At 67.5% G+C, this 115,343-nt stretch carries 93 protein-coding genes, 1 tRNA gene, 1 other RNA gene, 1 pseudogene and 1 riboswitch (1 of these 97 cut by a window edge); of the genes and pseudogenes, 37 read left to right on the top strand and 59 right to left on the bottom strand.

From position 1 onward, the window contains the following. Positions 1–371: 371 nt before the first annotated feature. The 5 genes from E6A21_RS02615 (at position 372) to E6A21_RS18375 (ending at position 6,896) form a co-directional block, all read left to right on the top strand. Positions 372–4,223, top strand: coding sequence for a multifunctional oxoglutarate decarboxylase/oxoglutarate dehydrogenase thiamine pyrophosphate-binding subunit/dihydrolipoyllysine-residue succinyltransferase subunit (locus E6A21_RS02615; protein ID WP_138442540.1), 3,852 nt, complete (start codon positions 372–374; stop codon positions 4,221–4,223). 178 nt (positions 4,224–4,401) lie between these two features. Further along, on the top strand, positions 4,402–5,004 hold the full coding sequence (locus E6A21_RS02610; protein ID WP_171041228.1) for a GDSL-type esterase/lipase family protein: 603 nt from the start codon (positions 4,402–4,404) through the stop codon (positions 5,002–5,004). A 139-nt stretch (positions 5,005–5,143) separates the two neighbouring features. Next, positions 5,144–6,001 (top strand): DUF4097 family beta strand repeat-containing protein, encoded by an 858-nt coding sequence (locus E6A21_RS02605; RefSeq protein ID WP_138442538.1) that lies wholly within the window; start codon positions 5,144–5,146, stop codon positions 5,999–6,001. Further along, a complete protein-coding gene (locus E6A21_RS02600; RefSeq protein ID WP_138442537.1) occupies positions 5,998–6,717 on the top strand; it encodes a PadR family transcriptional regulator in 720 nt (239 codons plus the stop codon). Before E6A21_RS02605 ends, E6A21_RS02600 begins: the two co-directional genes overlap by 4 nt. 104 nt (positions 6,718–6,821) lie before the next feature. Then, positions 6,822–6,896, top strand: a complete 75-nt coding sequence (locus E6A21_RS18375; protein ID WP_096498094.1) for a 50S ribosomal protein bL37 — start codon at positions 6,822–6,824, stop codon at positions 6,894–6,896. A gap of 118 nt (positions 6,897–7,014) precedes the next feature. On the opposite strand, the gene rsrA is transcribed toward E6A21_RS18375, so the two are convergent. Then, positions 7,015–7,281, bottom strand: coding sequence for a mycothiol system anti-sigma-R factor (rsrA, locus tag E6A21_RS02590; protein WP_138442536.1), 267 nt, complete (start codon positions 7,279–7,281; stop codon positions 7,015–7,017). Continuing rightward, complete coding sequence (locus tag E6A21_RS02585) at positions 7,278–7,964, bottom strand: sigma-70 family RNA polymerase sigma factor (RefSeq protein WP_138442535.1); 687 nt, start codon at positions 7,962–7,964, stop codon at positions 7,278–7,280. The genes rsrA and E6A21_RS02585 overlap by 4 nt, the downstream gene beginning before the upstream one ends. 184 nt (positions 7,965–8,148) lie before the next feature. Between E6A21_RS02585 and E6A21_RS18080 the strand changes: the two are divergent. The 8 genes and pseudogenes from E6A21_RS18080 to E6A21_RS02545 form a co-directional block, all read left to right on the top strand. Beyond that, positions 8,149–8,652: pseudogene (locus E6A21_RS18080) on the top strand (DoxX family protein); the annotation flags it as partial. A gap of 203 nt (positions 8,653–8,855) precedes the next feature. Then, positions 8,856–10,226 carry a 3-phosphoshikimate 1-carboxyvinyltransferase gene (aroA, locus tag E6A21_RS02575; protein WP_138442533.1) on the top strand — a complete coding sequence of 457 codons (1,371 nt, stop codon included), beginning with the start codon at positions 8,856–8,858 and terminating at the stop codon, positions 10,224–10,226. A 4-nt stretch (positions 10,227–10,230) separates the two neighbouring features. Continuing rightward, positions 10,231–11,379, top strand: coding sequence for a ribosome small subunit-dependent GTPase A (gene rsgA, locus E6A21_RS02570; protein WP_138442532.1), 1,149 nt, complete (start codon positions 10,231–10,233; stop codon positions 11,377–11,379). 49 nt (positions 11,380–11,428) lie between these two features. Then, a complete protein-coding gene (gene hisN / locus E6A21_RS02565) occupies positions 11,429–12,247 on the top strand; it encodes a histidinol-phosphatase (protein ID WP_138442531.1) in 819 nt (272 codons plus the stop codon). Between the two features lie 90 nt (positions 12,248–12,337). Beyond that, a riboswitch (SAM riboswitch) is annotated at positions 12,338–12,450 on the top strand. Positions 12,451–12,555: 105 nt separating this feature from the next. Then, positions 12,556–13,929: an aminotransferase class V-fold PLP-dependent enzyme gene (locus E6A21_RS02560; protein ID WP_138442696.1), complete on the top strand. Its 1,374-nt coding sequence runs from the start codon at positions 12,556–12,558 to the stop codon at positions 13,927–13,929. A gap of 85 nt (positions 13,930–14,014) precedes the next feature. Continuing rightward, positions 14,015–14,809, top strand: coding sequence for a class I SAM-dependent methyltransferase (locus tag E6A21_RS02555; RefSeq protein WP_138442530.1), 795 nt, complete (start codon positions 14,015–14,017; stop codon positions 14,807–14,809). Positions 14,810–14,895: 86 nt separating this feature from the next. Further along, a complete protein-coding gene (locus tag E6A21_RS02550; RefSeq protein ID WP_138442529.1) occupies positions 14,896–16,167 on the top strand; it encodes an Nramp family divalent metal transporter in 1,272 nt (423 codons plus the stop codon). A gap of 16 nt (positions 16,168–16,183) precedes the next feature. Then, a complete protein-coding gene (locus tag E6A21_RS02545) occupies positions 16,184–16,894 on the top strand; it encodes a metal-dependent transcriptional regulator (protein WP_138442528.1) in 711 nt (236 codons plus the stop codon). A 26-nt stretch (positions 16,895–16,920) separates the two neighbouring features. Here E6A21_RS02545 and E6A21_RS02540 read toward each other — a convergent pair whose 3' ends face one another. Beyond that, the gene (locus E6A21_RS02540) at positions 16,921–18,360 is read right to left on the bottom strand and encodes an MFS transporter (RefSeq protein ID WP_138442695.1); all 1,440 of its coding nucleotides are present in this window, start codon (positions 18,358–18,360) and stop codon (positions 16,921–16,923) included. A gap of 150 nt (positions 18,361–18,510) precedes the next feature. Here E6A21_RS02540 and E6A21_RS02535 point away from each other — a divergent pair, with 150 nt between their 5' ends. Next, on the top strand, positions 18,511–18,717 hold the full coding sequence (locus tag E6A21_RS02535; RefSeq protein WP_138442527.1) for a hypothetical protein: 207 nt from the start codon (positions 18,511–18,513) through the stop codon (positions 18,715–18,717). Positions 18,718–18,770: 53 nt separating this feature from the next. Here E6A21_RS02535 and E6A21_RS02530 read toward each other — a convergent pair whose 3' ends face one another. Then, complete coding sequence (locus tag E6A21_RS02530; RefSeq protein ID WP_246036140.1) at positions 18,771–19,985, bottom strand: epoxide hydrolase family protein; 1,215 nt, start codon at positions 19,983–19,985, stop codon at positions 18,771–18,773. An 81-nt stretch (positions 19,986–20,066) separates the two neighbouring features. Between E6A21_RS02530 and E6A21_RS02525 the strand changes: the two genes are divergently transcribed. Continuing rightward, positions 20,067–20,669 carry a TetR/AcrR family transcriptional regulator gene (locus E6A21_RS02525; RefSeq protein ID WP_138442526.1) on the top strand — a complete coding sequence of 201 codons (603 nt, stop codon included), beginning with the start codon at positions 20,067–20,069 and terminating at the stop codon, positions 20,667–20,669. Positions 20,670–20,869: 200 nt separating this feature from the next. Here E6A21_RS02525 and ssrA read toward each other — a convergent pair. The 15 genes from ssrA to galU form a co-directional block, all read right to left on the bottom strand. Further along, positions 20,870–21,238: a transfer-messenger RNA gene (gene ssrA, locus E6A21_RS02520) on the bottom strand. Between the two features lie 83 nt (positions 21,239–21,321). Continuing rightward, on the bottom strand, positions 21,322–22,632 hold the full coding sequence (locus E6A21_RS02515; RefSeq protein ID WP_246036139.1) for a glycoside hydrolase family 3 N-terminal domain-containing protein: 1,311 nt from the start codon (positions 22,630–22,632) through the stop codon (positions 21,322–21,324). 37 nt (positions 22,633–22,669) lie between these two features. Continuing rightward, positions 22,670–23,140 carry an SsrA-binding protein SmpB gene (gene smpB / locus E6A21_RS02510; protein WP_138442525.1) on the bottom strand — a complete coding sequence of 157 codons (471 nt, stop codon included), beginning with the start codon at positions 23,138–23,140 and terminating at the stop codon, positions 22,670–22,672. A gap of 86 nt (positions 23,141–23,226) precedes the next feature. Beyond that, positions 23,227–24,651 (bottom strand): M23 family metallopeptidase, encoded by a 1,425-nt coding sequence (locus E6A21_RS02505; RefSeq protein ID WP_138442524.1) that lies wholly within the window; start codon positions 24,649–24,651, stop codon positions 23,227–23,229. A 1-nt stretch (position 24,652) separates the two neighbouring features. After that, complete coding sequence (gene ftsX, locus E6A21_RS02500; protein WP_138442523.1) at positions 24,653–25,567, bottom strand: permease-like cell division protein FtsX; 915 nt, start codon at positions 25,565–25,567, stop codon at positions 24,653–24,655. Next, positions 25,567–26,343, bottom strand: a complete 777-nt coding sequence (gene ftsE, locus E6A21_RS02495; RefSeq protein ID WP_138442522.1) for a cell division ATP-binding protein FtsE — start codon at positions 26,341–26,343, stop codon at positions 25,567–25,569. The genes ftsX and ftsE overlap by 1 nt, the downstream gene beginning before the upstream one ends. A gap of 150 nt (positions 26,344–26,493) precedes the next feature. Further along, a complete protein-coding gene (gene prfB / locus E6A21_RS02490; RefSeq protein WP_138442521.1) occupies positions 26,494–27,612 on the bottom strand; it encodes a peptide chain release factor 2 in 1,119 nt (372 codons plus the stop codon). Positions 27,613–27,636: 24 nt separating this feature from the next. Further along, the gene (locus tag E6A21_RS02485) at positions 27,637–28,107 is read right to left on the bottom strand and encodes a pilus assembly protein TadG-related protein (RefSeq protein WP_246036138.1); all 471 of its coding nucleotides are present in this window, start codon (positions 28,105–28,107) and stop codon (positions 27,637–27,639) included. Next, on the bottom strand, positions 28,104–28,586 hold the full coding sequence (locus E6A21_RS02480; protein ID WP_246036137.1) for a hypothetical protein: 483 nt from the start codon (positions 28,584–28,586) through the stop codon (positions 28,104–28,106). Before E6A21_RS02480 ends, E6A21_RS02485 begins: the two co-directional genes overlap by 4 nt. Before the next feature lie 40 nt (positions 28,587–28,626). Next, positions 28,627–29,031, bottom strand: a complete 405-nt coding sequence (locus E6A21_RS02475) for a TadE family protein (RefSeq protein WP_138442520.1) — start codon at positions 29,029–29,031, stop codon at positions 28,627–28,629. Between the two features lie 6 nt (positions 29,032–29,037). Further along, positions 29,038–29,223 carry a hypothetical protein gene (locus E6A21_RS02470; protein WP_138442690.1) on the bottom strand — a complete coding sequence of 62 codons (186 nt, stop codon included), beginning with the start codon at positions 29,221–29,223 and terminating at the stop codon, positions 29,038–29,040. A 259-nt stretch (positions 29,224–29,482) separates the two neighbouring features. Continuing rightward, positions 29,483–29,890 (bottom strand): type II secretion system F family protein, encoded by a 408-nt coding sequence (locus E6A21_RS18345; protein ID WP_342777838.1) that lies wholly within the window; start codon positions 29,888–29,890, stop codon positions 29,483–29,485. Between the two features lie 518 nt (positions 29,891–30,408). Beyond that, the gene (locus E6A21_RS02460; protein ID WP_138442518.1) at positions 30,409–31,260 is read right to left on the bottom strand and encodes a type II secretion system F family protein; all 852 of its coding nucleotides are present in this window, start codon (positions 31,258–31,260) and stop codon (positions 30,409–30,411) included. After that, a complete protein-coding gene (locus E6A21_RS02455; protein WP_138442517.1) occupies positions 31,260–32,480 on the bottom strand; it encodes a TadA family conjugal transfer-associated ATPase in 1,221 nt (406 codons plus the stop codon). The genes E6A21_RS02460 and E6A21_RS02455 overlap by 1 nt, the downstream gene beginning before the upstream one ends. A gap of 258 nt (positions 32,481–32,738) precedes the next feature. Further along, a complete protein-coding gene (gene galU / locus E6A21_RS02450; protein ID WP_138442516.1) occupies positions 32,739–33,635 on the bottom strand; it encodes a UTP--glucose-1-phosphate uridylyltransferase GalU in 897 nt (298 codons plus the stop codon). 226 nt (positions 33,636–33,861) lie between these two features. On the opposite strand from galU, the gene E6A21_RS02445 reads away from it, so the two are divergent. Further along, positions 33,862–36,693 (top strand): GH25 family lysozyme, encoded by a 2,832-nt coding sequence (locus E6A21_RS02445; protein ID WP_246036136.1) that lies wholly within the window; start codon positions 33,862–33,864, stop codon positions 36,691–36,693. A gap of 124 nt (positions 36,694–36,817) precedes the next feature. On the opposite strand, the gene rfbA is transcribed toward E6A21_RS02445, so the two are convergent. After that, positions 36,818–37,678, bottom strand: coding sequence for a glucose-1-phosphate thymidylyltransferase RfbA (rfbA, locus tag E6A21_RS02440; RefSeq protein WP_138442515.1), 861 nt, complete (start codon positions 37,676–37,678; stop codon positions 36,818–36,820). Positions 37,679–37,734: 56 nt separating this feature from the next. Here rfbA and rfbB point away from each other — a divergent pair, with 56 nt between their 5' ends. The 4 genes from rfbB to E6A21_RS02420 are packed head-to-tail and all read left to right on the top strand — an operon-like array spanning position 37,735 to position 41,261. After that, positions 37,735–38,733, top strand: coding sequence for a dTDP-glucose 4,6-dehydratase (gene rfbB / locus E6A21_RS02435; protein ID WP_138442514.1), 999 nt, complete (start codon positions 37,735–37,737; stop codon positions 38,731–38,733). 5 nt (positions 38,734–38,738) lie between these two features. Next, entirely contained in the window at positions 38,739–40,157 is a 1,419-nt protein-coding gene (locus tag E6A21_RS02430; RefSeq protein WP_138442688.1) for a sugar nucleotide-binding protein, read from the top strand. A 32-nt stretch (positions 40,158–40,189) separates the two neighbouring features. After that, positions 40,190–40,882: a glycosyltransferase family 2 protein gene (locus E6A21_RS02425; protein ID WP_138442687.1), complete on the top strand. Its 693-nt coding sequence runs from the start codon at positions 40,190–40,192 to the stop codon at positions 40,880–40,882. A gap of 7 nt (positions 40,883–40,889) precedes the next feature. After that, the gene (locus E6A21_RS02420) at positions 40,890–41,261 is read left to right on the top strand and encodes a DUF2304 domain-containing protein (RefSeq protein ID WP_138442513.1); all 372 of its coding nucleotides are present in this window, start codon (positions 40,890–40,892) and stop codon (positions 41,259–41,261) included. 119 nt (positions 41,262–41,380) lie between these two features. On the opposite strand, the gene E6A21_RS02415 is transcribed toward E6A21_RS02420, so the two are convergent. Further along, positions 41,381–42,265 (bottom strand): glycosyltransferase family 2 protein, encoded by an 885-nt coding sequence (locus E6A21_RS02415; protein WP_138442512.1) that lies wholly within the window; start codon positions 42,263–42,265, stop codon positions 41,381–41,383. Between the two features lie 42 nt (positions 42,266–42,307). On the opposite strand from E6A21_RS02415, the gene E6A21_RS02410 reads away from it, so the two are divergent. Then, positions 42,308–44,110 carry a glycosyltransferase gene (locus tag E6A21_RS02410; RefSeq protein WP_342777837.1) on the top strand — a complete coding sequence of 601 codons (1,803 nt, stop codon included), beginning with the start codon at positions 42,308–42,310 and terminating at the stop codon, positions 44,108–44,110. 48 nt (positions 44,111–44,158) lie between these two features. On the opposite strand, the gene E6A21_RS02405 is transcribed toward E6A21_RS02410, so the two are convergent. Continuing rightward, on the bottom strand, positions 44,159–45,067 hold the full coding sequence (locus tag E6A21_RS02405; RefSeq protein WP_171041226.1) for a glycosyltransferase family 2 protein: 909 nt from the start codon (positions 45,065–45,067) through the stop codon (positions 44,159–44,161). A gap of 188 nt (positions 45,068–45,255) precedes the next feature. Between E6A21_RS02405 and E6A21_RS02400 the strand changes: the two genes are divergently transcribed. The 5 genes from E6A21_RS02400 to pseI all read left to right on the top strand — a co-directional run bounded on the left by E6A21_RS02400 (position 45,256) and on the right by pseI (position 51,523). Further along, entirely contained in the window at positions 45,256–46,530 is a 1,275-nt protein-coding gene (locus E6A21_RS02400; RefSeq protein ID WP_138442509.1) for a lipopolysaccharide biosynthesis protein, read from the top strand. Continuing rightward, positions 46,527–47,855 (top strand): hypothetical protein, encoded by a 1,329-nt coding sequence (locus E6A21_RS02395; protein ID WP_138442508.1) that lies wholly within the window; start codon positions 46,527–46,529, stop codon positions 47,853–47,855. The genes E6A21_RS02400 and E6A21_RS02395 overlap by 4 nt, the downstream gene beginning before the upstream one ends. A gap of 148 nt (positions 47,856–48,003) precedes the next feature. Beyond that, entirely contained in the window at positions 48,004–49,032 is a 1,029-nt protein-coding gene (locus tag E6A21_RS02390) for a hypothetical protein (protein WP_138442507.1), read from the top strand. Next, positions 49,022–50,449, top strand: a complete 1,428-nt coding sequence (locus tag E6A21_RS02385) for a lipopolysaccharide biosynthesis protein (protein ID WP_138442506.1) — start codon at positions 49,022–49,024, stop codon at positions 50,447–50,449. The genes E6A21_RS02390 and E6A21_RS02385 overlap by 11 nt, the downstream gene beginning before the upstream one ends. 21 nt (positions 50,450–50,470) lie before the next feature. After that, positions 50,471–51,523, top strand: coding sequence for a pseudaminic acid synthase (gene pseI, locus E6A21_RS02380; RefSeq protein WP_138442505.1), 1,053 nt, complete (start codon positions 50,471–50,473; stop codon positions 51,521–51,523). Between the two features lie 50 nt (positions 51,524–51,573). Here the strand turns inward: pseI and E6A21_RS02375 are convergent, their stop codons facing one another. The 11 genes from E6A21_RS02375 to glf all read right to left on the bottom strand — a co-directional run bounded on the left by E6A21_RS02375 (position 51,574) and on the right by glf (position 66,348). After that, positions 51,574–52,812 carry a sialidase family protein gene (locus E6A21_RS02375; protein WP_138442504.1) on the bottom strand — a complete coding sequence of 413 codons (1,239 nt, stop codon included), beginning with the start codon at positions 52,810–52,812 and terminating at the stop codon, positions 51,574–51,576. 82 nt (positions 52,813–52,894) lie between these two features. Continuing rightward, the gene (locus E6A21_RS02370; RefSeq protein WP_138442503.1) at positions 52,895–54,412 is read right to left on the bottom strand and encodes a bifunctional UDP-2,4-diacetamido-2,4,6-trideoxy-beta-L-altropyranose hydrolase/GNAT family N-acetyltransferase; all 1,518 of its coding nucleotides are present in this window, start codon (positions 54,410–54,412) and stop codon (positions 52,895–52,897) included. A 1-nt stretch (position 54,413) separates the two neighbouring features. Further along, positions 54,414–55,166: a cytidylyltransferase domain-containing protein gene (locus E6A21_RS02365; RefSeq protein WP_138442502.1), complete on the bottom strand. Its 753-nt coding sequence runs from the start codon at positions 55,164–55,166 to the stop codon at positions 54,414–54,416. Further along, positions 55,163–56,290 carry an aminotransferase class V-fold PLP-dependent enzyme gene (locus E6A21_RS02360; RefSeq protein ID WP_138442501.1) on the bottom strand — a complete coding sequence of 376 codons (1,128 nt, stop codon included), beginning with the start codon at positions 56,288–56,290 and terminating at the stop codon, positions 55,163–55,165. Before E6A21_RS02360 ends, E6A21_RS02365 begins: the two co-directional genes overlap by 4 nt. 4 nt (positions 56,291–56,294) lie before the next feature. Next, complete coding sequence (gene pseB, locus E6A21_RS02355) at positions 56,295–57,281, bottom strand: UDP-N-acetylglucosamine 4,6-dehydratase (inverting) (RefSeq protein WP_138442500.1); 987 nt, start codon at positions 57,279–57,281, stop codon at positions 56,295–56,297. Positions 57,282–57,386: 105 nt separating this feature from the next. Continuing rightward, a complete protein-coding gene (locus E6A21_RS02350) occupies positions 57,387–59,363 on the bottom strand; it encodes a DUF6541 family protein (protein WP_171041225.1) in 1,977 nt (658 codons plus the stop codon). Positions 59,364–59,436: 73 nt separating this feature from the next. Beyond that, complete coding sequence (locus E6A21_RS02345) at positions 59,437–61,449, bottom strand: DUF6541 family protein (protein ID WP_342777836.1); 2,013 nt, start codon at positions 61,447–61,449, stop codon at positions 59,437–59,439. A 120-nt stretch (positions 61,450–61,569) separates the two neighbouring features. Next, positions 61,570–62,298 carry an ABC transporter ATP-binding protein gene (locus tag E6A21_RS02340; RefSeq protein ID WP_138442497.1) on the bottom strand — a complete coding sequence of 243 codons (729 nt, stop codon included), beginning with the start codon at positions 62,296–62,298 and terminating at the stop codon, positions 61,570–61,572. 2 nt (positions 62,299–62,300) lie between these two features. After that, positions 62,301–63,200, bottom strand: a complete 900-nt coding sequence (locus E6A21_RS02335) for an ABC transporter permease (protein WP_138442496.1) — start codon at positions 63,198–63,200, stop codon at positions 62,301–62,303. Then, on the bottom strand, positions 63,155–65,164 hold the full coding sequence (locus E6A21_RS02330; protein WP_138442495.1) for a glycosyltransferase: 2,010 nt from the start codon (positions 65,162–65,164) through the stop codon (positions 63,155–63,157). The genes E6A21_RS02335 and E6A21_RS02330 overlap by 46 nt, the downstream gene beginning before the upstream one ends. Beyond that, entirely contained in the window at positions 65,161–66,348 is a 1,188-nt protein-coding gene (gene glf / locus E6A21_RS02325; RefSeq protein ID WP_138442494.1) for a UDP-galactopyranose mutase, read from the bottom strand. Before glf ends, E6A21_RS02330 begins: the two co-directional genes overlap by 4 nt. 197 nt (positions 66,349–66,545) lie before the next feature. Here glf and E6A21_RS02320 point away from each other — a divergent pair, with 197 nt between their 5' ends. Continuing rightward, positions 66,546–70,541 carry a type VII secretion EssC family protein gene (locus tag E6A21_RS02320; RefSeq protein ID WP_138442493.1) on the top strand — a complete coding sequence of 1,332 codons (3,996 nt, stop codon included), beginning with the start codon at positions 66,546–66,548 and terminating at the stop codon, positions 70,539–70,541. Here E6A21_RS02320 and E6A21_RS02315 read toward each other — a convergent pair. Beyond that, positions 70,504–70,932 carry a hypothetical protein gene (locus tag E6A21_RS02315; RefSeq protein WP_138442492.1) on the bottom strand — a complete coding sequence of 143 codons (429 nt, stop codon included), beginning with the start codon at positions 70,930–70,932 and terminating at the stop codon, positions 70,504–70,506. The genes E6A21_RS02320 and E6A21_RS02315 overlap by 38 nt on opposite strands. Before the next feature lie 242 nt (positions 70,933–71,174). Here E6A21_RS02315 and E6A21_RS02310 point away from each other — a divergent pair, with 242 nt between their 5' ends. Next, positions 71,175–71,423 carry a WhiB family transcriptional regulator gene (locus tag E6A21_RS02310; RefSeq protein ID WP_043127419.1) on the top strand — a complete coding sequence of 83 codons (249 nt, stop codon included), beginning with the start codon at positions 71,175–71,177 and terminating at the stop codon, positions 71,421–71,423. A gap of 161 nt (positions 71,424–71,584) precedes the next feature. Here the strand turns inward: E6A21_RS02310 and E6A21_RS02305 are convergent, their stop codons facing one another. From E6A21_RS02305 to E6A21_RS02290, 4 genes are all read right to left on the bottom strand, one after another. Continuing rightward, positions 71,585–73,063, bottom strand: a complete 1,479-nt coding sequence (locus E6A21_RS02305) for a sensor histidine kinase (protein ID WP_138442491.1) — start codon at positions 73,061–73,063, stop codon at positions 71,585–71,587. Positions 73,064–73,134: 71 nt separating this feature from the next. Then, positions 73,135–78,000 (bottom strand): NAD-glutamate dehydrogenase, encoded by a 4,866-nt coding sequence (locus tag E6A21_RS02300; protein ID WP_138442490.1) that lies wholly within the window; start codon positions 77,998–78,000, stop codon positions 73,135–73,137. A 63-nt stretch (positions 78,001–78,063) separates the two neighbouring features. Next, the gene (locus E6A21_RS02295; protein ID WP_138442489.1) at positions 78,064–79,443 is read right to left on the bottom strand and encodes a CpaE/TadZ family protein; all 1,380 of its coding nucleotides are present in this window, start codon (positions 79,441–79,443) and stop codon (positions 78,064–78,066) included. A 20-nt stretch (positions 79,444–79,463) separates the two neighbouring features. Further along, positions 79,464–79,985: an SAF domain-containing protein gene (locus tag E6A21_RS02290; RefSeq protein WP_342777840.1), complete on the bottom strand. Its 522-nt coding sequence runs from the start codon at positions 79,983–79,985 to the stop codon at positions 79,464–79,466. Positions 79,986–80,237: 252 nt separating this feature from the next. Here E6A21_RS02290 and E6A21_RS02285 point away from each other — a divergent pair, with 252 nt between their 5' ends. The 4 genes from E6A21_RS02285 to E6A21_RS02270 all read left to right on the top strand — a co-directional run bounded on the left by E6A21_RS02285 (position 80,238) and on the right by E6A21_RS02270 (position 82,522). Beyond that, the gene (locus tag E6A21_RS02285) at positions 80,238–80,462 is read left to right on the top strand and encodes a helix-turn-helix domain-containing protein (RefSeq protein ID WP_138442487.1); all 225 of its coding nucleotides are present in this window, start codon (positions 80,238–80,240) and stop codon (positions 80,460–80,462) included. 318 nt (positions 80,463–80,780) lie between these two features. Continuing rightward, positions 80,781–80,972, top strand: a complete 192-nt coding sequence (locus tag E6A21_RS02280) for a hypothetical protein (RefSeq protein WP_138442486.1) — start codon at positions 80,781–80,783, stop codon at positions 80,970–80,972. Positions 80,973–81,213: 241 nt separating this feature from the next. Next, a complete protein-coding gene (locus E6A21_RS02275; RefSeq protein WP_138442485.1) occupies positions 81,214–82,089 on the top strand; it encodes a LysM peptidoglycan-binding domain-containing protein in 876 nt (291 codons plus the stop codon). A 49-nt stretch (positions 82,090–82,138) separates the two neighbouring features. Continuing rightward, positions 82,139–82,522, top strand: a complete 384-nt coding sequence (locus E6A21_RS02270; protein WP_246036134.1) for an Rv3235 family protein — start codon at positions 82,139–82,141, stop codon at positions 82,520–82,522. Between the two features lies 1 nt (position 82,523). Here the strand turns inward: E6A21_RS02270 and secA are convergent, their stop codons facing one another. The 7 genes from secA to mtrA all read right to left on the bottom strand — a co-directional run bounded on the left by secA (position 82,524) and on the right by mtrA (position 93,024). Continuing rightward, positions 82,524–85,247: a preprotein translocase subunit SecA gene (gene secA, locus E6A21_RS02265; protein WP_138442484.1), complete on the bottom strand. Its 2,724-nt coding sequence runs from the start codon at positions 85,245–85,247 to the stop codon at positions 82,524–82,526. 60 nt (positions 85,248–85,307) lie between these two features. Beyond that, positions 85,308–86,630: a winged helix-turn-helix domain-containing protein gene (locus E6A21_RS02260; RefSeq protein ID WP_138442483.1), complete on the bottom strand. Its 1,323-nt coding sequence runs from the start codon at positions 86,628–86,630 to the stop codon at positions 85,308–85,310. Between the two features lie 19 nt (positions 86,631–86,649). Next, on the bottom strand, positions 86,650–87,381 hold the full coding sequence (gene hpf / locus E6A21_RS02255; protein WP_138442482.1) for a ribosome hibernation-promoting factor, HPF/YfiA family: 732 nt from the start codon (positions 87,379–87,381) through the stop codon (positions 86,650–86,652). A 168-nt stretch (positions 87,382–87,549) separates the two neighbouring features. After that, positions 87,550–88,431 (bottom strand): ComF family protein, encoded by an 882-nt coding sequence (locus E6A21_RS02250; protein WP_171041224.1) that lies wholly within the window; start codon positions 88,429–88,431, stop codon positions 87,550–87,552. Positions 88,432–88,627: 196 nt separating this feature from the next. Then, positions 88,628–90,388 (bottom strand): LpqB family beta-propeller domain-containing protein, encoded by a 1,761-nt coding sequence (locus tag E6A21_RS02245; protein WP_246036133.1) that lies wholly within the window; start codon positions 90,386–90,388, stop codon positions 88,628–88,630. Next, a complete protein-coding gene (gene mtrB / locus E6A21_RS02240; RefSeq protein WP_138442480.1) occupies positions 90,385–92,337 on the bottom strand; it encodes an MtrAB system histidine kinase MtrB in 1,953 nt (650 codons plus the stop codon). Before mtrB ends, E6A21_RS02245 begins: the two co-directional genes overlap by 4 nt. 12 nt (positions 92,338–92,349) lie before the next feature. Next, positions 92,350–93,024, bottom strand: a complete 675-nt coding sequence (gene mtrA / locus E6A21_RS02235; RefSeq protein ID WP_138442479.1) for an MtrAB system response regulator MtrA — start codon at positions 93,022–93,024, stop codon at positions 92,350–92,352. Positions 93,025–93,196: 172 nt separating this feature from the next. Between mtrA and E6A21_RS02230 the strand changes: the two genes are divergently transcribed. Next, positions 93,197–94,084, top strand: coding sequence for a cytochrome c oxidase assembly protein (locus E6A21_RS02230; RefSeq protein WP_138442478.1), 888 nt, complete (start codon positions 93,197–93,199; stop codon positions 94,082–94,084). Between the two features lie 55 nt (positions 94,085–94,139). Here the strand turns inward: E6A21_RS02230 and E6A21_RS02225 are convergent, their stop codons facing one another. From E6A21_RS02225 to E6A21_RS02190, 8 genes are all read right to left on the bottom strand, one after another. Next, on the bottom strand, positions 94,140–95,174 hold the full coding sequence (locus E6A21_RS02225; RefSeq protein WP_138442477.1) for a uroporphyrinogen decarboxylase/cobalamine-independent methonine synthase family protein: 1,035 nt from the start codon (positions 95,172–95,174) through the stop codon (positions 94,140–94,142). A gap of 3 nt (positions 95,175–95,177) precedes the next feature. Then, positions 95,178–95,630: a chorismate mutase gene (locus E6A21_RS02220; protein ID WP_138442476.1), complete on the bottom strand. Its 453-nt coding sequence runs from the start codon at positions 95,628–95,630 to the stop codon at positions 95,178–95,180. Positions 95,631–95,723: 93 nt separating this feature from the next. Then, complete coding sequence (locus E6A21_RS02215; RefSeq protein WP_138442475.1) at positions 95,724–97,439, bottom strand: dipeptide ABC transporter ATP-binding protein; 1,716 nt, start codon at positions 97,437–97,439, stop codon at positions 95,724–95,726. Further along, positions 97,436–98,497, bottom strand: a complete 1,062-nt coding sequence (locus E6A21_RS02210) for an ABC transporter permease (protein WP_138442474.1) — start codon at positions 98,495–98,497, stop codon at positions 97,436–97,438. The genes E6A21_RS02215 and E6A21_RS02210 overlap by 4 nt, the downstream gene beginning before the upstream one ends. Beyond that, entirely contained in the window at positions 98,497–99,585 is a 1,089-nt protein-coding gene (locus E6A21_RS02205) for an ABC transporter permease (protein ID WP_138442473.1), read from the bottom strand. Before E6A21_RS02205 ends, E6A21_RS02210 begins: the two co-directional genes overlap by 1 nt. Positions 99,586–99,661: 76 nt before the next feature. After that, a complete protein-coding gene (locus E6A21_RS02200) occupies positions 99,662–101,296 on the bottom strand; it encodes an ABC transporter substrate-binding protein (protein ID WP_138442472.1) in 1,635 nt (544 codons plus the stop codon). 149 nt (positions 101,297–101,445) lie between these two features. Beyond that, complete coding sequence (gene mnmA / locus E6A21_RS02195; protein WP_138442471.1) at positions 101,446–102,594, bottom strand: tRNA 2-thiouridine(34) synthase MnmA; 1,149 nt, start codon at positions 102,592–102,594, stop codon at positions 101,446–101,448. A 72-nt stretch (positions 102,595–102,666) separates the two neighbouring features. Beyond that, complete coding sequence (locus E6A21_RS02190) at positions 102,667–103,875, bottom strand: cysteine desulfurase family protein (RefSeq protein ID WP_138442684.1); 1,209 nt, start codon at positions 103,873–103,875, stop codon at positions 102,667–102,669. 67 nt (positions 103,876–103,942) lie between these two features. Here E6A21_RS02190 and E6A21_RS02185 point away from each other — a divergent pair, with 67 nt between their 5' ends. Together E6A21_RS02185 and E6A21_RS02180 are read left to right on the top strand one after the other, a co-directional pair. After that, a complete protein-coding gene (locus tag E6A21_RS02185) occupies positions 103,943–104,914 on the top strand; it encodes a J domain-containing protein (RefSeq protein ID WP_138442470.1) in 972 nt (323 codons plus the stop codon). Between the two features lie 31 nt (positions 104,915–104,945). Further along, positions 104,946–105,413 (top strand): tRNA (cytidine(34)-2'-O)-methyltransferase, encoded by a 468-nt coding sequence (locus E6A21_RS02180; RefSeq protein WP_138442469.1) that lies wholly within the window; start codon positions 104,946–104,948, stop codon positions 105,411–105,413. A 65-nt stretch (positions 105,414–105,478) separates the two neighbouring features. Here E6A21_RS02180 and E6A21_RS02175 read toward each other — a convergent pair whose 3' ends face one another. The 4 genes from E6A21_RS02175 to E6A21_RS02160 form a co-directional block, all read right to left on the bottom strand. Continuing rightward, positions 105,479–106,240 (bottom strand): PIG-L deacetylase family protein, encoded by a 762-nt coding sequence (locus tag E6A21_RS02175; protein WP_138442468.1) that lies wholly within the window; start codon positions 106,238–106,240, stop codon positions 105,479–105,481. After that, entirely contained in the window at positions 106,240–107,196 is a 957-nt protein-coding gene (locus tag E6A21_RS02170; RefSeq protein ID WP_138442467.1) for an electron transfer flavoprotein subunit alpha/FixB family protein, read from the bottom strand. Before E6A21_RS02170 ends, E6A21_RS02175 begins: the two co-directional genes overlap by 1 nt. Positions 107,197–107,210: 14 nt before the next feature. After that, a complete protein-coding gene (locus tag E6A21_RS02165) occupies positions 107,211–108,011 on the bottom strand; it encodes an electron transfer flavoprotein subunit beta/FixA family protein (protein WP_138442466.1) in 801 nt (266 codons plus the stop codon). 336 nt (positions 108,012–108,347) lie between these two features. Continuing rightward, entirely contained in the window at positions 108,348–110,024 is a 1,677-nt protein-coding gene (locus tag E6A21_RS02160; RefSeq protein WP_138442465.1) for a S1C family serine protease, read from the bottom strand. A gap of 308 nt (positions 110,025–110,332) precedes the next feature. Here E6A21_RS02160 and E6A21_RS02155 point away from each other — a divergent pair, with 308 nt between their 5' ends. Next, positions 110,333–112,396 carry a TPM domain-containing protein gene (locus tag E6A21_RS02155; protein WP_246036132.1) on the top strand — a complete coding sequence of 688 codons (2,064 nt, stop codon included), beginning with the start codon at positions 110,333–110,335 and terminating at the stop codon, positions 112,394–112,396. Between the two features lie 66 nt (positions 112,397–112,462). After that, a complete protein-coding gene (locus tag E6A21_RS02150; RefSeq protein ID WP_138442464.1) occupies positions 112,463–113,263 on the top strand; it encodes a PspA/IM30 family protein in 801 nt (266 codons plus the stop codon). An 87-nt stretch (positions 113,264–113,350) separates the two neighbouring features. Here E6A21_RS02150 and E6A21_RS02145 read toward each other — a convergent pair. Together E6A21_RS02145 and E6A21_RS02140 are read right to left on the bottom strand one after the other, a co-directional pair. Further along, positions 113,351–113,424, bottom strand: a tRNA-Met gene (locus E6A21_RS02145). Between the two features lie 66 nt (positions 113,425–113,490). Continuing rightward, on the bottom strand, positions 113,491–115,343 hold the 3' portion of the coding sequence (locus tag E6A21_RS02140) for a UPF0182 family membrane protein (RefSeq protein ID WP_138442463.1). It continues 1,177 nt past the right edge of the window; 1,853 of the gene's 3,030 nt are visible here — the last part of the coding sequence; the start codon falls outside the window, past its right edge — the gene reads right to left on this strand; the stop codon is at positions 113,491–113,493.

Raw genomic sequence — 115,343 nt, 5'->3', positions numbered from 1 at the left:
AGGCACCGACCGCCTCGAGGAGCACAGAACTCGGTCGAGAACTTCGCGCAGAACTTGTTCGTACAGAACTTCGTGGAGGGTCGTCGTCCATAGCCGTTCCAGCTTACCAGCCGGGTCGCCACGGAGATCGGGGGACAGCTGCCGCGCAGAGCACTGAGAAGGATGTGACACTCCCCACGGATTGCCCGTTTCGGGTGCTCGCTCACTAGACTAGACAGGAGTGTGAACCGGAAGGCCCATGCCCTCTCCGATTCACGGTGGCAGGCGGCTCCTGTCCCGACATCGAACCGCCTGCCGGGCCATGGTCCGGTGGTTGGCCTGTGAAGACCTGCCTCCTGGCCCAACAGATCGATGGAAGAGGCGTATCTCCAGTGCCAGAATTGCCAACCCACCGCCTGCCCGAAGAATTCGGCGGCAATGAGTGGCTTGTCGACGAGCTCTACGAGCAGTATCAGCAGAACAAGAACTCGGTCGACTCCAAGTGGTGGCCCCTGTTCGAATCGTTCGAAGCCGATGCCGCAAACGGGTCTCCCGTCGTGAACGGATCCGCGAAGGCGCAGACCGTCGACACGCTCACGAAGCAGCTGCCGACCACGCCAGCGCCGGCCGCCCCCGCCAAGCCCACCGCCGCTCCCTCTGCGCAGACGGCCCCTGCGCAGCCTCCTGCCCCCCGGCAGCCGGCCCCTGCCGCCTCGGCCCAGGCCGCCCCCTCCGCGGACGCCCCGAAGAAGGGTGCCGCCGCCGTCGTCCGTGACGGCGCGAAGCCCTCGGCGAGCGGACCGATCCCGGCCCAGCTTCCGAAGAAGGCCAAGGACGAGACCGTCGAGGAAGACGTCATCACGACCCTCCGCGGCCCAGCCAAGGCCATCGCGGCCAACATGGTCGCCAGCCTCGACGTGCCCACGGCCACGACCGTGCGCGCCGTCCCCGCGAAGCTCCTGATGGACAACCGCATCGTCATCAACAACCACCTCACGCGCGTTCGCGGCGGCAAGGTCTCGTTCACGCACCTCATCGGCTTCGCCGTGATCCGCGCCCTGAAGCTCATGCCCTCGATGAACGTGAGCTACGACGAGGTCGACGGCAAGCCGGTCGCGGTCCAGCACGCGCACGTCAACTTCGGCATCGCCATCGACCTGCCGAAGGACGACGGCACGCGCCTCCTCGTCGTCCCGAACGTCAAGAAGGCCGAGACGATGAACTTCTCGGAGTTCTGGCACACGTACGAGGACCTCATCAAGCGCGCCCGCCTGGGCAAGCTCACTGCGGACGACTACGCGGGCACGACCGTCTCGCTCACGAACCCCGGCGGCATCGGAACCGTCCACTCGGTCCCGCGCCTCTCGAAGGGCCAGGCTGCCATCGTCGGCGTCGGGGCACTCGAGTACCCCGCCGAGTTCCAGGGCGCCTCGGAGAAGACGCTCGCACTCCAGGCCGTGGGCAAGATCATCACGCTCACGTCGACCTACGACCACCGGGTCATCCAGGGCGCAGGCTCGGGCGAATTCCTCCGCATCGTGCACCAGCTCCTGCTCGGCGAGCAGGGCTTCTACGACGAGATCTTCGAGTCGCTGCGCATCCCGTACGAGCCGGTGCGCTGGAGCCCTGACCTCCAGATCAACCCCGAGGACACCATCAACAAGGTGGCCCGGATCCAGCAGCTCATCCACGCGTACCGCGTCCGCGGCCACCTCATGGCGGACACGAATCCGCTCGAGTACGTCCAGCGCCGGCATCCCGACCTCGACGTCCTCACCTACGGGCTCACGCTCTGGGACCTCGACCGCGAGTGGCCGACCGGCGGTTTCGGCGGGAAGCCGAAGATGAAGTTCCGCGACATCCTCGGCGTGCTCCGCGACGCCTACTGCCGCACGACGGGCACGGAGTACATGCATCTCCAGGAGCCTGCGGAGCGCAAGTGGTTCCAAGACGAGATCGAGCACCCGTACAAGAAGCCGAGCCGCGAAGAGCAGCTCCGCATCATTTCCCGCCTCAACGCGGCCGAGGCGTTCGAGACCTTCCTCCAGACGAAGTTCGTCGGGCAGAAGAGGTTCTCGCTCGAGGGCGGCGAGTCGCTCATCCCGATGCTCGACGCGATCCTCTCGGAAGCCGCCGAAGACGGCCTCGACGAGGTCGGTATCGGCATGGCGCACCGTGGTCGCCTCAACGTCCTCACCAACATCGCCGGGAAGACCTACGCCCAGGTGTTCCGCGAGTTCGAGGGCACCCAGGACCCACGCAGCGTGCAGGGCTCCGGCGACGTGAAGTACCACCTCGGCACCGAGGGGACGTTCACGGCGGAGAACGGGAAGAAGACCAAGGTCTACCTCGCCGCCAACCCGTCGCACCTCGAGGCCGTCGACCCCGTCCTCGAGGGCATCGTGCGGGCCAAGCAGGACCGGATCGACGCGGGCGAGGCCTTCCCCGTCCTGCCCATCCTCGTCCACGGCGACGCGGCGTTCGCGGGCCAGGGCGTGGTTGCCGAGACGCTCAACCTCTCGCAGCTCCGCGGCTACCGGACCGGCGGCACGATCCACATCATCGTGAACAACCAGGTCGGCTTCACGACGTCGCCGTCCGCCTCGCGCTCGTCCGTGTACTCGACGGACGTCGCGAAGATGGTCCAGGCGCCGATCTTCCACGTGAACGGCGACGACCCGGAGGCCGTGGTCCGCGTGGCGCAGCTCGCCTACCGCTTCCGCGAGCGCTTCCACAAGGATGTCGTCATCGACCTGGTGTGCTACCGCCGCCGCGGCCACAACGAGGGCGACGACCCGTCGATGACCCAGCCGCTCATGTACAACCTCATCGAGGCGAAGCGCTCCGTCCGCAAGCTCTACACAGAGAGCCTCATCGGCCGCGGCGACATCACCCAGGACGAGGCAGAGCAGCTGCTCCGCGACTACCAGGAGCGTCTCGAGCGCGTCTTCGCGGAGACCCACGCAGCGCAGACGTCGCCGATCCCGATCGTCACGAGCGACCTCAAGGCCGTCTCCGACCTCGAGCGTCCGATCTCGCAGCAGCAGGAGGACTCCGGCGAGCAGCGCCCCGAGTCGACCGCGATCAGCACCGATCTGCTGGCCCGCATCGGCCACGCGCACGTCGAGATCCCCGATGCCTTCACGGTCCATCCGAAGCTCAAGCAGCTCCTCGAGCGGCGTGAGCAGATGTCCCGCGAAGGCGGCATCGACTGGGGCTTCGGAGAGCTCGCGGCCTTCGGCTCGCTCGTCTCGGAAGGCGTGCCGGTCCGCCTCTCCGGCCAGGACTCGCGCCGCGGCACCTTCGTGCAGCGCCACGCGGTCTTCCACGACCGGACGACGGGTGCGGAGTGGACGCCACTCTCGAACCTCTCGGACGAACAGGCGAAGCTCTCGATCTACGACTCCTCGCTCTCCGAGTACGCCGCGCTCGGCTTCGAGTACGGCTACTCCGTGGAGCGCCCGGAGGCGCTCGTCCTCTGGGAGGCCCAGTTCGGCGACTTCGTCAACGGTGCCCAGACCGTGATCGACGAGTTCATCTCCTCGGCCGAGCAGAAGTGGGGCCAGCGGTCCTCGCTCGTCATGCTCCTCCCGCACGGCTACGAGGGTCAGGGCCCCGACCACTCCTCGGCCCGCATCGAGCGCTTCCTCCAGATGTGTGCCGAGGAGAACATGATCGTCGCTCACCCGAGCACTCCGGCTTCGCACTTCCACCTGCTGCGCCGTCAGGCCTACAGCCGGCCCCGGAAGCCGCTCATCGTGTTCACCCCGAAGCAGCTCCTCCGCCTGAAGGCCGCTTCGTCGCCGGTCGAGGAGTTCACGAACGGCGGGTTCCGCCCGGTCATCCCTGAGCACGAGAACTTCGATGCCCAGCGGGTCGAGCGCGTCCTGCTCGTTTCCGGGCGCCTGTACTACGACCTGCTCGCGGCGCGTACGAAGGCGAAGGACACCACGACGGCGATCGTGCGCATCGAGCAGCTCTACCCGCTGCCGCAGGCCGAGATCGCCGCCGAGATCGCGAAGTACCCGAACGCCGAGGTCGTGTGGGCTCAGGACGAGCCGAACAACCAGGGTGCCTGGACGTACCTCGCGCTCAATCTGGCCCCGACGCTCGACCGGACGCTGCATGTCGTGTCCCGGCCGGCGTCGGCCGCGACGTCTGCCGGCTCGATGAAGCGGCACTCGGCCGAGGAGTCCACCCTTCTGGAACTCTGCTTCCAGCACGGGGTTCCGGCCAACGCCTGATCGGCGGTAGCAAGGGAAACCCCTGACGACGGCGGCCCGCACCTTCCCCGCGAAGGTGCGGGCCGCCGTCGTCCATCCCCGCGCACGGCGTCCCCGGTTGTGCCCCGTCCGTTCGCTAGACTCGGGAGCCGAAGGAGCCGCGCTCATGTGCGGCAGGGGCGGTTCACTGGGAGGGCGCATGGCGCACGAGAGGAAGGTTCGCCTCGCGGCGATCGGCGACGAGCTGCTGGCGGGCAACGGGGATCCCCGGGCGCTTGGCTGGCTGGGCCGGGTGCTCGCGCGAACGCCGCGGGATGAGCTCACTCTCGAGAGCTACGTCCTCGCCGCCCCGGAAGAGGGGACGGAGACGCTCTCGGCGCGCTGGCTGGACGAGGCGCAGCGCCGCTTCGGGAACGGCTTTGAGAATCGGCTCGTGATCGGCCTCTCCGGCCGCGACATCGAGTTCGGCATCTCCCCCGCCCGCAGCCGCCTCAACGTCGCCAACATCCTGGACAGTGCCGCCCAGAACAGCGCGGAGGTGTTCGTCGTCGGCCCTCCCCCGACGCTGGACCCTGCGCAGAATCGGCGGCTCGCGGAGCTCAACACTGCTTTCGCCGATGTCACCACCCGGCGCAAGCACTACTACGTGGACACGTTCTCGCCCCTCCTGAACCATGAGCAGTGGCGCGGCGACCTCGCCGGGAACGCGGGCGCCCCGGGCCAGGCAGGCTACGGGCTCATCGCATGGCTCGTGCTCCACCGGGGCTGGTTCCCCTGGCTGCGCCTCTCCCAGCCGCAGTAGGGACTGGCCCCCAGGGCTTGCGGCACGCGCGCTTCCCTGCTCGGGGGCTTGCCGCCCCGAGAAACGCGATATATCTTTAGTTCAAGTCGAGTTATAACGCGTTTCCGGGCGTGAGCACCTAGCCCGGCGAGGAGGGGAAATGTCGGAGGAGAACTGGAGCATCACGGACCCGCAGACCATCACCATTGACGGCGTGCGTTCATTGCGCGCCGGGATTGTCGGCGGCCGCCTCGATGTCATCGTCCACGAATCCGAAGAGGCAGTGGTCGAAGTGAGCGAGGTCCACGGCGATCCCGTCGCTGTGAGCCTCCATGAGGGACGCCTGGAGGTACGGCACCAGCTGCACGGCTTCGAGGGCTGGTTCAAGAACCTCATGGGGACGGTGTCAGGGACGAGTGAGAACCGGACCGTCATCTCGATCGCGGTCCCGCCCGGCACTCCTGTCGAGATCGGCACGGTAGGGGGTGATGGACTCGTCTCGGGCACCGGGCCCATCACGAGGCTCAACACCGTCTCCGGGTCCGTCCTCGGCGACGGAACGGAAGGCGAGCTCTACCTGAACACCGTGAGCGGCGACGTCATCGCAAGGAATCACGAGGGGATCCTGACGGCCAACACGGTCTCGGGCGAAATCACGGCCTCTGGCCGCCTCAGGGACGTCCGGGCCAAGTCGGTCTCCGGAGACCTCGTCTTCGACACCGAGGGCTACTGCCGTTCGCTGGGCGTGAGCACGGTGAGCGGCGACGTCACGATCCGCCTCCCCCGCGACGTCGGCGTGGACCTCGCCGCCACGACCGTCTCGGGCCGGGTCCTCGTGGGCGACTCCCGCTTCACCTCGTTCAAGGGCAAGCTCGAGACGATCCTCGGCAACGACCTCCAGCTCATGCTCCTGCGGACCAACACGGTCTCCGGAGACGTCTCCGTGGTGCATGCCGCCGACCGCGTCTCCACTCCGGAGGCGGCCGAGGGCCACGACTCCGGGCGAGGCACCGAGTGACGCCACCAGTCTTTGCGCACGGCGCGCTCCGGCTCTATCTGCTCGCGCTCCTCGAGGATGGGCCCAGGCACGGCTACGAACTCATCAAGGCACTCAGCGACCGGTTCGGCGGCACGTATGCGCCCAGCCCCGGAACCGTGTACCCGCGCCTCGCCAAGCTCCAGGAGGAAGGGCTCGTTGCGGCCGAGTCGGAGGGCCGGCGGAGCGTCTACCGCATCACGGACGCCGGCCGTGCCGAACTCGATGCGCGCCGCGACGAGCTCGCCGACGTCGAGCAGGACATCAGCGCGTCGGTCCGACGCCTCGCGGACACGCTGCGGGACGAGCTCCGCGCGAGCATGCGGGGCCTGCGCGCCGACCTTGCGGCAAGCGCCGAGTCCGCTCGTCTCCGAGCGAAGGAAACAGCGCGGGATGGCCGCGGCGAGGCACGGGCGACGGCGGATCGGACAGCCGCGGACGGCGCCTCGGGGACACCCGGCACACCGGCGGAGGCAGGCCGTGGCATCACAGCCCGGCCCTCCCCGGAACGGTTCACCGGCGAGAGCCAGGGGCGGCTCAAGGAAGCGGAGATGATCGTCCAGGCGTTCCGTGACGACGTCCGGGTCGAGCTCCGGAGCCACGCCGCCCGCGAGCCGGTCACCGACGTGACTCTCGAAACGCTCCGGACCGTCCTCGACCAAGCCCGCATTGCGGTCAGGAACTCGCTTCGAGGGTGACCAGGCGGCGGTCTCAGAACTGCCGTTTAGGTACCTCCGCCCGTCTATGGGAGGATATTGGGGGCCTCGGGGCCACATATCAATGATTCGGAAGGAGGCCACCTATGAGCAAGCGTGCACGCAAGCGCCGTGACCGCAAGAAGGGCGGCGCAAACCACGGGAAGCGCCCCAACGCCTGAGCAACCCCCAGGACGCCTTTGAGGGCGCCGTGGTGCGGAAAGGGCCCGGAGCATGTGCTCCGGGCCCTTTTTCTGCGTGTTCTGCTGTTTCTGCGTCGTGAGCCTTTGGACGTGATCCTCAGATCTCGACGGCCTCGGCTCGCACGGAATGGATCTTCTCGAGAATGCTCGCCTTGAGCGTGGCGGGAGCCTGCTCGGCGCAGCTTCGCTTCATCGCGCTGCGGATCATGCACTCGAGATTGTGCTCCTCGCGGCACTCCGGGCAGCCCTCGAGGTGAGCGCGGATTTCCGCGACGTCGGCCGCCGGGAGGGCGCCGTCAAGGTATTCGTAGAGGCGTTCGAGCCGCGCTTCGTCGCAGTCTCCGAGTCCCTGACAGTTGCTCATTGTTCCTTCTCCTGCTTGCTCGAGTCCGAGACCATTCCCGCTGCCGCCCGGGCGCCGGCAAACCCTCGGTCGGCAGCATAGTCCGCGAGCCGGTCACGGAGGAGCTTCCTTCCCCGGTGAAGCCGCGACATGACAGTGCCGATCGGCGTGCCCATGATGTCCGAGATCTCCTTGTAGGCGAAGCCCTCGACGTCCGCGAAGTACACCGCAAGCCGGAACTCCTCCGGAATGGACTGGAGCGCATCCTTGACGTCCGAGTCCGGCAGGTGGTCGAGCGCCTCCGCCTCCGCCGACCGGAGACCGGTCGACGAATGGGACTCCGCGCGCGCGAGCTGCCAGTCCTCGACGTTGTCCGTCTGGGCCTGCTGGGGTTCACGCTGGCGCTTGCGGTAGAGGTTGATGTACGTGTTCGTCAGGATCCTGTAGAGCCAGGCCTTGAGGTTGGTGCCGGGCTTGTACTGATGGAACGCCGCGAACGCCTTCGCGTACGCCTCCTGGACCAAGTCCTCGGCGTCGGCTTGGTTGCGCGCCATCCGCATGGCCGCAGAGTACAGCTGATCGACGTACTGCATGGCGTCGCGCTCGAAGCGCTCACGCCGCTCTTCGGGGGTTTCCTCGCCACCCTGGCCAGCGGTAGTACGCTCCGCAGGCTCGTCGGGCTCGATGGAATCGACGGTGCTCATTGCGGTCCAGTCTACTGGCGGGGCGGGACGCGGGCGGTCCAAGACCAGCACGGGCTCTCCTTCTCCAGTTGGTGTGCTCGGACAAAGGCGGCAACTCTGGGTAAAGGGAAAATATTCCCTGAAAGTGCAAGACTGGAGCAGCTGGAAAGCCTATCTAGCCACGGAAATCCACGTAGGAGGCCCCATGTCGGTAGTTCGTTTCCTCGCTCGACCCCTGCTCGCGTCCTCGTTCATCGTTGCGGGCGTGGACAAGCTCAAGAACGCGGACGAGACAGCCGAGCAGCTCTCGCCGGTACTGCGCCGGGCCGCAGACGCGCTTCCCGTGCGCGTGGACGAGAAGACCCTTGCCCGGGCTGTGGGCGCGAGCCAGCTGGGCGCGGGCGTCCTGTTCGCGTTCGGCAGGGCGCCGCGGCTCTCAGCCTCGGTGCTCGCCCTGACGAGCGCTCTGAACACCTTTGTCGAGTGGCGGACTGCGGACATCGGCTCTCAGGAGCTGCGCTCTGCCCGCCGCGGCCGGCTCCTGCGCAACATCTCGCTCGTGGGCGGCGTCCTGCTGGCCTCGGTGGACACCGCCGGGAACCCGAGCCTCGCGTGGCGCGCCCAGCACCTGGCCGCGGACGCCGCCAAGACCACGAAGGGCATGCGCGCAGACGCCACGAAGGCCGCACGCTCCGTGAGCTCCGATGCCGCCCGCACAACGAAGGCGATGCGCGCCGACGCGGCGAAGGCCGCGAAGGAGGCTGCCAAGAGGGCCCAGCATGTGAAGGCCGACGCCCTCAAGGCGGCAAAGAGCGCGCGCGAGGAAGCCCTCAAGGCTGCACTCGCGGCGAAGGAGGACGCGGCCAAGGCCGCCAAGTCGGCGGCACACCAGCTTTCCGCCGGCAGTTTCGCGTGAGCGCTTCCGCTCCCTGGCCGGCGCCCTATGCGCGCCGGCCGGTCGACGCGACCGTGACGGTTCCGGGCTCGAAGTCACTCACCAACCGGTATCTGGTCCTCGCGGCCCTCGCGGAGGGCACGAGCCGGCTCCGCGCTCCGCTGCACTCCCGTGACTCGGCCCTCATGGTCGATGCACTGCGCACTCTCGGCGCGACCGTCACCGAAGTCGCGGGCGACGGCGAGTTCGGGCCTGACCTGGAGGTCACCCCGATCCCCCGCGACTCCATGAGCGACCTCGGCGAGGTCGCGGTGGACTGCGGGCTTGCCGGGACCGTGATGCGCTTCGTGCCGCCGCTGGCCGCGCTGAGCCGTGGCGAGATCGCGTTCGACGGCGACGCCCACGCGCGCGTTCGGCCCATGGGTGCGGTCATCGACGCCCTCGAGGGACTCGGTGTCCCAGTCTCGTCGCGCGGCGGCGGACGCCCGGCTTCGCTCCCGTTCACCGTGCACGGCACTGGTTCCGTACCGGGCGGGCACGTCGTGGTCGATGCGAGCGGTTCCAGCCAGTTCGTCTCGGCTCTCCTGCTTGCTGGCGCCCGCTTCGACAAGGGGCTCCACCTCGAGCACCTCGGCAGGCCAGTGCCGAGTCTCGACCACATTGCCATGACGGTCGATGTCCTCCGGGGGGTCGGCGTCGAGGTCGACGACTCCGAACCGAATCACTGGATCGTCAAGCCCGGTGCGATTCGCGCCTTCGACGTCCGCATCGAGCAGGACCTCTCGAACGCGGGGCCGTTCCTCGCGGCTGCGCTCGCCACCCGGGGGACGGTCCGCATCCCCAATTGGCCCGAGCACACGACTCAGGTCGGCGATGCATGGCGCGAGATCCTCCCGCGGCTCGGTGCAGACGCAACGCTCGACGGCGGCACGCTCACCGTGCGCGGGGGCCAGCGCATCACGGGAGCCGAACTCGCGGACACGAGCGAGCTCGCGCCGACCGTCGCGGCCCTCTGCGCGCTCGCCGAGACGCCGTCCCGGCTCACGGGCATCGCCCATCTCCGCGGGCACGAGACGGACCGTCTAGCCGCCCTGGTCGCGGAGATCACTCGGCTCGGTGGGGACGCCGAGGAGACGGCCGATGGCCTCGTCATCCGGCCGGCCCGGCTTCACGGCGGCGTCGTGCGGACCTACGCGGATCACCGCATGGCGACCGCGGGGGCCGTCTGGGGTCTCGCCGTCCCAGGGGTCGAGGTCGAGGACATCGGGACGACTTCCAAGACGATCCCCGAATTCCCGCAGATGTGGGCCCGCATGCTCGGCGACAGCGCGGAGTGGGAGCCTTCCGGCGACGCTCCGGCCCCCGACGAGACGGTGAAGGCTCCGTAGTTCCATGCCAGCCCGAGAATGGGACGAGAGCGACGTCCGCATCCGTCCCAACAAGCGCGGAAGCCGCCCTCGGACGAAGGACCGGCCAAGTCACGACGACGCCGTGATCGGCCGCATCATCACGGTGGACCGGGGCCGGTACACGGCAGTCGTCGCGGAGGACACGCCCGACGAGCGGGTCGTCATTGCGGCGCGGGCGCGCGAACTGCGCCGGACCGCCGTCGTGCCCGGAGACTTCGTGGGGCTCGTCGGGGATGTGTCTGGGCTCCCAGACACTCTGGCCCGCCTCGTGCGTGTCGAGGCTCGCCGCACGGTCCTCAGGCGGAGTGCGGACGACGACGACCCCATCGAGCGCGTCGTGGTCGCCAACGCGGACCAGCTCGTCATCGTCGTCGCAGCGGCCAACCCCGAACCACGCACCGGGTTCATCGACCGTGCCCTCGTGGCGGCGTACGACGCGGGGATCGAGCCCCTTCTCCTCGTCACGAAGGCTGATCTGAGGGACCCGGCCCCGCTGCTGGCGAACTACGACCTCCTGCCGCTCTCCGTCGTCGTGAGCCGCACAGCCGAGGAGGCCGAAGAACCGGTGACCGACAGCGACGGCGACGCGGAACCCGGCGGCGGCTCGGACGGCGGGACCGAGCCCGAGGCGCGCGGCGTCCGGCTGGACGACGACGCCGTCGCGCGGCTGCGCAAGGAACTCGACGGCAAGGTGACCGTGCTGCTCGGCCACTCGGGCGTGGGCAAGTCGACGATGGTCAACGCACTCACGGGGGCGAGTCGTGCCACGGGCGGAGTCAACGCTGTCACGGGCCGGGGACGGCACACGTCGTCGTCCGCGCTGGCGCTCCGACTCGAAGGTGCTCCGCCCGGGAGCTGGATCATCGACACCCCCGGCATCCGTTCCTTCGGGCTCGCCCTGGTCGACCCCGATCGCATGCTCCATGCATTCCCCGACCTCGAACCCGGGGCCGAGGAATGCGCCCGCGGGTGCCGTCACGACGCGAACGCCGTCGAATGCGGGCTGGACAAGTGGGTTGCGGAAGGAAAGGCCGGTCCGCAGGGGGCTGCGCGGCTCGCCTCGTTCCGCCGGCTGCTCGGGGCAAGCCCCCGTGACGAGGCAGCGGATGCCAAGGAGCTCGGCACACTCTGAGCCCGGAGCCTCCCAGCCGGCGGGTACCGGAGGCGATAGCGTGGATCCCATGACCCCTGCCGCCGAAGGCTACACCGACGATCTCCGTCTGGCCCACGTTCTCGCCGATTCCGTCGACGCCCAGACGATGGACCGGTTCAAGGCCATCGACCTGCGGGTGGAGACGAAGCCGGACCTCACTCCGGTCACCGACGCGGACCGGGCGGCGGAGGAGGCCATCCGCGGACAGCTCTCGCGGTCGCGCCCGCGGGATGCAGTGATCGGGGAAGAATTCGGCACGACCGGCCACGGCGCCCGTCGGTGGATCATCGACCCCATCGACGGAACGAAGAACTTCGTGCGGGGCGTCCCCGTATGGGCGACGCTCATAGCCCTCGCGGACGGCGACGATATCGTCGTCGGCGTCGTCAGCGCCCCGGCCCTGGGACGCAGATGGTGGGCCGCGAAGGGCGTGGGCGCCTACACGGGCCGCTCCCTCGCCGCTGCAACCCGGCTCAAGGTCTCGGACGTGGCCCGCACCGAGGACGCCTCGCTCTCCTACTCGAGCCTGTCCGGCTGGCGCGAACGGGGAAGCCTCGGCAACTTCCTGACGCTCACCGAGGACGTGTGGCGCACACGTGCGTACGGCGACTTCTGGTCGTACTGCCTTGTCGCGGAGGGCGCTGTGGACATCGCGACGGAGCCCGAACTCGCGCTGTACGACATGGCCGCGCTAGTGCCGATCGTGACGGAGGCCGGCGGCCGGTTCACGTCCCTCGAGGGCGTGGAAGGCCCATGGGGAGGAAACGCCCTCGCGACCAACGGCATTCTCCACTCGGAGGTGCTGCGGCGCCTCAACCCGGAGCACGACGACCTGCTCCGGCCCTGAAGCGCGCGCGAGCAGAAGCAGCCTTAACGAGCTGTAACACGTGATGACGGGCTGGAGGCGACCCGTCGTCCTCCTCTAGTCTCGTGGTCAGGTCACGAGTGCCAGCGCGAAGCCCCGGCTTGCTGGCCGGCAACCCTCCAACGCGGCGGGGTGCCCCGGGTGACGACCAGGCCAGTCCGGAGCGGATCTGGCAAGCGCGGCCCCCGCGAGGCGGGGCCCCGACCCTGAGGTGCACCGTGAGCACACCCACCGTCGTTTCTCCCTCCCCGGCAGACACCCGCCCTTCCGCAGGATCTCCTGTCCGCACTATCCGCGCCGACGACTACCCGGACGCCAGCCGCCCGATCGCCGAGGTCGTCGGCGCCGAGCTGGTCGCTCCACTCGTGGGCGGCGGCAGCACTCGATACGTGAACCTCGACTACGCAGCATCCGCGCCAGCCCTGACCGAGGTTGCCGCACACCTCAACGAGGTGCTCCCGTTCTACGCGAGCGTGCACCGCGGGGCCGGCTACGCCTCGCAGGTCAGCACCTCGGTCTACGAGAACGCGCGGACCATTGTCCGCGAGTTCGTGGGCGGGCGCCCCGACGACGAGGTCATCTTCACCCGCAATACGACGGACTCGCTCAACCTGCTGGCCGGCTGCCTCCCGGCGGCCGGCGACGTCCTGTACCTCGACATCGAGCACCACGCCAACCTCCTGCCCTGGCAGGACGGCCCACACCGGAGCGTTGTCGCCGCACGCACGCTCTCCGAGACGCTCGAGCGGGTCAGGGCGTGGCTCAAGGCGGGCGAAATCAGCCTTGTCGCCGTCACGGGTGCCTCCAACATCACGGGCGAGATCCTGCCCGTCGCCGAGCTTGCGGCCCTTGCCCATGAGCATGGCGCCCGCATCGTGGTCGACGCCGCGCAGCTCGCGCCGCACCGCCGCATCGACATCGCGGAGGCCGGCATCGACTACCTGGCGTTCTCGGGTCACAAGCTCTACGCGCCGTTCGGCGCGGGCGTCCTCGTGGGCCGACGGGATTGGCTCGACAGCGGCCGTCCGTACCTCTCGGGCGGAGGCGCCGTTCGGGAGGTCCGTCTTGACTCGGTCGCGTGGGCGGACGGCACGGCGCGTCACGAGGCGGGGTCCCCCAACGTGCTCGGGGCGGCGACCCTCGCCAAGGCCGCCCAAGTGCTCGGGAGCCTCGATGTGGAGTCGTGGTACCGCCATGAGCAGCAGCTCCGTGACGCGCTGGTGGAAGGACTCGGCCAGATCGAGGGCGTCACCGTGCACCGGCTGTTCGAGGATTCGGACCTGGGGGCCAGTCCCGCGTCCCGCGGAGCAGTGGGCATCGTCAACTTCTCGGTGGAGGGCCACGACGCCGGTCTCGCAGCGGCCTATCTCTCAGCCGAGCATGGCGTGGGCCTCCGTGACGGCCGCTTCTGCGCCCACCCGGCCCTGCGCCGGCTGGGTCTCGCTTCGGGATCCCTCCGTGCGAGTTTCGGGCTCGGTTCGCGTCTCGAGGATGTCGAACGCCTCGTGGCCGGAGTGCGCGAGCTCGTGGAGCACGGCTTGCGGCTCGACTACACGGTCGACGCCGGCCGCTGGATTCCTGTGGACGATTCCCGCCAGTTCCCGGAGTGGGCGCCGAACACGCCCGGCACGGCGGGCGCCGCGCCCTGCGCCGCGGAGGACTGAGCGCCCCGGTAGCCGAGGTGCAGCCACGCCTGCCTCCCGGGTAGATTCCTCGTCGGAGATCAAGGCTTTCCGGGAGGAAGAAGGCATGGCGCGCGGCGGACCCAAGTTCGACGATCGACGACGGCGGGAGCTCGCCCGGGCGTTCATGGCCGGCGGAGAGCACTACGAGAAGGTGCGGCCCGGTTATCCCGAGGACGCCGTGGACTGGCTCGTGCCTGCACAGGCGCGCACCGCCGTCGACCTCGGCGCTGGGACCGGCAAGCTGTCAGGGATGCTCTCGGCCCGCGGGCTCGAGGTGACCGCCGTCGATCCGAGCCCCGACATGCTCGGCGAGCTGCGCCGGCTGCACCCGGGCGTGAGGACCGTGGTCGGGATGGCCGAGTCCACAGGGCTGCCGGCTGCCTCAGCGGACCTCGTGGTCGCCGCGCAGGCGTGGCATTGGTTCGACGTTCCCACTGCGACGCGGGAAGTGGTACGGCTCCTTACACCCGGTGGCCGCGCCGCCCTCGTGTGGAATCAGCTCGACACGTCGGTTCCCTGGGTGCACCGGCTCTCGCGGATCATGCATGCGGGAGACGTCCACAAGCCCGGCTACCATCCCCCGTCGGGACCGGAGCTGACAGGCTGGGAGTCTGCATCCTTCCGCTGGGAGGAGCCGATCACCACGGGCGGGGTCGTCGAGCTCGCCAAGTCGCGGAGCTACTACCTGCGGGCCACCGCGGAACATCGCGGCCGGGTCGAGGCGAACCTGGACTGGTACCTCCACGAACATCTGGGCCACGACATCGACGCGGTGATCCTGCTCCCCTACGTCACGCAGGTCTGGCGTGCCAGACCTTCCCGGGCCCAGCCTCTTGTCCCTCCGCACCAGAAGGCCTAAATTTAGGTAAGCCGAAATTTGGCGATGAGGTGTATCAAAAGGTAGCCCCTCTGCTCGGGAGCGGGAGCGGCATTGGAGTGGCGAGGATGAGCCGGACGGAGCGTGGGACGCCTCCGCGGGCTGCCACGCGCGGCACGTGGCGGCTCGCCGCGGGCCTCATGGGCCCAGCTTTCGTCGCCTCGATAGCCTACGTGGACCCAGGCAACGTCGCCGCCAACCTCACGGCCGGCGCCCGCTACGGCTACCTTCTCGTCTGGGTGCTCGTGATAGCGAACGCGATGGCCATGCTCATCCAGTACCAGTCCGCGAAGCTCGGGATCGTCACGGGCCGGACGCTCCCCGAGCTCCTGAGCCAACGCCTGAGTCCCGGAGGCCGGCGCCTCTTCTGGCTACAGGCCGAGGTCGTCGCGCTCGCGACCGACCTCGCGGAAGTCGTTGGCGGAGCGATCGCCCTCCAACTCCTGTTCCGCGTCCCGTTGCCGATCGGTGCCGTCATCGTGGGAGCGGTCTCCCTGGGAATCCTCGCGATCCAGGACCACCGGACCCAGCAGCGCTTCGAACTGGCGATCATAGGCCTCCTCACCGTCATCACGATCGGGTTCCTCGCCGGGCTCGTCGTGAGCCCACCGTCACCTGCCGGAGTCGCCGCTGGCCTCGTGCCGCATTTCGAGGGGCCCGACACGCTGCTGCTGGCCGCGTCGATGCTGGGCGCAACGGTCATGCCGCACGCCATCTACGTGCATTCGGCGCTTTCCCGGGACCGTCACCGGGCCGATCCCCATACACACGTACCGGCGACCGCCCTTGCCCGCCTCCTCCACGGGACGAGACTGGACGTCCTCCTCGCCCTGGGCGTCGCCGGCGTCGTCAACGTCGGGATGCTCCTCCTGGCTGCCTCGACGCTGGGCGGCAAGGGCGGCACCGACACCATCGAGGGCGCGCATGCTGCCATAGCGGACGCGCTCGGGCCACTCGTGGGGACTGTGTTCGCCGTCGGGCTCCTCGCAAGCGGTCTGGCATCGAGCGCAGTCGGCTCCTACGCGGGGGCGACCATCATGGACGGGCTGCTCCAGCGGCGCATTCCGGTCGTCCTGCGGCGCACCATCACCCTCGTCCCGTCGGCGCTGCTCCTCTCGCTCGGCGTCGATCCAACGCTCTCGCTCGTCGTGAGCCAAGTCGTCTTGAGCTTCGGGATCCCTTTCGCGCTTGTTCCGCTCATCCGGCTCACCTCGGAGCGTCGGCTCGTGGGCGCTTTCGTGTCCTCGCCCGTCCTCAAAGCCGCATCATGGGCGAGCGCTGGGCTCGTCATCGCGCTCAACCTCGCACTCCTGTGGCTCACGTTCGTGCCAATGGCCTGACGGTAGGCTTGGAAAGGTGAAGAGCCAGCCATCCTCCTCGATCGAGGATTACGTGAAGGTGATCTACTCGTTCACGGAATGGCAGGACAAGCCCATCACGTCGTCCCAGCTGGCGGCCCGCCTCGGCGTCGCCAACTCGTCCGTCTCGGAGATGGTTCGCAAGCTCAAGGACCAAGGGCTCGTCGACCACCGGCCCTACGGTGCCGTGCGGCTCACCATCGAAGGCGAGCGTCTTGCCCTCACCATGGTTCGGCGCCATCGGCTCCTCGAAACGTTCCTCGTCCAGGAGCTCGGCTACAGCTGGGACGAGGTCCATGACGAGGCGGAGCAGCTCGAGCACGCCGTCTCCGACCTGTTCGTCGAGCGCCTCGCCGAGAAGCTCGGGCACCCGGACCGGGATCCGCATGGCGACCCGATCCCCAGCCCGACTGGGCGGGTCGAGCATCCACCGGCACTCCCGCTCGGCGATCTCGACCCCGGGCACGAAGGCCTGATCACCCGGATCAGCGACGACGACCCGGAGATGCTCCGCTACCTCGCCCAAGAGCACATTGTGCTGGACACGGCGATCCGGGTCGTCCGGAGGAAGCCCTTCGGGGGTCCGCTCGTCGTGCGGATCGGGGCGGGGAACGGCGCCCATGAGTTCGACGTCCCCGATACGATCGCCTCGTCGCTGTGGGTCCACAGCGAGGCGCCGCACGAGGGCTGCACCCTGGAAGACGCCTGACCCGCCTTCCGGATCACTTGCCGGTATCACTCGCCGGTCTGGCTGGCCGCCTCGCCGGGAAGCCCGCCCTCGAGGCCCGCCCCCGCACGGCCGGGATTGCGGATCCAGAGAGCCGAACTGACAGCACTCGCGGCCAGAAGCAGGCCCGTAGCGAGCAGGCCACGGCGGAACCCTGCGTCGTCGACCACTCCGCCCATGATCGCGCCGGTCGCCGCGATGCACACGAGGGAGGCAATACGGGCGACGGCGTTGTTCACCGCGGAGCCGATCCCGGAATCCTCCGTCGGCACGGCGCCGAGGACAGCCGAGGTGAGGGGTGCGACCATGAGTGCAAGTCCCAGCCCGAACAGCACGACCGGAGCGAAGATGTCCCGCCAGTAGGTCAGCGGAGGCACCTCGAACGCCATCCAAGCGCACGATCCCGCGGCAAGGGCCGGACCGAGGGCCATGGGGAGCCGCGGCCCGATGCGCGCACCCAGCCGGGCCGCCGTCGGGGAGAGGAAGAGGAGGCACAGGGTCGCGGGCAGCAGCCCGAGCCCCGCCTCGAATGCGTGCAGTCCCATCCGCTGCTGCAGATACAGGCCCAGCACGAAGAAGCTCATCCCGAGGCCTCCGTAGGCCCACAGGGTCGCGAGGTTGCCTGCCGCGAAGTTCCGCTCTCGGAACAGCCCGAGCGGAAGCATGGGCGACGCGGCCGTGCGCTGGCGGGCAACGAAGGCGACGCAGCCCGCGACGCCGACGACGAGGCACCCTATGGCGAGGGGACTCCCCCAGCCTGAGGTGCCCTGCTCGATGAGCCCGAGCACCAGGCCGCCGAGGCCGACGACGGCCAGCGCCGCTCCGAGGGCATCGAACCTGCCCGCGGGCGCGACATGTGGAGCCTCGCGGCGCAGCAGCGCGAGCGGGCGCCACATCAGGGCCGACGGGATGATGTTGACGAGGAAGACGAGCCGCCACGTTGCAAGGTCCACCGCAGCTCCACCGATGAACGGAGCGGCGACCGACGCAGCCGCGGTCCACGCGGTCCACTGTCCGATCATCCGGGCCCGCACTCCCCCGTCTGCCGAGGCCATGATCAGCGCAAGGGCGCTCGGGGTAACGACGGCTGCGGCCGTACCCTGGAGAATCCGCGCCGCAACCAGCATCCAGGCATTCCACGAGAGCCCACAGACGAGGGAGGTCACCGCAAACGCGACGATCCCGATCTCGAGGAGACGAGCGCGGCCGTACCGGTCCGCGAGCGTCCCTGCGGCGAGGATCAGCGCACCCAAGGTCAGGAGGTAGCCGTCGACGACCCACTGCTGGAAGGCGAGTCCGCCGCCCAGTTCGCGGCCCATCGCCGGGAGCGCGAGGTTGACCGCACTCCCATCGAGGATCACGAGGCAGCTCGAGCACACGGCGACGAACAGGACTCGACGCTGGTTCTGCGTCATGGCCGTGGATTTGTTCTCGCCGGAGCGGGGCATCGTCACAGGATCATCCTGCTCCCGCTCGTGGGCGAACGTCGAGAGGCCAGCTCCAGCGGTGGGCAGGCCCAACGGAGGCTGGGCCCAGCGGCAACGAGTGATTCGTCTGAGCCCGGATCGGGTAAGCCAAGGAGGAGAAGGAGGAGAGCGATGAAGTCTTCAGGCGGGGCGTTCGTAACGCCGGTCTACGGCCGTGAAGGCCGCGGCTACCTCAGTACTTGCGACGCACACCGGCACGGCGTTGTGTTCCCCGACATGGCGAAGGCCCGCGAATGCGCCGAGCACCACAACGCCTGCTATCACAAGGGGCGCGCTCCCCGCTTCCTGGCCTACGGGTTCCGCGACTTCAACGGCTAGGAAACAAAACACTGCTGTAGGCCGGCTGCATCCATTCCGAGGTCCGGGTACAGCTACAGGCCCGCGCTCCTCGGGTCACGGAGACTGCGAAAGCCCGTGCGGATCTCGTCGACGAGGAGCCCGGGCTGTTCCAGCGCGGCGAAATGACCGCCCCTGCTCGCTTCCCCGTAGTGGATGAGGTTTGCGTAGGCTTCCTCGATCCAGGTTCGCGGCACTAACGGGATGTCGTAGGGGAACACCGTCACCGCCGTCGGGAGCGTCAGCTTCGGGCCGGACATCGTGGCTGCCCGGTTCTCCCAGTAGATGCGAGCGGAGGACGCAGCGGTGTTGGTGAACCAGTACAGGGAGATGGTGTCCAGGATGTCGTCGATATCGATTGCGTCCTCTGCAAGGCCTTGGTTGTCGGTCTTGGACTGGAACTTTTCGTAGATCCACGCCGCTTGGCCGGCCGGAGAATCTGCGAGGGCAAACCCCGGAGTCTCTGGCTTGGTGCCCTGCAGGTGGTTTGACCCGCCCAGTGGGCCGCTGTACAGGGCCAGGGTGTCGAGGGCGTTTTGCTCCTCGGGTGACAGGTCTTCCGGGATCGTTGCCGGGAACGCATAGGGAGTGTTCAGGTGGACGCCGAGCAGTCCTGCGGGCTGCATAGCACCGAGCATGGTCGTGACGACCGAGCCCCAGTCACCGCCGTGTGCGACCCATCGGGAATAGCCGAGGCGACGCATCAGCTCGGCCCATGCCGCCGCGATGCGGCCTACATTCCATCCCGGTTCGGTCGGCTTTCCGGAGAATCCGAACCCGGGCAGCGACGGGACCACCACGTCGAAGGAGTCCTCAGCCGTACCGCCGTGAGCGCCCGGGTCGGTGAGCGGGCTGATCAGTTTCAGAAAGTCCACAACCGAGCTCGGCCACCCGTGCGTGAGGATCAGCGGCATCGCGTCGGGGTTCGGTGACTTGACGTGGATGAAGTGAATGTCCAGCCCGTCGATCTCCGTCAGGAACTGCGGATACTGGTTCAGTGCCGTCTCGAACCGGCGCCAGTCGTAGTCTCGCAGCCAGCGCTCCACCAGCGCCTTAGCGTGCGCTAGGCGAACTCCCTGCGACCAGTCTGGAACAGTCTCGGGGTCTGGCCATCGGGTCCTGGCGAGCCTGGCCCGGAGGTCGGCAATATCGGCATCGGGGACGGAGGCGGCGAACGGGCGGAGCGCCGTCGCCGCGGCGGATGGCGATGCTGTCATGGTGATGGTCTCCTCGATGACGATTGAGCACATCACTCCATTGCACGCTCGTGTGCAATGGAGTGCATCGGTCGCATGCTACTCCGTTGCACAGGCATGTGCAATTATGGAGTGATGGTGACGGAAAGCGCCCGCGGGGCCAAGGACGAGACACGGAAGCGGATTCTCGACGTAGCGCGCGAGGTCCTCGGGCAGAACCCCGACGCAGGCATGGGCGACATCGCGGCCGCCGCTGGCGTGGTACGCCGCACCGTGTACGGGCATTTCCCCGCCCGGGCCGACCTGGTGCGAACGCTCGCCGAGCAGGCGGCCGAGGAGATCGTCGTCGTGCTGGCAGAGGTGAATGCCGACGACGTGCCGGCGGACGTGGTGTGGACGAGGTTCGTCACACGCCTCTGGCCACTTGCTCACCGATATAGGGTGCTACTCGCGCTGCGCCGCGGCGAACACGGAGACGAGATTCACACCCTGCTGGAGACGGTCGACCGGATCCTCGCCGACCTGACCCGCCGCGGCCAGGAGGCCCAATTGTTCGGACGGCACCTACCAGCAGACCTCCTCGGAAGGATGGCTTACTCGGCCGTCTTCGCCATCGCGGACGACCGCCGCGCCGGCGTGGCGGTCGACGCCGAGGCTGCGACGATCACCAGCCTGCTCGTCCTAGGCGTCCCCCCCTCGCGCGCACACGAACTCGCCCATCTGTCCGGGTCGCGGTGACACCGCCAAGCGCAGCATCCTCGGGGCCTACAAACGCTGATGGCCTGCCCCTCAGGGAGGGGCGGGCCATCGTGCCCCAGAAAGGGAGGGTCCATCACCACAGTCCTCGCAATCGCTTTCCAACGCGGTCTGCGGCCATCGCGGACTGTGGCAACTACAAAAAGTTGAGGCCCGGAATCGCAAGGATTCCGGGCCTCAGCTCGTGGAGATGGGGGGAATTGAACCCCCGTCCGATGCGGCTTTGTCAGGTCTTCTCCGGGCGCAGTGTGCTTCGGGTTTTCTCGGCCCCAGCCATCATGCACACAAGTGGCTGACCCAGGCCCAGTCATCAAAGAGTCCCAGCAGCCCCAATGACGAGGGCTACCAGCAGTGGCTATCTAGACGACGCCAGGATCCGGGACGATAGCGCTCCCGGGCTGACGGACTCGTTCGCTACTTAGGCAGCGAGAGCGAAGTCAGTGCGCTTAGAGTTGGCACTTATTGTTTTGCAGAGAGCGTTGACGAGATGACTCTGCATCCTCGGCCCGCTTCACCTGTCTCGACCAACACCGTCGAAACCGATCATCCCCTATTCGGTTGTCAAACCGCCGGTCGCCTCTCGGCTTCCGGAACATCCAGTATAGCGCTTCCCGCGCGCGGGGTATTCCCGCCCTCACCGGGGCAGGAGGCCACGCCGTTCCTTGGCCGTCAGCACCTGCAACGCGGCGTTGTCCACGACCTTGGCGAAGCCGGGGTCGGAGCGCGCACGGTCCACGATTCCCTGCCACACCCGCGGTGCGAGCGTCTCGTTGGTGCAGAGGGCCATGGTGCCCCCGGCGGCGAGGAAGTCCGCTCCGCGGTGGTCGAGGAGGAAGCCGGAGACCTGGGCGGCGTCGCAAAGGTCATCCGAGACCACGATGCCCTGGAATCCCAGGTCACCGCGCAGCATCCCCTGGATGACTGTCGGCGAGAAGGGAGCATAGTTGGCGGCGTCGATCGCGGGATAGAAGGCGTTCGACAGCATGACCCACGGGACTCCTGCCCTCACTGCATCGGCGAACGGCGCGACGTACGCGTCATTCCGCGTCGTCGTGGAATCAGTGACGTTGGTGCTGGTGTCGGTGTTCCCCGTGACTCTTCCGAGCCCCGGGAAGTGCTTCACGGTGGCGGCCACACCGGCGTCCGCCATGCCTTGGGCGAAAGCGATCCCGTGTGCGGCGACGGCGTCGGGGGTGAACCCGAACTCACGCTGGTACTTGCCGATAGGGATGTTCTGCGGCGCGAAGGCCGGCGACGGGACGGTGTCCATCACGGGAGCGAAGTTCACATCGACTCCAGCCGCGGCAAGTTCCTGCCCCCACTCGAAGGCCGAGGCCCTCAACGCGTCCGGCGTCATGGAGCCTTGGGCGAGAGCGGAGGGCATGTCCGAAAAACCGGGCCCTCGGAGGATCTGGACCTGCCCGCCCTCTTGGTCGGTTGCGACGAACGGCGCAACTCCGAGGGTGGCCGAGGACGTCTCGGCCCGGGCCGAACGGACGACGCCGGCAACGGCGCCTGCCCCCGCCGTCGTCCGCCCCTTGAGGAAGACGTTGCCGATGTGGTCGCTGCCCAGCGCCGCGAGCGAGGCAGCGTCGAGCCCGGAGACCGGGATGCTCGTCATGACGACCTGCCCGGCACGCTGTTCGAGACTCATCGAGGCGAGCAGCTGCTGCGCCCGCGTCTGGGGTGGCGGCGGTGCGGACGGCGGCGGCGCGGACGACGCCGGAGGGCTGGGCTGCGGCGGCGTGGCAGACGGCGTGGGGCTCGACGTTGACGACCGGGGTGTCGGGACGGGGCGCGTGAACGACGGTGACGTCGGCGGGGCGGCACGTGGGGGTGTCGAGGAAGCGACCAGTCCGGGAACGATGACGGCAGCGAGTCCGCCGAGGATCAGCACGACGCTCGCGACGATGGCGATCAACACCCTAGGGCTTGGCCGTGCCACGGTCCCTTCCTGTCAGCGTCTCAATTCAGGAACACAGTCAGCGCCGGTTGCGCGCCCGCATCGCCCGTAGCGCCTCGCGGTTGTCCTGCTTCTCGCGGAGGGCCTGGCGCTTGTCGTATTCCTTCTTGCCCCGTGCGAGCGCGATCTCGACCTTGGCCCTGCCCTCGTTGAAGTAGACCTGCAACGGGACCACGGTCAGGCCCTGCTCGTTGACCTTTTGCTCGATCTTGACGAGCTCCTCCCGGTGCAGCAGCAGCTTCCTGCGGCGGCGGGCCGAGTGGTTGGTCCAGCTCCCCTGGGTGTACTCCGGGATGTTGACGCCCTCGAGCCAGAGCTCCCCGTTGGAGAACGTGCAGAAGCCGTCCGTGAGCGAGATGTGCCCCTCGCGGAGGGACTTTACCTCGGTGCCCATGAGCACGAGCCCCGCCTCCCAGGTGTCCAGGATGTGATAGTCGTGCCGGGCCTTGCGGTTGGTTGCTACTGCCTTCCGGCCGGTTTCCTTTGGCACGCCTGTCCCTCCTTCTCTGGACTCGGGTTCGGAACGATCTGGGGGCCGATCGCTCGCGGAGACCTCAGAATTCTATCGCAGCGGGCCTACATGATGCTGAGCGGGTTGACCGGCGCCCCGTTGAGCCACGTCTCGAAATGCGCGTGGCATCCGGTCGAGTTGCCGGTGCTGCCCGAGTACGCGATGAGCTGGCCCGGGCTGACGGACTGCCCGGGCGCGACGGTCACGCTCGAGTTGTGGTAGTACACGGTCGTCAGCGAGTTTCCCTGGACCACCCCGTGGGAGATCATCACGGTCCACCCGCCGCCGCCGTTCGTCCAGCCGCCCACGGTGACCGTGCCGGCGGCTGCCGCATACACCGGCGTACCGCACCCGACACCGAAGTCGATGCCCGTGTGCATGTAGCCGCCGGTGCCGAAGAAGTCGATGGTGCCCGGCGGCGTCGCCCGCCACCCGAATCCCGAGGTGATCGGCGGGTTCCCCGCGAACGGGTAGCGCAGGCCGAACGCCGACGGCGATCCGACCTGGGCGGCCTGGTCTCGCACCGTCTGGGCCGCGGCGTCCGCCGAGGAATTGTTCTGGCCGGCGGCGAGGGCCGCGGCCCGGGCCTCGGCCGCTCGTTGCTCAGCGAGCCTTCGCTGCTCTGCCTCCCAGGCCTCACGCAGGCGACGGTCGCGGTCGGCGATCTGCGCTGCGATCTGGTCCTGCTGGTTCTTGACGTCTGCCATCTGCTGCTGGATGGCAGGGCGCTGCGCGGCAAGCTCGCTGTTGAGGCGGTCGGTATCGGCGACCAGCTTGTCCACGGCAGCCTTCTTCGACGCGGCGTCGTCGCGCGCCGCCTGCTCGCGCTGGAGCGCTTGGTCCGCCTGGGACTTGAGATTCTGGATCTCGCCCTCCACGGCAGCGAGGCGGGCCTCGGAATTGACGTTCGCGGCCGTCTGCTGCGCAAGCCGCTCGAGGGCGGCATTCTGGCTGCGCAACGCCTGGTCGGCGAGGTCCAGACTCCCGGTCAGGCTCCCGCCCCCCGCGTCGCCGAAGATCAGGCCGAGGTTCGACGGTACTCCGCCGGCCTTGTACGCCTGAGTGGCGATCTGCCCGATGAGCTTCTTCGTCTCCGCGGCCTTCCCGCGGTCGTCCGAGATCTGCTGGGTGATCTTCGCCTTGTTCTGCTGGGCCGCGTCCACGCGGACGGCCAAGGCGTCCGCTTCCTTCGTCGCCGCGGCAACCCGCCCCTGGGCGTCTACGAGCGCCTGCTGCGCGCCGGGCAACTGGGCCCTGTAGCTCGCGAGATCGGACGCCGACTGGGCGATGCGCCCGTCGAGGAATTCCAGGGACGATTCAACCTGCTGCGCCTGTTGCGCGAGCTGGGCCTTCTGGTCGTCGAGATCATCCGCCCGGGCGGCACCGGAGGCCACGAGCAGGGCAACCAGCGAAAGAGCTGCGACGGCGGCCGGGCCGCGGAATGCTGCCGCGGCCCCTTTCCGGCCAACGTCAGGGGTGCGAGGGGTCATGTCAGACCTTCAGATAGCGGCGGAGTGTCAGCATGGACGACACGCCCGCAAGCACGACCCCCAGTCCAACGAGGAGCGGGGACAGCATGAGCGCCTGGGCCGGTGAGATGAACGCCGTGTCCGGATACTGCTTGGCAAGGACGTCGCCCAGGAAGAACTTCGCCACCGCCCAGACCGTCGCCGAGGCGAGTACGGCCCCCACGACGGCGGCGATCACCCCCTCGAGGACGAAGGGAAGTTGGATCACGAGCTTCGACGCCCCCACGAGCCTCATGATGCCGGTCTCCCTCCGTCTGCTGAAGGCGGAGAGCCTGATGGTTGTGCCGATCAGGAGGATCGCGCAGACGATCATGACGCCGGCGATCACGATCGCCACCACCGATGCGCCGTTCATGACCGAGAACAGCTTCTCCAGAAGCTGTCTCTGGTCGATGACCGTTTCGACTCCGGGACGTGAGGAGAACGTCTCGCTGATGATCTGGTACTTCTGCGGGTCCTTGAGGTTGATCCGGAACGAGGACGGCAGCTGGTCCGGGGTCACGGAATCGACGATCGGCGAATTCGCGAACTGTTCCTTGAAGTGCTGGTACGCCTCGGCCTGCGACTCGTAGTGGTAGTCGTTGACGTACTGGGCCACCGCCGGCGAGTCGAGGAGGGCCTGAATCGCCTTCTGCTGGTCCGGGGTCACCGTGCCGCTCGCGCAGCCCGCCGAGCTCGATCCCGGACCGCACAGGAAGATCGCGACCTGGACCCGGTCGTACCAGTAGCCCTTCATCTGGTTGATCTGCAGCTGGAGGATGCCCGCAGCGCCGACGAACGTGAGCGACACGAACGTCACGAGGATGACGGAGACGACCATGGACAGGTTGCGGCGCAGGCCGCCGGCGATCTCGCCGAGAATGAACGCGAGGCGCATCAGATCTCCTCCTCGCCCACACCAGCGGGGGACGGAACGCTATGACGGGCCTCGGCTGGCTCTCCCAGCCGAGGCGGACGCACTGCAGGCATCATCGAGGTGTAGAGGGCCTTCGCCTCGTCGCGGAGGATGCGGCCGGCCCGGAGCTCGACGACCCGCTTGCGCATGGAGTTGACGATGTCGTCGTCGTGCGTGGCCATGACGACGGTGGTGCCGTTCTGGTTGATCTTGTCGAGCACCTGCATGATGCCTTGGGAAGTCGTGGGGTCGAGGTTGCCGGTCGGCTCGTCGGCAAGCAGGATGCCGGGACGGTTCACGACGGCGCGCGCGATCGCAACGCGCTGCTGCTCGCCGCCCGAGAGCTCGTGCGGCATGCGGTGCCCCATGCCCTCCAGCCCGACTGTTTTGAGCACCTCGGGAACGGTCTCGCGGATGACGCTTCGGTTCTTTCCGATGACCTGCATGGCGAAGGCGACGTTGGCGAATACCGTCTTTTGGGGCAGGAGGCGGAAGTCCTGGAAGACGACGCCGATCCCCCGGCGGAGGCGCGGAACCCGCCAGCTCGAGAGCTTTGCGACGTTCTGACCGGCGACGAAGACGGCGCCGGCGGTGGCCCGGTCCTCGCGGAGCACGAGCCGTAGGAAGGTCGACTTGCCCGAGCCGGACGGCCCGACGAGGAATGCGAATTCGCCACGCTCGATCTCGATCGAGACCGAGTCGAGCGCTGGCTTGGCCTTCTTGTCGTAGACCATCGTGACATTGTCGAAGCGGATCATGGCACTTCCGGCCCGGCTTGCATGCAGAGCATCCAGCACCCGGCGCACGGGCAAGGCTCGGGGACGGAAAGCGCCGGCTGCATGACTATAAGCACGGTGCCCGACTCAGGCCCACCTGTTGAGGCGGCGTGTCGCCGGACTGCGGTCGAACTAGCTCTCCGCGAGCTGCCGCTGGGAGGCGCGCCAACGGATGCCGGCGTCGATGAAGGCGTCGATGTCGCCGTCGAGCACCGCGGCCGGGTTCCCCACCTCGTGTTCGGTGCGGAGGTCCTTGACCATCTGATAGGGGTTCAGGACATACGAGCGCATCTGGTCGCCCCACGACGCCTTCACGTCGCCGGCGAGCGCCTTCTTCTCGGCGTCCTCCTGCTCCTTCTTCAGTAGCAGGAGTCGGGACTGCAGGACCCGCAGGGCAGCCGCGCGATTCTGGATCTGCGACTTCTCGTTCTGCATCGAGACGACGATCCCCGTTGGGATGTGGGTGAGGCGGACTGCCGAGTCGGTGGTGTTGACCGACTGGCCCCCGGGTCCGGACGAACGGAAGACGTCGACGCGGATCTCGTTGTCCGGGATCTCGATCGAGTCGGTCTGCTCGATGAGCGGGATGACTTCGACTGCCGCGAACGATGTCTGGCGGCGGCCCTGGTTGTCGAACGGGCTGATGCGCACCAGACGGTGGGTGCCAGCCTCGACCGAGAGGGTGCCGTAGGCAAACGGCGCGTTGACCTCGAAGGTCGCCGACTTGATCCCGGCTTCTTCCGCGTAGGACGTGTCCATGACCTTGGTCGCGTAGCCCCTCCGCTCGGCCCAGCGGAGGTACATGCGCATGAGCATCTCGGCGAAGTCGGCGGCATCGACGCCGCCAGCGCCGGAACGGATCGTGACGACCGCGGCGCGCTCGTCGTACTCGCCGTTCAGAAGGGTCACGACCTCGAGCTCCTCAAGGGACTTCCTGATCGACTCGAGTTCCTTGACCGCCTCGGCGAGGGAGTCCGGGTCGGCCTCCTCCTGGGCGAGCTGCACGAGAACCTCGAGATCGTCGATCCGCGTTCCGAGACTCTCGACGCGCTCCAGTTCCGACTGCCGGTGCGACAGGCGGGACGTTACCTCTTGGGCTTTGCTCGGGTCGTCCCAGAGGTCGGGCACCCCTGCGGCTTCGCTGAGCTCAGAGATCTCGCGGCGCAGCGCGTCCACATCCGTCACCTGCTCGATGGAATCGTGGGTGTTCCGGAGGGCGCGGATTTCTGCGGGAAAGTCGATCTCAGCCATAACCATCCAAGGCTACGCCATTGATCAGCGGCCAAGCCGCGCGCGTGCGATCGACGTCACTTCTATCCGAGGCGCATCCGGCAGCAGGATGCTGATGAGGGGAAGGCGGACGACGGCGCCGAGCGTCACCTGCGCGCTGCGCCCGTCTGGCGACCCTACCGCGCTGCCGACGCTGAAACTTTCGAATCGTTCCTCCGCCCCGGTCTCGCGGAGGAAGGCGACCGCTGCACGGCGGACCCGTTCGCTGCTCAGGACTGCTCCAGGGGGACCGGATCCGGCGAGCGCGTCTGCGAAGGTGAAGCTGTCGGCCGACGCTTGGGCCGCGCCGTCCGCCGCTGACAGCAGCCGTTGGCGCTCTAGGTGCACGGCAGACACGCCCACGACAACGGACGCGACCAGAAGGCACAGCACGGCGAATCCGACGAGCAGGAGGAGGATCTGCCCGGATTCCTGCTCGCATTCCGCGTGCCCGCAGCTCCTCTGGACGGCATTCACCGGTACCGCCCGACGATCTGGGTTGCGCTCGCTTCGACCCGTCCTGCCGCAAGGCCGCGCTCCCCCCAGGCCGCGACGAGCGGGAGTGGGGCCTCGATCGCCACCGCCACTGTGACAGCGCTCCCGGCTTCGAGGCAGTCGGCCCGGCTGCACGTCACCGTCATGGTGGCCCTCCCCGTTTCCATGCCGAAGTCTGATACGGCCACCTGGACGGCCTCCTCGGCTCGCATCCTCCCTGAAGCGGCGTCAGGAGCCGTTGCGAACACCTTGGCTGCGTGATCGGCTGCTCCGACTGCGGCGTACGTCGCACCTTGGAGGACACCCATCGTGATCACGAAGTAGACCACCGGGACCAGCAGCAGGACAGCCAGCACCACGAATTCGACGACCGCGCTCCCCCTATCCGCGTCTGCGCGGTCGATCCCCGTCTCGGCTGCCGTGACCCCTCGCTGCCCGGCCTCGGCACCGTGACGAGGCACGGTGCACCGCTGAAGACGACTGAGGCCGACCCGAACAGGGCTAGCTGAGCGGAGCATGACCCGCCACTTCGAGGACTCGTGGGGGTCCCGCGAAGCCAACCAACGGCAGTGGCGCGCGCACCCGGACTTCGAGAAGCGGGGCCCCCTCTGGGGACACGATTCGCGCCGCTGTCACGTCAGACGCGAACGACGGCCCGAGAGCCGCCGCGGCGAGCTCGGCGGCACGCCCGCTCCCATCCATCGGTCCGCGATCTGCAAGAGCGCCGTACCGCGCCCCCGAGGATGCGGCGTCGACCAGTGTGTTCCGCACATGGAGCACGAGCGTCAGCTGGACGATCGCGAGGAAGAGGACGGTCAGGAAGCTGCCCACGAGCACGAACTCCGCCGGAGCCGAACCAGACTCGATCGGATCCGTCTCCCCTCGTCCGGAGGGAACACGCTCCATACGGCGCTACCTGCTCACCTTGCTGATCGCCTGCTGGAACAAGCCTTCGAGCGCCGGTGCAGCGATAGCGAGAAGGCCCATCACCAATACAGCGCTCATCAGCGTGATCATCACCCAGCCGGGCACGTCGCCTCGGTCACGGCCGGAGCCGCGGAATGGTGCTGGCCTGCTGCCCGGCCCCTCGTCATTCAAGGTCGCGGCCCACGCGCCGATTGCCCTGGCGGTGAAGCCGATTGTCCTGGCGGTGAAGAAGAAGTGTGCCCTGACGGTGTTCATAATTCCCCTTTTCAATCTGATGTTCTTCTGACGTTCAACTTGATGTTTGATGTCTGCAATTTGCTGCCGGGCATGCGATCCGACATGGTCGCTCTGCTCTCATCTGCTCGCTGGGAGAAGGCAATTCGGCTCCTCGGGACTTCGGGAAACACCTTGCCCGGCCGAAGCTGGCCGGTCATGGCCCGAGGGCTATGGTGGCGAAACCGGGGAAGACCGCGAACACGATCGTCAGAGGAAGGATCCCGAAGACGAGCGGCACCATCATGGCGATTTCCTTGCGGCCTGCCGCCTCCATGAGGTCGCGCTTCGCCGCATCGCGGACATCCTGTGCTTGGGCCCGAAGCACGTCCGCAAGAGGGGTGCCCCGCTCGATCGCCACCACGAGACCGTCGATGAACCGCGATATCGGGGCGAGCTCCAACCTGCTGGCCATCGACCGCAGAGCGGCTACGAGCGTTGCCCCCGCCCGGGCCTCCGAGATCACCTTCGATAACTCCTCGGCCAGCGCTCCCTTCAAGAGACCCGCGAGCCGATCCAACGCTGCTCCCGCTGTCTCTCCCGCCCCGACTGCAAGTGCCAGCATGTCGGCCATTGACGGGAACTCCGCCAGGATCCGTCGGCGTCTTCTGCGGACCGCCGCTTTGAGCACGAACTCGCGACCAAGAAATCCCGCCGCACCCGCACTGAGGGACAGCAGGACTGCGAGGAAGGCCGAAATGCGTCCTGCTGAAGAGCCTCCGATGGCCAACGCGGATCCGAGCGCGAATGCGAGCCCTGCACAGAGGACCTGCTCAGATCTGAACTCGATCGCGCTTCTCGACGATCCGGCTTGGGCGAGTCGCCTGTCCAGCCCGCTCCTGGCCGCCCCGAGTCCCGAAATCGAGGTGAGGGCTTCCCTGAGGATTGGCCCGAGAATGCGCTCGAGTGTGGGAGCAGCGAGGTCGGATCGAAGGAGGCGGGACGAGGCATCGAGCGAGCGCAGCTGAGGAGCGACCCGTTCTGCAAAGGTGGGCCGCCGCATCGCAGGAACCCGCAAGAACGTAATCCACAGCCCCACGCCGAGCAGCATGCCACTCAGGATCGAAAGCCCTGACCCAGGGTTCATCGAAGCACACGCTCCTCAGTCGGGAGGGCCGCGATCCGGAGCATGAGCCAGTAGCAGACCGAGGAGACTACGAGACCAGCCGCAAGGACCACGAGTCCCGCCGGGCGGCCGTAGGCGGCCATGGCCTCCGGGCGTGTGGCCAGAAGGAGGAGCACCGCCCAAGGAGCCGCGACAGCCAAGCGGGCACCGTTGACGGTCCAGGACTGCCTTGCCTCGAGTTCACTTCGCGTCCGGAGGTTCTCACGGAGGCACTCGGCGAGTGTGGCGAGCAGACGGCCGAGGTCAGAACCTCCGACGTCGCGGGTCAGCCGCAGGGCTTCGATGATCGAGTCCGCGACCGGGTCGGCGAGGCTGTCCTTCAGCCGGTCGAGCGAGTCACCGAAACTGCCCCCTGAACGAAAGTCTGCGGCGAAGGCTACGAAGACCGGCCGCAGGATCTCAGGCCCCTTAGTGCCCAACTGGATGAGGGCCTCCGGGAGGGAAAGCCCGGCGCGGATGGCGGAGCGCAGGTGATCCACCGCATCGGGCCAGACCTCGCGAAGGGCACGGGCACGCCGCTTGGCCTGCCACACCACGAGGGCCAAGGGTGCTCCGGAGGCGAACACCCCGAAGCAAAGGCCTATCGGCCAAGCTGTCATGGCGGCGACCACAACCGCGACGAGGGCGCCGGAGGCCAACGAGGTTCCAGCGAGCTGTGCGGGCGAAACGTTGCCGATCCCCGCCTGGCGAAGAAGCCGCTCCGCCGTTATGAAGCTCCCCGAGCGCGTCTTCGGCCTCCCGGGCACCCAGCACGCCCACCAGACGAGGAACAGGCCAAGGCCGCCGATCAGACCGACGGTCGGCGCCATCAGGCAGCGCCCAAGGCGGTCACGTCGATTCCCGCCCGCGCGAACTTGGCTGCTTTCGGCAATCCGGTTCCCGACGGGCGCAGTGCTCCGTCGACGCGGGAGAAGACGGAGGATGCCTCGATCAATCCACCTTCGACACGGTCGCCGAGCGCAAGAATCTCGCCGACTTGACGGTGACCGGCCGCAGTACGGACACAATGCACCACAAGGTCGATGCACGCCGCGACGGTTGGCACGATGAATTCGGAGGAGATGTTCGTGCCAGCGAGCAGGGGCAACGTACAGAGTTTGGTGACGGCATTGCGGGCCGAATTTGCGTGGATCGTGCCCATGCCCGGCATCCCGGCATTAAGAGCGATGAGCATGTCAAGGCTCTCTGCCTCTCGCACCTCCCCGACAACGAGCCTGTCTGGCCGCATCCGAAGCGCCTCCTTCACGAGCCGCCGCAGGGGAATCTCACCCGTGCCCTCAAGGCTGGCCTGACGGCACTGAAGTCCGACGACGTCCCGCAACGGAATTCGAAGCTCGAAGACCTCCTCGACAGTCACGACCCTCTCGTTGGAACCGATCGAGGCCCCAAGACAGTTGAGCATCGTCGTCTTGCCTGCCTGAGTTGCCCCAGACACGAGGATGTTGAGGCCGCCCGAGACCGCCGATGCAAGAAACTGCGCGGCATTGGGAGTGAGTGAACCGAGTTCTACGAGGTGTTCGAGACGAGACGCGCGTGCAACGAACTTCCGGATGTTGACGGCCCAATGCCGCCGGGTCACGTCGGGAATGACAACGTGCAGACGCGACCCGTCCGGCAGTGCCGCGTCGACGAACGGACTGGACAGGTCGAGGCGACGGCCCGAAGTCTTGAGCATTCGCTCGACGAGATCGCGCACGCTCTGCTCCGTGAGGGTCACGGCGGTGAGCTCGGCCTCCCCGCCCCGCGCCGCGAACACCTCGTGCGGCGCATTGATCCAGATCTCCTCGACAGCCGGGTCATCCAAGAGCGGCTGCAGAGGGCCGAAGCCGGCGACGGCGTCGAAGACGTGCCGACGTGCCACGTCGAGCGATCCGAGGGCGGGCACCGCCCCGAGCAGCGCCCGCTCGTCGTAGTCAGCCACGGCGGCCTCAACAAGGCGCCGGACCTCTGCGGCCTGCCGGAGCGGGTCCAGCCCCCGCACGCGGATGAGTTCCCGCACTTCCTTCTCAACGATGCCGAACGCATCCATGGCCCTACCCCCACGCAGCCCCCGCTGCTTCTGCGAGCCGCCCCTTTGGCGATCGGGGCGACATCGACTCCCCAGGCCGACCCTGCCAGCCTAGGCATGGCAGGACGCCACGGAGACGCCGAGCACGCATATGTGGATACGCCTGATCAACTCCAGAGAAGCCAGCGGCATGGCCAGCGAGACGTCGGGAAGCCGCCCGTAGAGAAGCCGCGTATATCGTATATATAGAGACCGACGGAGCCGCCGGCCGACGGAACGTCAGAGGTCCGCGACGAACTCCCGGAGCCAGGACCGCAGCTCGGGTCCAAGGTCGGAGCGTTCCGACGCGAGGGTGACGACGGCCTTGAGGTAGCTGAGCTTGTCGCCCGTGTCGTACCGGCGCCCCCGGAACACCACCCCGTACACGCCCCCGCCCTCGCCGTCCCGGCGGGCCAGGGTCTGCAGCGCATCCGTGAGCTGGATCTCCCCGCCCCGGCCCGGCTCGGTCTCCTCCAGCACCCCGAACACCGCAGGATGCAGCACGTACCGGCCGATGATCGCCAGGTTCGAGGGCGCATCCTCCGGCGCCGGCTTCTCCACCAGCCCGTGCACCTGCACGAACGACTCCCCCTCCACAGGGCTGACCTTCGCGCACCCGTACGCGGAGATCGCCTCCCGCGGAACCTCCATCAGCGCCACCACGGAACCCCCCGTGGCCTGCTGCACCCGGATCATCTCCCCCAGCAGCTCGTCCCGCTCGTCGATCAGGTCATCGCCCAGCAGCACCGCGAACGGCTCGTTGCCCACATGCCGCTGCGCACGCAGCACCGCATGCCCGAGGCCCTTCGGATCCCCCTGGCGCACATAATGAATGTCGCCCAGATTGCTCGTCTCGCGGACGGCTGCCAGCTTCTTCTCGTCGCCTTTTTGCTCCAGAGCTTCTTCAAGCGTCGGGACGCGGTCGAAATGGTCCTCGAGGGAACGCTTGCTGCGGCCCGTGACGACGAGGACATTGTCGAGTCCCGCCCGTGCGGCCTCGGCAACTACGTACTGGATCGCGGGCTGGTCCACCACCGGCAGCATTTCCTTGGGCATCGCCTTCGTTGCCGGGAGGAAGCGTGTGCCAAGCCCTGCTGCAGGGATCACGGCCTTGGTAATTGGTGCGGTGTCTGGCATGTGCGTAGCTTACGGGACCCCCGTGGCTGCCGAAACGCAAGAAGGGCGCAAGAACTTCATAGGAAACACCAATTTACTTGGATCACACTGTTCACACTTTTAACATCGCTGCTATGGTGGTCTCGCTCCCTCACGCCTGAGGATTCGGACCAGCTATGCGGGCAAGGTTATGAAACTCACATCTCTGACCCACTCGGTGGGGCTCTCTCTTCTCACAATTGGGCTCGTGACTGGCCTGGCAGTGCCGGCGGCTTCCGCCACGACGACGCCCTCCCCGACTCCGACCCCGGCGAAGACTGCCGCTTCCGCGCAGACCGCCGCCCCCACTCCCACCCCTTCCGCGACGGCGACCCCGAGTCCGCTCGCTTCCCAGACGACGCCGCCCCCAGGCGCCATTGCCGCGGCGACGTCAGACCCGGGTGCGAGCAACCAGCTCCGCGACGCCATGCAGAAGGCTGTCGGCCGGGGAGCCAAGATGGGCCAGGTCAACCCGCAGAACCCGAAGCAGATGGGTTCCCCTGCGAAGGGGTCGGCTGTCCGCGTCTTGGCCGCTACTTGGCAGCCGGGCTGGGGCGTGAGCGGTGTTGACGTGAGCGCCTACCAGGCTGCCTACGCGAACGGGCAGTGGAGCGACACAGTGGACTGGGCCGGGCAATGGAACCAGGGCGTCCGGTTCGCCTACGTGAAGGCGTCGGAAGGCAACTACTACAACAACCAGGCGTTCTCGCAGCAGTACGGCGATGCCCAGAGTGTCGGGATGATCCGAGGCGCCTACCACTTTGCGATTCCCAATTGGTCTTCGGGCGCGAACCAGGCCCAGTACTTCACGCAGAACGGGGGCGGGTGGTCCCCAGACGGCATCACGTTGCCCCCCGTACTCGATATCGAGTACAACCCCTACGCGGGCCAGACGATCAACGGCGTCTACATGGGAGACACGTGCTACAGCATGGCGGGTTCCGCCATGGTCAACTGGATCGCTGACTTCAGCAACACGATGCTTTCGCTCACCGGCCGTCGCCCCATGATCTACACGACAGCAGACTGGTGGAGCCGCTGTACCGGAAACTCCGCTGGCTTCGGAAACAATCCTCTGTGGATCGCCGCGTACAACCAGTCGGGTCCCCCGATGCCGGCCGGTTGGGGCGCTTTCAGCGTGTGGCAGTACAGCTCTACGGGCCCATTCGTTGGCGACTCGAACGTCTGGAATGGCGATTACGCGAGCCTTCAGCGTTTTGCGACCTACGGCGACACCAATCCCAGCGCTGCTATCGGATCGGTAGCCGGAGGAGCCAACATTGGGTCCCCGACGACGGGCGTGATCGGTGGCCTCGTCAATAGCGGGGCCTACCAGAACTTCCAGAACGGCGCGATCATCTGGTCGTCCGGGAGCGGCGCCCAAGTCTCGCCGAACGGTCCCATCCGAAGTGCGTGGCAGGCAACCGGGTTCGAGACAGGGCCTCTCGCCTACCCCACAACCGGAGTCGTCGGCGGCCTCGTCAACGGCGGAAACTACGAGAACTTCCAGAACGGCGCGATCATCTGGTCCCCGTCGACCGGCGCTCAGGTCTCGCCCAATGGACCTATTCGCAGCCTGTGGCAGACCACGGGATTCGAGACCGGGTCCCTCGGGTATCCGACCTCGAACGTCGTGACGGGCCTTACCGGAGGCGGCAGCTACCAGAACTTCCAGAACGGCGCGATCATCTGGACCCAGGCCACGGGAGCGCAGCTCTCCCCGAGCGGACCGGTCCGCGACGCGTGGCTGAACTCCGGCGCCGAGAAGGGCCCCCTCGCCTACCCCACGAGCGCCGTCGTCACCGGCCTCGTCAACGGCGGGACCTACCAGAACTACCAGAACGGCGCGATCATCTGGTCCCAGGCCAGCGGGGCACAGCTCTCCCCGAGCGGACCGGTCCGCGACGCGTGGCTGAACTCCGGCGCCGAGAAGGGCCCCCTCGCCTACCCCACGAGCGGCGTCGTCACCGGCCTCGTCAACGGCGGGACCTACCAGAACTACCAGAACGGCGCCATCATCTGGTCCCAGGGCACCGGGGCACAGCTCTCCCCCAACGGGCCGATCCGCAGCTACTGGCTGAGCTCCGGCGCGGAACAGGGGCCCCTGGGCTATCCCACGTCAGCTCAGGTCTGCGGCCTCAGCAACGGCGGCTGCTACCAGAACTTCCAGAACGGTGCCATCCTCTGGACCCAGGCCACCGGGGCACAGCTCTCAACGAGCGGACCCATCCGCACGGCCTGGCTGAACTCCGGCGCTGAGAAGGGACCGCTCGCCTACCCCACCAGCGGCGTCGTCACCGGCCTCGTCAACGGCGGGACCTACCAGAACTACCAGAACGGCGCCATCATCTGGTCGCAGGACAGCGGAGCCCAGCTCTCCCCGAGCGGACCCATCCGCACGGCCTGGCTGAACTCCGGCGCCGAGAAGGGGCCGCTCGCCTACCCCACGAGCGGCGTCGTCACCGGCCTCGTCAACGGCGGGACCTACCAGAACTACCAGAACGGCGCTGTCATCTGGTCCCAGGGCACCGGGGCACAGCTCTCCCCGAGCGGCCCGATCCGCAGCTACTGGCTGAACTCCGGAGCGGAGCAGGGGCCGTTGGGCTATCCCACGTCGGCTCAGGTCTGCGGCCTCAGCAACGGCGGCTGCTACCAGAACTTCCAGAACGGCGCCATCCTCTGGACCCAGGCCACCGGAGCCCAGCTCTCCCCCAACGGACCCATCCGCACGGCCTGGCTGAACTCCGGCGCTGAGAAGGGCCCGCTCGCCTACCCCACCACTGGAGTGGTCACGGGCCTCGTCAACGGCGGGACGTACCAGAACTACCAGAACGGCGCGATCATCTGGTCTCAGGCCAGCGGAGCCCAGCTCTCCCCCAACGGGCCCATCCGCACCTACTGGCTCAACTCCGGTGCCGAGCGCGGCAGATACGGCTACCCGACATCCGGCCAGACGTGCAACAGCACGACGACCTCGTGCTCGCAGTCGTTCCAAGGCGGCACGATCTCCTGGAGCAGCGCTTCGGGAATCAGGGGCTGACGCCAAGGTAGGGCGTGCTCGACGCCAAGTCGGGGCGCGCCGCAAAGAAGGAACATGGAAAAGGAGGGGCCCTCCACCGCTTCGAGCGGTGGAGGGCCCCTCCTTCTCGTCGTGAGTAGGGCCTTCAGCCGAGCAGCTCGAGCAGGTACCGCCCGTACCCGCTCTTCACGAGGGGCTCGGCGCGCTCCCGGAGCTCTTCGTCCGAGAGGAAGCCGAGGCGCCAGGCGATCTCCTCGGGTGCACCGATCTTTAGCCCCTGACGGTTCTCGACGGTGCGGATGAAGTTCGACGCGTCGTTGAGGTCGCTGAACGTCCCAGTATCGAGCCAGGCCGTGCCGCGCGGCAGGACCTCGACCTTCAGCTTTCCTGCCTCGAGGTAGGTCCGGTTAACGTCGGTGATCTCCAGCTCGCCTCGAGCCGAAGGCTTGAGCGACTTGGCAATGCCCACAACGTCGTTGTCGTAGAAGTAGAGCCCGGGAACCGCATAGTTGCTCTTCGGCTTGGCGGGCTTCTCCTCGAGCGAGACTGCCTTGCCGCCGCCGTCGAACTCGACGACGCCGTACGCGGTCGGGTCCTTGACCCAATAGCCGAACACGGCCGCCCCGTCGATGTTCTCGTGACGCCGGAGCTGGGTGCCCATGCCCGGGCCGTAGAAGATGTTGTCGCCGAGTACAAGCGCGACCGTCTCCGAGCCGATGTGCTCCTCGCCCAGGATGAAGGCTTGGGCGAGACCGTCGGGGGAAGGCTGCTGGACGTAGGTGATGCTGATGCCGAAACGGGACCCGTCGCCGAGGAGCCGGGAGAAGGACTCTGCATCGTGCGGAGTGGTGATGACGAGGATGTCCTTGATGCCCGCGAGGATCAGCGTAGAAAGGGGATAGTAGATCATCGGCTTGTCGTACACAGGCACCAGTTGCTTGCTCACCCCCAGTGTGATCGGGTGAAGCCGGGATCCCGTGCCGCCTGCCAAGATGATTCCACGCATGGTCCCCATGATCCCTAGGCCCGAGCGCACATGCCAAATCCGGTATTTTAGAACGTATGCAGCGACTCCTAGTCACCGGCGGCGCCGGGTTCATCGGCTCGAACTTCGTCCACTATGTCCTGAGCCACACGGACCACCACGTCACGGTCCTGGACAAGCTGACCTACGCGGGCAATCTCGAATCCCTCAAGGGCCTACCCGGCCAGCGATTCCGCTTCATCAAGGGGGACATCGCGGACGCCGCCCTGGTCGACGAACTCGTCAGCTCGGCTGACGCCGTCGTCCACTATGCGGCCGAGAGCCACAACGACAACTCGCTCCACGACCCGCGGCCGTTCCTGGACACGAACATCATCGGCACCTACACGCTGATCGAGGCGGCGCGGAGGCACGGTACGCGCTTCCATCACATTTCCACGGACGAGGTCTACGGCGATCTGGAGCTCGACGACCCGGCCCGCTTCACCGAACAGACCCCCTACAACCCGTCGAGCCCCTACTCGTCGACGAAGGCGGGTTCCGACCTCCTCGTGCGTGCGTGGGTGCGCTCCTTCGGCCTGCAGGCAACGATCAGCAACTGCTCGAACAACTACGGCCCGTACCAGCACGTGGAGAAGTTCATTCCCCGCCAGATCACCAACGTCATCGACGGCATCCGGCCCAAGCTGTACGGCAAGGGCGAGAACGTGCGTGACTGGATCCACGCGGACGACCATTCCTCGGCGGTCCTGACGATCCTCGAGAAGGGCCGGATCGGCGAGACCTACCTCATCGGTGCGGACGGGGAGAAGGACAACAAGTCGGTCGTCGAGCTCATCCTCAAGGCCATGGGGCAGCCCGCGGACGCGTACGACCACGTCATCGATCGGCCGGGCCACGACCTGCGCTATGCGATCGACTCGACTAAGCTCCGCAAGGAGCTGGGCTGGCAGCCCCAGTACCAGGATTTCGAAGCCGGGGTGGAGGCGACGGTGCAGTGGTACCGCGACAACGATGCCTGGTGGCGTCCGCAGAAGGCCGAGACCGAAGCGAAGTACAAGGAGCAGGGGCAGTGACCGGCATCGAGTTCTCCAAGCCGCTCGCGGCGCACGAGACGCCCATTCCCGGCGTCGTCCTCTACGACCTGCCAGTGCACGGGGACAACCGGGGCTGGTTCAAGGAGAACTGGCAGCGGGAGAAGATGCGCGCCCTCGGGCTGCCCGACTTCGGTCCCGTCCAGAACAACATCTCCTTCAACGAGAAGGCCGGAACGACGCGGGGAATCCACGCGGAGCCCTGGGACAAGTACGTCTCCGTTGCGACCGGGCGGATCTTCGGCGCCTGGGTAGACCTCCGCGAGGGCCCGAGCTTCGGCGCCGTCTTCACTGCCGAACTCGATCCCTCGAAGGCGATCTTCATTCCTCGGGGCGTGGGCAACGCGTTCCAGACGCTCGAGGACGGCACCGCCTACACCTACCTCGTGAACGACCACTGGTCCGCCGACGCGCAGAGCCAGTACACGTTCCTCAACCTCGCCGACGAGACCGTCGCCATTCCGTGGCCCATCCCCCTCGAGCAGGCGGAGCTGTCCGACAAGGACCGCGCGCACCCGCGCCTCGCGGATGTGACTCCGATGGCGCCCCGCAGGACCCTCGTGCTCGGTGCTGAAGGCCAGCTCGGGCGCGCCCTCCGTGCGGCGTACGACGGCGACCGCAACGTCGAGTTCGCGGGTCGCCATGAGTTCGACCTGACCGATCCAGCCTCCTACTCCGGTCGGAACTGGAAGAACTACTCGACCATCATCAACGCAGCTGCCTACACCGCGGTGGACAAGGCAGAGACCGCAGAGGGACGTCGGGCGGCCTGGGCCATCAACGTGAGCGCCGTCGCCCAGCTTGCGCGAGTCGCCATCGAGCACCGGCTCACCCTCGTCCACGTCTCGAGCGACTACGTTTTCGACGGCACGTCGGATCTCCACTCGGAGGACGAGCAGTTCTCCCCGCTCGGCGTCTACGGGCAGACGAAGGCCGCTGGCGACGCCATCGTGTCGGTCGTCCCGTCCCACTACATCGTCCGGACGTCGTGGGTCATCGGCGAGGGCGGGAACTTCGTCCGCACCATGGCCAACCTCGCCGCGAAGGGCGTCAAGCCGTCCGTGGTGGATGACCAGGTCGGCCGGCTGTCCTTCACCACGGACATCGCGGCGGGGATCCGGCACCTCCTCGAGAGCAATGCGCCGTTCGGGGTCTACAACCTGACGAACGACGGCGACGCGCAGTCGTGGGCGGATGTCGCCCGGTCCGTCTACACGTTCACAGGGCACGACGGCGCGGACGTCACAGGAGTCTCCTCCGAGGAATACTTCAAGGGCAAGGAGGCGGCGCCCAGGCCCGCGAACAGCGTCCTCGACCTCTCCAAGCTGCGGGAAACCGGCTTCGAGGCTCCGTCCAGCCAGTCCCGTCTTGAGGACTATCTCGGGCAGGAGGTGGCCGCGCCGTGACGCCGCGGCCCCGCGCCAAGACCCTTGTCATCATGCCCGCATGGAACGAGGCGGAGTCAGTCGCCTCGACAGTGCGGGAAGTCCTCGCCTACGCACCGCCCTGCGACGTCCTGGTCGTCGACGACGGCTCGACAGACGGCACAGCCCGCATCGCGGCCGAGGCGGGGGCACGAGTGATCCGTCTCCCGTTCAACATGGGCGTCGGCGGGGCGATGAGGACGGGCTTCAAGTACGCGCTCCTGCACGGCTACGACCAGGCTATCCAGGTCGACGCCGACGGCCAGCACGATCCCCGTGAGATCAAGCGCGTGCTCGAGGGGCTCTCGGAGGCAGACATCGTGATCGGCTCGCGGTTCGAAGACCGGGCCGAGTACGAGGTGAAAGGCCCGCGGAAGTGGGCCATGGTCGTCCTCGGCGGCGTCCTGTCGAAGATCTCGGGAACACGGCTCACCGATGTCACCTCGGGCTTCCGCGCGGCGAACCGACGGGCCATCCGGCAGTACGTCGCCCACTACCCTGCAGAGTATCTGGGCGACACGATCGACTCGCTCGTGGTGGCCGTCCGGTCCGGCTGCAAGGTCGCGCAGGTCCCCGTCAACATGCGCCCCCGTCAGGGCGGCACCCCGAGCCACCATCCGCTGAAGGCCGCGGTCTACCTCGTCCGTTCTGGGCTCGCCCTCGTCTTCGCCCTCACCCGGAAGAAGTCGTCGCCCGTCGGCGACTAGGAGAACCATGACCGTCCTTGCTGTCCTGTTTGTCGTCGCGGTGCTGCTCTTCGTCATCGAAATGCTCCGGCGACAGAAGATCCGCGAGAAGTATGCGGTCCTCTGGATCGTCATCGGCCTCGCGAGCCTGCTTCTGGCGGCATTCCCCGACCTGTTGATCTGGGCAGCCCGCCTCGCCGGCGTCCAGGTCCCGTCGAACCTGCTCTTCGCAATCGCGGTGATCCTGCTCATGGGGGTGAGTCTGCATCTCTCGCGCGAAGTGTCCGCGAGCGAGGACGAAATCCGCGCCCTCGCGGAAGAGGTCGCGATTCTCCGAGCCGACCTCCGGGATGTCCAGGAACAGCTCCCGATCGACCCGCAATCCCACCCGATGCCCTGACCTACAAGGCTCTTCACACGACGACGGCGGCCGCGCGAAGTGCGCGGCCGCCGTCGTTCCTCTGTGAAAGCCTGCCGGGGGCTCTCCCGGGCCGGGGTCCGGCTTGGTCCCCGTGGGGGTCAGCTCAGGATGTGCCTGATCAGCCTCGGCAACGAGTCGGTCTTGCGCTTTGCGAGCGACTTCAGAACGAGCGACCCGGCATTCATCCGACTCGTGAAGTGATTGGAGGCGGCCCGTGCCGCCGAAGTCCAGCCGAGCTCCTGGAACCGCTCCGCCTGGCTCTCGAAGAACCTGCGCTCCTCGTCGAAGCGCCGCCCGTCCAGCGCCCGGACCGAGGAATCGGACGCCGAGTGGCGGCGGTACAGGAACGCGAGCTCGGGGTCGAAGACCATCGTTCCTCCCTCGGCAGCGATGTCGAGCAGAAGGGCCAGATCCTGGACGACGTCGAGGCCCTGGGTGAAGCCGATGCGCTGGATCGTCTCGGTCTTCCAGGCGAGCGAGGGGAAATAGGCCCAGTCGGCGCGGACGAGACTCGTGGCCATCCGCTCCCCCGTCAGGACGAGCGGCACGCGCGTCTTGGGCGCGTAGGCCCATTTGACCGCATCGGCGAGGGGCATCCGGGCAATCCCCAGCTCGTCGATCACCTGGACGCCCGGCTGAACGACGTCGGCCTCGGGGTGGGCATCGAAGTTGCGGACCACGACGTCGAGGTAGTTGGGGAGCATGACATCGTCGGCCCCCATGATGACCACGATGGGTGCCTCGGCCCTTGCCAGCGCCTTGCGGTAGTTGCCGTTGGCCCCGAGGTTCGCGTCATTCTTCTCGTAAGAGACCCGAGGATCGGTGATCTCGGCGAAGAACGCTGCCGGCTCGTCGCTCGGGTACCCGTCGTCGAAGACGTGCAGCTTCCAGTCCTGGTAGTGCTGGCTCATCACGCTGCGGGCAGCGAGCTTCATCTGCTCGACGTCGCCGTAGTAGGGCAGCATCACATCGACTGAAGTCATCGTGGACGGGGGCCTTTCGGTGCGCAACACGGGCGAGGGCGTATGACACCGGCGTGCCACAGCGCTTCCACTATATCCGTATGGACGACCACCACCGTCGGCGGAAGTTCCACCGGTATGATGACCGAGTTGCCACAACAGCTAAGGAAGACCTGCCTCCCCATGCCATTTCGCCCGAGTGTCAGTGTCTGCATGGCCGCGTACAACGGCGCGGAACACATCCAGGAGCAGCTCGATTCCATCCTCGCCGAACTCGAACAGGGCGATGAGGTCATCATCGTCGACGACGGCTCGACGGATGGCACGCGGGAGATCCTCGCGTCGGTGAACGACCCGCGGGTCCGCGTGGTCTTCAACGAGAAGAATCTGGGATACGTACGAAACTTCGAGAAGGCGCTGGGCCTCAGCACCGGCGACGTCATCATGCTCTCGGACCAGGACGACATCTGGATTCCCGGCCGCGTCGAAGCACTCCTCGCGGGACTCGACGATGCCGACGCTGCCGTGGGCAACTGCGCGCATTTCGGCGGCACTCCGGGCTACTTCCAGCGGCTGCGCGTCGACCCGCGATTCTCCTCAAGGCACGCCCGAAACGTGCTCGGCATCCTTATCGGCTATCGGCTCCACTGGGGCTCGGCGATGGCCGTATCGCGCAGCCTCCTCGATGACGCGCTCCCGTTTCCGGCGGTCATGACCGAATCGCACGACCAATGGCTCGCCCTCGTCGCCAACGTCAGGCGGAGCATCAACTACCTGGCCGTCGACACGGTCCGGCACCGACTCCACGATGACAACCTGACCCCGAAGAAGCCGCGTTCGCTCCGCAAGGTTCTTCGGGCCCGGGGCCAGTTCGTCGTCGAACTCGCCGTTGCTGTCGCGCGGACACGCGCCTCCAGGAGGCCACTTCCGGCAGCAGCCGCCGCCGTCCATCGGACGGAAACCGCCGCAGTGGTGTCTGCCTACAACCCCGACGACACATTGCCGACTCACGTCGACTCCCTCCTCCGTCAGGTCGAACACGTCGTGGTGGTGGACGACGGCTCGCCACAGGATGTGAGCAGCGTGCTGGACAAGGTGGAGGCCTTGGGCGCCGTCGTCATCCGCCTCGAACGCAACTCAGGCATCGCCGCCGCGCTGAACGCAGGGATACGGCGTGCCCGGCAGGAATGGGATCCGGCCTGGATCATGACGATGGACCAGGACTCGCGGCTGACCGTCGACTACGTCTCCAAGGCTCTCGAATCGGCAGCAGGTGCTGGCGTTCTGCCCGAACTGGTCGGGGCGGTATGCGCCGAAAGCCACAACAAGACCCCACTGCCCACAATGGACGTCGGCGGGCTCACGGAAATCTTCGACCCCATGCAGTCGGGGACCCTCTACCGGAGCGAAGTGTTCGACCGGGTCGGCTACCTCGAAGAAGGCCTCTTCATCGACTGTGTGGACTCCGAATTCAACGCCCGGCTACGGAGCGCGGGATACCACCTCGCCGTCGGTTCAGGCTGCGACCTCGTCCACTCGCTCGGAAAGTCACGGCCGATGACGATCCTCGGCTGGCACGCGCACTTGGGCGACAAGAAGCTCTTCGTCTACGAGCACGCGCCGTTCCGCGTCTACTACATCACTCGGAACTCGTTGACCCTCGCGAGCCGCTACCTCTTGAGCCAGCCCCGCTGGGTGACGCGTCGAATCTACATGGAGCTGCAAAGCCACGTAGTCAGGACTGTATTTGGCCCGCGTCGCCTCGCGAACGTGATCGCAATGGCCCATGGGATCGCCGACTTCGCAGGACGGCGGTCAGGGCGTATCCCTGCTCGGACCGAGCGGGCTATCGCCCGTGTCAGCTGAGCAAGCGGCTCGACGGACGGTGACTCTGCTCGCGCACTGAGCCGGGGCTCAGGGAAGCTGACGCCCGCTTACCGCGAGGAGCTCCCCGGGCATGACATCGCGTGGCGCCTTGGTCAGTCCCTGCCACAGTCCTCGGGCGAGCGCGCCGGCCCACACCTTCTTCGACTGAGATGAAGGAAGGACCGAAAGGGCGAACATGAGCAGGTGAGCGGCCTTCGCCGGAACGCTCTGCACGAGACCGCGCGCTTCGGTGTCGAGCTTCGCGAGCCACAGATGATTCCGAACGTAGTAGAAGAGCCTCCCCGCCATGTCGGGGTTGGCGGCCTTCACCGGGTGCTTGACCACGCTCTCGGGAACGAAGAGGCCGATTGCGGCTCTGGCAAGCCTCCGGGTGTACTCGGCATCGTCCAGCCAGATGAAGAAGTCACGATGCGGCAGCGGCATCGTGGAGGCCAGACGGAGGTTGACGAGGACCCCCACGAAGGTGGCGTGTGTAATGGCGATGCACCCCATGCTCCGGGCCGTCATCTGCTTCTCGGCGCTCGAATCAACAGCGGGCAGATGGCCGGGGTTGAGTTCGCGGCCGCTCTCGTCCTTGACGGCCGAAGCGAGGAAGCCCGGAGGCACATCGGCCTTCGCGACCACCTCGAGCAGTGGCGCCAGACTGTTCTCGGCGGGCTCGGCGTCGTCGTCCATCAGCCACGCGTAGTCGTGGCCCTTCGCGATAGCGAGTTCGACACCCCAGGCAAACCCGCCCGCACCGCCGATGTTGGCGCCAGTCTCGAAGAGAGTCACCTGCGGGAACTCCTCGCGCACCAGTTCGAGGCTTCCGTCTGTCGAACCATTGTCCACAAGGATGATCTCGTCGGGCGCGGGAACCTGCCCGGCGATCGCTGTGAGGCACTTGCGGAGAAGGTCCTTGCGGTTGTACGACACGACGACGGCAGCGACAGTCAACCGGTTTCCTTTCATTCTGGACGTGCGATCCCCGTCCTGGCTCGGTCCCGCGTCTCGGGCCGCGATACGCGTCCAAGACTACCAAGGCACATGGGTCGTGGTCGGTACGCGGCTAGACTGGGGAAGGCCCCCGCGGGCTCTTGCCGTGTCGAGCTGGCGCGCATGCTTGAGGAGAAGGAGTCGTCGGCTTGGGCCCACGGTTGTCGATGGTCAAGAGGCTTGTGAGCTTCGCGCTCACAACCGGGCTGTCGAGCCTCGTGGGCCTCGTGGCGGTTCCGATCATCATCGCCGGCGCCGGACCCGAGCTGTGGGGCATCCAGGCGGCACTCCAGACGGCCGCCACCCTGTTCGGCGTAGGCGTCTCGTTCGGGTGGGGAACTACCGGCGCGGCCGAGGTCGCGGGACTGCCGCCCGAGCAGCGACCGCAGGAGTACGCCAACTCCCTCGTCAGCCGGTCGTATCTGGCGCTCATCGTCTACCCCGTCATGTTCTGCGTCATGGGGATCCTCAACCCGCACCACCTTGCCCTCGTTGCGGTCGGGTCGGCCACCTTCCTCCTGCCGTTCCTCGGAGCCTCGTGGTACTTCATCGGCGAGGCCCGGCCGTCGCGCCTCTTCTGGCTCGACGGATTCCCGCAGACCCTCGGCGTCGCCGTGAGCGTCGTCGTCATGATCCTGACGCACAACCTTGTAGCCGTGCTCGCGACGCAGCTGGTCTTCAACCTCGGTGCCGTCATCGTCGCCGCGCGGCACATCTTCCGGTCGAGCCCGGAACCGCTTCACTTCGATCTCGCGCCGCGATCCGCCTTCAGACGGCTTGCGCACCAGCGGCACGCCGTCGCGACCTCGGCAACAGCCGGCCTGTATGTGTCGCTGCCGCTGCTCATCATCAACGCGGTCGCCCCCGCATCCCTCAGCCTGTACGCAATGGGAGACAAGCTCTTCCGGTTCGCGCTCACGGCCTTCGCGCCGTTCCTCCAGCTCGTCCAGGGTTGGCTTCCGGAGGGCGGCCCCGAGAATCTCCGTCACAGGATCAGGCAGGCAGCGCGGATGACGCCGGTGATCGGCTTCCTCGGGGGGCTCGCCATCGCTGTCCTGGGCCCTTGGGGGGCTGGCATCCTCTCGGCGCATCGGATCGGCTTCGGATTCCCCCTCTCGGTTCCGTTCGGCGTCGTCTTCGCGGCCGTCGCGGTGACCCAGGTGATCGGGCTCGCCTGTCTCGTCCAGCTGCGGGCGACCCGGGCCTTGGCTCAGTCCACCCTGGTCGGCGCGCTCAGCGGAATCCCGCTCATCGCGCTGGGTGCGGCCCTCTACGGCGCTGTCGGAGTCGCTTGGGCACTGGCGATCTCTGAGCTCGCCGTCCTCGTCTACCAGTACGCATCGCTCGGCCGTCGAATGAAGGCCGGGAACACCCCTCAGAGGATGACTCCTCCCGTCGGAAACGAGACAGCAGAAGAACGATGACCGCTACCTCAACGGCCCCACGGCGAGCGTCCCTCCGGCGGGGATACTTCCCCCGGCCCTCGCTGGCCGCCCTCGTCGCCGTCACTGTCGCGGGGACCGCACTCTCCCTCTTCCGCCTTCCGGCCACAGCCCAGGACACGGTGTGGGCCGAGGACGGCGGGATCTTCCTCAACGGCGCACTTCAACATCGCGGCATCAGCCAGATCTTCGCCCCCTACGAGGGCTATCTGCATGTGATTCCGCGCACTGCGGCCTGGTTCATCGTCACGTTCCTGCCGCCCGACTCCTACGCTCTCGCGCTCACCACGCTCAGCTGCCTCGCCGTCGGTGTGGTTGCAGCGCTCGTCTGGCACTGCTCGAGCGCGCTCGCGAAGAATCCAGCGGTCCGCCTGGCGTGGGCCGCAATTCCGGTCCTCGTGGCCGTCGGACCGCAGGAGACCCTCGGCAACTTTGCCAATCTCCACTGGTACCTCCTCTGGCTAGTGCCCTGGATCCTCATCAAACGCCCCGGGTCAGTCCTCGAGAACGTGGTGCTCACCGCCGTCGCACTGGGTGCCTCGCTCACGGAAATCCAGACGGCGCTGTTCATCCCGCTGTTCCTCTACCGTTTCAAGGACCGGGCCTTCTGGCCGCCCCGGCTGGCGATTCTGCTCGGCGTCGTGTGCCAGGTCGTGACAACCCTCCACTTCCCCCGCACCGCGCCCACAGGGCCCCCGGTCAATTGGTGGTCAGTCGCAGAGGGCTGGTTCCTCAACAGCAGCTCGGCCATTGTGTACGGCACGTCGCAGCAGATCATCCTGAGCGTTACCCGTTTCGGGTGGATTCCTGTTGCGCTCGCGGCCTTGCCGTTCCTTGGCGCGTTCGTTGCTGTGCTCGTGAAGGGCAGCGCTGCCCAGAGACTCATGGCCTGCGTTTTCGTCCTGGCGTCCATCGGCGTGTGGGCAGCAGCCCAGGATATGAACTTCCAGAGCTACTTCGACTACGCCCGGTTCAATGCGGCGCAGTGGCAGAGCTTCTTCCTGTCGCGCTACTCGGTGGTGCCGTCCATGTTCCTGCTGGCCCTCGTGCCGCTCGTCGCGGTCGCCGCCGTGCCGACCGGCCGGGCCGGGGTTGCGGCAATCCTCGCCGCACTCGCCGTCGTCCTCGGAGTCTATTTCTTCCCTGCGGCGGTAGGCCGGGACCACGGACCCACGTGGTCCACTGGGATCCAGACGGCTCGCTCCGAGTGCCGCAGCACTCCAAGCGCCTCTACCGAAGCAGTTCCCATCGCACCTACGGGCTGGTTCGCCGACAAGGTTCTGGTTCCCTGCAGCATGCTGAGATAGCCGGAGCCCCACCCCGAGGCCGACCAGTTGTGCATCACCTGTGAAGCTCGCAGTGAGAGGGCGATCTGGAAGGAAGCGTCCGAGGGCATCCACTAGCCTTGAAGGGTCGCGCTAGCGGCGTCGCACCTTGAAGGAGCAGTAAGGCCGGATGGACATCCAGAATCACTTCTACGGACATTCGGCTGTCCTCGCCGGCCACGCCGGGCTCCACGCGCCCCGCCACATCCACGGGCTGTACCAGCACGGATGGACGCCCGTCACTCCCCTCCGCACACACTTCGCCGACCTCGCCCACGCCGCACCCTCCGGTGGCCTCTTCGTCTGGTCCCACGATTCCCGTGGCTGGACTGAGCGCGAGTCGCGGATGGAAACCGGCTTCTCCACCACCCCGATCGGGGCGGCGGCGCTGTACCTGGCACGGCAAGTCGAAGCTGCGGGGGCGCTGCCCGAAAGGACGATCGACGCCGTCGTCCTTCCCTTCCATGGGACACGCATCATTGAGGTCGACGGCGATCAGGCCGGCTTCGCGCGCGAGGTCTTCGAGCGGGAAGGCCCGGCAGTGGTGTGCATGCACGTCGACGACATGCAGAAGCCGGAGATCGTGAAGGCATGGAAGGACGCCGGCCACATCCTGACCACTGCTGGTGAGCGCCGTGACCCGCTTTTCCTCGCGCGCGTCATGTGGCTTGTCATGAGCGCCAAGAAGGTCGTCTCGAACCGGCTCGCGACGGCGCTCCTTTATGCGTCTGCCGTAGACACCCCAGTCCAGGTCTACGGCCCCCACTTCCAGATCGCCGGCATTCAGGAGACGTCTTCAGAGGAGTACCTGCGCGAACTCTGGCCCGAATTCTATGAAGACGAGCCGAACACGGCCCAGCTGAGGAAGATCGCAGAACAGGAGCTCGGCGAGGCCTATCTGCAGTCGCCCGAGGAGCTGCGACGCACGCTCGGGTGGGACCGGCGAAACCCTCGCCCCTTCGTCGACTACTGGCTTCGCTCGCCGCTCGCCAAAGCCCAGGCGATCCTCGGGATTCGGGAACGCAGGGTGGGGCCGCTTGTGAACGAGGTCGAGGTCTCGCCGTTCAAGTTCTTCAAGAACCCGTTCGAGCATCTCCCGGGCGTCCTGCCGCGAACCGCCTCGACCACGCTTGTCGCGCCCTCCCTCGATGGCGCCTGACTCGGCAGTGGGGACGCGCCCGAGCAACGCTCGGCAGTCGCTCTACTATCTCCTCGGCGCGGCCCTCCAGGGAACCGGGGCGCTTGTTGTCCAGCCGTTTTCCATCCGCCTCCTCAGCCCCCTCGAGTGGGGTCGCGTCGGCGTTTCGATCGTCCTGCTCCAGATCGGACAGGTCGTGCTGTCCGCAGGCCTCCCCCTCGCGATCAGCCGCGCCTACTTCGAACAGTCGGAGGGCCCTTCCAAGGCGCGCGCAATCCACGGCGCGAACATCATGCTGGGAACCGGCCTCGCCGCCATCGCTGCCCTCGGATATCTCGCAGCCGCGCCTGACAAGGAGGGCGCGGGAGCCTTCGCGTGGGCCCTGGCTGCAACGGGCTTCCTGAGCGTTGTCGTGAGTTCTCAGGCGCTGCTCCGAAGCCAGCACCGGGCCCTCTCCTTCGTCCTTCTGAGCGGCGGCGCATCACTGGGGGCACATCTGGGCGGCCTCGTCGGGATCCTGGCCTTCGGCCGTACGGCGGCGGTCTATCTGGCCTCGTTCACTGCCGTCATGGTGGCCACTGCGGTGGTGTCCCTCATCCTGACTCGGCCATCGCTCCCGTGGCGCCAGCGGCCCGCAGTCGCCGCGGCCTTCCGGCTCGGACTCCCGGTGCTACCGCACAGCATTGCCATCGTCCTCCTGCTCCAGGGCGACACCTTCCTGGTCCAGAATTTCCAAGGCGCCTCCTCTGTGGGACGCTACGTCGCCGCTGCCGCGTTCGCACTCGGGCCCTTCGCGATCCTGGCGGGGCTCAACAACGTCTGGACAACACGGATCTTCGAGGCAGCCCACGGGCCGAATCTCGTGGCGAACGTCCGTGCCGTCGGCCGCGAGGTCGCGCTCCTCGCCGCGGCCTTGGGGGTCTGCGGCACCGCAGCGGCCACGATAGGGATGCTGATCCTCAAGGGTCCCGACCACGAGGCGACCCAACTCGCGAAGGTCCTCCCGGGAGTCGCGGTCGGCTACGCCCTCTACCTCGTGGGCATGTCGACCCTCTTCGCCGTGGGTCGGACCAAGGCCCTCGCGTGGGCGACGCCACTGGTCGTCGTTGTCGCGGCCGGCTTGGCGTGGTTTCCCGCCCAGTCCTCGCAATATTGGGAGTTGGGCGCCGTCCGAGTGCTCGTCTTTGCACTGCTCGGCGCCCTGTACGCCGTGCTCGCGTTGCGAGAAGCTCCACACTCGATCGCATTGCGCTCGTTCATGGGCGCACTGGCACTCGTCGCCGTGGCGATCGCTGTCAACCTCCTGCTTCCCACGACCCTCCTCGTCGGAACGATCACCCTGGTGGTCGGACTGGCTTTGGCGGGCACCGCATTTTTGGCAGTGCGGCGGCGCGGATTAGCATCGTCTGCAACCGACCCGGCGTCCCCGACGCCATGATCCAAAGGATTGCCCTTCTCGATGCAGCCATCCATTGACGTCGCCGGCCATCACATCGGTTCGGACCATCGGCCGTTCATCATCGCCGAGGTCTCGGGCAACCACAACGGCAGCCTCGGGCGGGCGCTCGAGATCGTCGAGGCGGTGGCGTCCTCCGGGGCGCAGGCGGTCAAGTTCCAGACCTACACCGCGGATACGATCACGATCGACTCCGACCGGCCCGAATTCCGCATCAGCTCCGACCACCCGCTCTGGGGAGGCAGCAACCTCTACCAGCTCTACACCAAAGCCCACACTCCCTGGGAGTGGCATGCTCCCCTCTTCGAGCGTGCCAGGGAGCTGGGCCTCATCCCCTTCTCCAGCCCCTTCGACGCGACCGCGGTCGACCTTCTGGAGTCCCTCGATGCTCCCCTGTACAAGATCGCATCGCTGGAAATCGGCGATCTGCCCCTGCTGCGCCGCGTGGCCAGGACCGGAAAGCCGGTCATCCTCTCCAACGGGGCCGCCTCGCTGAGCGACATCGACGCTGCCGTGCGGACCATCCGTGACGAGGGCAACGACCAGATCGTCGTCCTCGCCTGCACGTCGTCCTACCCGGCGTCCCCGTCGGAATCCAATCTCCGCACGATCCCCGTGCTGCGCGACGCGTTCGGGGTCCACGTCGGCCTCTCGGACCACACGATGGGGATCGGTGCGGCCATCGCGGCTGTCGCGCTCGGGGCGCGCGTCGTGGAAAAGCACGTGACCCTGCGCAGGGCCGACGGAGGGGTGGACTCCGACTTCTCCCTGGAGCCACACGAACTCGCGGCCCTCGTGACGGAGAGCCGGACGGCCTGGGAGGCCCTCGGTTCGCCCGTGATCACTCCGACGAGCAGCGAGGACGAGAGCCGGCGCCTGCGGCGCTCGCTCTACGTGGTCAAGCCGGTCCGCGCCGGGGACCTCGTCACCCCCGAGAATGTCCGCTCCATCCGCCCGGCAGGCGGCCTCGCGCCCGCGGAGTACGAAGCCGTCATGGGGCGTGCCTTCCGAGTCGAGTGCGAGGCCGGGACGCCACTCACCTGGGAACTGGTCTAGCAGCCGACCGATCGGCAGCACGTCGACCGGCCTCCGGCGGCCCCAGCGCCTCAGCCCTCGGGCGTCGCAGCCGGCGCGGCGGCCGCCACGTTGCCCGAGCTTCGGGGCCGCAGGTTCGCCTCGTCGTAGTCCCCGATTCCGATCTCGGCTGAACGCTTCCCGTCCGTCTCGGAATAGTAGGCGCCAACCCACGTCGTGCCCCGGCGAAACGGCTGGAACTTTCCGCACGTGCCGCGAACGCTCGCTGCGAGGACTCCGCCGCCGTCCTGCTCGCTCCAGTTGGATGCCACGAGAGGCTTGGACGGGTCGAAGAGCTGCACGAGCCTCTGCCCGCCGCCCGAACCGCGGATGAAGCAGAGGACTCGGCCGTCATGAGCGATGCGCAGCGCGGGCCAAGCGTCGTAGCGCAGCCCGGGTCCGGGGCTCGGAAGCTGGATCGGCGCTGCCCAGGTCCGTCCGCCGTCCTTGGACTGGGTGACGTAAGCATTCGACCGTGCAGATCCGCGCACCACCGCGACCCAGTTCGAGGGTGAGACCTCGGCGAAGTCCCACTCCGTCGCGTCGGAGCTGTGGGGGGCCAGAACATCGACCGGAGGCGACCATGGCCCGAGCGGGTTCTCCGCCGTGACGAGGGAGGCTCTCCAGTAGCCCGCCACCTTCCGGTACACCGGCATGCGCCAGAGCCCATCGGGCGACCGGCGAAGCCCTCCCGCCGTGAGCCCGGACGAAAGGACCTCCTTCGGCGGAGCCCACGTCACGCCGTGATCGTCGCTGTACGTGATCCAGGTCGCCCCGTTGAGGCTTCGCGCGCCGGTGAAGTAGGTCAGCCAGATCCGGTCGGCTCCCGACTCCCGGTAGAGGAAGGGGTCCCTGATGTCGATCTCCTCGGCAGCAAGGCTGGCGATGAGCGTGGAGGGGCCGAAGGTGGCTCCCGCATCGGTCGAACGCCTCACGTAGAGCTTCCCCGGATCGCTGCCGTAGGCGAAGGCGTGCGCGCTGCCAGCTCGGTAGGCGAGGACATAGTCTCCGTTGACGGCGTCCACGAGGGCGGGAATCAGGTAGTCGTCTGTCCCCTCGACGATCTTGACCGGGTGGCCGAACGACTTCGGGAGCGAAAGGTCGGCTGTCACCGAGGATGGCTCCCGGACTGACGGCGCAATGGCCTTGGTCTGATCCTTCGGTGCCTCGGGAGTCCCACATGATGTCACCGTCAGCCCGAAGAGGGCGGCTGCTCCGGAGAGCGCGAGGACCTCTCGGCGGGACAGGCGGGGGCGGGGACGATACGACATGGATTCCCTTGACTTGACGAGGCAGCAAGGAAAGGATAACGCAGCATTTCAGAGCATATTTACGCTGTGATGCGTCACACCGTCATCCCTCGTTTCGCTGGGGGCGCTCCGGCGCGTCCTTCACGAGCCGGTGCCACGCGCCGTCGTCCGTGCCCTCCGGCGCCTCCGGGGCGCTCGCGTAGCCCGCTCCGAGGAACAGCCGGTGGGACGGCTCGTTGGATGCGCGCATGACGGCGTGGAGGGTGGTGGCCTCGGGATGGTCGCGGAGGAACCGCTCCTCGGCTGCCCTCAGGACTGCCCTCGCGAGTCCCCTCCCCCGCGCGGACGGTGCGAGGGTGATCGAAACCTCCCAGTCGTGCACGCCGAGGGCGTCGAACCGCACCGTCCCGGCGGCGGCCCCGTCCGCCTCGGCCATGAGGAGCACGACGTCCGTCCGTTCCAGCGATCGTGCCAGCCATGCGAGGTGTCCATCCCATTGCAGTTCGCCCGTGGAGCGCGAGACGGACCGGACCGAGGGGTCGTTGCGCCAATGGAAGAGCTGGGCCGCGTCCGAGGGCGTCGCGGACCGGACGGCGACGCCTTCGCGGCTCGCACGGACCTCCTGCCACAGGCCCACGATCCTGGCCGCGCCCTCGCCGTCGACGATGGACCGCGCGGCGGCGGCGAGCCGGGCCCGCAGCCCGGGGTCCGAGAGGACCTGGCGGAGGGTCCGTGCGGCCGCGTCCGGATCTTCGCCGAAGGCGCCCAGGCCGGCGGCCATCCCACGGCCTACGGCGAAGGCATAGTTCTGCCGCTGGTTCTCGACGAGCTGGATGAGTGCCATCGGCACCCCGAGCGCGGCGAGCTCCCAGATCGTCGTGCCGGCACCGCTGATGACCAGGTCTGCCCCTGCGAACAGGCGCGGCAGCTCGCCCGACTGCTCCACGACCTCGAGGGTGAGCCCGTCCGGCAGGCCGCCCACCTCGACGGCGCGGCCGCCCGGCACCACGGCGGTGCAGTGCGACGGGACGCCGGTCTCGGCCCACAGGCGCACCACGGCCGCCGTCGCGTCGCGCGCGTCGGTCCCGCCGAGCACCGTCACGACCGCAGGCCGCTCCCCCGCGGCCCCGAACCCCTCTGGCGGCCTGCGGGGCGCGGACCGCAGCTCGCGGACGAGGGCACGCACCGGAATGAAGCCGGCGCCCCGCGCGAGGCGCAGCGTGCCGTCCTCGGGGCGGCACCCGGATTCCGCCCCGGCCGAGGGATCGATGGCGAGATCGGCCGGGCGGCGCCCGAAGGAGCCGTCCTCGACGGACGAGAGCAGGACCCCCGCCTCGGCGAGCCGGGCACGGACGTCCCCCTCGTCGTCGTAGGTGTCGAGATGGACGACGTCGACGCCCTCCTGCCGGGCAAGGCGCGCCAGTGCCTCGGCATCAGGGGGCCGAGGGAACAGCCGGCCGGCCACCCCTCCGAGGAGCCGGCGCCCCAGCGGGCTCTCGACATCCCCTGCCGCGATCACGTCCCAGCCGGCCTCGCGGGCGGCCTCCCCCACGGCCACGCAGCGCACGACGTGGCCGAGCCCCTGGGTCTTCGCGGAATCGCAGCGGAGGAGGACGCGCACGTCAGCCCTCCAGGAGGGGCTTCTGCTCGACGTGCGCGTTGAGCGCGACGATGTCCGGCCGCCCGGCCAGGATCCGGACGACGTCGCGCCACCGCGGCGGCCGCGCGGGCAGCAGGGCGGCCAGCTCGTCCAGCAGCCGGGCATCGTCCTCGGTGTCCAGGGTCACCCGGAGCCGGTCGGAGGGCGGCCGGAAGGACAGGGAGGCGAGCCCGAAGCCCGAGCCCTCCTCGTACAGCGCACTCGTCACGTGCGCACGGTGGTGCGGCTCGCGCCGCGCGTCGGCCGCCCGCAGGGCCGAGACCGCCGCGACCTCGACATCGAGCCCGCGCGGAAGGGACCGGTCCTGCGTCGTCGAGACGTAGTCGAGCGTGGGATCGAGCCGCCACAGCGCGACCGCCTGGGAGATGACGGCTGGGTCCAGCAGCGGGCAGTCCGCGGTCAGGCGGACGACCGCGTCGGCCCCGGACTCCCCGGCGGCGAGGAGGAAGCGGCCGAGGACGTCGTCCTGGCTGCCCCGCACCGCCCGGGTGCCGTGCTCCTCGGCGAACGCGGCGACGGCGTCGTCGGCGGCCTCGGTCGAGGTCGCCACCACGACCTCGTCCACGCCCTCCGCGGCACGGGCCGCCCGGAGCACCCAGGCGAGCACCGGCTCGCCGCCGAGGTCCCGGAGGACCTTGCCCGGCAGCCGGGTCGACTGCATGCGGGCCTGCACGACCGCGACGACCCGAGCGGCCCTGCCATCGGACGCGGTCATGACCCGACGACCTCCAGGACGTTCTCGATCACCATCTCCACCTGCCCGTCGGTGAGCCCCGGGAACAGCGGCAGGGAGATCTCCCGGCTGTAGTACTCCTCGGCCGCCGGGCACATCCCCCGACGGTACCCGAGGTCCTCGAAGACGGGATGCCAGTACGCCGGGATGTAGTTGACCTGCACCCCGATCCCCCGCCGACGGAGCTCCTCGAAGACGGCCCTGCGGCGAGCGGCCTCGACGCGCAGCGGGTAGAGGTGCCACGCGGGCACCGCCCCCTCGACCGTTCCCGGCACGGTCAGCTCCGGATTCCCCGCGAACGCCCGGTTGTACGCGTCGTGGACCTGCTGGCGACGACGACGGAACTCGCCCAGGCGGGCAAGCTGGCTGATGCCCAGCGCGCACAGCACATCGGGCAGGCGGTAGTTCAGGCCGAACTCGTGCACCTCCTGGTGCCACGGGCCCTCGTCCGGGAACCGCAGCGCGCCGCGGTCCCGCACGAGCCCCTGCCCCTTGAAGCGGCGCGCCCTGGCCGCCAGCCCGGCGTCGGGGCTGACGACGGCGCCGCCCTCCGCCGTCGTCATGTTCTTGGTCGGGAAGAACGAGAACGTCGTCAGGTCCGCGGCGGCGCCGACCGGCACCCCGCCCAGGACCGAACCGATCGAGTGCGCCGCGTCCTCGAGGAAGAGCGCACCGTGGCGGTGGGCCATCGCCGCGAACGCCCCGGCATCGACCGGGAGCCCCGCGTAGTCGACCGCGGCGACCACCCGGGTGCGCGACGTCATGGCCGCCTCGGCCGAGCCCAGGTCCAGATTGCCGGTCGCGGGGTCGATGTCAGCGAAGACGATCCTCGCCCCCGCTATGGCCGCCGCCGCGGCCGTGGCCACGAAGGTCAGGGGAGTCGTCACGACTTCGTCGCCCCCCTGGACGCCCGCGGCCACATACGCGACGTGCAGGGCCGCCGTCCCCGACGTGACCGCAACGGCCTCCGAACCGCCCGCGACCAACGAGAGCGCCCGCTCGAACTCCTCGACCTTCGGGCCCGTCGTCAGCCAGTCCCCCCGCAGCACCTCGGCGACCGCCCGGATGTCGGCCTCGCTGATCGACTGGCGACCGTACGGCAGCATCCGCTCAGAACCCCTCTGCCGCAATCATCGCCTCGAGCTCCTCGACAGAAAGGAACACCTCGTTCCCGTCCGACTGGTAGCTCCACCCCTCCCGCACCGGCACAGCGCCCTCGGGGACCTCGTACTTCCAGCCGACGAGATGGGGGGTCACGATGTAACGGCCCTCGACCGAGACGGTGCGCCGGGAATCGTCGGCCGCGATCATCTCCTCGTGCAGCTTCTCCCCCGGACGGATCCCGATCTCGTGGATCGCCGCGTTGCGGTCCACCGCCGCGGCGAGGTCCATGAGACGGATCGAGGGGATCTTCGGCACATAGAGCTCCCCGCCCTGCATCATCTCGAACGAATCGAGGACGAATCTCACCGCCTGGTCCAAGGTGATCCAGAAGCGGGTCATGCGCTTGTCGGTCACCGGAAGGGACTTGCCCTCCGCCGCCAGGCGCCTCCAGATCGGCACGATCGACCCACGCGAACCCATGACATTCCCGTAGCGCACAACGCAGAAGCGAGTGTCGTAGGCCGCCGCGTAGTGGTTGCCGGAGATGAACAGGCGGTCCGCGCACAGCTTCGTCGCACCGTACAGGTTCACCGGGCTCGAGGCCTTGTCCGTGGAAAGGGCCACGACCTTCTTCACCCCGGCGTCGATGGCAGCATCGATGACGTTCTGAGAGCCCCCCACATTCGTCCGCACATACTCGAACGGGTTGTACTCCGCGGTGTCGACCTGCTTCAGCGCCGCGGCGTGGATCACATAGTCGAGCCCGTGGAACGCACGATGCAGACGGTCCCGGTCACGCACGTCCCCGATGAACCAGCGAAGCCGCGGATCGTTGTCGAACATGTTCCGCACCTCGAGCTGCTTGAGCTCGTCACGGCTGAAGACCACAAGCCGACGGACACCATGATGATCGAGCAGCTCCCTGATGAGCGCCTTCCCGAGAGATCCTGTTCCCCCCGTAATCAGAACGGACGAGCCCTCGAGAAGGGACATGCTCTGCAACCACCTTGATTTCGTCGGACCACTGCACCCAGCGGGGCTCGGCTCCGCCGGAATGAAGATCACGTTACCAACGCAACCTGTGCGCGACTTGTGACGTCAACCCTGACACGCGACGACCTTGTAGAGCCGCGCAGACCCCTGCTGGTCGATCAGCTGGACAGCCGGGGAGCCCTGAAGGTCTTCGACGCCGTGGTACGGGTGGTCTTGATAGTGGACCTCCTGAGTCCCGAAGTCGAGGACGTACCGGACGTGCAGATCCTCGATGGCCTTGCAGGCGGCCGCATTTGCTGGAGCGTCGCGGAGACCGGCGTCGATGGCATCGACTTCCGGGCCGGTAGCCGAGAGAATGTGCAGCTGCAGCGTCTTCCGATCAGCCAGTGCGTAGGCAAGCGCCGTCCCCGTCCACGGGCTTCCAGCAAGGACTGCGCCCTGCGGCACCTCCCTGTCCAGACGCTCCAGGAGCGCGAGCTCGTCCGAATTCACGAGCGGGGAATCGGGCCGCACCTCGTAGAGGCTCCTGGTCGAAAGCTCTAGCTTCCGAACCTGGCCGGTCTGCGAAGTGAGGACAAGTCCGACAACAACGATCGCCAATCCGGCCGCTCGGGCCACGTTCCTGACTCGGAGCGACAGCACTGCCCTCGAACGCATCTGCCTGCGCAGGTCGGCCGCCGCTCGCAGCCCCGATTGCAGCCAATCGCTCAGCTGCACGAAGCCTTCGACAGCGAGCGGAATGGCGGCCATCGGAAGCATCGCCGCCAGACGGAAGCTGTCGTTGTACCAGACGCCGACAAGGAAGCTGCGGATCCTCCCCTCGTCGAAGCTGGACACCACGACATAGAGTCCAGCGAGCACAACGAAGAGCCAGAGGGGAGCGCGGTGACCCGGGCGACGGACACATCGGTAAAGGCCTACAACAACAAGGCCGACAACGATCCATACTGGCTCCGCGCGCATCGGAGAGACCGCCAGTGCCTCTCCGACAGCCTGCGCAACCGTCTGGGTCGGCGGCCATAGGGCAGCCGCAGGATCAGGCCGAAGGACCTTCCACGCGACGCCCGCCACGGCGACTCCGGCCAGGAGGGCAACCGAAGGCACGACAACAGGGAGTCGCAACAAGAGACCGTCGCGCACGAGCGGCGTCACCCGCCGCAGGTACACCATGAAGACTGGCGCTGCGCTCGTCGCAACGAGCGCAAGGAGTGCGCTGGGGTGCGTCACGGTCATTCCGACGGCGGCGGCGGCAAGGAGGATCCACGCAAGCCAGAAGTTCTCCCGAGGCTGCCGCCCCAGCCCCAATGCGTGGTGAAGCTGCCCCACGCAGGCCGGAAGAACCGCCAAAGCCAAGAAATTGGGATAGAGGACCCCGAAGTAGACCATCAGCAACGGGAATGCGGCGAAGCACGCCGAGAGCGCTCCTCCGGCCAAGAGGACCAGTGGCCTTGCACCGACCAGGCGCCAGACGAGGTAGAGCATCGAGAGCGGCCAGACCAGCGCGCCGATCACGAGATTCGTCGCATTGACAGACTCGGGAATGCCCGACGAGCTGACCGACCCTACGAGCGAGACCAGCGCGTGCCAACCAGCCGGGTAGTAGGAGCTGTCGGCCATGCGGCCTACGCTCAAGGACGAGGCCGACCCCGTCTCCCTAATGTATTGCAGCGCGTTGAGATGGAAGACGTTGTCGAATGTCTGGGAAAAGCTGTCCGGCCTGTCGAATGCGAAGACAAGGTTCTTTGCGAGCAGGATGGCGGGAATTGCCACCGCGATCAGAAAGATGAGCGCAGGGCCCATCGAAGCGCGCCAAGACCTTCGGGCGAACGCAGTCTGCAGCCCGTCGCGATCGAATCTCCGAAGCCACCTGCGTACCACGGCAAAGACTCCGACGAGGACGACCGCCGTCACGAGAACCGGCCAGAGCGACCACTTCATGTGGACCCACGGCGTGACGGTCGAGGCGATCGCGACAATGGAGAGGGACAGTGCCGGAGCAAGCGCCGGCACCGCAAAGCCGCGGAGCCCTGCGGCCAGGCCGAGGCCAGCGCCGGGAAGGATCAGAAGCAGCAAGGCCACCATGACAACGGGACCAATACTCAGCCAATCCACGGGGTTCCCGTCCTTTCTCGCACGGCGCTGCAGCTAGGCGAAGTCACCAACAGGCCGTGATCTTGTAGAGGTGGTTCTCGCCGACTGACGCGACGAGCTCGAAGCCCTTTGCAAGCTCGAGCCCCGCCATTCCCGGATATCGGTAAGTGCTCGGATTCCCCGGAAGGTAGATGAGCTCATCCGATGTGAGCGCGTAATGCACGTTCAGCCGGCGAACCGCCGTGCAGACCAGAGGATTGTCTGCGGCCTGATTCAGCATCCTCGCAATGATGCCCCGATCAGGCGTCCACGGTGTCAGTACATGGGGAAAGAGGACCTGTCTCCCCGAGACGAAATACGCCCACGCACTCCCGTCCCACGGGTTGTCGGCAATTGTGCTTCCGGCGGGAACGATGTCGTCGATCTTCTTGTACAGGGCAAGTTCGTCGGCCGACATGATCGGCGATCCAGGGGCCAGACTGTAATTCGTCTGGGCGTGCGACGCCGCCTGGGGAACGTTCGTCGTCTGGGAGACGGCGCCTACGGCGATCAGGGCGACGACGGCGACGAGAGACGTTGCCAGACGACGGATCCCGGGCCCGAGCGGCGTGTGCCGCCAGAGGCTGATCTTGGTCATGACAGTCGCTGTCTTCACAAATCCGACGCCGACAATCAGCGCCATGACGGCTGCACCGGCAGCGATGCGTTTGAAGTCGGTGTACCAGCCGCCCGTCAGCAGACCCCTGAAGTACGAGGTCTGGTACCCGGCAACGGATACCAGGAGGACCGCCCAGATCGTGGCAGCGACGACGAGCCAGCGAGATCCCCTCCTCTTGGCCGCGAAGTAGAGCCCCGCGATGAAGAGAACGGAGGTCGCGTATCCAGGTAGCCAACCGCTGTGGGTGGTCAGAAGGAATTCACCCAGCGCCTGCCCAGGGGTCTCGTAGGGCGGCCATGTGATGTCGAACCTGTTCAGCGGGAACGGTCGCAGCACGATCCACACGACAGCCGAGACGATGAGGACCGCAGCGAGGCACAGGAGGGCACCCAACCGCAGGCGTCGTGTGGCGCGGACGCCACTTCCACGGACCCGGAGTCGTCCCCACAACCGTGCTACCCACAGGGGCACGATGATGACACCCGCCGTGAGCACGGTATTCGGATGCACAATGAGCAGGCCAAGACAGCTGACTGTGAAGACGACGGCCAGCGACAGGCCGAAATCGAGTCTCAGCCGCGGGGCCTTCGCTACGAGCGCGCCGAGACCGAGCAGAGCCGGGAGCACCGCCATCCCGTAGTAGTTCGGGTAGAGGACTCCCCAGTCGATCAGCAGATACGGGAAAGCGCTGAAGCAGAAGGCAAGAACTCCGGCCGAGAGGTCCACGATCTTCGCGTGACCGAAGAGGATCCGAGCCATGAAGATGACGGAGAGGGGCCAGAGCACGGCTCCGATGACGAGATTGACGGCTGACACCGCTACGGGAATGGACGAGCCGGTGGTCTGGACAACCAGCGCCACAAGATCGTGCCATCCGCCGGGGTAGAGCGATGGCCCGGATCCTCCGGCTGCCCCGAGTGAGAGCGATGATCCATTCCCGCCGTCAAGGATGAAACGCACCGCGTTCAGATGGAAGACGTTGTCCGCCGTCTGCGACACGTACTCAGGCGACCGGAAGATCGACGTCAGTCTCCAACCGAGGACAGCAACACTCGCTGCCAGTCCGAGCAAGGTCGCCCAGCTGACCCTCAGGCGGAAGACGCCGGACGATGAAGGAGCCGCCTTGGACGTCGCGCGGCTGCGCGGGGCGCTCTCGAGCCGAACGGCACCCACCGACCGCCGGTTGACGCGTTGCGTCCACGGGATTGGACGAAGCCTCGCCGCGCCGGCCCGGATTCCCCACAGTAGGAGTGCAGCGGCAAGTGTTGCGAGAAGGAGAGGGAGTACCCCCCAGCGGAGGTGCACCCAAGGCGCGACGACGGCCGTTCCTGCGATCAGGACCGCACTCAGCAGCGGGCCCAAGCCAATCGCCGCGTAGCCGCGGAACCCACCGGACCAGGCCACGACCAGTCCGGGCACGGCTGACAGCAACAACGCCGCCACCGCTGGCACTAATGCCTCGAGCCACACACTATTCTCCCCGTGAATTAACCGCCGCAGGTCACTCAGGACCTCGACGCACCGCCATCAGGCCCCAGTTCAACGCCGTCGCAGTTCCCCGACCACTTCCTCTACCGGCCCATCCAGAACGACCCTCCCCTTCTCGAGGAGGACGCCCCGCTCGCAGATCTGGGGGATGAGGTCCAAGTCATGGCTCACGACCACGAGCGTCTTGCCCTCGGCCGCGAGCTCCTTGATCTTTGCAATGCACTTCCGCTGGAAGGGCTCGTCGCCCACCGCGAGGATCTCGTCGACGAGGAACACCTCAGGGTCCGTGTGCACCGCGACCGAGAACGCCAGGCGCAAGTACATGCCGGACGAGTAGAACTTGACCTCGGTGTCGATGAACTCGCCGATCTCCGAGAACTCGATGATCGAGTCGAAGCGCTCGTTGATCTGTTCCTCGCTCATACCGAGGATCGCGCCGTTCAGGTAGACGTTGTCGCGTCCCGTCAGGTCGTGGTGGAATCCGGCTCCCACCTCGATGAGGCCCGCGACGCGACCCCTCGTCCGGACCGTCCCGGAATCGGGGGTCATGACCCCTGAGATGTGCTTGAGCAGCGTCGACTTGCCAGATCCGTTGAAGCCGAGGAGCGCTACGCTCTCCCCCTGCTCCACGGTCAGCGAAACGTCGTGCAGGGCGAAGAACTTCTGGCTCAGATCGCCGCGACGCCCCTTGAGAAGCCACACGAGCGCCTCTTTGAGCGAGCGAGTGTGGCGGAGCACGAACTGCTTGCTGATGTTGCGGACTTCTATCGCGGTGGCCACGCTCAGAGCTCCTGGGCGAAGCGGCCTTCAAGCCGCCGGAAGGTGAACTGGCCGATGAAGACCACCGCGAGGGACACGGCGAGTCCGACGGGAAGCCAGATTTCAACGAGATGCGGGGGAAGCTGAGCCGTTCCACTCGTCGTCGGATACCAGAACGCGTAGTGGTAGATCTCGACCGCGATGGTGATCGGATTGGCCTGGTACACCGTGAAGAAGGCCGACCCCAAAGTGTTCCTCACCATCGTCCACACATAGAGGACGGGCGAAGCCCACGTCACCACCATGAGGAGGAGGTCGACGATGTTTTCGAAATCGCGGAAGTACACGTTCACGGCGCCGAAGAAGAGGCCGAGGCCTGTGGCAAGGAGCGCCACGATGACGAACCCGGCAACAGCGGCCGCCAACTGGAGCAATGACGGATGCCATCCCGAGAACACACACGCGACAACGAGCACCACGAGCTGTGGGAAGAAGTGCACTCCCGAGACCCATACCGAAGCAACAGGGAACAACTCCCGGGGCAGATAGATCTTCTTGATCAGGCCGCCGTTGCCCACGATCGACCGGGCCGCATTCCCAAGAGCTTCGCTGAAGAAGTTGATCAGGATGATCCCCGAGAACAGGTACACGGCGTAGTTCTCGGTGCCCTTGTTGAGGCCGAGGAAGACTCCGAGCGCCAGATAGAACACGAGGAACTGGACGCCCGGCTTCACGTACGACCACAGGAGGCCCAGTACCGAACCGCGGTAGCGGACCTTCAGCTCCTTCCGGACCAAGAGCTTGAGCAGGAATCGCGAACGGAAAGTGTCGGCCAGGCCCGCTCCGACTCCGGGCCTGACCAACTGCTCGACGCTGCTCACCGGGAGTCGCTCAGCGTATGTTCGTCGAACGTCTTCTTCCATGACTCGATCGACGTCAGATCGTGCAGAGCGCCCTTGTACTCGGCTGCAAGCGAGCGCCAGCGGGCCAGGAGCTCACCATGGAGCTTCGCGCTCTCGGCGAGCATGCGACGCATGACGTGCGGATCGCGCTTGTACCAGGACGCACCTGTTCCCTCGGCATTGGAGACGACCGCCGAATCGTACTGCGACATGCGCCACCACTTGTTGTCCATGTGGGGAACGTTCGCCTGCGGTCGCTCCCTGCTCGTATCGACGACTGGCTTGACGAGCTGCCGGGCCACGGTCTTGAGCGCCCATGGCACGAGCACGGCCTTGTTCGGCCGGCTGAAGCCCTGGCCGTGCCTCGGGGGCTTCGCCATGCGGGGCGCTGGGAAGGCATCGGGGTCAGGCTTGAACACCGCGTCCGTGTGCTCCGAAAGCATCTTCCGGATCTCGGGAAGCTTCGTCTCGAGGAGGCCGCGGAGCGACCCCGGGCCCGCAAGCAGGTCCTGAATAGCCCACTCCCGGCCCTGCACCGTGGCGTACTGCATCGAGACGAGGTGCTTGATGTCGTCCTGCTGGAGCTCTCGGATCACGCGGCCGCCGAGCTCATAGGGGCTGTGGAGCAAGGCGGTGAGGGCACGGTTCCGGGTATGGAAGTAGGCCTGCCATCCCACCAGATCGTCCTTGTCGATCCAGGAGACGTGCCAGACTGCGGCGCCGGGCATCGATACGGTGGGGAAGCCGCGTTCCTTGGCCCGCAGGCCGTATTCGGCATCGTCCCACTTGATGAAGATGGGCAGGGAGAGCCCGATCTCCCGGATGACCGACGTCGGGATGAGGCACATCCACCAGCCGTTGTAGTCGACGTCGCACCGACGGTGGAGCCACGGCGTCTGCCGCAGGTTCGACACCATGAAGTCGTGGCCGAGCTCCATCTCGTCGCTGGGCAGCGCGGGCTGGATCCGGTAGGGGTTGACGATCTCGCCGAAGGTGTGGAGGACTGTCCGGTTGAACAGGTCGAACATGTGGCCGCCCACGAGGGTCGGCGTCTTGCAGCGATCCGCGAACGTCACGAGCCGAAGGATGCTCTCCGTCTCCACGACGATGTCATCGTCCATGAGGAGGGCATAGTCGCTGCCGTTGGCCACGGCCTCGTACATGCCACGGGAGAAGCCCCCTGACCCGCCGAGGTTGCTCTGCTCGATGATCCGGAGCCGGGCACCCAACTGCGCCTTGACTTCGTCGAAGCCCTCGGCCTGGGCTACCTTCTGGGTGCCCTGATCCACGATGAGGATCTCCTGGAGAGCCTCGAGCGCCTCCTCGTCCTGGGCAAGCAGGCGCAGGTTGTTGAGGCAGAAGTCCGTCTTGTTGAGCGTCGTGATCTGAAGCGTCACGCTTCCGCGGCGCGGTGCCGGGCCCTGCGTCTGCCATTCGGCCTGGAGGAGCTCAACGGGCTCCGCCCCGGCCACGATGTCGAACCAGTACCAGCCGCCGTCGCCGAACGGCTTGAGCGAAAGGTCGAACGCCGTCGTCGTCTGCCCCTCGACCCGCTGCGAGTCGACGCGCTGGAGGGAACCGCGGGAGTTCGACTTGTAGACCACCACAGCACCGGCGCCCTCGGTTGCGATGCTGAGCCGGACGGACTCGACGTTGGTCCAACGCCGCCAGTAGCTGGCGGGGAACGCGTTGAAGTACGTGCCGAAGGACACTCGGTCGCCGGGTCGGACCGTCATCGAGAAGCGGGAGACGAAGTCCTCGGCATGTGCCTCGCGGGCAGGACTGCTGATAGTGCGGGGCCGGCGCTCGCGGTCGCTGGTGGCGTCCCCCGTCGTCGGAAGCTGGACTCCGGTCGCCGTGCCCATGTCCACGTAGAGGGGCACGGTGTCCATCTGGGCCTGGGGCGGCAGGATCACCCGCTGGAGCGTCTGCCACTCCTGCGGGGACTCCTCGTTCACAACCTCTTTGACGTCAACTGCCGTCATTCGTCCACGCCTCCGCTGACGAGTGCCTCGCCGCCTGCAAAATGCGGCTTGATCTTGTTGTCGAAGATGCTCAGCGCCGAGCCGATGGCCATGTGCATATCGAGGTACTTGTAAGTTCCCAGCCGGCCGCCGAACAGGACCGAGCTCTCAGACTTCGCCAAGTCGCGGTACGCGAGGAGCTTGGCGCGGTCCGCCTCCGTGTTGATCGGGTAGTAGGGCTCGTCGCCCTTCTCCGCGAAACGCGAGAATTCGCGCATGACGACGGTCTTCTCGGCCTGGTAGTTGCGCTCCGGGTGGAAGTGGCGCGGCTCGATGATGCGCGTGAACGGCACGTCCGGGTCGTTGTAGTTGACGACGGACGTCCCTTGGAAATCGCCGACTTCGAGGACCTCTTCCTCGAAGTCGATCGTGCGCCACGAGAGGTCGCCCTCTTTGTAGTCGAAGTAGCGGTCGACCGGTCCGGTGTAGACAACGGGCACATTGCCGACCACATTGCCCTTGCTGACCGGCTGCGACTCGTCGAAGAAGTCCGTGTTCAGCTGGACAGTGATGTTGGGGTGGTCCGCCATCCGCTCGATCCACGCGGTGTAGCCGTTGGTGGGCAAGCCCTCGTAGATGTCGTTGAAGTAGCGGTTGTCGTACGTGTAGCGGACGGGAAGGCGCGAGATGATCCCGGCAGGCAGGTCCTTCGGATCCGTCTGCCATTGCTTGCCCGTGTAGTGCTTGATGAACGCCTCGTACAGCGGGCGTCCGATGAGCTGGATCCCCTTGTCATTGAGGTTCTGCGGGTCAGTGCCCGCGAGCTCGCCGGCCTGCTCCGCGATGAGAGCACGGGCTTCCGAGGGCGAATAGTTCGCCCGGAAGAACTGGTTGATCGTGCCGAGGTTGATCGGCAGGGGGAAGACCTCTCCCTTGTGCACGCCATAGACCCGATGCACATAGTTCGTGAAGGTCGTGAACTGGTTGACGTAGTCCCACACCCGCTGGTTCGAGGTGTGGAAAAGGTGAGCCCCGTAGCGGTGCACTTCGATGCCCGTCTGGGCATCGTCCTCGCTGTAGGCATTGCCCCCGATGTGATGGCGGCGGTCGATCACCGTGACCTTGAGTCCGAGCTCCTTGGCTGCGCGCTCGGCCACTGTGAGGCCGAAGAAGCCGGATCCGACGACGACGAGATCAGCGTCCACAAATTCTCCTGTAATCGGGGCACGCCGATGCCGCTGGCACCGGCCTTCCTGCGGTCCAAGACTACCGGACGACACTGAAGCCGCCTTCCAGCCAGCGTCGCCTCCGTGCCCCGAGCCGTTGTCCACATAGGGAGCTCGCGCGCAGGGAGAAGCCGCACAGCTTCCGTAGCCTCTCAGTAGGACGGAACTGGGGGGCCATGGAACTGCACGTAACGCTGATCGCTCCGGGACGAGGGCCCGGGCCTCGCGAGCGGAAGGAACTCGTAGCGAGACTGCCGGACGGTGCGGCCGGACGCGAGCTCGCAGCTCTGGTCGAGGAGGCCTACGGGGTGACAGGAATCACCGTGGAAGGCCGCACGCTCGATTCGCTCGTCGTCGGCCAGCCGCCCCTCGCGAACGGAGCCCTCCTGTTGGGCGGCCAAGCGGATTCGAGGACGACGGCGCGGCTCGCGGGAGGCCTCATCCTCGCCGTTCGCAGCGGTCCTGCCGCGGGCCGCCTCATCCATCTCGGACGCGGAGTCCACCGACTGGGCCGATCTGAGGGCGAAGAGCGGGAGCGCCCCGGCGCCGTAGGCCTTCCCGACCCGGAGCTCTCCCGTCATCATGCCGAGCTCCACGTCACCGACACGGTGGTCCGGCTGGTCGACTGTGGGAGCTCCAACGGGACTTGGCTCGGAACCCGGCGCGTGCGTGATGCCACGCTCGAGACTGGGCAGGAGTTCACGGTCGGGACGAGCGTCTGCAGCCTCGAATTCGAAGGCGAGTCGATCCTGGACCCGCGTGGCGGGTCTCCCCACGGAGAATCCCTCCACATCGTTCGCCGCAACCCGCCCCAAAGGACGACGACGCTGATCGCATTGGGCGTCGCGCCACTCGCCGTGGGCCTCGGGCTGGCCGTCTTCTTCGGCCAATGGATGTTCCTTGCCTTCTCCGCGATGTCCCTCGTCTCCTTGGCACTCCCCCTCGCCGAGGGGCTCAAGGAGCGGCGCCTTTTCAAACGGCAGCTGGCCACCGCCGTCGAACGCGATGTGGTGCGGAGGGTTGCAGCGGCCCCAGACCCTGCCCAGCTCTGCCTCGCCTCACGGGCGAGGCCCGCCGACCGCCAGCCGGCGCTGCCGAACGACGAGGCGGTCCTGGTCCGCCTCGGCACCGCGCAGCTACAGCCCGACATCAGGATTGAGCCTCCTCTGGCATCCCCCCTGCCGCCGCATCCGCGGGCACCACTCGTCATGGAAGTCGCAGGAACGGTCGGGCTGGCGGGAGGGGAGGCCGAAGTGGAAGGACTCGTGCGCTTCCTTCTGCTGCAGCTCGCTCTCCTTCCGGGGGCGAAGCGAATCCGGGTCCGTCTCATGGGAGGTTCCGACGAGCTGCGGCTTGCAGCCCGTTACCTGCCCCGGACCCACGTCATGAGAGACGGCGAGGCAGTCGTCTCGTCTGCCCACGGCCCGACGCGGGGAGACAGCCAGGAGGTCGCCGTCCTTCTGCCAGGCGCTCCGCCCGCGAGCGCGCTTGCTCTCGCGCAGGCAGCGAGGAGTCACGATGCCTGCGTCGTCGACGGCGCAGGAGCCCTCAGCCACCACGACCGCGTGGTCGAGGTTGGCGAATTCGCTGGCCTCATGGCCTCCACCGGTCTTCGGTCCGAGTTCGTCCCCGACCTGCTCGGCCATGCTTCCTTTGAGAGGGCTGCGCGCGAAGCAGGATCGCGGAGCTCCTGGAACGCCAGCAGCAAATCGAACGGGAAACTGCCCGACTCGTGCGGCCTCGACCTGCTCGTGGGCCTTGCTCAGGCAGAACTGGCCGAAGCCTGGAGCGCCCGTCGGGGAAAGGGCTGCTGGATTCCGCTGGGAGTCACCGAATCCGGGCCGCTCAACGTCGACCTCGTCGCCGACAGCCCACACCTTCTTGTGGCCGGGACGACGGGAGCGGGCAAGTCCGAACTTCTGCGGACCATGATCGCCGGCGCGGCCGCGCGGCATTCGCCGGACGAACTCACTTTCCTGCTCATCGACTTCAAGGGAGGCGCGGGCCTCGCTCCGCTCGAGGGCCTCCCCCACAGCGTCGGCCTCGTGACCGACCTCAGCGGGGGGCTCAGGCGGGTCCTCGTCTCGCTTCGTGCCGAGGTCACATGGCGGGAACGGCTCCTGGCCGAAGTCGGCTGCCACGACATCGACGCCTACGCGGCCCGGGACGAGACCGCACCGCTGCCGCGGTTGGCCGTGGTCGTCGACGAGTTTCGAGTCCTCGTGGAGGAGGAGCCGGAATCGCTGCGGGAGCTTCTCCGCCTCGCAAGCGTCGGCCGATCCCTTGGAATTCATCTCATCATGGCGACCCAACGGCCTCACGGCGCAGTTTCGGCCGACATCCGCGCGAACGTCGGATGCACGATCGCCCTACGGGTCAACGGAGCGGCCGAGTCGAGGGACGTCATCGGGTCCGACCTCGCCGCCCGCGTGCCGCCGGCCCTTCCCGGGCGTGGCTACCTGGCGCTTGGCGGAGGCGAGCCGGTGGAATTCCAGACCGCGGCCCTCGCGCTCGCCCCCGACCAACGGCTGAGCCGCAGTGAGCTGCAGTCCGCCGTCGGCTGGCTTCGCGAGGGTTCCGCACGATCCTGTCATGGTGAGAAGGCGTATCTGTCGACAGAAGCCTTCGTGCAGTCGGCAAGCGAGGCGTGGACTTCCCTGGGCGGCCGACTTCCGCGGCGGCCGGTCGCTGCTCCACTTCCCGGTTCACTCCCCGACGACGCCACCCCACCTCGACCAGCGGCCCGACGAGTACTGCTCGGCATCGCGGATCTTCCGCACGAGCAGCGCCTTGCATCGCTGCGCTGGGTGCCAGAGGAACAGGGTCATCTGGCCCTCATCGGTGGGCCTCCCTCCGCGGCGGGGGCGATTCTCGCAAGCATCGCCTGCCAGCTACGGGATGGCGTGCGGACACGACACCTTTACGTTCTCGACGCCGACGCCTCCCTCGCCCACCTCGAACATCATCATCGAACTGGCGCTTACGTTCGCCTCGACGACGTTGGGCATGCGGCCCGGGTCATCGCAAGGCTCGCAGAAGCCGTGGTGCGACAGGGCGGTCCAGATTCGGACGGTCCGGATTCGGGGGCGGGTCCCGAACGACCCAGCATCATCCTGATCGTCACCGGTTGGAGCCGGTGGGTCTCCGCATTGCGGCACAGCGCCCATTCCAATGCCGAGGGTGAGCTCTACGAGCTCATCCGAAACCATCGGTCCGCCGGGCTCGTCCTTCTGGTCGTCGGCGACGGAGACCTGGTCGCGGCCCGCGTCTTCGGCGAGTTCCGATGTCGGCTCTTCCTCCCCCACGGGACGCCCGATGACGCCTGCCTCGGATGGCCGCGGCTTCACGCTGGCTCCTTCGGGCCCGCGCGTGGAATAGCCATGGGCCTCCTGAGCTTCGAGGAGCCCGTCCTCGTCCAGTGCTTCACGTCGTCACGGCCCGAGCGGAACGCGTTCCCGGCGTCTGAAACCGCCCAGAGACCCGGGCTCCGCATTCTGCCCCTTCCAACCTCCGTGACGGCGGCCCAAGTGTCGGAGGCACCGATCGAAGGCAGCAGCGACCGACAGCGCCGAGGAGGAGGCCACCGGCGCGTCCTCGCGGTCGGAGTCCATGGGGACCGGAGCAATCGGCTATGTGTTCCGCTCGGGCAAGGCGAACTCCTGTTGGTCCTCGGAAACAGGGGTTCAGGGAAGACGTGCTTCTTGGAGGCGCTGCCTGCTATGAACCCCGGCACGGGTCCCTGGTTCAGCGGAAGGCTCCCGCGGGCATGGGACGATGCGCGCGCGTCCGCACGCTCGGGGCAGGCGCCGATCCTCCTCGTCGACGACGCCGACCAGTTGGGCCGCCACGACAGCGAAGGGATGCGGTTGGCCCTTGAAGAGGGCGTCTCCCTGATCGCCACGGCAGGCTATGGCACGTCGTCCTTCAACAGACCCCCACTCCCCCTCCCCGCACTTTCCGCCGCTGCGGGGATCGCGATCGGACCCCGCTCCCCGGCGGACGGCGATGTATTCGGAGTGCGATTGGGACCCTTGGAACAAGTGGTTCCCGGGCGCGCGATCGCGGTGGTCGGAGGGCAACAGACCGAGGTGCAGCTCGGTTGGGTCGGCCCCGGGGGAAGTGACGAGCGCGGGCTCAGTCCCGGGGGTTCTCGTGAACCGGCCGCTGCGTGATGGCGAAGACAGGGCGTGAGAAGAGGAGGTAGAGGGCTGCCGCAGCCGGAACGAGGATCAAGAGCCCGTAGAGGACGTAGCCCCCGGACATCGTCGGAAGCCCGATCGTTGCGGCAAACAACTGGACGACCAGGACGACCGAACGCGTCCACCGATAGCCCCGCCACAGCAGGATTCCCGCAACCCCGATACCCGCGCCGAGGACGATGAGGAGGAGCATCGTGAAGATCGCGCCCCCAGGAGACACGTGAGCCTGCCCCGCAGCGAGTTCGACCACGTACATGCCAGCGATGATGAGGAGGGCAAGCGCTTCGAGAAGCACGAGCCCGACGAGGATCCTCAGCTGGATCGGTTTGGACGGGCGCTGGTCCTTGGGGCTGGAAGACTGCACAGCCAGAGACTACCGGCCGCGGAGGAGAACCCGCGCCAAGCGGTCGTGGCAGAAGGATCGGATGTGACGCATCCCTCGCTCTGTCGGCCCAAATCCTCCCTCGGCCCCCTTGTTTACGCACAGTTAACGTGACAACCTTGTTGAAGTTGACCGCGGGGCCCCCAAAGGCCCCTTTGCTTTGAGACGCCTCGTGAAAAAGTTCACAAAGACGGTGTCCCCCGGAACGGAGTACTTCAAAAACCATGGACTGGCGTGATCGTGCTGCATGCCTCGACAAGGATCCCGAACTGTTCTTCCCTGTCGGGAATACCGGCCCGGCTCTCCTCCAGATCGAGGAGGCCAAGAGCGTCTGCCGTCGGTGCCCGGTAATCGACACGTGCCTCCAGTGGGCCCTCGAGTCGGGCCAGGATGCAGGCGTGTGGGGCGGAATGAGCGAAGACGAGCGCCGAGCCCTCAAACGGCGCGCCGCGAGGGCTCGCCGCGCCTCCTGATCCCTAGGGCCCGAGACCTCGGGCACAGGCAAACCTCCCCGTCCGCCGTGCGTTTAGCTCGGCGGACGGTTCCGTTTAAGGCGGGACCTCCGAATGCGGGGCCTTGCGTAAGGCAGCCGTTCGGCGCCCGGCGCCCCGGAACCTGACCTTCGAGGACCAGCTCAGCTGCGGGGAGGGCCGGGGTGGAGCATGATGGTGACTTCGGTGCCTCCGCCTGACCGCGGGCTCCAGTGGATGGATCCGCCCAGCTCGCTCGTGACGAGCGTGCGCACAATCTGGAGGCCCAGGCCTTCGTGGCGACCCTGCTGCTCAGGCAAGCCCACGCCGTCGTCCGCGACCGTGACTTCCAGCGTCTCCTCGCCAGATTCGTCGATTCCGCGCTGCGCTCTCAGCCACACGGTTCCAGAACGATCCTCCAGGCCGTGCTCGACCGCGTTGGTGACGAGCTCGTTGATGACCAGCGCAAGCGGGGTGGCGAGGTCACTGGGCAACCCACCGAACTCGCCCTCGCGCTCGGTCGAAACGTGCTGGTTGCCCGTGGCGACCTCCGCAGACAGGCGGAACTGGCGATCGATGAGCTCGTCGAAGTCGACGTTCTGCGCGAGCCCCTGCGAGAGGGTCTCGTGGACCAGGGCGATTGTCGCGACCCGGCGCATCGCCTGCTCGAGGCCTTGGCGGCCTTCCTCGCTCTTCATACGCCGCGACTGCATGCGCAGGAGAGCCGCGACGGTCTGCAGGTTGTTCTTGACGCGGTGGTGGATCTCACGGATGGTCGCGTCCTTCGTGACGAGCTCCATCTCCCGCCGCCGCAGCTCGGAGACGTCGCGGCATAGAACGAGAGCTCCGAAGCGCTCTCGCTCGTCGCGAAGCGGAATGGCTCGCAGCGAGAGGCTCACCCCTCGCGACTCGATCTCACTCCTCCACGGCATGCGTCCGGTCACGACGAGTGGAAGCGTCTCGTCCACAAGTCGGCGGTCCTTCAGCAGGTCGGTCGTCAGCTCGGCGAGCGACCGCCCCTCGAGCGAATCGAAGCCGCCGAGGCGGCGGAAGGCCGAAACCCCATTCGGGCTCGCGTATTGGACGATTCCGTCGGCGTCGAGGCGGATGAGCCCATCCCCGACTCGAGGCGCCCCCCTGCGGGAACCGGTGGGCGACGCGAAGTCGGGCCAAAGCCCCAAGGTGCCCATTCGAAGGAGGTCGTAGGCACACTGACGGTACGTCAGCTCGAGACGCGAAGGCATGCGCGAGCTGGAGAGGTCCATATGCGACGTGACGACGGCGAGGGTCCGGCCGTTCCGGACGAACGGGACAGCCTCAACGCGCAGGGCCATCTCCGAACTGAAGCTCGTCTCATGGCTGCGCTCGATCGACTGGGTGGCCCACGCCCGGTCGACAAGAGGCCGGAGATCGCCACGGATGCGTTCCCCGACGATATCCTCGTGGAAAACCGTGTGCGTCGTCGAGGGACGGACGTGGGCTAGCGCGGTGTAGCCCTCGCTCGGATCCGGGAACCACAGCGCCAGATCCGCGAAAGCCAAATCGGCCACGAGCTGCCAGTCGCCCACGAGCAGGTGGAGCCACTCGGCGTCGCCTGGACCGAAGTCAGCCTGCTCCCGGATCGTGTCCGTGAAGAGCGCCACGCTACCGCCTTGTCATGAGAGGGAGGCCAGCCGCGCGGGTGCCATCACCCGCGCGGCCTCCGACGCGGCACCTAATGGCGCACGATCGACCGGAGCAGCCTCAATGCTACCGAGAGGGAAGCCATGTCGTCGCTTTCGAGTGCGTTGACCTCTTCGAACATCGTGGCGGCACGGGCGAGCGATTCCGCGTTCTCGGCCTCCCACGCCGCGAGCCGGTCCTCTGGCGAAGCACCAGCTGGCGAGACCTCCATGATCGACCGCGTCATGTCAGCGACCGTGCTGTAGAGGTCGTCCCGGAGGGCAGCGCGTGCGAGCGCCTGCCAGCGGTCCTTGCGCGGGAGTGCTGTGATTCGCTCGAGCAGCGCGTCCACGTTGAACCGGTCGAAGACGGTGTAGTAGACGCCCGCGATTTCCTCGACGCTCTCCGAGGAGGTCTGCGACAGCCGAGCGATGTCCAGGAGCGCGTAGCTCTCGAACAGTTCGGCCCAGCGTTGCGCGAATTCCTTCGGGAGGCCCCAGGAGAGGCCCCGTTCGAGCCATTCCCTCACGCGTTCGGCGTCCTGGCCGCGCAGGAACTCGAGAAGCCGTGAACGCAGGGCGTTCATCGTCGGCCCATAGAGTTCGACGACCTCGCCGATCGTGCGGTTGCCTGTCCCCTGATGGATGAGCCAGCGAACGGCGCGATCCAGCAGACGACGGATGTCGTGATGGATCGTCGTCCAGTGTTCCGTCGGGAACGACGCCGGGAGCCCGTTGACGGACTCGACCAGTTCGTCGAGCCTGTAGACCTCGCGGAGGGCTACGAAGGCCTTCGCGACCGTGGCATCCGTCGCGCTGGTCTCCTCGATCGCCCGGAACGCGAAGGTGATGCCACCCATGTTGATCATGTCGTTCGCGACGATCGTGGCGATGATCTCGCGCCGCAGCGGGTGGAGGTCGAGATCAGCGCCGAAGCGTTCGCGCAGCTCCGACGGGAAGTAGTTGCGGAGGGTGGACGCGAACCAGGGATCGTCCGCGAGGTCGCTTTCCCTCAGCGACTCGGTGAGTTCGATCTTCGCGTAGGCGGCAAGCACGGAGAGCTCGGGGGAAGTGAGCCCCTGCCCCTGCTCCAGGCGGCGGTGAAGCTCCGCCGTCGTCGGCAGGGCCTCGAGCTCACGGTTGAGATCCGCATGCACCTCGAGCCAATCCGTCAACCGCTCGAGCGCCGGGCTCAAAGGCCCGACCAGTGAACGGTCGGTGACGAGCAGGATGTTCTGGTCGATGTTGTCGCGGAGGACGAGATGGGCGACTTCGTCCGTCATCGAGGCGAGGAATTCCGCCCGTTCGTCGGCGGGAAGCTTCCCGGCTGCGACCATCCGGTCAACGAAGATCTTGATGTTCACCTCGTGGTCGGAACAGTCGACCCCTGCCGAGTTGTCGATCGCGTCCGTGTTGAGAATGACGCCCTGGAGCGCAGCCTCGATGCGCCCGCGCTGGGTGAAGCCGAGGTTCCCGCCTTCGCCGACAACCTTGACCCGAAGATCGCGCCCGTCAACGCGGATGGCGTCGTTGGCCTTGTCCCCGACCTGGGCGTTGGTCTCCGTGCTCGCCTTGACGTACGTGCCGATTCCGCCGTTGTAGAGCAGGTCGACTGGCGCGAGGAGGATGGCCCGCAGTAGCTCATTCACGCTCAGCTGTTTGGTTCCCTCGGGGAGGCCGAGCGCCGCTCTGACCTCTTCCGAGACCGGAACCCACTTGGCGGTGCGCGGGTAGACCCCGCCGCCGGCGCTGATGAGCTCCTTGTTGTAGTCGTCCCAGGACGAGCGGGGAAGCTTGAAGAGCCGCTCCCTTTCCGCAAAGGAGCTCGCCGGGTCCGGGTTCGGATCGAGGAACAGATGGCGGTGGTCGAACGCCGCGACCAACCGGATGTGCTCCGATAGCAGCGTCCCGTTGCCGAATACGTCACCCGACATGTCTCCAACGCCTACGACTGTGAAGTCCTCGTTCTGCGTGTCGACATCGAGCTCGCTGAAGTGCCGCTTGACCGACTCCCAGGCGCCACGGGCCGTGATTCCCATCGCCTTGTGGTCGTAGCCGACAGAGCCGCCCGATGCGAACGCATCGCCGAGCCAGAAGCCGTACTCCGCCGAAATCCCGTTCGCGATATCTGAGAAGCTCGCTGTGCCCTTGTCTGCCGCGACCACAAGGTACGGATCGTCGTCGTCGTGACGGACGATGCCCGACGGAGCGACGACGCTTTCGCCTTCCTCCGGCGTCGACACGCGGTTGTCGGTGAGGTCGAGGAGGCCGCGGATGAAGGTCTTGTAGCTCTCGATGCCCTCGGCGAGCCATGCTGCGCGGTCGAGGGAGGGGTTTGGGAGCCGCTTTGCGAAGAAGCCCCCCTTGGCACCCGTCGGGACGATGACGGCGTTCTTGACCACCTGTGCCTTGACCAGTCCCAAGATCTCGGTCCGGAAGTCCTCGCGACGGTCGGACCAACGGAGCCCTCCGCGCGCCACCTTGCCGAAGCGGAGGTGGACGCCTTCGACGCGGGGCGAGTAGACCCAGATCTCGAACATCGGCTTCGGCGACGGCAGGCCCTCGACCTCGGAGGGACGCAGTTTGATGCTCAGGTAGGACTTGCCGAGATAGTAGTTGGTCCTCAGCGACGCCTCGATGAGGTTGATGAAAGTGCGAAGAAGGCGATCCGCGTCCAGCGTGGGCACCTGGTCGAGTGCCTCGGCGAGCTCGGATCGGACCCGCTCAATGGAGGCCGCACGAGCTTCCGCGCTGAGGTTCGGGTCGAACCGGGCCTCGAACAGCGCGATGAGCCGCCGCGTCACGTCGGGGTTCGCGAGGAGCGTGTCGGAGATGAACCCGAGCGAGTTCGTGTTCCCCATCTGGCGCATGTACTTCGCGTAGCTGCGCAGGATGACGACCTGCCTCGAACGCATTCCTTCGCGCAGCACGAGTCGGTCCAGGGAGTCTGACTCGGTCTCCCCCGAAAGCGCGGAGCTGAAGGAGTCGGCGAGGAGCTCGCCGGTGGCGAGCGGATCAATGCCGGCCGGATACTTCAGCCCGAGGTCGTACAGGAAGAAGTCGCGGGCATCGGCGGTCTCGATCTCGAACGGCTTCTCGTCGAGAACCTCCAGTCCGAGATTGTGGAAGAACGGCAGGATCTGGCTGAGGCTCTTCGGCTCGAGGAGGTAGAGCTTCACCCGTGCGTCTTCCTCAAGCTCGGCCCCGACCCCGTCGGGGACGTAGACGCGGACGGAGGGCCGCTCCGCGACTTCCTCGCCCTCCTCCTTCTCCGCCGCGGCCCGCTCTTCGGCATACGCTTCGAACCGCTCGATGTCTTCGAGGGCGTCCTCGATGCTGTAGTCCACCCGGTACGAAGCAGGGAACGCGTCCTGCCAGACAGCGGCGAGGTGCTCGGCCTCCTCGAGTGGCCGGTTCTCGTGCAGAGCTTGTGCGATCCCCTCGGCCCAGGAGCGCGTTGCAGTGACGAGCCGCTGCTCGAGCGCACTCGAATCAACAGCCACAACGTCCCCGCTCTTGGGAAGACGGATACGGAAGTAGAGGCGGGCCAGTGCAGAGTCGCTGAGGTGGGCGTCGTAGTCGATCTGGTCGGAGTGGAACTCGCGCTCGAGCTCCACCTCGATCCGGCGCCGCACCGCGGTGTTGTAGCGGTCCTTCGGAAGGTAGACGACCGCGTTCATGAACCGCCCGTAGAAGTCGGGGCGGAGGAAGAGCCGAGTCCGGCGCCTTTCCTGAAGAAGCTGGATCCGGTTGACCGTCTCGAACAGAAGGTCTGCATCCATCTGGAACAGTTCGTCACGCGGATAGGTCTCGAGGATAGCGAGCAGGTCTTTGCCCGAGTGGGAATCTGCGGGGAACCCTGAACGACGCATGACGGCGTCGATCTTGTCCTTGACAATCGGCACGCTGCGAGCGGACTGCGTGTAGGCCGACGACGCGAAGAGGCCGATGAAGCGCCGTTCGCCGTCGACCCTGCCCTGAGCATCGAAGCGCTTGACGCCGATGTAGTCGAGATATGAAGGACGGTGCACCGTGCTGCGGGAATTCGCCTTCGTGATCACGAGAGCCCGCCGCTCACGTGCGTGCGCCTGGCCTTCTGCGGTGAGGTGCTGAAGGGCGTGGGCACCATCGCCCCGAAGGAGGCCAAGGCCGCTGCCGTCAACAAGCTCGAGGACGTCCTCGCCGTTCTCGTTCTTGAGGTCGTATTCGCGGTAGCCGAGGAATGTGAAGTTCCCCGCCTCTAGCCACTGCAGAAGTTCCTGCGTCGGCTTGAGGTCAGGGATGTCCTCACTGCCGACTACATTGTCGAGGCCGGCCGCAATCTCGAGGGCCTTCGAGCGCATTGCCTGCCAGTCGTCGACGGCAGCGCGCACATCGCCCAGGACGCGGAGCAGTCCCTCCGTGAGCTCAGCCTTGCGGCCAGCCGGAACGCGGTCGATCTCAATGGCGATCCACGACTCCATGTGTGTCGCGAGGTCGGCGTCGGCCACCAAACGGCTGAGTTTGGGGAGCGCAGCCGTGTCGCCGCTCGTGAGGCCCCACTGCGCGGGGACGCGCTGCACGTCTACGATCGATCCGCCATCGCGCCGACGGGTCACAACGAACATGGGGTGGACGACGAGATGGATGGCACAGCGTTCCCGCACGAGTTCGGCGCTCACCGAGTCCACGAGGAACGGCATGTCATCCGTCACGATGTAGACAACACTCCGTCCGCCCTCGTCGACCACTTCGACCTTCGCGGTGCCCGGGTGCCGTTCCTCCGCGAAGGAACGATGATGACGTGCGCGCTGAGCCAGAGTGGCTGCCGGATAGGACTGTCTGTCCTCTTCGGCGAGATGCTCGTAGTAGTCCGCCAGAAAGCGGGCCTCCTGCTCGGCGGTGGGGAACGGTGTCTGCTGTGCAGTTCCGGTCGACACGGTGGGAATCGCCTCCAGAGGAACGGATTTCGCGCTGCCGCGTTGCAACGCGCTGCCCTGAGCCTAGCGCGGTCTCCGGCCACCTGCCCTAGCACTTGCCACAGCGGATTTCCGTTTTCGCTGTTCAGAAGAACAGACGATTTCCGCTATCGCCCGTCGCGCTTCGCTCCGAGGCGCAGTTTCGAGCAGCGTCTGCCCCGCGAGAAGTGCCGCGCCCACTGTCTCATCGTCGAAAGGAATGAGCCCGACGATCGGCCGTGCCGGCCCGAACCGCTCCCATGCGTCGCGGAGGGCTCGGTCGGGAAACCGCCCGAGGGCGCTCCTCCTCACCCTGTTGAACACAATGTCAGGTGACGCGGTCGGCACCGCGGCGGCCAGTTCGTCCAGCGACCGCACAAGGCGCGGCATCCCCACCGTGTCAGCTGCGCCGACCGCCACGATGCGGTCCGCGACCTCCAGAACGCGGAGCGTGGCCGCATTGCGCCGGGGGGCCATCGTGTCGAACGAGAGCTCCTCATCGGCTTCGAGGCAGAAACCGGCGTCCACCACGACTTCGTCCGCAGCCTGGCGCGCGGCCCCGAGGACGGCCGCGAGCGAAGCAGCCCTGAGCTCATTCCAACGGTCGGCTCTCGTGATGCCTGTGAGAACACGCAGTTCGCCGGCCGGCGTGGCTGCGGGCTCGCGGGCGTGCGTGACGATGGGAACGGCGAGCCGTTTCAGCGCCGACTCGTCGAGCTGGCCTTGGTCGGCGAGCCGACATGCCTGCGCGAGCCCTGCAGATTCCTCGAGCAGCCCGAGATGGGCAGCGATGCTTGGCCCGTAAGTGTCGGCATCCACAAGAATGACCTTCCGACCGCGGGCTGCCAGCTCGGCCGCGGCGTTCACAGCAACCGTCGTACGGCCCGGGGAGCCGATGGGGCCCCAGAACGCGATGAGTCTCGCCCGCCCCACCTCGCCCTCGTCTTCGCCCGTGGTTCCACCTGCCGCTGCAACGGTCGGCTCCTCGAGAGGGCCAGCGCCGACGGCAGGTGCTCCGGGGTGAGAACCTGCGAAGGAGAACGATGCGGCCGACGCCGCATCAGAGGCCGCCAGCCGAACGGCATGGTCGGCCGCGCCGGCGATGAGTCGCTCGAACTGATCGCGGGGCACCCGTACAGGGGCAGTCATGGCTCCCAGCGTCTCAAGGCGACGCCTTTCGCCGTCGTCGTCCGACAATCCCACAAGCCCCACCCCCACCGCGAGGAGCCGGTCGACCAGCGTCATCGTGATGTCGGCCGTGCCGCCGGCGACGACGGCGACGCGAGCCAACCCGCTCTGACAGGCAGCGATCAGCTCCGCGAGCTCTTCACACTCCCGCACGACTGTGACGGAGCCGTTCGTCTGGCCAAGCCGCTCACCGATCTCGCTGGAGTCCGGCCCGATGACGACGACGGAGAGCCTCACCGGGGGCGTCCTGAGGGATTCTAGACGACAGACACCCTCGCCTTGTTGGCCTGCGCGCCGAGCAGCTGCGGCAGCCTGTCCGGATCGACTAGCACGTGGACGACGGTTTCGCGGGGACTGCCGAGACCTGACGCTGCTGCCTGCACGTGGGCGATCTCGGCCGCTGAAATGAGCAGTTTCGGTTCTGCAAAGCCATTTCGCCCGTCCGGGGGTGCAACCCAGATGTCTGCCCGCCTGCCCGGTACGGCCTCCGCGGGAAGAGGCTCCTGCAGGACGATGGCAATCGGACTACGGCCGAGGGCATCGGCCGCACCCAGACTCGAGGCGGGCACGAGATCGCCTTTCGACACCCGCTGCACCGCCACGCGGCCGCCGGGGATGTTTCCCTCAGTGACGTAACGATCGGCCATGGCACCGAGCCTCACCTCGACGGTAACGAGCTGGTCCGGGCCCACGGCCTGCCCGACGGGAATATCGTCCTTCGCCGCGTAGACCACGATGCTCGTCTCAGCCGACCGCACGAGCCCCACCACCCCGGCCACTGAAGCCAAGACCAGAAGGATGCCCACAAGAAGCCTCGGGTCCTTCCATGACGGCCTCCGGAGCCGAAGTCCTGGCTGTATCCCGACTGCGCCCATGCACGCTCCCCCAGAGGTCAAGCTCTTGCGGCCGCCCCCGCGGCCGCCCCAGTCCATCCTTGACTGAAGGAGCCCGATTGCGAACACGAGGGGTCAAATCGCGCCAAATGAAGGGCATATCGCTCAAACTTACCCATCTGCTGGCAGGATAGGAGCATGCCTAGGTTCCTCACCCTCGCGGACGTCTGCGAGCAGCTGCAGATCAGCACTGCCCAGGCCTACGCCCTCGTCCGCAGCGGCGAACTCAAGGCGATCCAAGTCGGTGGCCGCGGCCAGTGGCGCGTCGAAGAGGTCAAGCTCGAGGAGTACATCCAAGAGAGCTACGCCAAGACAGAGCGGATGGTCGCCGAACAGCACGCGTCTCGGCCCACCCACTCCTGATTCGACGACGGTCGCTTCCGATGCTGCCTACGCCTGGGAAACGACTGCAACGAGCGAGCCTAACGGGACAAGCGTGCTGCGTCGCCTGCCGCGAAGTGGCGTGTTTTCTCCACGATCCACAAGCTCGAGATAGTCACGCCCCACCACGTCGATCGTCCCGGTCGCCGCGACGGGCTCACCGACTGCAGCCTCGCAGTGGCAGACCACGCGAGCACGATCGCGGGCGAGTGCACGCAATGCGGTGCGAATACTGAGCGAACGCCGAACCGCGGAGGGTTCCCCCATCGCTTCCCGGCCGACCCCCGTGATCGCGGCGACGTGACTCAGGGGCAGGAGAACGCTGCGAGGAGCGACCTCGACAATGCACCACTCCTCGGCCAGTTCAACGATGCGGCCTCGGAACCGAAGGCCGCCACGAACGACGAATTCGAGCGGCACAGACTGTGCTCTGAGTCGGTCCACAAGAGCGACAGCCCCCTGCTCGGCTCGGACCAGCTCATTCACGCCTGACTCGAAATCCGCCCTTTCGGCGGCCGCTACTTGTGCTTCCATCATCGAAGAGGGCCCCCCAGCGCATGGCCCCACCCTAGGCAGCTCTCGCACTCGGAGCAATCGCCGATGAGATTCCGGTAGACACTGCTTGTCAAAACGGGTCACACTGTCGCAAACACGGGCAAACGTGATCAAACAGGATCAACGTCGTGTGTCGAGGGACCCGGCCCAGCCGAAGAAAACCGAAGTAGGGGGACAGATGAAGTCAGCAGCAGGGCGACCTCAGGGCGACGCCATCGTAGCGGCACTCGGCCTCGCGGCAGGATGCATCCTCGCAGCCTCTGGGCCTGCGATCGCCGCGAGCGGAAGCACTTCGAGCGCAGAGGCGCAGCTGGGACTCGGCGCAAGCGTCGTGGGCCTGACGATTGTGGTCTGGTGGCTGTTGGCCATGACCTGCGCGATCGCGGCCGCCATGCTCCATGCGGCCGGGCGGCAGAGCGCGGCCCGGTGGGCCGGCGCAGCGGCTCCCCCGTTCATGCGGCGACTCGCCTTGGCCGTTCTCGGAGCGACGCTTGCCGTGGGTCCTGTGGCGCACGCAGATGAACCGCCGTTCGACCCCACCTGGCAGACCACCGCTCCATTCCAGGCCGCCCCCGTGACCCCCGATGCCGCTGCCGTTCCCCCCGATGCCGCTGCCGTTCCCCCCGATGCCGCTGCCGTTCCCCCCGATGCCGCTGCGGTTCCCCCCGCGCCCTCTAGCGTGCCCCTAGACGCCTCCGCCACCGCTCCGCCCGAGGTTGGCCACGGCGTTCAGATTGGCCAGGGCCTTCAGGTTGGCTCGGGCACTCCGGTTGGCCAGGGCCTTCAGACCGAAGCCTGGACGCCCCCGAAGGAGCCGCCCTCCCCCGGACCTCTGGCGCGTCCCGAACTCAGGACGATGCCGCAGCCCTCGGCAGTGGAAGTGCGCCCTGGCGATTCGCTCTGGAGCATCGCAGCCCGTCATCTCGGCCCCGAGGCCCACGCCCTCGAAGTAGCCGACATGTGGCCAAAGTGGTTCGAGAGGAACCGCGGCGTGATCGGCGACGACCCGGACATCCTCCGTCCGGGGCAGCTGCTTGTCCCGCCGAACCTGTGAGTCGAGCCATGCTCCGCATCGGACTCCGACCAGCGACGAAGGAATCGCGATGAGCGCCGATGCCGTCAGCCCCAGTGCCGAAAGACACTCCGTCGAGCAGCTCGCGGCGCGCATCACGAGTGCGGCGCTAGAAGTCCTGGCTGGACAGCGGCCTGTCCAGCAACTTGCGCCGTGGCTGCCGCGTGATCTGCTCGCGAGGCTACAGCTGCGGGCCAATCTCGGGCGCGCGGATGTAGCGCCACCGCAATCGCGGGCCGCGAAGGCACACCGCGCCTCGATCGTGACCTCGGCCCGGGCGAGTCTCGTCGCCCCCGGAATCTACGAAGCGTCCGCTGTCGTCTCGGACCGGTTGCGCAGCCGCGCGATCGCCCTGCGGCTCGAGCGCAGGGGCAGTGGTCGCGGGTGGAGGGTCACCGCGCTCGAAATCGGCTGAGTCAGCGCTTGCGGTTCTTCGCCCGCCGCGGCCCCTGCTGGCCCGAGCCAGGCCCCGTCGCACCGCTCCTCTTACCACGAGAACCGTTCTGCGCAGACTTCGCCGAGCGCGCCTGCTCGACGTGCGTCTCAGTGGAACCATCCTCTGCGGGAGCAGTGTACTGGAGCTGAGCAGGACGTTCGGGCGCCTCGATCCCCGGCGTCTGCGCGGACGCGCTCTCGGCCGCAACCTCAGCGGCCTGCACCTCGAGGTTGTAGAGGAAGCTGACGGACTCCTCGCGGATGCCTTCCATCATTGTCTGGAACATTGCGAAGCCCTCGCGCTGGTACTCGACGAGCGGATCGCGCTGGGCCATAGCGCGCAGGCCGATTCCCTCCTTGAGGTAGTCCATCTCGTAGAGGTGCTCCTGCCACTTCCGGCCGATGACGGACAGGACAACGCGCCGCTCGAGTTCGCGCATGTTGTCGGAGCCGATCTCCTCCTCGCGCCGCTGATAGACCAGCTTCGCGTCGGAAAGGATCTCCTCCTTCAGCATCTCGACGGTCACCCGCGCTTTCCCGCCGGCCTCCTCGATGATGTCCTGAGGCGTGATTGTCACGGGGAAGAGGGTGCGCAGGTTGTTCCACAAACCATGGAAGTCCCAATCGTCGCCGTTGCCCTCGGCAGTCGCAGCTTCGATCATGGCCGTGAGCGTGTCCTCGATGAAGAACTGGACCTTCTCGTGCAGATCGTCACCCTCGAGGATTCGGCGGCGGTCGCCGTAGATCGCCTCGCGCTGGCGGTTGAGGACGTCGTCGTACTTGAGCACGTTCTTGCGCTGCTCAGCATTTCGGCCCTCCACCTGCCCCTGGGCCGACTGGATGGCTCGGGACACGAGCTTGGATTCCAGCGGAGTCTCATCCGGCAGGCTGCTCGCCATGAGACGTTCCGCGCCTCCCGTGCCGAACAGGCGCATGAGGTCGTCGGTGAGCGAGAGGTAGAAGCGGGACTCGCCCGGGTCGCCCTGACGGCCGGATCGGCCGCGGAGCTGGTTGTCGATGCGTCGGGACTCGTGCCGCTCAGTGCCCAGCACGTAGAGTCCGCCAAGCTCGAGGACTTCGTCGTGCTCCTCCTTGACGGCCTTCTGTGCCTCCTTGAGGGCCCCGGGCCAAGCGGTCTCGTAGGCCTCCGAATCCTCCTCGGGATCGAGTCCGCGGGAGGCGAGCTCTGCTACAGCCATGAACTCGGCGTTGCCGCCGAGCATGATGTCGGTGCCGCGGCCAGCCATGTTGGTCGCAACCGTCACGGCCCCCTTGCGGCCCGCTTGGGCGACGATCGCCGCTTCACGCGCGTGGTTCTTCGCGTTGAGCACCTCGTGGCGGACGCCCGCCTTCGCGAGGGCCTGCGAGAGGTACTCGCTCTTCTCGACGCTCGTCGTGCCCACGAGGACGGGCTGGCCCTTGGCATTGCGGCGTGAGATGTCCTTGACGACTGCGTCGAACTTGACCACCTCGTTCTTGTACACGAGGTCGGGCTGGTCTACGCGGGCCATCGGCTTGTTCGTCGGAATCGGCACCACACCGAGCTTGTACGTGCTCATGAACTCGGCGGCCTCGGTCTCGGCCGTACCCGTCATACCCGAGAGCTTCTCGTAGAGGCGGAAGTAGTTCTGCAGGGTGATCGTTGCGAGAGTCTGGTTCTCGGCCTTGATCTCGACGCCTTCCTTGGCCTCGATCGCCTGGTGCATGCCCTCGTTGTACCGGCGCCCGGGAAGGATACGGCCGGTGTGCTCATCGACGATGAGAACCTCGCCGTCGAGCACGACGTAGTCCTTGTCCCGCTTGAACAGTTCCTTCGCCTTGATGGCGTTGTTGAGGAAGCCGATGAGCGGCGTGTTGGCCGACTCGTAGAGGTTGTGGATGCCGAGATAGTCTTCGACCTTCTCGATGCCGGGCTCGAGGACGCCGACCGTACGCTTCTTCTCGTCTACCTCGTAGTCGCCCTCGCCGAGGCGCAGCGCGATCTTCGCGAACTCCGAGTACCAGCGGTTCGCATCGCCCTGCGCGGGTCCGGAGATGATGAGCGGGGTGCGCGCCTCGTCGATGAGGATCGAGTCAACCTCGTCGACGATGGCGAAGTGATGGCCGCGCTGGACGAGCTCATTCTTGTCCCACGCCATGTTGTCGCGCAGGTAGTCGAAGCCGAACTCGTTGTTCGTGCCGTACGTGATATCTGCTTCGTACTGCTTCCGGCGCGCTGCCGGGTCCATGTTCGCCAGGATGCAGCCGCTGGAGACGCCGAGGAAGCGGTATACGCGCCCCATGAGCTCGGACTGGTACTCGGCGAGGTAGTCGTTGACCGTGACGACGTGGACGCCCTTGCCCGTGAGCGCATTGAGATACGCCGGCGCGGTGGCCACGAGCGTCTTGCCTTCACCGGTCTTCATCTCGGCGATGTTCCCGAGGTGCAGGGCGGCACCGCCCATGAGCTGGACGTCGAAGTGGCGCATGCCCAGGGTGCGGCCCGCCGCCTCGCGCACCGCAGCGAAGGCCTCGGGGATGAGGTCGTCGAGCTTCTCGCCGTCGTTGTAGCGTGCCTTGAGCCGGTCGGTCTCTTCACGGAGCTCCGCGTCCGTGAATCCCTTGAACTCTTCCTCGAGCGCATTGGTCGCGTCGACGTAGACGCTAAGCTGCTTCAGGATCCGGCGGTCACCGGTCCGGAGGAGTTTCTCGAGAAGGTTTGCCACGTGGCTTTCGCTCCCTTGTCAATGGCGTGAGCCCGCAATGCCGTGTACTGCGGGCGGCTTTCAGTCTACGGGAGACACGAGTCGCCGCGTATCCGGGTTCCCGAGTGCGTGAGCCACCGGCGCGGCGAGGCTTCCTTCGTCGGCAACCACGATGTCCTCGAGCTGGAGCCAGTCGGCGAGGAGGCGCAGCTCCTGCGCGAGTTCGACGGCGGTCCCCGGCGGAGCGTCTGCCTCGCCGTGCACGGCATGCACGAGCAGGACTCCTCTTGTGCGGTCCGCCTTGAGATCGACTCTGGCCGCCATCGTCTCGCCGAACAGGAACGGCAGCACGTAGTAGCCGTATCGCCGACGCTCCGCAGGCGTGTAGATCTCGATCCTGTAGTGAAAGCCGTAGAGCTTCTCGAGCCGCCGCCGCTCGAACACGAGGGAATCGAACGGGCTCAGCAGCGCCCGCCCTCCCGCGGACCTCGGGATGCCCGCCGCTGCGTCCTTGTAGAGGTCAGGGCCCCAGCCGCGGACTTCGACCCGTTCCGCCTCGCCGGCACGCACGAGCTCCGCGAGCGCCGCTTCCGTCGCTTTCACGGGAAGACGGAAGTAGTCCGAGAAGCATCGGACCGTCCCGATTCCGTGGGCGCGGAGCGCCGCACGGGTGAGGATGAGTGCCGCCTCGTCCCGATCGAGCTCGTTCGCGCCGAGGCCCGCGCCGGTTGCAGTCAGCGGCCGGCCGCTCAACGCGGCGGGTGCAAGAGTCAGGGGCTCCAGAGTGGCGGGCGTCAGATAGGCGGCGGGCAGCACCGCCGCCGTGAGCGTGTAGCGTCGCTCGAACGACGCCGTCCGTCCCGCCGAGCTCACGATGCCCTGCTCGAAGAGATGGCTGACAACTCGCTTGACGGCGTTCCAATTCCAGCCCCACTGATCGGTGCGCCGCTCCTCGACGTGCCCGAGACGCTCCGTGAGCTGTGCCGCGGTGAGAGGGCGGCTCGACGCCAGCACGGCCAGGATCCGCTCTGTCAGGTCGTCCCGCACTTCAGGCGCAAGGCTCGAGGCACCGACCCAGTCACGCTTCTGCCAAAGCCGGAGGGCCTCGAAGTGCTCTGGCTTGATGAAGCTCGCCTCGTGTGCCCAGTACTCCACCATCCGACGGGGGCTGCGCGAGGACATGCGGTCGAGGCTCTCCCTGTCGTAGGGGCCGAGCCGAGAGAAGAACGGCAGATAGTGGCTGCGGACGAGGACGTTGACCGAATCGATCTGCACCAACTGGAGCTTGTCGAAGATACGGCCCAAGGCCCGCGTTGTCACGGGGGCCTTGGGCCGTGCTCCTATGAGTCCTTGTGCCGAGAGGGCGACGCGTCGGGCCTGCGAAAGGCTCAGGGCAGCGCCCACCAGCTCTCCTCCCGTGCCGTCAGTGGACGACGGCTCCTTCGTCGTCCGAGCGGTAGGCAAGGATGCGGTCTTCTACCGCTGCCTTGCCCGGCTCGCACGCCTGATCGAGGCTGATCACGCCGTACGTCCACCCGCGACGACGGTACACGACCGAAGGCGTGTTGGTCTCGGCGTCGATGAAGAGGTAGAAATCGTGGCCGACGAGCTCCATGTTGTCAACGGCGTCGTCGAGGGTCAGAGTCGCCGCGGGGAAGACCTTACGGCGGATGAGGACTGGAGAGTCACCGGCAGGAATGTCGTTCTCGACCTCGTAGGGCGAGGTGCCGTCATGCTCGGCCTGAGAATCCTGGGCCTCGAGGGGTGCATCGGCATAGATCGGCGTGCTGCCGCTCACTACCGGGAGGGACGCCGTGGCCGTCTTCACCGCAACCGGTGTGTGCTTGCCGTGGTGGACCTTGCGCCTGTCCTTCACCCGCCTTAAACGTTCAAGGAGCTTTCCATACGCAAGATCAAAGGCCGCAAACTTGTCCGGGGCTGTCGCCTCCGCTCGGATCACGGGACCGCGCCCCGTCACCGTGAGTTCGACGGTTAGCTGGTCGCCCCCTGATCGAGCACTGGTCTGCTTCGAGCACTTGGCATCGACGCGCTGGACCTTGTCTGCCAGATTCTCGATCTTCTCGAGCTTCTCGGTGGCGTACTCGCGGAACCGGTCCGACACAGTCAGGTTGCGCCCACTGATCTTGAACTCCATGGTGCCCTCCAGAAGACTACTCGGTCAGCCCGATGGGGCTCTTGGGGGCCGCTGCTTGACAGTCGAGCCCCTTTCTTGAGCCGCTATCGAGAGGTTCCCCTCAGCCTGGAACCTGTTATCGACGTTAGTTGATCGTCACCGATTGCACACCCCTTCTTGCCCTGAAATTCACTTCGTGTCCGCTGCAAGCGTCAAAGCGTCGGTTCTTGCGCCTGCTTTTGGAACGACAGCGAGGACAACCGCGCCAATCACGACGGCGCCATTGTCTTCCAAGGCCCGAGCCGCCTCGCGGAGTGTGGCGCCGGTCGTCAGCACGTCGTCGACGATGACGATGTGTCGCCCCGCCAGGGAGCCATCTACTCCACGAAGCGCCCGCCGAGGCGTTTGGGCTCGAAGACTGCCCGAGAGGCGAGCCCTCCTGTCTCGGCGACCGAGCCCCTTCTGACCTCCCCGTGCCCCCGAGGCAACAGACGCCGCCAGCTGACGGACGGTTGTCACGATGCCAGCAGGCCGGCGCCGGAGAACGCGGACGCACCGCGCCGTCGGTGGCAGCAGACTGTGGTGGGAGAGCCACCGAAGAAGGTCGTGGACGGGGTCGAAACCCCTGCGCAGATAGGCGGCCGTGGTCGTGGGCACCGGCACGAGCCAGATCGCGGGACTCTGGCGGGATTCGTGCAGAGCGCCACGCAGAGCACGGCCAAGGGCCGCCGCAAGTTCGGCTCGGAGGCCCGGGGCCCCGTGGCGCTTGTAGGCGAGCAGGGCCTGAGCGAGTTCGCCGCGGTACAGCCCTGCGGCGACCGCAGCGACGAGGACGCGGCCGTCGTACTCGAGAAGCCCCGGCGCAAGGGCTTCGCACCGGGCGGGGACCGTCGTCGCCCGGCGCAGCCTCCGAGCGCAGGCAGAGCAGAGCACGCTCTCCGGGGCGGAGCAGGACGCGCACTCCACGGGGACCACAAGCGAGAGGAGGGCGGCACCTATTTGGGCTGCGATCGTCACAGACCGGCGGAGGACGCCGGTCACGGGAGCAACGTGACGCGATGGGTTCGTCATCTCCTCACGCTTCCGCGACCGGATGCTGGACTCGAGGCCCGACTGCATGCATGTGGACGACACGCCCTGACGGCCGCCGTGAGGGGCAATCGATGCGGGCAGTTGCGGCGGGCTGCCGGCGAGGGGAGATGGAAGCCCCAGCCCCCGAGGGGCGAAACGAGGAAGCCCCAGCCCCCGAGGGCGAAACGAGGATGCCTCAGCCCGCGAACGCGAGTTGAGTGGCCCCCTTGCCCTGCTCCGTCCAGGAGGTGCGGACGAGGAGATAGATGCCGTCCGGCGTCATCGCGTAGATCGCGGTATCGCCGTTGCCTGCCGAGAGCGACTGGATTCCAGTCAGCGGCGAGATCTGGCGCGGCTCTCCGCCCTGCAGGCTCACGAGTTCCGGGGCCACCTGGGCCGTGGACGAGGTCTCGGACACGATGACCGTCGACTCGTCGACCCAGAGCGCGACATCGGGATTCCTCGCAGTGAGCGGCAGCGTGATGGGGTTCGTGAGCGTCTGCGGGGTGCCGTCCGGGCCGCGGACGATGCCCGAAATCTGGAGGAGGGTCTGGCCCCCGGCCTCGGAGAGGACAAGCGCGCGTACGCCGTCACGGGAGACGCGCAGGGACTTGACGGTGCGGCCCGCAAGCCACGGCGCCGACACGCTGGTGCGCGGCACGGCGGTGTTCTGGGCAGTGCCGACCGGTTTGAACGCGACGACCTGCCCCGGTGCGCCGGGGTCCGGCGCGGAGGACCACACCCAGTCGTCGGGCCCGATCGAAGGCGGCACCAAGGACTGGCCTGACTCCAGGAGCCGGGCCGGCTCCCCCGGGATGATCGAATACAGGTTCTTCCCCTCGTCTCCGAGGAACGCGTAGACATGTTCCGAGGAGGCGGCAGCGGGATTCGAAGGGGCGAGCTGCGAGACCGAGGCAAGGCCGTCGATCTTGGACGCCTGCTTGGAGCCGTACTGAACGAGCTGGCCGCCCGCGATGCCGACCTGCCACGAGGGGACCTTCGGATCCACGAGCGGTTCCGGCTGCCGGGGCGCCGAGGGATCCTGGATGGCGATCTCGGTCTGGTTCGTCCTCAGGGAGACGTCTCCCACGGACGGCAGAGCCGCGAGCGTCCGCACGAGCTGGCTGTGCATGCGCTGCCGGTCTGTGAACGACGCGTCGCGCAGCTCGGGGGTCAGGTCGACCTGGGCTACGTTTCCGACGATCGGCACGGACTCGCGCTCGAGCTGGATTCCCTGGGGGAACGCACTCGCGACCGCGGGCTTGAGATACGGCGCAGGCCCGGCGATGAGCGCGCTCACGAGGGACTTCGCGATGCCGGAATTGTCGATGAACCAGCGGGCATCAGGGACGAGGATCGCGAACGTCGGATCGAAGAAGTAGATCGAGAAGGCGCGGTACAGGACCTTGAATGTCTCCTCGGGGATGGCCGTCCCGTCCGGGATCTTGGAAAGCCGCCACTGGCCGTCGACCTGCGTGAGCTCGACGTCGATCGACTGCTTCGTCCCTGCCGGGTACTGCGTCATGATCCCGTCCTGGTCGACGGAGTAGGCGACGTCGAGCTCGTAGCGGTAGGCGTTCGGCCGGCCTGCCGGGACCACAGTCGCGCTGCCCCTGTACACGAGCGTGCGCTGGCTCGGCTTCCATGAGACAGCGTTCGCCGGCGCCAGGAACTGCCGCGCGACGGTGAAGTCGTTCTGATAGCCCGAGCCCGCGTTGAAGAAGCCTTCGATGATCGACTGGGGCGACCCTCCCGTCTGGGGTCCCGGGGGGATGTACTGGGGTGCGTTCCCGACGGCCGAGCCGCCGTCGTTGCTCGTGCCCACGGCGCCCGCGGTGGGGATCTGGGCACAGCCCGCCACGGTGAGGAGCGCGACGAGGGCGAGCGCGGCCCAGCGGAGGGCTCGAGCAATGCGCCCGGGGCGCCGGAAGATAGACGACGGCGACAGGTCGGTCACGGCGTTCTGCCTCCGAATTCCGGGGGTACTTCGGCACGGGGCGCCCCGGCGACGGGCGCCGTCTCGCTCTGCTGGGCGCCGGAGACGGGTTCCCCTTCGGCATGGTGCGCGCCGACGGTGGGCGTCGCGACAGTGGCCGCCCCTGCAGAAGCCGCCCCCGCAGACGGCGTCCCGCCCGCACTGCGCAGCGCCGTTGCTCCCACGACGACTTCGCGGGTCGCGCCGCGAACGAGGGGAAGAGTGCCGCCCGGCTCGAGGGCTACCGGCGATTCGACGATCGTGCCACCGGCGTGAAGGGGCAGCGTGAGGCGGAAGCACGAGCCTTCGCCTCTGCGTCCCCAAGCCTGGAGCCAGCCGTTGTGGAGCTTGACGTCTTCTGTGGCGATCGAAAGTCCGAGGCCGGACCCCCCGGACTTGCGTGCCCGCGCCGGATCGGCCCGCCAGAACCGGTCGAAGACCCGCGCGGCTTCAGACGGCGACATGCCGATCCCGTGGTCGCGCACGGAAACCCCCACCGCATCCGCGTTCGCCGCGACGAAGATCTCGACCGGCCGGCCCTCGCCGTGCTCGAGCGCGTTCAGGAGGAGGTTGCGCAGCACGCGCTCGATGCGGCGCGCGTCCATGTCCACCACGATGCTCCCGGCCCGCGCGTAGAGCCTGACCTCGGAGCCGCAGGAGACGGCAATCGGGGCGGCTGTCTCGATGACCGAGCGCACGACCGTGACGATGTCCTGCGGTTCGACGTCGAGGCGCGCGACTCCCGCGTCGAATCTCGAGATTTCGAGGAGATCGTTGAGGAGCGCTTGGAAGCGCTCGACCTGGTTGTAGAGGAGCTCGGCGGACCGCTTGTTGACGGGGTCGAACTGTCCACGCGCGTCGTAGAGCACCTCTGCCGCCATGCGCACTGTCGTGAGCGGAGTCCTCAGCTCGTGGGAGACGTCCGAGACGAATCGCTGCTGCATCTGCGACAGTGCGGCGAGCTGGTTGATCTGCTCCTGGAGGCTCGTCGCCATGTGGTTGAAGGACTTGGCGAGTCGGGCGACCTCGTCCTCGCCCTCGACCGCCATGCGCTCCTCGAGCTGCCCGGCAGCGAGCTTCTCGGACACAGCAGCCGCATGGCTCACAGGGCTCACGAGGCTTCGCGTGACAATCCAGACGATCGCGCCGATCAGCAGGATGAGGAAGACGCCGCCGAACCACAGGACGTTCTGCATCTCGTCGAGCGTCTCCTGCGCCGACTGGATGTCGTACAGGAGGTAGAGCTCGTAGACGGTGCCCCCGAAGGTCACCTTGTTGCCCACCGCGATCGCGGGATGGACCGTGTTGTCGACCGTGAGGGGGATCGACTCCCAGAACTGCTGCGACTGCTGCGATCCCTCCACGGCCGCGCGCAGCGACTGCGGAATGTCGTTCTCGGTCCTGAGGTACGAGGCGCGGCTGTCGACCCACTGGTTGCGCGGCTGGTCCTGGTTCGGGACGGCAAGGAAGACGTACTGGCGGGGCGTACCCGAGTCGCGGGCCTCGAGCGTCGCGAGCGTGTCATTGACTAGCTTGAGCACGCCCTGCTGGTCGGTGACCTGCGCGCCGTCGAACGTCTCCTGGACCTGGGTGACGCTCTGGCGAGTCTGGACCTCGGATTGGGTGAGGCGTTCCTGGAAAAGGCTGTTAGCGATCTGGTTGGAGAGGTAGATGCCGACCCCGAAGATCGAGGCACACGCGAGGACGAGCGTGATGAGGACGGTCCGGAACTGCAGGGAGCGGCGCCATCGGCGCATGAACGCCGAACGGATGCGGCCGGGAATGCGCAGGAGTCGGCGGAGGTACCGGCGGCCTTCTCGGCGCATCCGTGCAGCCGTGATCCGGGCGCGCCGGGCCGCGAGAGCGCCACGGCGCTGGACACGCCCGGCCACGTCGCGGGCGCGTGCCCAGCGGTCCTCCTGCTGTTCCATTCCTGCCTCGGTCTAGCTCCCGGCCTTGTAGCCAACGCCCCGGACGGTCAGGACGATCTCCGGCGCCTCGGGATCGCGCTCGATCTTCGAGCGCAGACGCTGCACATGGACATTAACGAGCCGGGTGTCGGCGGCATGCCGGTAGCCCCACACCTGCTCGAGGAGGAGCTCGCGCGTGAACACCTGCCACGGCTTGCGAGCGAGCGCGACGAGCAGATCGAACTCGAGCGGGGTGAGCGCGATCGGCGCGTCACCGCGCCGCACAGTGTGGCCGGCGACGTCGATCGAGACGTCCCCGATCCGGAGGGTTTCGGGGGTCTTGGCCTCGCCCGGGCGGAGCCGGGCGCGGACGCGCGCGACGAGTTCGGCAGGCTTGAAGGGTTTCGGCACGTAGTCGTCTGCGCCTGACTCGAGCCCGCGCACGACATCCGAAGTGTCCGACTTGGCGGTGAGCATGACGATCGGCACGTCGGACTCGGCGCGGATTCGGCGGCAGACCTCGATGCCGTCGAGACCAGGGAGCATGAGGTCGAGCAGCACCAGGTCCGGCTTCTGGGCACGGTAGACGTCGAGGGCCTCTGCCCCGTCTGCACAGAAGACCGGCTCGAAGCCGTCATTGCGCAACACGATGCCGATCATCTCGGCGAGGGCCTCGTCGTCGTCTACAACCAGAATGCGTGCCTTCATGCTTTCCACTTTCCCGCACATTCGGCCGCGGCCCGTTCAGGCACGCCCGCCCGCGCGCTGTTCTATTCTAGTCTCCGCATGGATCCGACCGTGTCCGGGCACCCCGCTCGGGGACTCGGCCATGCCCCGAATGCTGGGTTCAGGCCCAGCGAGGTGGCCTACAATCGTCAGAGTGCCACCCGTCTCCACGCTCCTGACAGCCGTCACGCTCGATCCTGCTGCCGTGGCCCTCGCGCTGGCAGCGGCGGTGCTCTACGGCGTGGGACTCCGTTCGGCCCACCGCCGAGGTGAACGCTGGCCCCTCTGGCGCGTCCTGTGCTTCTACGTCTTCGGCATCGCCGCGTACCTCGTCCTCACCTGCGGGTTCACGGGCGCGTACGGGCGCGAGCTCCGCTGGGCCTTCACGCTCAAGCTCGCCCTCCTGTTCTTCGTGATCCCGCCCCTCGCGGGCCTTGGAAGGCCTCTCAGCCTCGCGCGCACGGCCCTTGGCGATCGAGGTCGACGGCGGCTCGATGCCATCATGGCGAGCCGTCCGATGCGGGTCCTCGGGAACGCGTTCGTCGCGCCGGTCCTCGGCCTCGCATTCTTCGGGACGTTCCTGACGCCCCTCCTGGCCACCTACCGTGCCGATCCCGTCGTGAGTGCCGCACTGAGTGTCGCCATTCCACTTCTCGGGCTCGTGCTCGCGCTCCCGATCACTGAGGCCGAGGGGTTTCAGCGGACGTCGAGCTTCATCATGCTCGAGTTCGTCTACGTGTTCATCGAGCTGCTGGCGGACGCAGTCCCCGGCATCGCGCTCCGGCTCAACGAGACCGTGCTCGACGGGGTCACCCAGTGGGCGGCAGGCGCGCCGGGCTGGTTCCCCTCCCCCATCCGCGACCAGCAGCTCGCAGGGGACCTTCTCTGGTTCATCGCAGAGATCGTCGATCTGCCGATCATCATCCTCATGTTCGTGCGCTTCAGCCGGAGTGACAGGCGCGAGGCCCGCAGCTTCGACGAGCTGAGCGACGAGGAGATGGACGCGCTCACGGAGGCGCACCTGCGCCAGCGCGGCGAGTAGGCCAACGCGGCGAGTAGGCCAGCGCGGCGAGTAGGCCAGCGCTCAAGGCCAGCGCTCAGCCGAAAGCGAGCTGATTGACGGCGTCGGTGAGCTTCACGAGCCGGGCGAGGACCGCCGTCGCCCGCTCCGGCGAGACGTCCCTGAGGCTGCCCGCGGGAGTCACGCGCACGGCGCCGAGCGCTCGCTCGGGCAGGCCGAGCTGACGCCAGGGGCGGAGGAGCCGCTCGGCGACGTCGTGGGTCGTGGTCCCGTGTGGGGCGTCGAGCGGCAGCAGCCCGAGCCAGACGCTCGCTCCACTCTCCACGGCAGCCGCGAGGGATTCCCACTGCGCGACGCTCAGCGACTCGGCGGGGAGGGCGACGCCGTCCGCCCCAGCTTCGAGGATGCGCTCGATCGGCGCTTCCCAAGCCGGTGTCTGGAGGACGACCTTCTCGGCCCCGCCCTCGCGCAGGGCCTCTATGAGCCCCGCCCACGCGGCCCTCGCCTCGGCGGAGGGCAGCGCCCGGAGGGTCCGGTACCCGCTCGCGGTCGGCAGGAGGCCCGCGAGGACCTGGGCGGCGTCCGGCTCGGCCACCTGGACGGTGAGCTTCGCACCCGGCGCGGCGGCGCGGACACGGGCGAGGAACGGCGCGACACCCGCCGACAGCGAGTCCGCAATATCGCGGCGGGCCCCGGCATCGACGAGGGCGCGCTCCCCGCTGTGGAGATACAGGCCTGCCATAAGGCTCAGCGGGCCCAGAATGCGGACCTGGAGCCCCTCTGCATGCGATTCCTCCGCGCCGACCATGTCGGCGAGGACGTTGACGTCTGTTGCGAGCGCCGACTCGGCGCGTGCGGCGTCGCGCCCGGGGCGGTCGACGAGCCGCCAGCCGTGGGGCTGGAGGTCAGCGTGGAGGTCGACAAGCAGGCTTGCGGTCCGTCCCACGGCGTCGGAGCCGACGCCCCGGTCCGGGAGCTCGGGAACGAACGGCAGATGCGGGGTTCCGAGCTCGCCCCGAATGGCCTTCTCGGCCTCGACCGGGTCCGTTCCGGGCCACTCGCCCAGAGCAGTGGCCGTGACCTGGGTCTGGTCCGCCGTCTCCGAGGACATCCGTCAGGCCTGCTCGGCCGAGGCGGCTCCGCCGGCAGGCCCATCCGTCGGAGCGTCCGGCTTCTGGCGAGCGTGGTGGTCCTGGGAGATCGCCTGGTGATGGCGGATGACCTCGCTGATGATGAAGTTGAGGAACTTCTCCGCGAAGGCAGGATCAAGCTGCGCGTCCTCGGCAAGCCGGCGGAGGCGCGCGATCTGCGCCGCCTCGCGGTCAGGGTCGGCGGGGGGCAGGTGATGCTTCGCCTTGAGCCAGCCGACCCGCTGGGTCACCTTGAACCGCTCAGCGAGGAGGAAGACGAGTGTCGCGTCGAAGTTGTCGATGCTCGAACGGATGGAGAGCAGCTCCTGCATGACCGCCGGATCGACGGAACCCTTGAGCGAGCTGGCGGTCGGGTCGTAGTCCTCTTCGGCCTCGGCCGACTCAGGGCGGGCGTCATCACGGGGCTGCTCGGTCATGCTGCAAGTCTAGGTTGCCGAGCGGGCCCGCGCGGACGACGACGGCGGGAGCCGCCCGCCGTCGTCGTCCGCCCGCTGGCGTGCCGCCGAGGCTCAGCCGCCGAGGAGCGCCCGATGGGCCTCTCGGCGTTCTGCCTGCTCGACCGGATCGGGTACCGGAAGCGATGCGATGAGCCGCTTCGTGTAGGCGTCCTGAGGATCGTTCATGACACGGCTGCTGATGCCCTGCTCGACGAGCCGCCCCTTGTACAGCACCCCCACCCAGTGGCTCAGTTGGTCCACGACTGCGAGATCGTGGCTGATGAACAGGGCGGCGAAGCCGAGCTCCGCCTGGATCTCGCGGAACAGCTCGAGCACCTTGGCCTGGACCGAGACGTCGAGTGCCGAGGTCGGCTCGTCGGCGACCAGGAGCCGCGGCTCGAGCGCGAGCGCGCGGGCGAGCGACGCTCGCTGGCGCTGGCCGCCCGAGAGCTCGTGCGGGTACCTCGACGCGTAGGACGCCGGGAGCTGCACGGACTCGAGCAGCTCGCCGACGCGCCGGCGAAGCTGGGCCGGCTGCAGGCTGAGGTGCACGACGAGCGGTTCCGCGACGCATTCGCCGACCGTGAGCTGCGGGTTGAACGACGCCGCGGGATCCTGGAAGACGAAGCCGATCTCCTTGCGCAGCGGCCGGAAGGACCGTTCGCGGAATCCGACCATCTCATGCCCGAGGACCTTGAGGCTCCCGCCCGTGGCACGCTTCAGCCCCGCGATAGTCCGGCCGATCGTCGTCTTGCCCGAGCCGGATTCGCCGACGAGCCCGAACACCTCCCCCGCCGAAACGGTGAAGGAGACCCCCTCCACCGCGCGGAAGGCGGGCGAGCCGAGCCGGCCGGGGTAGACGATCTCGAGCCCCTCCGCCCTGACGAGCACCTCGCCGTCCTGGTGGAGGCGCTCGGTCGCGCCCTCGGACGCGGAGTCGCGCCCGAGGTGCGGGACGGCAGCCAGGAGACGGCGGGTGTAGTCCTCGCGCGGCTCGGCGAAGAGCTTGCGCACCGGGGCCTCCTCGACGACCTCGCCCTGGTACATGACGACGACGCGATCGGCGAGGTCCGCAACGACGCCCATGTTGTGGGTGATCAGCACGATCGACGTGCCGTAGAGGTCCCTGAGGTCGCGCAGCAGCTCGAGGATCTCCGCCTGGACGGTGACGTCGAGCGCAGTCGTCGGCTCGTCCGCCACGATGAGCTCCGGGTCGAGGGCGAGCGCCGCTGCGATGACGACGCGCTGCTTCTGTCCTCCGGAGAACTGGTGTGGGTAGTAGTCCACCCGCTTCTCGGGGTCGGGGATGCCCACCTTGCGGAGGGCCTCGATCGCCCGCTCGCGTGCCTCCTTCCGGCTCACCCTGTGGCCTTGGCCTTCACCGCTCCGCGACCTGTGGGCGCGGATTCCCTCCATGATCTGCCAGCCCACGGTGAAGACCGGGTTGAGCGCCGTCGAGGGTTCTTGGAAGACCATGGCCACGTCCCGCCCGCGCAGTTCGCGGAGTCTTGCGGCCGAGAGCGAGACGACATTCTGGCCCTTGATCACCACCGCGCCGGAGCTCGTGGCAGTCTCGGGCAGGAGACCGAGGATGGTCTTGGCCGTCACGGTCTTGCCGGAGCCGGACTCGCCGACGATGGCCACGACCTCGCCGGCCCGGACGTCGAGGCTCACGCCGCGGACCGCGCGCACCTCGCCCGCGTCGGTCGCGAACGAGACCTCGAGTTCGTCGATGTCGAGCACGTTCACAGCGGGAGCCGTGGGACGCACGTCAAGCTGCTTGCTCATGCCTGGCCTCCTTCATGCTGTGCCGGTGCTTCATGCTGTGCCGGTGCTTCATACGGTGCCGGTGCCGGTGCTTCATTGCGGGACGCGCCCGCCGTCGTCGCCCGCTGCTTCCGGCCGCGGCCACGTGTGCGGAGCCGCGAGTCGGCGAGGTCGTTCATGCTCTCGCCCACGAGCGTCAGCCCGAGCACGGTCAGCACAATCGCGAGGCCGGGGAACACACCTGTCCACCAGATGCCCGCGGTGACGTCGCTGATCGCCTTGTTGAGGTCGAAGCCCCACTCGGCGGCGCTTGTCGGCTCGATGCCGAAGCCCAGGAAGCCGAGGCCCGCGAGGGTCAGGATGGCCTCCGAAGCGTTGAGGGTGAAGATGAGCGGGATGCTCCGCGTCGCGTTCCGGAAGATGTGCCGCGCCATGATCCGCCAGCTGGATGCGCCCAGGACCTTGGCTGACTCGACGAACGGCTCAGCCTTGAGGCGGATCGCCTCGGCCCGCACGACCCGGAAGTACTGCGGGATGAACACGACGGTGATCGAGATCGCGGCGGCGAGGATGCCGCCCCAGAGGCTCGACTGCCCGTGGCTGATGACGATCGACATGACGATCGCCACGAGCAGCGACGGGAAGGCGTAGACGGCGTCCGCGATGACGACCAGGACGCGGTCGAGCCATCCGCCGAAGTAGCCAGAGGCGAGGCCGAGGGCGACGCCGGCGAAGATCGAGAGGGCGACGGCGACGACGATGACGAGCACCGCCGTCTGGGCACCCCACACGACCCGGGAGAACACGTCGAACCCGCCGACCGTGGTGCCCCAGATGTGCTTCGAGCCCGGTGGGTCCTGGGTGGGGAAGTTCCCGCCGGCGTCCGAGATCTGGGAGAAGCCGTACGGGGCGACGAGCGGCGCGAGGAGTGCCATCAGCAGGAAGATCCCCGTGAGCACGAGGCCGGTGACGAGCATTCCCCGCTGGAGGCCCACGCTGTTGCGCACATGCGAGAGAACCGGGAGCCGCGTCCAGAGCGGCTCGCGGCGCTCGAGCTGTGGAAGGGTCTGCGTGGACATCAGTACCTCACCCTCGGGTCGATCAGCGCGGCGACGACGTCCACGATGAAGTTGGTTACGGCCACGATGACGGCCAGCAGGACGACGATGCCCTGCACCGCGACGAAGTCGCGTGCCGTCAGGTACTGGGCGAGCTGGAAGCCCAGCCCCTTCCACTCGAAGGTTGTCTCGGTGAGGACGGCACCTCCCAGAAGCAGCGCAATCTGGAGGCCCATGACCGTGATGATCGGGATGAGGGCGGGCTTGTACGCGTGGCGCGTGACGAGACGGAACTCGCTCACGCCGCGCGAGCGTCCGGCCTCGACGTAGTCCCGGCCGAGCGTGCCGATGAGGTTCGTGCGGACAAGCCGCAGGAACACGCCCGCCGTGAGCAGCCCGAGCGCGAGTGCGGGGAGGATCGCGTGCGACTCGACGTCCCAGAAGGCGGCGAGGTTCCCGCTGCGGAGGGCGTCCAGCCAGTAGATCCCGGTGGGTGACGCGAGGCTCGTGAGCGCGATCTCGGTCGACGTCGACGCTCGGCCCGCGACCGGCAGCCAGCCGAGCCAGACGGAGAAGACGAGCTTGAGCAGCAGTCCGGCGAAGAAGACGGGCGTCGCGTAGCTCAGGATGGCGAAGATGCGGAGCACGGCGTCGGGCGTCTTGTCGCGGCGGTGGGCGGCGAGCATTCCGAGCGGGATCCCGACGACGAGCGCGACGACGACGGCGTTGACCGCGAGCTCGAGTGTCGCCGAGCCGAACGTGGCGAGCATCTCGGTCACGGCACGGTTGTCGGAGATCGTGCGGCCGAAGTTGCCCGTGAAGATCTGGCCGAGGTACTCGAAGTACTGGACGAGGATCGGGCGGTCGTAGCCGGCCTCGTGGATGCGCTGGGCGAGCTGGTCAGCCGGGAGGCGGCCGCCGAGGGCCGCGGTGATCGGGTCTCCCGTGATCCTCATGAGGAAGAAGACCATGGTCACGAGGATGAGGATCGTCGGGAAGATCAGCAGGAATCGGATGATGAGGTAGGTCGCGAGTCCGCCGCCCTTCCGCTTGGCGGCCGGGGCGGGCAGGCCCGCGGCCTCAGGGGGGGTCTCAGTCAGTGCAGTCATTTAGGGGAGTTCCTCCGCACAGCAGCGGCGGGACGCTGTCGCATCCCGCCGCTGCACTGGGTGGGCTGTGGGCCGGTTACTTGCTGAGCACGCCGAGGCGGAACTTGAATGACGGATCGAGGGTCGTGTCGACGCCCTTGACGCTCGTTCCGGCCACGGCGATCTGCGAGCCCTGGAGGAGCGGCAGCGTCGCGAGGTCCTTCGCCACAGCGTCCTGGATCTGGCCGATCTGCTGCTCGCGCGACGACTTGTCCGGGTTCGCGGCCTCCTTGGAGATGAGGTCCTGGACGGTCGTGTTCGAGTAGTGGTTCTTCAGGAAGCTGTTCTGGGTGAAGAACGGCGTGAGGTAGTTGTCCGGATCCGAGAAGTCCGGGAACCAACCGAGCTGGTACATCGGGTAGACGTCCTTGGTCCGGTCCTTGGAGTAGGTGACCCACTCAGTGGACTGGAGGTTCACCTTGAACAGGCCGGAGGCTTCGAGCTGCTGCTTGACCAGCGCGTACTCGTCGCCCGAGGACGTCCCGTAGTGATCCGGGTTGTACTGGAGGTTGATGTTCAGCGGGGTCTGAACGCCGGCCGCCTGCAGGGCCTGCTTGGCCTTGTCCGCGCTCGGCTTGCCGTTGCCGTCGCCGTACATCGTCTTGAGCGGCTGCGTGGCGCCGGGGAAGCCGTCCGGAACGTAGGAGTAGAGCGGGGTGTAGGTCCCCTTGTAGACCTGCTGCGCGATCGCGTCACGGTCGACGAGGTCCGCCATTGCCTGCCGGACCGCAAGGGCCTTGGCAGGGTCGGCGTTCGGGGTCTTCGCGCCGTACGGCATCGTGTCGAAGTTGAACACGATGTAGCGGATCTCGCCGCCCGGGCCCTTGTAGACCTTGACCTTCGAGTCCTTCGCGAGGCTGTCGACGTCGGTCGCCGTCAGCGAGCGCCATGCCACGTCGATGTTGCCCTGCTGGACGTCGAGCTTGAGGTTGTTCGAGTCGGCGTAGTACTTGAGGTTCACCGTGTCCGTCGCCGGCTTGCCGAGGAGGCCCTGGTAGTCCGGGTTGGCCTTGAAGGAGACGAGCTGGTTCTTCTGGTACGTGGTGATCGTGTACGGACCCGCGAAGGCCTTCTTCGAGATGATGTCGTCATCGTTCATCACCTTGTCGGCCGGGAACACGTTGTGGTCGACGATGGGGCCTGCCGGGCTCGAGAGCACCTGCGGGAACGTCTGGTCGTTGCCCTGCTTGAGGTGGAAGACGACCGTGGCCGGATCCGGGGCGTCGACGCTTGCGAGGTTGTCCAGGAGCGAGGCCGGGCCATTCGGGTCATTGATCTTGAGCTGCCGGTCGAACGAGAACTTCACGTCCGTCGAGTCGAGCGCGTCGCCGTTGGCCCACTTGAGGCCGCTCTTGAGCTTGACCGTGTACACCGTCGGGGAGGTGAACGAGGCCGAGGTCGCGATGTCGGGCTGGGGATCGGCGCTGCCGGGCTTGGAGTTCATGACGAACGGATAGATCTGGTTCATGACCATGAACGAGCCGTTGTCGTAGGAGCCCGCGGGATCAAGGAACGTGACCTTGTCGGTCGTACCGACCGTGACCGGGCCGCCGCCCGACGAGCCGCTCTGGGCCGAGCTGCCTCCGGACGGGCCGGTGCAGCCCGTCAGAGCCAGCGCAGAGATGCCGAGGAGCACGACTGCGCTCCGTACGGCTGAGGTGGTCTTGCGCATGGGGTTTGGTGACCTTCTCTTCGAAGTTCTGGGCTCGCGCCACGTGTGATGCAGCGCACAGCCGGGTGCACACAGCATTCAATCACGTTTTCGAAGATGTGAAAGCCTCGCTTGAAGACCCCAGGCTGCCGCGGTGGGCTTCGCGAGGATCAGAGAGAGGGACGGGCCAGGGAGCGTGCGGAATCGATGGTCGCCTGCCCCAGCACCCGGGTCCCCTGGTACAGCACGACCGTCTGCCCCGGCGCGACCCCGCGAAGCGGCTCGTCGAGCGTGACGACGAGCTCGCCGTCGTCGGCCCCCTCATGGCCCTGCGCTCCCTCGCGATGCACCACGCGCGCCCTCGCGGGAAGTGCGTCGCCGTGTGCGCGCACCTGCGCCGTGCACGCGAACTCCTCACCCGATGCGGCTTCAGCAAGCGGAGCGCCGGCCCAGGAAATGCGGATTCCGCGGATCTCGTCGACCGCAAGGAGCTGCTCCGGACCCACGACAACCGTGTTGTCCTTCGGCCGGACCTCGAGGACGAACCTCGGCTTGCCGTCAGGGGCGGGACGCCCCAGCCGGAGACCACGGCGCTGCCCCACGGTGAAGGCATTCGCGCCGCCGTGCTCGCCGACCTTCTGCCCGGTCTCGTCCAGGATGTCGCCCGGGGTCATCTCGATCTTGTCGGCGAGCCATCCGCGGGTGTCGCCGTCCGAGATGAAGCAGATGTCGTGGCTGTCCGGCTTCTTGGCGACGGAGAGCCCTCGCCGCTCCGCCTCCGCGCGGACCTCGGCCTTCGAGGGCGTGTCGGCGAGGGGGAAGAGGCAGTGCTCGAGCTGCTCCCGGGTCAGGACCCCCAGGACGTAGGACTGGTCCTTCGCCCAGTCGGCCGCCCGGTGGAGCTCCGGGTTGCCCGCAGCGTCGCGGACCACCTTGGCGTAGTGGCCGGTGCAGACGGCATCGAAGCCCAGTGCGAGCGCCTTCTCGAGGAGGGCCGCGAACTTGATCCGCTCGTTGCAGCGCATGCAGGGGTTAGGTGTGCGCCCCGCCGCGTATTCCGCGACGAAGTCATCGACCACGTCCGCCTTGAACCGCTCCGAGAAATCCCACACGTAGAACGGGATCCCGAGCCTGTCGCACGCCCGCCACGCGTCGTTCGAATCCTCGATCGTGCAGCAGCCGCGGCTTCCCGTCCGCAGCGTGCCGGGCATCCGGGAGAGGGCAAGGTGAACCCCGACGACGTCGTGCCCCGCCTCCACAGCGCGGGCCGCGGCGACGGCCGAATCCACTCCCCCGCTCATGGCTGCCAGAACTCGCACCCCACCATTCTAGCGGCGGCCTCTGGCCGCAGGATCGCGAGGTGCCGAGGCTTGCCAACCCAAGGCGTCCCCCTAGCGCGTCGACGCCGTCCTGATGACGCTCTCATGCCCGGCCATCCCGGCCTGGCGCGCCTGACGAAAGGCACTGCCGATGACGTTCACGAGCCCCTCGACGTCGTCCTCTCCAGAGGACCAGCCGAGGCTGAATCGCTGCGCACCCCGCGCCTCAGTCTCGCTCAGACCCATCGACAGGAGGACGTGCGAGGGCCTCGGCACGCCCGCAGTGCACGCCGAGCCCGTGGACGCTTCGACGCCCATCATGTCGAGGAGGAAGAGGAGGGAATCGCCTTCGCACCCGGGGAACGTGAAGTGGGCGATGCCGGGCAACCGGAGGGCCGGGTCGGCCGGGCCGCTCAGGCGGGCGTCCGGAACGGCCGCAAGGACGCCTTCGACGAGCCGGTCGCGGAGCGCGGCGAGGCGCGGCGCCTCCTCCCCGAGGCGTCCGACGGCGTCGGCGGCCGCGGCGGCGAACGCTGCGGCGCCCGCAGCGTCGAGGGTCCCGGAACGGAGGCCGCGCTGCTGGCCGCCGCCGTGCTGGACCGGGGTGACTGTCGCGTCGCGGCGGACAACGAGGGCGCCGACCCCCACCGGTGCGCCGACCTTGTGCCCGCTCACTGCCATCGTCGCGAGCCCCGACGAGGCGAAGTCGACCGGCACGTGTCCGAAGGCCTGGACTGCGTCCGAGTGCATGGGAACACCGTGTTCGGCCGCGAGGGCCGCGATCTCGGCCACCGGCTGGAGCGTGCCCACCTCGTTGTTCGCCCACATGACGGTGATGAGGGCGACGCTCTCTGGGTCGCGTTCGAGCTCCGCCCGCACTGCCTCGACGTCCGTGATGCCTGCCGCGTCGCAAGGCAGCCAGACTGCCTCGGCGCCCTCATGCCGCTCGAGCCATTCGACCGTGTCCATGACCGCGTGATGCTCGACGCTCGAGCACAGAATGCGCCTGCGCCCCTGATCCGTGTCCCGGCGCGCCCAGTAGAGCCCCTTGACCGCCAGATTGTCGGCCTCCGTGCCGCCCGACGTGAAGACCACCTCGGAAGGATGGGCACCAAGCGTCGCCGCGAGCGATTCGCGCGCGTCCTCGAGCGCCCGGCGTGCGCGCTGGCCGGCAGCATGGAGCGACGAGGGATTGCCTCCCTGGGCGGCCTGCTGGGTGAACGCCGCAAGCGCGTGGGGCGTCACGGGAGTGGTGGCGGCGTGGTCGAGATACACGGACACCATTCCACTGTAGGCCTCCGTGGGGCCCTCGAACGGCGGGAACCCGAGCGCCGCCTAGGATTGAGCCATGACGTCTGGCCTGCCCTCCCACTACGAGGTGCTTGGCGTCCCAGTGACGGCTTCCCTCCAGGAGATCAAGGCCGCCTACCGCCGCGCAGCGCGCATCCACCATCCCGATCACGGCGGCGACCCAGCGGACTTCCGGCGGGTCACCCTCGCCTACGAGGTGCTGTCCGATCCCCAGCGACGGGATTCGTACAACCGGAGCTACTTCGCGGCGTCGCCCCAGCAGGAGCCCGCGGCCGGGGCCTGGAGTGCCGGCCCGGGTGGGACGGCCGACGGCGGCGCGCGCCCGCCGTCGTATGCCGCCTCAGGCTTCGCCGCCCACCGTCGGTCTCCCGGAGGCCGACCCCAGCGGAATCTGGCCGGTGAACCCGCGGTGTACGAGCCGCCGTTCTCCGAGGGGGCCTCCCCGCTGCTCCCTCGCGACCTCGCCCGGCGCCCGGAGCACGGCGAGCCGCGCCGGCGCGGGATCTTCGGTGCGGGCGCCCGGATCGAGCGAGAGCAGCGGACAGCCGCCCTCATCCGGCGGAACATCCTGGCCGAGATCCCCTCCGCCCGCCTGGTCAACGGCCTCCGCTCACCCGACGGGAGCTCCTATGTGGCCCACGCAGTCCTCGCGGGGTACCGGCTGGCACTCGTCGACTCGATGCTCGTCCCGGCCGGGAACTACGCGTGGGACGGCACTCACCTCCTCCAAGGAGGTCGTGCGGCCGCTCCCCCGCTGCTCGCAGGCCAGGTGCGGTACTTCCAGGAGGTCTTCCCCGAGCTCAACGTGCACGGCTTCGTGCTCGTCCAGACCCGCGACCCCAGCATCCACCAGCCGGTCATCGACGCGCACCGGAACGCCGAGGGCGGGATCGAGCCGCTCAATGCCTCCAAGTTCGTGCGCGAGCTCAAGTTCTTCCTCGCGTCCGGGCCGCAGCCGAACGTCGTGTACGTGCCGGCACTCGCCCGGCTGCTCACCGGCCTGCACTAGGTGAGAACCAGCGGAGCCTAGGATGGAGGGCGTGTTCCGCATCCTTTTCTACACGCCCGAGATCCCGGGCAACACCGGCAACGCCATCCGTCTCGCAGCGGTGACCGGATCCCAGCTCCACCTCGTCGAGCCGCTCGGGTTCGACTTCGAGGACACGAAGCTGCGGCGTGCAGGACTCGACTACCACGACCTCGCCGTGGTCACGGTGCACAAGACCCTCGAGGACGCCTTCGCCGCCCTCCTGCCCGCGCGGGTCTTCGCCTTCACCTCGCACGGGGACACGCCCTTCGCCGAAATCGCCTACGCGCCCGGCGACGTCCTGTTCTTCGGCCCCGAATCCGTGGGCCTCCCCGAGGGCGTCCTCGCGGACCCGCGGGTCACTGCCCGCGTCAGGCTGCCCATGCTCCCCGCGCGGCGGTCGCTGAACCTCGCGAACTCCGCGTCGATCGCAGTGTACGAGGCGTGGCGGCAGAACGGCTACGCCGGCGCGCAGGTCTAGCCGGCTCTCGCGCCAAGACCGGTTCGCGACGCTGCTGCGTCGGCCCGGGGCTCAGAAGCGGGGGCTCAGAAGCCGGCGATCGTCTCCGGCGAGTTGACCGCGACGACGTGGAAGGCCTCGGCCGACGCCTCACCACCCAGTCCGTGCGCCGCCGCCGTGGCCCGGAGCCGTGCCCGGACGAAGCGCTCCGTCGCGGCGATGTCCGGGTGCTGGCTCAGGTGCACCCGGATCGCCTCGAGCTTCGCCTCGACGTGGACCGTCACGTCCACGGCATGGTTGACGCGCTCCTCAGGAGCGGCGTAGAGCCACAGCCACGGGACCCTGTAGGCCGCCAGGCCCGACTCCTCGAGCTCTGGGTAGGCGTAGGGATTCTCGGTCGCGGGATAGACAGCGCGAGTGACGGCTTCGCCGCACGCCAGGTGATCCGGATGCGACATCTGGAGACTCGACCAGTTGCGCTCCGGGTGCATGGCGAGGACGACGTCGGGCCGCACCGTCCGGATGAGCCGGACGACGTCGCGCTGCACCTCGTGCGTGGGCTCGAGATAGCCGTCTCGGTACCCGAGGAAATGGACCTCCCTGACCCCGACACGGGCGGCCGCGGCGCGCTGCTCCTCTCGCCGCATGGCGACGATCTGAGCGCGGTGAGCCGGGTCGAAGCCGCCCGCGTCGCCGTCGGTCATGACGCAGTAGTGCACCTCGACGCCTTGGGCGACCCAAGCCGAGACGGTGCCGGCCACCCCGAAGTCGAGGTCGTCAGGATGAGCGCCGAAGGCCAGGACGCGTCGGGCGCCCTGTCCGGGCGCTCCTTCCCGGGCGGCCGCCACTAGGCCCGACGCCGCTTGATCTCTTCGGTCGCCTGCGGGAGGACCTTGAAGAGGTCGCCGACGACCCCGAAGTCGGCGATCTCGAAGATGGGCGACTCGGGATCGGAATTCACGGCCACGATGACCTTCGCGGTCTGCATGCCGGCCTTCTGCTGGATGGCACCCGAGATCCCCGCCGAGATGTAGAGCTGGGGGGAAACCGTCTTGCCGGTCTGGCCGACCTGGAGGTCGTGGCTGATCCAGCCGGCGTCGGTCGCGGCGCGGGACGCGCCCACGGCCGCGCCGAGGGCGTCGGCGAGCTCCTCGACGGGACCGAAATCGCCGTCGGTTCCGCGCCCGCCCGCCACAACGATGGTTGCCTCCGTGAGCTCGGGGCGCCCCGTCCGCGGGCGGTCTGTCCGCTCGGTGATGCGCCCGGCTCGCGCGAACGCGTCCTCCGGAACCGCCACCGTCTGCACGCTCGGCGAACCGGCGGCAGATGCGGGAGCAGCATCGGCCGCCCCAGGCTTGACGGTGAAGACGGCGACCGGGCTCGTGGCCTTCGCGCGGACCTCATAGGAACCCGCGAGGACGGACTTGTGTGCCGTGCCGTCTGCCTCGAGCGCGACGACGTCCGTGATGACCCCGGCATCCAACCGCACGCCGAGGCGGCCCGCGATCTCCTTGCACTCAAGAGAGTTGTCGAGGATGACGGCGCCTGGCTGGGCTACGGCGGCAACCGCGGCAAGCCACGCGGCCTGCGGGGCGACGAGGAACCCCGAGAGGTCCGTCTCCCCGGGCGTGTAGACGGCGTCCACGCCCTGTTCGCCGAGCTCACGGACGACGGCGTCGCTGGGCTGTGCGCCGACAGCGGCGGAGATCGGGCCGAGCGCGCGACCCGCCGCGAGCAGCTCGAGCTGTGGCCTCCGGAGGCCTTCGGCCGGAACGGCGTCGAGGTAGACGAGGGTTGCAGTCATGGTCATCTCTCCCGCTAGACGAGCTTCTGGGCGGCCAGGAAGTCGACGAGCTTGACGCCGGCGTCGCCCTCGTCCGTGATGATGGTCCCCGCAACTCGCGCGGGGCGCGGCTCGGCCTGCTCAACGTGGGTGAGCGAGCCCGCGGAGCCGACCTGTCCTGGGTCGACACCGAGGTCCGCGAGGCTGAATGTCGCGATCTTCTTCTTCTTCGCGGCGAGGATGCCCTTGAAGTTGGGATAGCGCGGCTCGTTGATCTGGTCCGTGACGGACACGACGGCCGGAAGGTCCGCCTCGACGGTGTCCGAGGTGGTTCCGCCGTCACGGCGGATGACGACGGTGCGCCCCGCGACGTCGAGGCTGGACGCGAACGTCAGCTGGGGAAAGCCGAGCCGCTCCGCCAGCTGGGCGGGTACGAGCGAGGTTTCGCCATCGGTCGAGGCCATGCCGGTGAGCACGAGGTCGACGTCGCCGACTGCGCGGACCGCCGCGGCGAGCACGAGCGACGTTGCCCATGCATCCGAGCCGGCCAAGGCGTCGTCCGTCACGTGAACCGCGGAAGACGCGCCGATCTGGAGCGCCTTCTTGAGGGCGTTGGCCGCGTCCGACGCTCCCATCGTGAGGGCTATGACCTGATTGCCTGCCTTCTCTCCGCCGCGGGCCTCACTCAGCTGGAGGGCGGCTTCGAGCGCGTACTCGTCAAGCTCCGACAGGATGCTCTCCGATCGCTCGAGCGTCCGGTCCGGCCCGATGTGACGGTCGAACTGCGCGTCAGGGACGTGCTTGACGAGCACGACGATTTTGAGGGTGTCTCCCACGGTTGAGGACCTTCCGTAGTGTTGCGTCCGTCGGTGGTGGCGCTCGGTGGCGCTGGTACCGCGGTGAAACCGCGCGTGAACCCGGCGCGCACCGCGCTCCGGGAACCTTAGCTAACCATACGCGCTGGCACTGGCGCGCGAGGGGCATGGCGCCGGGCCCGACAGCGGCGAATCGTCACGGAACGCCATGAAATGTCATGAAGCGACGAAATGTATCGACGCGGTTTGGCACCTCCGGCAGGAAGAAGGCCCCGCCCGCGTTCCTCTGGAGAGGAAAGCGGGCGGGGCCCTCGGCGGTACGAGGTCAAGAGGCCCGGATCACGGGTCTCGGGTCGGTCAGGACGACGCGGTGCCGACTGTCACGTCGACGCTCATGCTCTGGCCGTTGCGGTTCAAGGTGACCTTCACGGTCGAGCCGGGCGCCTGTTCACGGACCGCGGCGGTGAGCCCGCTCGCATCCTCGATGGCGAAGTCTCCGAAGTGGGTGATCACGTCACCTGCCTTGATGCCGGCCTTGTCCGCCGGGGAACCGCTGGTCACCTGGGCGACCTGCGCCCCGACGGAGAACGTCGAGTTCGAGTTGCCGTTCGGCGCCGCGGGCTGGACCGAGACCCCGAGCTGGCCGTGGGTGGCCTTGCCGCTGGAGATGATCTCCTGGGCGATCCGCTTCGCGTAGTCGATCGGGATGCTGAAGCCGACCCCGATGTTGCCGCTCTGGCTCGTGCTGCTCGTGCTGCTGCCGGTCGAGGCGATCGCGACGTTGATGCCGACCAGTTCACCGTTCGTGTTGAGCAGGGCACCGCCGGAGTTGCCCGGGTTGATCGCGGCATCGGTCTGGATCACGTTGATGCTGATCGAGCTCTGAGCCTGCGACTGCTGGGACTGGCCGTACGGCGGCGCGAACTGGAAGCCCTGGCCGCCCTGGCCCTGCTGCTGGTCTCCGCCCTGGGGAGCGGCCGACGAGGCGACCGAGATGGTGCGGTTGAGCGTCGAGACGATGCCGTCCGTCACGGTGTTCTCGAGACCGAGCGGGGCACCGATCGCAATCACGGTGTCACCGACGTTGATCTTGCTCGAGTCGCCCACCGTGATCGGAGTCAGGTTGGCCCCCTTGATCTGGATCACGGCAAGGTCCGAGAGCGGGTCCGTCCCGACGACGGTCGCCGAGTAGACGTTGCCGTCGTTCGTGCGGACCTCGATCGACGGATTCGCAACCTGCCCGTCGAGGGTCACGACGTGCGTATTCGTCAGAATGTGGCCCGAGTTGTCGAGGACGACGCCGGAGCCGGTCCCCTGCGAACTCCCCGACGTGACTCCAATCGTGACCACGCTCGGCGACGCCTTGGCAGCTGCCGCGGTCACCGCGTTGACGCTGTTCTGGTTGTTGACGATCACCGGGCTGTTCTGGGTCGTGTTCACGGAGGCCGCGTGCGGCGCGAGGAGTGAATATCCGCTCGCTGCGACGCCCCCGCCGACCAGTCCGGCGACGAGCATGCCTGCGACGAGCACACCAGTCCCCCAACGGCGCGGCTGGCCCGCCCGCCCTGACGCCGGCGGGCCGAACGAGGAGCCACCCTGGCCCTGACCATAGGGGTACTGCTGCCCGTAGGGGCTGGTCGGTTGGCCGTAGGGATTGGCAGGCCGGCCGTACGGCGACTGGCCCTGCTGCCCATACTGGCCCTGTGGCGCATGCCCGGGCTGAGCGGGCTGGCCGTACTGCCCGTAACGGGGCTGGCCGTACTGGCCGGACTGGGAAGCCGCGGGCTGGCCCGACTGGGAAGCCGCGGGCTGGCCCGACTGGGAAGCCGCGGGCTGGCCCGACTGGGAAGCCGCGGGCTGGCCGGACTGGGAAGTTGAGGGCTGGCCGGAACCCTGGATCGGCGCTGTCGGCGCGGTGTCGGCGCCGGGGCGACCCTCCGCTCCGTGCGGCGCGACGCTCGAACGCTCAGGCGTCGTTCCGCCATCTGTCGTCTGGCCGCGGTCCGGGGCCGGGCTGTCTGGGGTTTCGCTCATGCTCCTCATCCTTTCGTGTCCTGCCTACAACTATGGACCGCCATGCTGTGCGCCACTCCTTTGTTCCCTGAGAGGTCTCTGGAAGGGAGCCGAAAGCGAGGGCCTTGCCCGATGGACCAACGATCCCAGGTCTTCGGCGGTTCGGCCTGTTCGCTCGGGGCGCACGCGGAGCCGGTGGATTCGCGCCGAATGACGCCCCTAGAATCGAACCGACACGCCCCAGCCTCCCCGCGGCATACGGCCGGGCTTTTCGGGGGGCTGGAGGCCTTCCGGGGCAACCGCCTCGGAGCCGAGCGAAGGGCTGTGCAGTGCGATCCACGCTGAAGACTCTCCTGACGGCTGTCGGCGCCTTGCTGCTCGCATTGATGCCAGCCGCGACCCCGGCGTGGGCCACCGACCCCGTCACCATCCCATCCGGGACCAACATCGTCGACCCGAGTGGCGCGATTGGGACCCGGAAGTCAGACGTCCAGGCTGCGATCTCCAACCTCCTCTCGCAGCACAAACTGAATCTCTATGTCGTCGTCGTCGACTCGTTCACGAACCCGAGCGACCGGGCTGCCTGGGCACAGGCCGTCGCGAAGAACAAGGGGATGGGGACCTCTGACGTCCTTCTTGCCATCGCAACGACCGGCCAGTACGAGCTCGTGGCGAGCACGGCGAACACGAAGGTGTACCCGAAGATCAGCACGATCGCTCAGAATGCGATCACTCCGAACCTCGCCAACGGCAAGAAGGACTACGCCCAGGCGGCCGTCGACACTGCCAAGGCCGTGGGTGACGCCGCTGGCGGTGGCAGTGGCGCGGTTTCCTCGGGCGGCGACGCGACTCCCCTCTTCGTGGGGGCCGGCGTCGTCGTCGCGGCAGGGGCCGCGGGCGCGTACGCCCTCTCCCGCCGCAGGAAGTCGCGGGCCCTCGCGCAGGCGCCCGCCGCCTCTTCGGACCCCCTCGCCGGCCTGCCCGTCGAGCAGCTGCGCAAGCGTGCCAGCGCCCTTCTCGTGCGAGCGGACGACACCATCAAGTCGAGCGAGCAGGAACTAGGCTTCGCGGAGGCTTCCTACGGTTCGGACGCGGTTGGAAACTTCACCCGGGCTCTCGCCGACGCGAAGGGGCAGCTGAGCGAATCGTTCAAGCTTCAGCAGCAGCTGGACGACCACATTCCCGACACCGAGCAGCAGCAGCGCGCTTGGCTCGGAGAGATCATCAACCGCTCACAGTCGGCCATCCAGTCGCTGGCCGACCAGAAGGCAGACTTCGACGCCCTCCGCGAGCTTGAGCGCACGGCTCCTGCTGCCCTCGACAACATCAGATCTGGAGTCGAACGGGCAACCGCCCGGCTCGCCGGGGCCGAAAGCACCCTCGCGTCCCTCAGGGACCGCTACTCGGAGTCCGCGGTACGCCACGTGGCAGACAACATCACCCAGGCAAAGGATCGCCTCGCGTTCGTCGAGTCCGCGTCGACCCAGGCACGCGGGCAGCTCGCCGCCAACGAGACCGGGCCCGCTGCCGTTTCCGTCAGGGCCGCCGAGGAGGGACTGCACCAGAGCGTGGTCCTCCTCGACGCGATCGACAAGGCATCCGCCGCGCTGGATGCCGCCCGGACCGGTCTGGACAGCGCGATTGCCGACACGGAGAACGATCTCGCCCAGGCCAAGGCAATGGCGCAGGGACAGCAGCATGCCGAGCTCACGGGTCCGATAGCTGGCGCCGAATCAGCCCTGTCCCAGGCAAAGCAGGAACTCGCGGGCGGCAAGGTGGACCCGATCGCACTGCTGGCCCGCATCGAGAAGGCACACCAGCAGCTCGACGAGGTCCTGGCCGGCGTCCGGAACCGTGAAGAGCAGGCCCAGCGGGCTGCGGCCGCTCTCCAGCAGGCGATCCGCACGGCGCAGGACACCATCGGTGCCACAAGCGACTACATTGAGGCCCGCCGAGGTGGCGTCGGCACCGAGGCTCGAACCCGTCTGGCAGAAGCCCAGCGCAACCTCGACTACGCTCTGAGCATTTCCCAGAGTGACCCGGCGTCCGCGCTCGCGTACGCGCAGCAGGCGACAGCCCTCGCACAGCAAGCCGCCCAGATCGCCCAGCAGGACGTCGAGCAGTTCTCCGGTTTCGGAGGCTACGGGATGGGCGGCGGCCGGAACTACGGCGGCGGGATCGGCGGGGCAATCCTCGGCGGAATCCTCATCGACAGCATCCTCCGGGGAGGCCACCACGACGGCGGCGGCTGGGGCGGCGACGGCGGCGGCTGGGGCGGCGACGGCGGTGGCTGGGACGGCGACGGCGGCAGCTTCGGCGGCGACGGGGGCGGTGGCGGCTTCGGCGGCGACGGGGGCGGTGGCGGCTTCGGCGGCGACGGCGGCAGCTTCTGAGCTGAACAGGACAGACCACAACAGGCCGCGGCGCTCGTGCCGGGCCAGGGAAGGGAGCACCACACCATGGCAAAGCAGTCGATCTTCGGGCGCATCACGCAGTTGGCGAAGGCCAACATCAATGCGCTGCTCGACCAGGCGGAGGACCCCCAGAAGATGCTGGATCAGATGGTCCGTGACTACAGCAACAACATCGCCGAGGCAGAGTCAGCCATCGCGCAGACGATCGGCAACCTGCGCATGCTCCAGGACGACCACGCCGAGGACCTCAAGGCGGCGCAGGACTGGGGCAACAAGGCCTTGGCTGCGTCGCGCAAGGCTGACGAGCTGCGGGCGGCAGGAAATGCCGCAGACGCCCAGAAGTTCGACAATCTGGCGAAGGTGGCCCTCCAGCGCCAGATCTCGTCGGAGAACGAGGCAAAGGCCGCAGAGCCGACGATTGCCTCCCAGAGCGAAGTGGTCGACCGCCTCAAGACCGGACTCGACCAGATGAAGGGCAAGCTCAACGAGCTCACGACGAAGCGGAACGAACTCGTAGCCCGCAGCCGGACGGCGGCCGCCCAGACGCAGGTCAACGACGCCCTCAAGAGCATCGACATCATGGACCCGACGAGCGAGGTGAGCCGCTTCGAGGAGAAGGTCCGACGGGAGGAGGCCAAGGTCCGCGGGCAGCAGGAACTGGCGGCGAGCAGCCTCGACGCCCAGTTCAACCAGCTCGAGGACCTCGGGGAGCAGACCGAGGTCGAGGCCCGGCTCGCCGCCCTCAAGCAGGGCACGTCGCAGAACGCCCTCTCGGCAGGCAAGGGTGCTCAGGCCGTCGACGCTGCCGACCATGTAGTGGATGAGGCGGACTTCGACAAGCTCTGACCCGGGCAGGGCAGCCGCAACCTGAGCGAACACGCAGGGAAGAGAAGAGCCCGGGCCGACGATGTCGGCCCGGGCTCCTCTCTTTCGTTGCGGGGGCAGGATTTGAACCTACGACCTCTGGGTTATGAGCCCAGCGAGCTACCGAACTGCTCCACCCCGCGGCGCAGTCACTACGTTACCAATCGGTGAACGTGGGGCCAAATCGGTGCTCTGGTCCGGGCAGCCGATCATCCGCCTGGGCTCGCCGACGGGCTCGCCGATGAACTCGGCGAGGGGCTCGGGCTCGGCGACGACGTGGACGGCGCCGTCGAGGAGCCCTGCCCCTGTGCAGCCTGGAGGCTTGCCTCGGCTGTGAGCGCGCGCGTCACGGCATCGTTCAGCCTCTGCTGAGCCGCCCCATAGTCGGCGAAGTTGCCGCTCTGCAGAGCTGATTGGCTGTCGCTCATGGCCTTCTTCGCGTCCTGAAGCGCTTGGTTGAGCTGGGCGTTGGCGTTGGCTGCCGCGGAGGACGAACTGGGCGGTGTCGGCGTCGTCGTCGTGGCGTTGTTGTTCCCGGCGTCCCCTGCGGAGGCTCCCGCGTTCCCGCCGAACAGGCTCTTGAGCGCCTCATCGAGCGTCGCCGCGAAGCCGACCTTGTCGCCGAACGCGACGAGGACCCGCTGCAGCGTGGGATACGACGTGGAGCCCGTGGACTGGACGTACACCGGTTCGACGTAGAGCAGACCACCACCCACGGGCAGGGTCAGCAGGTTGCCGGCCTGCACCTTCGAGGCTCCCTGTCTGAGGAGATTGAGCGAAGTCGAGACGGACGGGTCGGAATCGAATCGCGACTGCACCTGCCCGGGACCGGGCACGTTGGTTTCGGTCGGAAGTCTCAACAGCTGGAGCTTCCCGTAGTCCGGCCCCTTGACCCCCGCCTTGTTGCCCGCATCCGAGTCGGCGGCGAGGAAGCCGTACATGACGTCGCGCGATTTCCCTGCCTGCACCGTCTGAGGGATGAAGCTCGAGGTCAGCTGGAACGCCGGGGCCTTCTGACCCGGCATCTGGAGCGACATGTAGTAGGGCGGCTGCTTCCCGCCGCTCTGCCCCGCGGTCGTGGGGTCATCCGGCACGCTCCAGACGTCGTCGTTCTGGTAGAAGCTCGCGGGATCCGTCACGTGATAGCGCGCCAGCAGTTCGCGCTGGACCTTGAAGAGGTCCTCCGGGTACCGCACATGGCTCATGAGGGAGCCGGACATCTCCGAGATCGGCTTGACCGTCGTCGGGAAGACCTTCTCCCACGTCTTGAGGATCGGGTCCTGGTCATCCCAGGCGTACAGCGAGACGGACCCGTCGAAGGCGTCGACGGTCGCCTTGACCGAGTTGCGGATGTAGTTCACGGTCGATGGCGGCAGGGCGGCGTTGCGGCCAGCCGCGGTCTGCGAGTCGGAAGTGACCTGCTGGAGCTGCTGCTGCTGCGAGTAGGGGAAGTACTGGCTGGTCGTGTAGCCGTCCACGATCCACTTCACGCGCCCGTCGACCACGGCCGGATACGCCGTCCCGTCGAGGGTCAGATACGGCGCGACCTTCTGCACTCGGTCGAGCGGGTCACGGTTGTAGAGGATCTGCGACTGGGAATTGACTGCGTCCGAGAACAGGAGATCCGTGCTCTGGAACTTCACGGAGTAGATCAGCCGATTGAACCAGTTGCCGACGTTGGGGCCGCCATTCCCCGTGTACGTGTAGAGGGTGTCGCCGGCGTTGCCCTGCGGCTTGTCCTGTTCCCGCGGCTGGGCACCCGAGGGACCCCCGACGATGGAGTAGTCGGGCGAGTAGCGACCGAAGTAGATCCGGGGCTGATACGAGCTCTCAGTGCCGAGCGCGCCCGTCGTCGGTATCCCCGACTGGAGGAACACCGGCTTGCCGTCCGAGGAGGCCCTATTGCCGTACGCGGCGACTACACCGTAGCCGTGCGTGTACACGACGTGGGTGTTGTACCACGACTGTTGATCCGGGCTCAGGCCATTCAGGTTCAGCTCGCGAACGGCAATCACAGTGTCCTGGGACGCACCGTTCACGGCGTAGCGGTCGACGTTGAGGG

The sequence above is a fragment of the Sinomonas susongensis genome (assembly GCF_005877005.1).
Lineage (GTDB): Bacteria > Actinomycetota > Actinomycetes > Actinomycetales > Micrococcaceae > Sinomonas > Sinomonas susongensis.
Note: the sequence above shows the minus strand (reverse complement) of the source record. Positions and strands in the feature narration are given on the sequence as shown.

What these genes read in the sequence shown, in the direction of transcription:
- E6A21_RS02460 (WP_138442518.1), bottom strand. Translation starts at nt 31,260, where the DNA reads ATGGCGCCGACCGTCGGTCTGATCGGCGGCCTTGGCCTGTTCCTCGTC.
- E6A21_RS02160 (WP_138442465.1), bottom strand. Translation starts at nt 110,024, where the DNA reads ATGAGCGAAACCCCAGACAGCCCGGCCCCGGACCGCGGCCAGACGACA.
- galU (WP_138442516.1), bottom strand. Translation starts at nt 33,635, where the DNA reads ATGCCAGACACCGCACCAATTACCAAGGCCGTGATCCCTGCAGCAGGG.
- E6A21_RS02225 (WP_138442477.1), bottom strand. Translation starts at nt 95,174, where the DNA reads ATGTCCTCGGAGACGGCGGACCAGACCCAGGTCACGGCCACTGCTCTG.
- E6A21_RS02385 (WP_138442506.1), top strand. Translation starts at nt 49,022, where the DNA reads ATGGCGCCTGACTCGGCAGTGGGGACGCGCCCGAGCAACGCTCGGCAG.
- E6A21_RS02275 (WP_138442485.1), top strand. Translation starts at nt 81,214, where the DNA reads ATGAAGTCAGCAGCAGGGCGACCTCAGGGCGACGCCATCGTAGCGGCA.
- E6A21_RS02360 (WP_138442501.1), bottom strand. Translation starts at nt 56,290, where the DNA reads ATGCTGCCGTACGGTCGCCAGTCGATCAGCGAGGCCGACATCCGGGCG.
- E6A21_RS02605 (WP_138442538.1), top strand. Translation starts at nt 5,144, where the DNA reads ATGTCGGAGGAGAACTGGAGCATCACGGACCCGCAGACCATCACCATT.
- E6A21_RS02220 (WP_138442476.1), bottom strand. Translation starts at nt 95,630, where the DNA reads ATGACCGAGCAGCCCCGTGATGACGCCCGCCCTGAGTCGGCCGAGGCC.
- E6A21_RS02375 (WP_138442504.1), bottom strand. Translation starts at nt 52,812, where the DNA reads ATGTCGTATCGTCCCCGCCCCCGCCTGTCCCGCCGAGAGGTCCTCGCG.
- rsrA (WP_138442536.1), bottom strand. Translation starts at nt 7,281, where the DNA reads ATGAGCAACTGTCAGGGACTCGGAGACTGCGACGAAGCGCGGCTCGAA.
- pseI (WP_138442505.1), top strand. Translation starts at nt 50,471, where the DNA reads ATGCAGCCATCCATTGACGTCGCCGGCCATCACATCGGTTCGGACCAT.
- E6A21_RS02320 (WP_138442493.1), top strand. Translation starts at nt 66,546, where the DNA reads ATGGAACTGCACGTAACGCTGATCGCTCCGGGACGAGGGCCCGGGCCT.
- E6A21_RS02270 (WP_246036134.1), top strand. Translation starts at nt 82,139, where the DNA reads ATGAGCGCCGATGCCGTCAGCCCCAGTGCCGAAAGACACTCCGTCGAG.
- E6A21_RS02585 (WP_138442535.1), bottom strand. Translation starts at nt 7,964, where the DNA reads ATGAGCACCGTCGATTCCATCGAGCCCGACGAGCCTGCGGAGCGTACT.
- E6A21_RS02310 (WP_043127419.1), top strand. Translation starts at nt 71,175, where the DNA reads ATGGACTGGCGTGATCGTGCTGCATGCCTCGACAAGGATCCCGAACTG.
- E6A21_RS02525 (WP_138442526.1), top strand. Translation starts at nt 20,067, where the DNA reads ATGGTGACGGAAAGCGCCCGCGGGGCCAAGGACGAGACACGGAAGCGG.
- ftsE (WP_138442522.1), bottom strand. Translation starts at nt 26,343, where the DNA reads ATGATCCGCTTCGACAATGTCACGATGGTCTACGACAAGAAGGCCAAG.
- mtrB (WP_138442480.1), bottom strand. Translation starts at nt 92,337, where the DNA reads ATGGAACAGCAGGAGGACCGCTGGGCACGCGCCCGCGACGTGGCCGGG.
- mtrA (WP_138442479.1), bottom strand. Translation starts at nt 93,024, where the DNA reads ATGAAGGCACGCATTCTGGTTGTAGACGACGACGAGGCCCTCGCCGAG.
- E6A21_RS02420 (WP_138442513.1), top strand. Translation starts at nt 40,890, where the DNA reads ATGACCGTCCTTGCTGTCCTGTTTGTCGTCGCGGTGCTGCTCTTCGTC.
- E6A21_RS02410 (WP_342777837.1), top strand. Translation starts at nt 42,308, where the DNA reads ATGACACCGGCGTGCCACAGCGCTTCCACTATATCCGTATGGACGACC.
- E6A21_RS02415 (WP_138442512.1), bottom strand. Translation starts at nt 42,265, where the DNA reads ATGACTTCAGTCGATGTGATGCTGCCCTACTACGGCGACGTCGAGCAG.
- E6A21_RS02365 (WP_138442502.1), bottom strand. Translation starts at nt 55,166, where the DNA reads ATGACCGCGTCCGATGGCAGGGCCGCTCGGGTCGTCGCGGTCGTGCAG.
- pseB (WP_138442500.1), bottom strand. Translation starts at nt 57,281, where the DNA reads ATGTCCCTTCTCGAGGGCTCGTCCGTTCTGATTACGGGGGGAACAGGA.
- rsgA (WP_138442532.1), top strand. Translation starts at nt 10,231, where the DNA reads ATGCCAGCCCGAGAATGGGACGAGAGCGACGTCCGCATCCGTCCCAAC.
- E6A21_RS02210 (WP_138442474.1), bottom strand. Translation starts at nt 98,497, where the DNA reads ATGTCCACGCAGACCCTTCCACAGCTCGAGCGCCGCGAGCCGCTCTGG.
- E6A21_RS02200 (WP_138442472.1), bottom strand. Translation starts at nt 101,296, where the DNA reads ATGCGCAAGACCACCTCAGCCGTACGGAGCGCAGTCGTGCTCCTCGGC.
- E6A21_RS02505 (WP_138442524.1), bottom strand. Translation starts at nt 24,651, where the DNA reads ATGACCCCTCGCACCCCTGACGTTGGCCGGAAAGGGGCCGCGGCAGCA.
- E6A21_RS02205 (WP_138442473.1), bottom strand. Translation starts at nt 99,585, where the DNA reads ATGACTGCACTGACTGAGACCCCCCCTGAGGCCGCGGGCCTGCCCGCC.
- prfB (WP_138442521.1), bottom strand. Translation starts at nt 27,612, where the DNA reads ATGGCTGAGATCGACTTTCCCGCAGAAATCCGCGCCCTCCGGAACACC.
- E6A21_RS02185 (WP_138442470.1), top strand. Translation starts at nt 103,943, where the DNA reads ATGACGTCTGGCCTGCCCTCCCACTACGAGGTGCTTGGCGTCCCAGTG.
- E6A21_RS02150 (WP_138442464.1), top strand. Translation starts at nt 112,463, where the DNA reads ATGGCAAAGCAGTCGATCTTCGGGCGCATCACGCAGTTGGCGAAGGCC.
- rfbA (WP_138442515.1), bottom strand. Translation starts at nt 37,678, where the DNA reads ATGCGTGGAATCATCTTGGCAGGCGGCACGGGATCCCGGCTTCACCCG.
- E6A21_RS02540 (WP_138442695.1), bottom strand. Translation starts at nt 18,360, where the DNA reads ATGCCCCGCTCCGGCGAGAACAAATCCACGGCCATGACGCAGAACCAG.
- ftsX (WP_138442523.1), bottom strand. Translation starts at nt 25,567, where the DNA reads ATGCGCCTCGCGTTCATTCTCGGCGAGATCGCCGGCGGCCTGCGCCGC.
- E6A21_RS02335 (WP_138442496.1), bottom strand. Translation starts at nt 63,200, where the DNA reads ATGGAAGAAGACGTTCGACGAACATACGCTGAGCGACTCCCGGTGAGC.
- E6A21_RS02530 (WP_246036140.1), bottom strand. Translation starts at nt 19,985, where the DNA reads ATGTGCTCAATCGTCATCGAGGAGACCATCACCATGACAGCATCGCCA.
- E6A21_RS02535 (WP_138442527.1), top strand. Translation starts at nt 18,511, where the DNA reads ATGAAGTCTTCAGGCGGGGCGTTCGTAACGCCGGTCTACGGCCGTGAA.
- hisN (WP_138442531.1), top strand. Translation starts at nt 11,429, where the DNA reads ATGACCCCTGCCGCCGAAGGCTACACCGACGATCTCCGTCTGGCCCAC.
- E6A21_RS02285 (WP_138442487.1), top strand. Translation starts at nt 80,238, where the DNA reads ATGCCTAGGTTCCTCACCCTCGCGGACGTCTGCGAGCAGCTGCAGATC.
- E6A21_RS02610 (WP_171041228.1), top strand. Translation starts at nt 4,402, where the DNA reads ATGGCGCACGAGAGGAAGGTTCGCCTCGCGGCGATCGGCGACGAGCTG.
- E6A21_RS02395 (WP_138442508.1), top strand. Translation starts at nt 46,527, where the DNA reads ATGACCGCTACCTCAACGGCCCCACGGCGAGCGTCCCTCCGGCGGGGA.
- E6A21_RS02215 (WP_138442475.1), bottom strand. Translation starts at nt 97,439, where the DNA reads ATGAGCAAGCAGCTTGACGTGCGTCCCACGGCTCCCGCTGTGAACGTG.
- E6A21_RS02390 (WP_138442507.1), top strand. Translation starts at nt 48,004, where the DNA reads ATGGACATCCAGAATCACTTCTACGGACATTCGGCTGTCCTCGCCGGC.
- E6A21_RS02330 (WP_138442495.1), bottom strand. Translation starts at nt 65,164, where the DNA reads ATGACGGCAGTTGACGTCAAAGAGGTTGTGAACGAGGAGTCCCCGCAG.
- E6A21_RS02475 (WP_138442520.1), bottom strand. Translation starts at nt 29,031, where the DNA reads ATGGAGCGTGTTCCCTCCGGACGAGGGGAGACGGATCCGATCGAGTCT.
- E6A21_RS02555 (WP_138442530.1), top strand. Translation starts at nt 14,015, where the DNA reads ATGGCGCGCGGCGGACCCAAGTTCGACGATCGACGACGGCGGGAGCTC.
- E6A21_RS02550 (WP_138442529.1), top strand. Translation starts at nt 14,896, where the DNA reads ATGAGCCGGACGGAGCGTGGGACGCCTCCGCGGGCTGCCACGCGCGGC.
- hpf (WP_138442482.1), bottom strand. Translation starts at nt 87,381, where the DNA reads ATGGAGTTCAAGATCAGTGGGCGCAACCTGACTGTGTCGGACCGGTTC.
- E6A21_RS02425 (WP_138442687.1), top strand. Translation starts at nt 40,190, where the DNA reads ATGCCCGCATGGAACGAGGCGGAGTCAGTCGCCTCGACAGTGCGGGAA.
- E6A21_RS02455 (WP_138442517.1), bottom strand. Translation starts at nt 32,480, where the DNA reads ATGGATGCGTTCGGCATCGTTGAGAAGGAAGTGCGGGAACTCATCCGC.
- E6A21_RS18345 (WP_342777838.1), bottom strand. Translation starts at nt 29,890, where the DNA reads ATGCTGGCACTTGCAGTCGGGGCGGGAGAGACAGCGGGAGCAGCGTTG.
- E6A21_RS02250 (WP_171041224.1), bottom strand. Translation starts at nt 88,431, where the DNA reads ATGACGAACCCATCGCGTCACGTTGCTCCCGTGACCGGCGTCCTCCGC.
- E6A21_RS02350 (WP_171041225.1), bottom strand. Translation starts at nt 59,363, where the DNA reads ATGGTGGCCTTGCTGCTTCTGATCCTTCCCGGCGCTGGCCTCGGCCTG.
- rfbB (WP_138442514.1), top strand. Translation starts at nt 37,735, where the DNA reads ATGCAGCGACTCCTAGTCACCGGCGGCGCCGGGTTCATCGGCTCGAAC.
- E6A21_RS02170 (WP_138442467.1), bottom strand. Translation starts at nt 107,196, where the DNA reads ATGACTGCAACCCTCGTCTACCTCGACGCCGTTCCGGCCGAAGGCCTC.